At 71.2% G+C, this 113095-nt stretch carries 110 protein-coding genes, 6 tRNA genes and 1 riboswitch (2 of these 117 running past the window's edge); of the genes, 60 read left to right on the top strand and 56 right to left on the bottom strand.

Annotation, left to right across the window (positions count from 1 at the left end; genetic code table 11):
• Together EXU32_RS04125 and ileS are read right to left on the bottom strand one after the other, a co-directional pair.
• Window positions 1-235: the 5' portion of a CidA/LrgA family protein gene (locus EXU32_RS04125; protein ID WP_130628757.1), read on the bottom strand. Its footprint begins 125 nt before the window's first position; the window shows 235 of its 360 coding nt (coding positions 1-235); the start codon lies at window positions 233-235; its stop codon lies off the left edge, out of view.
• Window positions 236-3580 (bottom strand): isoleucine--tRNA ligase, encoded by a 3345-nt coding sequence (gene ileS / locus EXU32_RS04120; protein WP_130631041.1) that lies wholly within the window; start codon window positions 3578-3580, stop codon window positions 236-238.
• A 288-nt stretch (window positions 3581-3868) separates the two neighbouring features.
• A riboswitch (cobalamin riboswitch) is annotated at window positions 3869-3936 on the top strand.
• A 262-nt stretch (window positions 3937-4198) separates the two neighbouring features.
• Here ileS and EXU32_RS04115 point away from each other — a divergent pair.
• The 8 genes from EXU32_RS04115 to EXU32_RS04080 all read left to right on the top strand — a co-directional run bounded on the left by EXU32_RS04115 (window position 4199) and on the right by EXU32_RS04080 (window position 13750).
• A protein-coding gene (locus tag EXU32_RS04115) for an IS3 family transposase (RefSeq protein WP_130628756.1) occupies window positions 4199-5382 on the top strand; the annotation gives its coding sequence in 2 pieces (ribosomal slippage) (window positions 4199-4460 and window positions 4460-5382; 1185 coding nt in all).
• A gap of 168 nt (window positions 5383-5550) precedes the next feature.
• Window positions 5551-6669, top strand: coding sequence for a peptidase (locus EXU32_RS04110; protein WP_130628755.1), 1119 nt, complete (start codon window positions 5551-5553; stop codon window positions 6667-6669).
• On the top strand, window positions 6669-7619 hold the full coding sequence (locus tag EXU32_RS04105; RefSeq protein ID WP_130628754.1) for a hypothetical protein: 951 nt from the start codon (window positions 6669-6671) through the stop codon (window positions 7617-7619). The genes EXU32_RS04110 and EXU32_RS04105 overlap by 1 nt, the downstream gene beginning before the upstream one ends.
• Before the next feature lie 8 nt (window positions 7620-7627).
• Window positions 7628-8758 (top strand): energy-coupling factor transporter transmembrane component T, encoded by a 1131-nt coding sequence (locus tag EXU32_RS04100; RefSeq protein ID WP_130628753.1) that lies wholly within the window; start codon window positions 7628-7630, stop codon window positions 8756-8758.
• Window positions 8755-10380 (top strand): ABC transporter ATP-binding protein, encoded by a 1626-nt coding sequence (locus EXU32_RS04095; RefSeq protein WP_130628752.1) that lies wholly within the window; start codon window positions 8755-8757, stop codon window positions 10378-10380. Before EXU32_RS04100 ends, EXU32_RS04095 begins: the two co-directional genes overlap by 4 nt.
• A complete protein-coding gene (locus EXU32_RS04090) occupies window positions 10377-11177 on the top strand; it encodes an ECF transporter S component (RefSeq protein WP_130628751.1) in 801 nt (266 codons plus the stop codon). Before EXU32_RS04095 ends, EXU32_RS04090 begins: the two co-directional genes overlap by 4 nt.
• 204 nt (window positions 11178-11381) lie before the next feature.
• Window positions 11382-12929, top strand: a complete 1548-nt coding sequence (locus EXU32_RS04085; RefSeq protein ID WP_207233873.1) for a twin-arginine translocation signal domain-containing protein — start codon at window positions 11382-11384, stop codon at window positions 12927-12929.
• A 281-nt stretch (window positions 12930-13210) separates the two neighbouring features.
• On the top strand, window positions 13211-13750 hold the full coding sequence (locus EXU32_RS04080) for an NUDIX hydrolase family protein (protein ID WP_130628750.1): 540 nt from the start codon (window positions 13211-13213) through the stop codon (window positions 13748-13750).
• Between the two features lie 50 nt (window positions 13751-13800).
• On the opposite strand, the gene EXU32_RS04075 is transcribed toward EXU32_RS04080, so the two are convergent.
• Window positions 13801-14262: a MarR family winged helix-turn-helix transcriptional regulator gene (locus EXU32_RS04075; protein WP_130628749.1), complete on the bottom strand. Its 462-nt coding sequence runs from the start codon at window positions 14260-14262 to the stop codon at window positions 13801-13803.
• 85 nt (window positions 14263-14347) lie between these two features.
• Between EXU32_RS04075 and EXU32_RS04070 the strand changes: the two genes are divergently transcribed.
• Window positions 14348-16162 (top strand): ABC transporter ATP-binding protein, encoded by a 1815-nt coding sequence (locus tag EXU32_RS04070; protein WP_130628748.1) that lies wholly within the window; start codon window positions 14348-14350, stop codon window positions 16160-16162.
• A gap of 25 nt (window positions 16163-16187) precedes the next feature.
• Here EXU32_RS04070 and EXU32_RS04065 read toward each other — a convergent pair whose 3' ends face one another.
• On the bottom strand, window positions 16188-16952 hold the full coding sequence (locus EXU32_RS04065; protein WP_130628747.1) for a lysophospholipid acyltransferase family protein: 765 nt from the start codon (window positions 16950-16952) through the stop codon (window positions 16188-16190).
• 86 nt (window positions 16953-17038) lie between these two features.
• Here EXU32_RS04065 and valS point away from each other — a divergent pair, with 86 nt between their 5' ends.
• The gene (gene valS, locus EXU32_RS04060; protein WP_130628746.1) at window positions 17039-19669 is read left to right on the top strand and encodes a valine--tRNA ligase; all 2631 of its coding nucleotides are present in this window, start codon (window positions 17039-17041) and stop codon (window positions 19667-19669) included.
• Here the strand turns inward: valS and EXU32_RS04055 are convergent.
• The 9 genes from EXU32_RS04055 to tig form a co-directional block, all read right to left on the bottom strand.
• Window positions 19650-20369 (bottom strand): hypothetical protein, encoded by a 720-nt coding sequence (locus tag EXU32_RS04055; protein WP_242612877.1) that lies wholly within the window; start codon window positions 20367-20369, stop codon window positions 19650-19652. The two genes, valS and EXU32_RS04055, sit on opposite strands and share 20 nt — an antisense overlap.
• Window positions 20370-20408: 39 nt before the next feature.
• Window positions 20409-21686 (bottom strand): ATP-dependent Clp protease ATP-binding subunit ClpX, encoded by a 1278-nt coding sequence (clpX, locus tag EXU32_RS04050; RefSeq protein ID WP_130628745.1) that lies wholly within the window; start codon window positions 21684-21686, stop codon window positions 20409-20411.
• A gap of 140 nt (window positions 21687-21826) precedes the next feature.
• Entirely contained in the window at window positions 21827-22015 is a 189-nt protein-coding gene (locus tag EXU32_RS04045; RefSeq protein WP_130628744.1) for a hypothetical protein, read from the bottom strand.
• A 91-nt stretch (window positions 22016-22106) separates the two neighbouring features.
• Entirely contained in the window at window positions 22107-22781 is a 675-nt protein-coding gene (locus tag EXU32_RS04040) for an ATP-dependent Clp protease proteolytic subunit (protein ID WP_130628743.1), read from the bottom strand.
• A 31-nt stretch (window positions 22782-22812) separates the two neighbouring features.
• The gene (locus tag EXU32_RS04035) at window positions 22813-23394 is read right to left on the bottom strand and encodes an ATP-dependent Clp protease proteolytic subunit (protein ID WP_130631039.1); all 582 of its coding nucleotides are present in this window, start codon (window positions 23392-23394) and stop codon (window positions 22813-22815) included.
• A 184-nt stretch (window positions 23395-23578) separates the two neighbouring features.
• Window positions 23579-25840, bottom strand: coding sequence for a maltose alpha-D-glucosyltransferase (treS, locus tag EXU32_RS04030; protein ID WP_130628742.1), 2262 nt, complete (start codon window positions 25838-25840; stop codon window positions 23579-23581).
• Window positions 25841-25850: 10 nt separating this feature from the next.
• Window positions 25851-26567 carry a PaaI family thioesterase gene (locus tag EXU32_RS04025; RefSeq protein ID WP_165399570.1) on the bottom strand — a complete coding sequence of 239 codons (717 nt, stop codon included), beginning with the start codon at window positions 26565-26567 and terminating at the stop codon, window positions 25851-25853.
• A gap of 79 nt (window positions 26568-26646) precedes the next feature.
• A complete protein-coding gene (locus EXU32_RS04020) occupies window positions 26647-27813 on the bottom strand; it encodes an MFS transporter (RefSeq protein WP_130628740.1) in 1167 nt (388 codons plus the stop codon).
• Between the two features lie 117 nt (window positions 27814-27930).
• Entirely contained in the window at window positions 27931-29298 is a 1368-nt protein-coding gene (tig, locus tag EXU32_RS04015; RefSeq protein WP_130628739.1) for a trigger factor, read from the bottom strand.
• Between the two features lie 166 nt (window positions 29299-29464).
• On the opposite strand from tig, the gene EXU32_RS04010 reads away from it, so the two are divergent.
• Both EXU32_RS04010 and EXU32_RS04005 read left to right on the top strand, forming a co-directional pair.
• Window positions 29465-29986: a hypothetical protein gene (locus EXU32_RS04010; protein ID WP_130628738.1), complete on the top strand. Its 522-nt coding sequence runs from the start codon at window positions 29465-29467 to the stop codon at window positions 29984-29986.
• Between the two features lie 7 nt (window positions 29987-29993).
• Complete coding sequence (locus tag EXU32_RS04005; protein WP_130628737.1) at window positions 29994-30809, top strand: dienelactone hydrolase family protein; 816 nt, start codon at window positions 29994-29996, stop codon at window positions 30807-30809.
• A 34-nt stretch (window positions 30810-30843) separates the two neighbouring features.
• Here EXU32_RS04005 and EXU32_RS04000 read toward each other — a convergent pair whose 3' ends face one another.
• Together EXU32_RS04000 and EXU32_RS03995 are read right to left on the bottom strand one after the other, a co-directional pair.
• Window positions 30844-32667, bottom strand: a complete 1824-nt coding sequence (locus EXU32_RS04000; protein WP_130628736.1) for a cation:proton antiporter — start codon at window positions 32665-32667, stop codon at window positions 30844-30846.
• A gap of 48 nt (window positions 32668-32715) precedes the next feature.
• Window positions 32716-32789 (bottom strand) — tRNA-Pro (locus EXU32_RS03995).
• Window positions 32790-32879: 90 nt separating this feature from the next.
• Between EXU32_RS03995 and EXU32_RS03990 the strand changes: the two genes are divergently transcribed.
• The 5 genes from EXU32_RS03990 to EXU32_RS03970 all read left to right on the top strand — a co-directional run bounded on the left by EXU32_RS03990 (window position 32880) and on the right by EXU32_RS03970 (window position 37052).
• Window positions 32880-32953 (top strand) — tRNA-Gly (locus EXU32_RS03990).
• Between the two features lie 71 nt (window positions 32954-33024).
• Window positions 33025-33879 carry an iron uptake transporter permease EfeU gene (efeU, locus tag EXU32_RS03985; RefSeq protein WP_130628735.1) on the top strand — a complete coding sequence of 285 codons (855 nt, stop codon included), beginning with the start codon at window positions 33025-33027 and terminating at the stop codon, window positions 33877-33879.
• A gap of 40 nt (window positions 33880-33919) precedes the next feature.
• Window positions 33920-35083, top strand: coding sequence for an iron uptake system protein EfeO (efeO, locus tag EXU32_RS03980; RefSeq protein ID WP_130628734.1), 1164 nt, complete (start codon window positions 33920-33922; stop codon window positions 35081-35083).
• Window positions 35080-36366, top strand: a complete 1287-nt coding sequence (gene efeB, locus EXU32_RS03975) for an iron uptake transporter deferrochelatase/peroxidase subunit (protein ID WP_242612875.1) — start codon at window positions 35080-35082, stop codon at window positions 36364-36366. Before efeO ends, efeB begins: the two co-directional genes overlap by 4 nt.
• A gap of 122 nt (window positions 36367-36488) precedes the next feature.
• A complete protein-coding gene (locus EXU32_RS03970) occupies window positions 36489-37052 on the top strand; it encodes an AMIN-like domain-containing (lipo)protein (RefSeq protein ID WP_130628733.1) in 564 nt (187 codons plus the stop codon).
• A 36-nt stretch (window positions 37053-37088) separates the two neighbouring features.
• Here EXU32_RS03970 and trmB read toward each other — a convergent pair whose 3' ends face one another.
• The 4 genes from trmB to EXU32_RS03950 all read right to left on the bottom strand — a co-directional run bounded on the left by trmB (window position 37089) and on the right by EXU32_RS03950 (window position 40248).
• Window positions 37089-37811, bottom strand: a complete 723-nt coding sequence (gene trmB, locus EXU32_RS03965) for a tRNA (guanosine(46)-N7)-methyltransferase TrmB (RefSeq protein WP_130628732.1) — start codon at window positions 37809-37811, stop codon at window positions 37089-37091.
• A gap of 32 nt (window positions 37812-37843) precedes the next feature.
• A complete protein-coding gene (locus EXU32_RS03960; RefSeq protein WP_165399569.1) occupies window positions 37844-38929 on the bottom strand; it encodes a PP2C family protein-serine/threonine phosphatase in 1086 nt (361 codons plus the stop codon).
• A gap of 228 nt (window positions 38930-39157) precedes the next feature.
• Window positions 39158-39625 (bottom strand): ribose-5-phosphate isomerase, encoded by a 468-nt coding sequence (locus EXU32_RS03955; RefSeq protein ID WP_130628730.1) that lies wholly within the window; start codon window positions 39623-39625, stop codon window positions 39158-39160.
• Between the two features lie 17 nt (window positions 39626-39642).
• Window positions 39643-40248 carry a DsbA family protein gene (locus tag EXU32_RS03950; protein ID WP_130628729.1) on the bottom strand — a complete coding sequence of 202 codons (606 nt, stop codon included), beginning with the start codon at window positions 40246-40248 and terminating at the stop codon, window positions 39643-39645.
• Window positions 40249-40320: 72 nt separating this feature from the next.
• Here EXU32_RS03950 and pepN point away from each other — a divergent pair, with 72 nt between their 5' ends.
• Together pepN and EXU32_RS03940 are read left to right on the top strand one after the other, a co-directional pair.
• Window positions 40321-42879: an aminopeptidase N gene (gene pepN, locus EXU32_RS03945; RefSeq protein WP_130628728.1), complete on the top strand. Its 2559-nt coding sequence runs from the start codon at window positions 40321-40323 to the stop codon at window positions 42877-42879.
• Window positions 42876-43799, top strand: a complete 924-nt coding sequence (locus EXU32_RS03940) for a mechanosensitive ion channel family protein (RefSeq protein ID WP_130628727.1) — start codon at window positions 42876-42878, stop codon at window positions 43797-43799. The genes pepN and EXU32_RS03940 overlap by 4 nt, the downstream gene beginning before the upstream one ends.
• Before the next feature lie 12 nt (window positions 43800-43811).
• On the opposite strand, the gene EXU32_RS03935 is transcribed toward EXU32_RS03940, so the two are convergent.
• Window positions 43812-45401, bottom strand: coding sequence for a DUF222 domain-containing protein (locus EXU32_RS03935; RefSeq protein ID WP_165399568.1), 1590 nt, complete (start codon window positions 45399-45401; stop codon window positions 43812-43814).
• A gap of 224 nt (window positions 45402-45625) precedes the next feature.
• Here EXU32_RS03935 and EXU32_RS03930 point away from each other — a divergent pair, with 224 nt between their 5' ends.
• From EXU32_RS03930 to EXU32_RS03910, 5 genes are read left to right on the top strand one after another with little or no spacing between them, the layout of a single operon-like run.
• On the top strand, window positions 45626-46030 hold the full coding sequence (locus EXU32_RS03930; RefSeq protein ID WP_130631037.1) for a globin: 405 nt from the start codon (window positions 45626-45628) through the stop codon (window positions 46028-46030).
• Window positions 46027-47742: a glycoside hydrolase family 13 protein gene (locus tag EXU32_RS03925; RefSeq protein WP_130628725.1), complete on the top strand. Its 1716-nt coding sequence runs from the start codon at window positions 46027-46029 to the stop codon at window positions 47740-47742. Before EXU32_RS03930 ends, EXU32_RS03925 begins: the two co-directional genes overlap by 4 nt.
• Before the next feature lies 1 nt (window position 47743).
• Window positions 47744-48295, top strand: a complete 552-nt coding sequence (locus tag EXU32_RS03920; protein ID WP_130628724.1) for a dienelactone hydrolase family protein — start codon at window positions 47744-47746, stop codon at window positions 48293-48295.
• A gap of 39 nt (window positions 48296-48334) precedes the next feature.
• Window positions 48335-48679 (top strand): VOC family protein, encoded by a 345-nt coding sequence (locus tag EXU32_RS03915; protein ID WP_130628723.1) that lies wholly within the window; start codon window positions 48335-48337, stop codon window positions 48677-48679.
• A 23-nt stretch (window positions 48680-48702) separates the two neighbouring features.
• On the top strand, window positions 48703-49500 hold the full coding sequence (locus tag EXU32_RS03910) for a glycerophosphodiester phosphodiesterase (RefSeq protein WP_130628722.1): 798 nt from the start codon (window positions 48703-48705) through the stop codon (window positions 49498-49500).
• A 68-nt stretch (window positions 49501-49568) separates the two neighbouring features.
• Here the strand turns inward: EXU32_RS03910 and EXU32_RS03905 are convergent, their stop codons facing one another.
• Genes EXU32_RS03905 through EXU32_RS03895 form a run of 3 tightly spaced genes read right to left on the bottom strand, consistent with a single transcriptional unit; the run spans window position 49569 to window position 51481 of the window.
• Entirely contained in the window at window positions 49569-50363 is a 795-nt protein-coding gene (locus tag EXU32_RS03905; protein ID WP_431603041.1) for an inositol monophosphatase family protein, read from the bottom strand.
• Between the two features lie 36 nt (window positions 50364-50399).
• A complete protein-coding gene (locus EXU32_RS03900) occupies window positions 50400-51029 on the bottom strand; it encodes a hypothetical protein (protein ID WP_130628720.1) in 630 nt (209 codons plus the stop codon).
• On the bottom strand, window positions 51026-51481 hold the full coding sequence (locus tag EXU32_RS03895; RefSeq protein ID WP_130628719.1) for an acyl-CoA thioesterase: 456 nt from the start codon (window positions 51479-51481) through the stop codon (window positions 51026-51028). Before EXU32_RS03895 ends, EXU32_RS03900 begins: the two co-directional genes overlap by 4 nt.
• A gap of 87 nt (window positions 51482-51568) precedes the next feature.
• Between EXU32_RS03895 and EXU32_RS03890 the strand changes: the two genes are divergently transcribed.
• The 8 genes from EXU32_RS03890 to EXU32_RS03855 all read left to right on the top strand — a co-directional run bounded on the left by EXU32_RS03890 (window position 51569) and on the right by EXU32_RS03855 (window position 58878).
• Complete coding sequence (locus tag EXU32_RS03890; protein WP_130628718.1) at window positions 51569-53686, top strand: RecQ family ATP-dependent DNA helicase; 2118 nt, start codon at window positions 51569-51571, stop codon at window positions 53684-53686.
• Between the two features lie 92 nt (window positions 53687-53778).
• Entirely contained in the window at window positions 53779-54771 is a 993-nt protein-coding gene (locus EXU32_RS03885) for an acyl-CoA thioesterase (RefSeq protein ID WP_130628717.1), read from the top strand.
• 97 nt (window positions 54772-54868) lie between these two features.
• Window positions 54869-56035 (top strand): ThiF family adenylyltransferase, encoded by a 1167-nt coding sequence (locus tag EXU32_RS03880; RefSeq protein ID WP_130628716.1) that lies wholly within the window; start codon window positions 54869-54871, stop codon window positions 56033-56035.
• Window positions 56032-57267, top strand: coding sequence for a molybdopterin molybdotransferase MoeA (locus EXU32_RS03875; protein ID WP_130628715.1), 1236 nt, complete (start codon window positions 56032-56034; stop codon window positions 57265-57267). The genes EXU32_RS03880 and EXU32_RS03875 overlap by 4 nt, the downstream gene beginning before the upstream one ends.
• Window positions 57268-57747, top strand: a complete 480-nt coding sequence (gene moaC, locus EXU32_RS03870) for a cyclic pyranopterin monophosphate synthase MoaC (RefSeq protein WP_130628714.1) — start codon at window positions 57268-57270, stop codon at window positions 57745-57747.
• On the top strand, window positions 57744-58370 hold the full coding sequence (gene mobA / locus EXU32_RS03865) for a molybdenum cofactor guanylyltransferase (RefSeq protein ID WP_165399567.1): 627 nt from the start codon (window positions 57744-57746) through the stop codon (window positions 58368-58370). The genes moaC and mobA overlap by 4 nt, the downstream gene beginning before the upstream one ends.
• The gene (locus tag EXU32_RS03860) at window positions 58367-58642 is read left to right on the top strand and encodes a DUF6457 domain-containing protein (RefSeq protein ID WP_130628712.1); all 276 of its coding nucleotides are present in this window, start codon (window positions 58367-58369) and stop codon (window positions 58640-58642) included. Before mobA ends, EXU32_RS03860 begins: the two co-directional genes overlap by 4 nt.
• Window positions 58639-58878, top strand: coding sequence for a MoaD/ThiS family protein (locus EXU32_RS03855; RefSeq protein WP_130628711.1), 240 nt, complete (start codon window positions 58639-58641; stop codon window positions 58876-58878). The genes EXU32_RS03860 and EXU32_RS03855 overlap by 4 nt, the downstream gene beginning before the upstream one ends.
• A 15-nt stretch (window positions 58879-58893) precedes the next feature.
• Here the strand turns inward: EXU32_RS03855 and moaA are convergent, their stop codons facing one another.
• From moaA to EXU32_RS03835, 4 genes are all read right to left on the bottom strand, one after another.
• Window positions 58894-59892 (bottom strand): GTP 3',8-cyclase MoaA, encoded by a 999-nt coding sequence (gene moaA / locus EXU32_RS03850; RefSeq protein ID WP_130628710.1) that lies wholly within the window; start codon window positions 59890-59892, stop codon window positions 58894-58896.
• Complete coding sequence (locus EXU32_RS03845) at window positions 59892-60326, bottom strand: molybdenum cofactor biosynthesis protein MoaE (protein ID WP_130628709.1); 435 nt, start codon at window positions 60324-60326, stop codon at window positions 59892-59894. The genes moaA and EXU32_RS03845 overlap by 1 nt, the downstream gene beginning before the upstream one ends.
• Complete coding sequence (locus tag EXU32_RS03840) at window positions 60326-60817, bottom strand: MogA/MoaB family molybdenum cofactor biosynthesis protein (RefSeq protein WP_130628708.1); 492 nt, start codon at window positions 60815-60817, stop codon at window positions 60326-60328. The genes EXU32_RS03845 and EXU32_RS03840 overlap by 1 nt, the downstream gene beginning before the upstream one ends.
• Before the next feature lie 119 nt (window positions 60818-60936).
• Complete coding sequence (locus tag EXU32_RS03835) at window positions 60937-62091, bottom strand: acyl-CoA dehydrogenase family protein (RefSeq protein WP_130628707.1); 1155 nt, start codon at window positions 62089-62091, stop codon at window positions 60937-60939.
• Between the two features lie 112 nt (window positions 62092-62203).
• On the opposite strand from EXU32_RS03835, the gene EXU32_RS03830 reads away from it, so the two are divergent.
• Both EXU32_RS03830 and EXU32_RS03825 read left to right on the top strand, forming a co-directional pair.
• Window positions 62204-62815 (top strand): TetR/AcrR family transcriptional regulator, encoded by a 612-nt coding sequence (locus EXU32_RS03830; protein ID WP_242612874.1) that lies wholly within the window; start codon window positions 62204-62206, stop codon window positions 62813-62815.
• A complete protein-coding gene (locus EXU32_RS03825) occupies window positions 62815-64200 on the top strand; it encodes a DUF1731 domain-containing protein (RefSeq protein WP_130628705.1) in 1386 nt (461 codons plus the stop codon). The genes EXU32_RS03830 and EXU32_RS03825 overlap by 1 nt, the downstream gene beginning before the upstream one ends.
• A gap of 13 nt (window positions 64201-64213) precedes the next feature.
• Here EXU32_RS03825 and EXU32_RS03820 read toward each other — a convergent pair whose 3' ends face one another.
• Window positions 64214-64819: a pentapeptide repeat-containing protein gene (locus EXU32_RS03820; protein WP_130628704.1), complete on the bottom strand. Its 606-nt coding sequence runs from the start codon at window positions 64817-64819 to the stop codon at window positions 64214-64216.
• Window positions 64820-64882: 63 nt separating this feature from the next.
• Here EXU32_RS03820 and thpR point away from each other — a divergent pair, with 63 nt between their 5' ends.
• Window positions 64883-65452, top strand: coding sequence for an RNA 2',3'-cyclic phosphodiesterase (gene thpR / locus EXU32_RS03815; RefSeq protein ID WP_130628703.1), 570 nt, complete (start codon window positions 64883-64885; stop codon window positions 65450-65452).
• 60 nt (window positions 65453-65512) lie between these two features.
• On the opposite strand, the gene ettA is transcribed toward thpR, so the two are convergent.
• The 3 genes from ettA to EXU32_RS03800 form a co-directional block, all read right to left on the bottom strand.
• Window positions 65513-67195, bottom strand: coding sequence for an energy-dependent translational throttle protein EttA (gene ettA, locus EXU32_RS03810; RefSeq protein ID WP_130628702.1), 1683 nt, complete (start codon window positions 67193-67195; stop codon window positions 65513-65515).
• A gap of 70 nt (window positions 67196-67265) precedes the next feature.
• Window positions 67266-67817: a single-stranded DNA-binding protein gene (locus EXU32_RS03805; protein ID WP_130628701.1), complete on the bottom strand. Its 552-nt coding sequence runs from the start codon at window positions 67815-67817 to the stop codon at window positions 67266-67268.
• A gap of 183 nt (window positions 67818-68000) precedes the next feature.
• On the bottom strand, window positions 68001-69662 hold the full coding sequence (locus tag EXU32_RS03800; RefSeq protein ID WP_242612873.1) for a YfjP family GTPase: 1662 nt from the start codon (window positions 69660-69662) through the stop codon (window positions 68001-68003).
• 263 nt (window positions 69663-69925) lie between these two features.
• Between EXU32_RS03800 and EXU32_RS03795 the strand changes: the two genes are divergently transcribed.
• A complete protein-coding gene (locus tag EXU32_RS03795; RefSeq protein ID WP_130628700.1) occupies window positions 69926-71191 on the top strand; it encodes an IS110 family transposase in 1266 nt (421 codons plus the stop codon).
• Between the two features lie 11 nt (window positions 71192-71202).
• Here EXU32_RS03795 and EXU32_RS03790 read toward each other — a convergent pair whose 3' ends face one another.
• Both EXU32_RS03790 and EXU32_RS03785 read right to left on the bottom strand, forming a co-directional pair.
• Complete coding sequence (locus EXU32_RS03790; protein WP_130628699.1) at window positions 71203-72927, bottom strand: dynamin family protein; 1725 nt, start codon at window positions 72925-72927, stop codon at window positions 71203-71205.
• Between the two features lie 49 nt (window positions 72928-72976).
• Window positions 72977-73050, bottom strand: a tRNA-Arg gene (locus EXU32_RS03785).
• Window positions 73051-73126: 76 nt separating this feature from the next.
• On the opposite strand from EXU32_RS03785, the gene EXU32_RS03780 reads away from it, so the two are divergent.
• Window positions 73127-73816: a 4'-phosphopantetheinyl transferase family protein gene (locus tag EXU32_RS03780; protein WP_165399566.1), complete on the top strand. Its 690-nt coding sequence runs from the start codon at window positions 73127-73129 to the stop codon at window positions 73814-73816.
• On the opposite strand, the gene EXU32_RS03775 is transcribed toward EXU32_RS03780, so the two are convergent.
• Window positions 73813-75186 (bottom strand): PrsW family intramembrane metalloprotease, encoded by a 1374-nt coding sequence (locus tag EXU32_RS03775; RefSeq protein WP_130628697.1) that lies wholly within the window; start codon window positions 75184-75186, stop codon window positions 73813-73815. The two genes, EXU32_RS03780 and EXU32_RS03775, sit on opposite strands and share 4 nt — an antisense overlap.
• 275 nt (window positions 75187-75461) lie before the next feature.
• Here EXU32_RS03775 and orn point away from each other — a divergent pair, with 275 nt between their 5' ends.
• A complete protein-coding gene (gene orn / locus EXU32_RS03770) occupies window positions 75462-76085 on the top strand; it encodes an oligoribonuclease (RefSeq protein ID WP_130631035.1) in 624 nt (207 codons plus the stop codon).
• A 76-nt stretch (window positions 76086-76161) separates the two neighbouring features.
• On the opposite strand, the gene EXU32_RS03765 is transcribed toward orn, so the two are convergent.
• Window positions 76162-76234: transfer RNA gene (locus EXU32_RS03765), tRNA-His, on the bottom strand.
• 107 nt (window positions 76235-76341) lie between these two features.
• Here EXU32_RS03765 and EXU32_RS03760 point away from each other — a divergent pair.
• Entirely contained in the window at window positions 76342-77151 is an 810-nt protein-coding gene (locus tag EXU32_RS03760) for a copper resistance CopC family protein (protein WP_130628696.1), read from the top strand.
• 62 nt (window positions 77152-77213) lie between these two features.
• Here EXU32_RS03760 and EXU32_RS03755 read toward each other — a convergent pair.
• The 3 genes from EXU32_RS03755 to bcp form a co-directional block, all read right to left on the bottom strand.
• Window positions 77214-77286 (bottom strand) — tRNA-Lys (locus tag EXU32_RS03755).
• A gap of 135 nt (window positions 77287-77421) precedes the next feature.
• Entirely contained in the window at window positions 77422-77724 is a 303-nt protein-coding gene (locus EXU32_RS03750) for a DUF3618 domain-containing protein (protein ID WP_207233872.1), read from the bottom strand.
• 15 nt (window positions 77725-77739) lie between these two features.
• Window positions 77740-78210, bottom strand: coding sequence for a thioredoxin-dependent thiol peroxidase (gene bcp, locus EXU32_RS03745; protein ID WP_130628695.1), 471 nt, complete (start codon window positions 78208-78210; stop codon window positions 77740-77742).
• Between the two features lie 92 nt (window positions 78211-78302).
• Here bcp and EXU32_RS03740 point away from each other — a divergent pair, with 92 nt between their 5' ends.
• Genes EXU32_RS03740 through EXU32_RS03730 form a run of 4 tightly spaced genes read left to right on the top strand, consistent with a single transcriptional unit; the run spans window position 78303 to window position 80815 of the window.
• Window positions 78303-78995 (top strand): energy-coupling factor ABC transporter permease, encoded by a 693-nt coding sequence (locus EXU32_RS03740; protein ID WP_165399565.1) that lies wholly within the window; start codon window positions 78303-78305, stop codon window positions 78993-78995.
• On the top strand, window positions 78992-79297 hold the full coding sequence (locus tag EXU32_RS17115; protein ID WP_165399564.1) for a PDGLE domain-containing protein: 306 nt from the start codon (window positions 78992-78994) through the stop codon (window positions 79295-79297). Before EXU32_RS03740 ends, EXU32_RS17115 begins: the two co-directional genes overlap by 4 nt.
• 58 nt (window positions 79298-79355) lie before the next feature.
• Window positions 79356-80060 (top strand): cobalt ECF transporter T component CbiQ, encoded by a 705-nt coding sequence (gene cbiQ / locus EXU32_RS03735; protein WP_242612872.1) that lies wholly within the window; start codon window positions 79356-79358, stop codon window positions 80058-80060.
• Window positions 80057-80815, top strand: a complete 759-nt coding sequence (locus EXU32_RS03730) for an energy-coupling factor ABC transporter ATP-binding protein (protein ID WP_130628693.1) — start codon at window positions 80057-80059, stop codon at window positions 80813-80815. Before cbiQ ends, EXU32_RS03730 begins: the two co-directional genes overlap by 4 nt.
• 6 nt (window positions 80816-80821) lie before the next feature.
• Here the strand turns inward: EXU32_RS03730 and EXU32_RS03725 are convergent, their stop codons facing one another.
• Window positions 80822-81280 carry an OsmC family protein gene (locus EXU32_RS03725; protein WP_130628692.1) on the bottom strand — a complete coding sequence of 153 codons (459 nt, stop codon included), beginning with the start codon at window positions 81278-81280 and terminating at the stop codon, window positions 80822-80824.
• A gap of 21 nt (window positions 81281-81301) precedes the next feature.
• Between EXU32_RS03725 and EXU32_RS03720 the strand changes: the two genes are divergently transcribed.
• Window positions 81302-81388: transfer RNA gene (locus EXU32_RS03720), tRNA-Leu, on the top strand.
• Window positions 81389-81565: 177 nt separating this feature from the next.
• On the opposite strand, the gene rdgB is transcribed toward EXU32_RS03720, so the two are convergent.
• On the bottom strand, window positions 81566-82222 hold the full coding sequence (gene rdgB, locus EXU32_RS03715; RefSeq protein ID WP_130628691.1) for an RdgB/HAM1 family non-canonical purine NTP pyrophosphatase: 657 nt from the start codon (window positions 82220-82222) through the stop codon (window positions 81566-81568).
• A complete protein-coding gene (rph, locus tag EXU32_RS03710; protein WP_130628690.1) occupies window positions 82219-82977 on the bottom strand; it encodes a ribonuclease PH in 759 nt (252 codons plus the stop codon). Before rph ends, rdgB begins: the two co-directional genes overlap by 4 nt.
• Window positions 82978-83010: 33 nt before the next feature.
• Between rph and EXU32_RS03705 the strand changes: the two genes are divergently transcribed.
• Together EXU32_RS03705 and EXU32_RS03700 are read left to right on the top strand one after the other, a co-directional pair.
• The gene (locus tag EXU32_RS03705; protein WP_130628689.1) at window positions 83011-84756 is read left to right on the top strand and encodes a glycosyltransferase; all 1746 of its coding nucleotides are present in this window, start codon (window positions 83011-83013) and stop codon (window positions 84754-84756) included.
• A gap of 26 nt (window positions 84757-84782) precedes the next feature.
• Entirely contained in the window at window positions 84783-85637 is an 855-nt protein-coding gene (locus EXU32_RS03700) for an alpha/beta hydrolase family protein (RefSeq protein WP_130628688.1), read from the top strand.
• Here the strand turns inward: EXU32_RS03700 and EXU32_RS03695 are convergent.
• Window positions 85612-86643, bottom strand: coding sequence for a S66 family peptidase (locus EXU32_RS03695; RefSeq protein ID WP_130628687.1), 1032 nt, complete (start codon window positions 86641-86643; stop codon window positions 85612-85614). The two genes, EXU32_RS03700 and EXU32_RS03695, sit on opposite strands and share 26 nt — an antisense overlap.
• A gap of 55 nt (window positions 86644-86698) precedes the next feature.
• Here EXU32_RS03695 and EXU32_RS03690 point away from each other — a divergent pair, with 55 nt between their 5' ends.
• Window positions 86699-87331: an HAD family hydrolase gene (locus tag EXU32_RS03690; protein ID WP_207233871.1), complete on the top strand. Its 633-nt coding sequence runs from the start codon at window positions 86699-86701 to the stop codon at window positions 87329-87331.
• A gap of 161 nt (window positions 87332-87492) precedes the next feature.
• Here EXU32_RS03690 and EXU32_RS03685 read toward each other — a convergent pair whose 3' ends face one another.
• From EXU32_RS03685 to clpS, 4 genes are read right to left on the bottom strand one after another with little or no spacing between them, the layout of a single operon-like run.
• Window positions 87493-88260 carry an MBL fold metallo-hydrolase gene (locus EXU32_RS03685; protein ID WP_130628685.1) on the bottom strand — a complete coding sequence of 256 codons (768 nt, stop codon included), beginning with the start codon at window positions 88258-88260 and terminating at the stop codon, window positions 87493-87495.
• Window positions 88257-89075 carry a glutamate racemase gene (gene murI, locus EXU32_RS03680; protein ID WP_130628684.1) on the bottom strand — a complete coding sequence of 273 codons (819 nt, stop codon included), beginning with the start codon at window positions 89073-89075 and terminating at the stop codon, window positions 88257-88259. Before murI ends, EXU32_RS03685 begins: the two co-directional genes overlap by 4 nt.
• The gene (locus EXU32_RS03675; RefSeq protein ID WP_130628683.1) at window positions 89072-89710 is read right to left on the bottom strand and encodes a DUF2017 family protein; all 639 of its coding nucleotides are present in this window, start codon (window positions 89708-89710) and stop codon (window positions 89072-89074) included. The genes murI and EXU32_RS03675 overlap by 4 nt, the downstream gene beginning before the upstream one ends.
• Window positions 89710-90000 carry an ATP-dependent Clp protease adapter ClpS gene (clpS, locus tag EXU32_RS03670; RefSeq protein WP_130628682.1) on the bottom strand — a complete coding sequence of 97 codons (291 nt, stop codon included), beginning with the start codon at window positions 89998-90000 and terminating at the stop codon, window positions 89710-89712. The genes EXU32_RS03675 and clpS overlap by 1 nt, the downstream gene beginning before the upstream one ends.
• Before the next feature lie 75 nt (window positions 90001-90075).
• Between clpS and EXU32_RS03665 the strand changes: the two genes are divergently transcribed.
• The 12 genes from EXU32_RS03665 (at window position 90076) to EXU32_RS03610 (ending at window position 104612) form a co-directional block, all read left to right on the top strand.
• Window positions 90076-91338, top strand: a complete 1263-nt coding sequence (locus tag EXU32_RS03665) for a nicotinate phosphoribosyltransferase (protein WP_242612952.1) — start codon at window positions 90076-90078, stop codon at window positions 91336-91338.
• Window positions 91339-91602: 264 nt separating this feature from the next.
• A complete protein-coding gene (locus tag EXU32_RS03660; RefSeq protein ID WP_130628680.1) occupies window positions 91603-92961 on the top strand; it encodes an MFS transporter in 1359 nt (452 codons plus the stop codon).
• Entirely contained in the window at window positions 92961-95108 is a 2148-nt protein-coding gene (locus EXU32_RS03655; protein WP_130628679.1) for a molybdopterin oxidoreductase family protein, read from the top strand. The genes EXU32_RS03660 and EXU32_RS03655 overlap by 1 nt, the downstream gene beginning before the upstream one ends.
• Entirely contained in the window at window positions 95105-96631 is a 1527-nt protein-coding gene (locus tag EXU32_RS03650; RefSeq protein WP_130628678.1) for an FAD-dependent oxidoreductase, read from the top strand. Before EXU32_RS03655 ends, EXU32_RS03650 begins: the two co-directional genes overlap by 4 nt.
• A 10-nt stretch (window positions 96632-96641) precedes the next feature.
• Window positions 96642-99230, top strand: a complete 2589-nt coding sequence (gene nirB, locus EXU32_RS03645; protein WP_130628677.1) for a nitrite reductase large subunit NirB — start codon at window positions 96642-96644, stop codon at window positions 99228-99230.
• Entirely contained in the window at window positions 99227-99607 is a 381-nt protein-coding gene (gene nirD / locus EXU32_RS03640) for a nitrite reductase small subunit NirD (protein ID WP_130628676.1), read from the top strand. Before nirB ends, nirD begins: the two co-directional genes overlap by 4 nt.
• A complete protein-coding gene (locus EXU32_RS03635) occupies window positions 99604-100713 on the top strand; it encodes a uroporphyrinogen-III synthase (RefSeq protein ID WP_130628675.1) in 1110 nt (369 codons plus the stop codon). Before nirD ends, EXU32_RS03635 begins: the two co-directional genes overlap by 4 nt.
• Window positions 100714-100759: 46 nt before the next feature.
• The gene (locus tag EXU32_RS03630; protein ID WP_130628674.1) at window positions 100760-101155 is read left to right on the top strand and encodes a VOC family protein; all 396 of its coding nucleotides are present in this window, start codon (window positions 100760-100762) and stop codon (window positions 101153-101155) included.
• A gap of 3 nt (window positions 101156-101158) precedes the next feature.
• Window positions 101159-102256, top strand: a complete 1098-nt coding sequence (locus tag EXU32_RS03625; protein WP_130628673.1) for a serine hydrolase domain-containing protein — start codon at window positions 101159-101161, stop codon at window positions 102254-102256.
• A gap of 43 nt (window positions 102257-102299) precedes the next feature.
• Window positions 102300-102896: an isochorismatase family protein gene (locus tag EXU32_RS03620; protein ID WP_130628672.1), complete on the top strand. Its 597-nt coding sequence runs from the start codon at window positions 102300-102302 to the stop codon at window positions 102894-102896.
• A complete protein-coding gene (locus tag EXU32_RS03615; protein WP_130628671.1) occupies window positions 102893-103735 on the top strand; it encodes a uroporphyrinogen-III synthase in 843 nt (280 codons plus the stop codon). The genes EXU32_RS03620 and EXU32_RS03615 overlap by 4 nt, the downstream gene beginning before the upstream one ends.
• Before the next feature lie 10 nt (window positions 103736-103745).
• Window positions 103746-104612: a hypothetical protein gene (locus EXU32_RS03610; protein WP_130628670.1), complete on the top strand. Its 867-nt coding sequence runs from the start codon at window positions 103746-103748 to the stop codon at window positions 104610-104612.
• Here EXU32_RS03610 and EXU32_RS03605 read toward each other — a convergent pair.
• The 3 genes from EXU32_RS03605 to hppD form a co-directional block, all read right to left on the bottom strand.
• Complete coding sequence (locus EXU32_RS03605; RefSeq protein WP_130631033.1) at window positions 104599-105465, bottom strand: RDD family protein; 867 nt, start codon at window positions 105463-105465, stop codon at window positions 104599-104601. The genes EXU32_RS03610 and EXU32_RS03605 overlap by 14 nt on opposite strands.
• A gap of 4 nt (window positions 105466-105469) precedes the next feature.
• Window positions 105470-105934, bottom strand: coding sequence for a DedA family protein (locus EXU32_RS03600; RefSeq protein ID WP_130628669.1), 465 nt, complete (start codon window positions 105932-105934; stop codon window positions 105470-105472).
• 106 nt (window positions 105935-106040) lie between these two features.
• Complete coding sequence (gene hppD, locus EXU32_RS03595; protein WP_130628668.1) at window positions 106041-107261, bottom strand: 4-hydroxyphenylpyruvate dioxygenase; 1221 nt, start codon at window positions 107259-107261, stop codon at window positions 106041-106043.
• Window positions 107262-107369: 108 nt separating this feature from the next.
• Between hppD and EXU32_RS03590 the strand changes: the two genes are divergently transcribed.
• A complete protein-coding gene (locus EXU32_RS03590; RefSeq protein ID WP_130628667.1) occupies window positions 107370-107867 on the top strand; it encodes an Lrp/AsnC family transcriptional regulator in 498 nt (165 codons plus the stop codon).
• Window positions 107868-107998: 131 nt separating this feature from the next.
• Here EXU32_RS03590 and EXU32_RS03585 read toward each other — a convergent pair whose 3' ends face one another.
• From EXU32_RS03585 to EXU32_RS03555, 7 genes are all read right to left on the bottom strand, one after another.
• Window positions 107999-108406 carry a hypothetical protein gene (locus EXU32_RS03585; protein ID WP_130628666.1) on the bottom strand — a complete coding sequence of 136 codons (408 nt, stop codon included), beginning with the start codon at window positions 108404-108406 and terminating at the stop codon, window positions 107999-108001.
• Between the two features lie 289 nt (window positions 108407-108695).
• Window positions 108696-108989, bottom strand: a complete 294-nt coding sequence (locus EXU32_RS03580) for a hypothetical protein (RefSeq protein ID WP_130628665.1) — start codon at window positions 108987-108989, stop codon at window positions 108696-108698.
• A complete protein-coding gene (locus tag EXU32_RS03575; RefSeq protein ID WP_130628664.1) occupies window positions 108989-110749 on the bottom strand; it encodes a DEAD/DEAH box helicase in 1761 nt (586 codons plus the stop codon). The genes EXU32_RS03580 and EXU32_RS03575 overlap by 1 nt, the downstream gene beginning before the upstream one ends.
• Window positions 110750-110822: 73 nt before the next feature.
• Window positions 110823-111617 (bottom strand): thioesterase family protein, encoded by a 795-nt coding sequence (locus tag EXU32_RS03570; RefSeq protein WP_130628663.1) that lies wholly within the window; start codon window positions 111615-111617, stop codon window positions 110823-110825.
• Window positions 111618-111626: 9 nt separating this feature from the next.
• Window positions 111627-111944 (bottom strand): DUF3039 domain-containing protein, encoded by a 318-nt coding sequence (locus tag EXU32_RS03565; RefSeq protein ID WP_130628662.1) that lies wholly within the window; start codon window positions 111942-111944, stop codon window positions 111627-111629.
• A gap of 24 nt (window positions 111945-111968) precedes the next feature.
• Complete coding sequence (locus EXU32_RS03560) at window positions 111969-112526, bottom strand: YqgE/AlgH family protein (protein ID WP_207233870.1); 558 nt, start codon at window positions 112524-112526, stop codon at window positions 111969-111971.
• A gap of 9 nt (window positions 112527-112535) precedes the next feature.
• A protein-coding gene (locus tag EXU32_RS03555) for a DEAD/DEAH box helicase (protein WP_242612871.1) crosses the window boundary here: on the bottom strand, window positions 112536-113095 show its 3' end. The gene runs 1558 nt beyond the window's last position; the window shows 560 of its 2118 coding nt (coding positions 1559-2118); its start codon lies off the right edge, out of view; the stop codon is at window positions 112536-112538.

Genomic DNA, 113095 nt, shown 5'->3' with positions numbered 1-113095 from the left:
AGCTGACCATGACGCCCACCCCGGCCGGGATGAAGAGCAGCTGCAGGTGACGCAGCAGCCCGTCGGCCGCGCCGAGCGTGCCCGAGTCGACCTCGGGCTTGCGCACGAGCAGCACGCCGAAGAGCAGCACCATGCCGATGACCGAGCCGGGGATCGGCAGACCGAGGGCGTGCGAGATGACCTCGCCGACGAGCTGGCAGCCCAGGAGCCAGAGCAGTCCGTTGACGAACCCCACTCAGATCCTCGTGACCTTGATCCGGACCTGCTCGCTCCCGGAGAGCTCGGTCTCGACGACGCCGTCCGTCAGGGGCAAGGCCTCGAGGTTGGGTGCGGAGCCGAACTGCCCGGCGAGGGTCTCGTCGACGATCAGGCCCTGGTGGGCGACCGTCGCCTCCCACACCCGCTGCGACCCGGTGATCGTCAGGCTGATCCGGTCGGAGACCTCGAGACCGGCCTGCTTGCGGGCCTCCTGGACGGCGCGCACGACGTCGCGGGCCAGGCCCTCCGCGGCGAGCTCGTCGGTGACCTCGGTGTCGAGGACGATGAAGCCACCCACGGAGCCGGGGAGCATCGCGGTGGCGCGCTGGCTCCCTTCGTCATCGGCCGCGACGGTCTCGAGCGTGTACTCGCCCTCGACCAGGTCGATGCCGCCGGCGGTCACGGTGCCGTCGTCGGCGACCGACCAGTCGCCCGACTTGGAGCCCTTGATCGCGACCTGCACCTGCTTGCCCAGACGCGGGCCGGCGGCGCGGGCGTTGACCGCGAGCTTCTGGCTCACGCCGAACTCCTGCGCGGCCGGGTCGTCGATGTCGAGCAGGCTCACCTGGCGCACGTTGACCTCGTCGGCGACGATCGCGCCGAAGTCCGCGAGTCGCTGGGCGTCGGGCACGACGACCGTGAGGTCGCTCAGCGGCAGGCGGTTGCGCAGCTTGTTGGCCTTGCGCAGGCCGCTCGCGGAGCTGCACACGGCGCGGGCGGTGTCCATCGCCACGACGAGGTCGTGGTCGGCGGGCAGGTCCTGCGCCAGCGGCCAGTCGGTCAGGTGGACCGAGCGACCGCCCGTGAGGCCGCGCCAGATCTCCTCGGTCGTCAGCGGGAGAAGGGGGGCGGCGACGCGGCAGAGCACCTCGAGCGCCGTGTAGAGGGTGTCGCAGGCGGCCTCCGCGTCGGCCCGGTCGGCCCCGGTCGCCCAGAACCGCTCGCGGCTGCGCCGGATGTACCAGTTGGTCAGCACGTCGGTGAAGCTGCGGGTCGCGTCGCAGGCACCCGCGATGTCATAGGCGTCCATGCGGGCGGTGGCGTCCTCGACGAACTCGCGCAGCTTGGCCAGCAGGTACCGGTCGAGCGGATCGGCCGATGCGGTCGACCACTTCGCCTCGTAGCCGGATCCGTCAGCACCGCCGAGCGCGTTGGCGTAGAGGGAGAAGAAGGACCACGAGCTCCACAGCGGGAGCAGGACCTGGCGCACCCCCTCGCGGATGCCCTGCTCGGTGACGACGAGGTTGCCGCCGCGCAGGATCGGGCTGGACATGAGGAACCAGCGCATCGCGTCGGCGCCGTCGCGGTCGAAGACCTCGGAGACGTCCGGGTAGTTGCGCAGCGACTTGGACATCTTCTGCCCGTCGTTGCCCAGGACGATGCCGTGGCTGATGACGGACTTGAAGGCCGGCCGGTCGAAGAGCGCGGTCGCCAGGATGTGCAGCGTGTAGAACCAGCCGCGCGTCTGCCCGATGTACTCGACGATGAAGTCGCCCGGGAAGTGGTGCTCGAACCAGTCGGCGTTCTCGAAGGGGTAGTGCACCTGCGCGTAGCTCATCGACCCGGAGTCGAACCACACGTCCAGCACGTCCTCGACCCGACGCATCGTGCTCTTGCCGGTCGGGTCGTCGGGGTTGGGCCGGGTCAGGTCGTCGACGAAGGGGCGGTGCAGATCGGGCTGGCCGTCGGCACCCAGCGGCAGCCGGCCGAAGTCGCGCTCGATCTCCTCGAAGGAGCCGTAGACGTCCAGGCGCGGGTAGGCCGGGTCGTCGGACTTCCACACCGGCACGGGGCTGCCCCAGAAGCGGTTGCGGGTGATCGACCAGTCGCGCGCATTCTCCAGCCACTTGCCGAACTGCCCGTGCTTGACGTGGTCGGGCGTCCAGGTGATCTGCTCGTTGTTGGCGAGCATCTTGTCCTTGATCGCCGTGACCTCGACGAACCAGGACTCGACGCCCTTGTAGATCAGCGGCTGACGGCAGCGCCAGCAGTGGGGGTAGGAGTGCTCGTAGGTCTCGCGGCGCAGCAGGATCGTGCCGGCGTTGACCGAATCCACCCCCGATCCCTGAGGAGGCGCGCCAGCGCCGTCTCGAAGGGCGAGGGTCGCCGCCTTGAGCGCGTCGATGATCGGGCCGTTGGCGTCGAAGACGAGCAGGCCGGCGTAGTCGGTCACCGGCGCGGTGAAGGTGCCGTCCTTGGCCACCGGCATGACGGCCTCGATGCCCTCGCGGTCGGTGACCTCCTTGTCGACCTCACCGAAGGCTCCGGCGGTGTGGACCATGCCCGTACCGTCGGTCGTCGTGACCGCGTCGTCGGCGGCGACGACGCGGAAGGCGCCCTCGTGGCCGGCGTAGTAGGACATCGGCGGTGTGTAGGTCCGGCCGAGGAGCTGGGCGCCGGTGTAGCGGCCGAAGACGACCGGCTCGTCGCCGAGCTCTCGCGCGTAGTGACCCAGGCGGGCCTGCGCGAGGACGTACTTCGCGGTGCTGCCCTCGACACCGGGCACGGGCGCCTCGACGACGACGTAGTCGATCTCGGAGCCGACCATGACGGCCAGGTGGCTCGGGAGGGTCCACGGGGTCGTCGTCCAGACGAGCAGGTGGGCACCGTCGAGGACCGGGTCCTCGCCGGTCGTGTCCATCCGCAGGCCGACGGTGACCGCCGGGTCCTGCCGCTGCTGGTAGACGTCGTCGTCCATGCGCAGCTCGTGGTTGGACAGCGGCGTCTCGTCCTGCCAGCAGTAGGGCAGCACGCGGAAGCCCTCGTAGACCAGGCCCTTGTCGTACATGGACTTGAAGGCCCAGATGACCGACTCCATGAAGCCGGGGTTGAGCGTCTTGTAGTCGTTGTCGAAGTCGACCCAGCGCGCCTGGCGGGTGACGTAGTCGCGCCAGTCCCCGGTGTACTTCAGCACCGACTCGCGGCAGACCTCGTTGAACTTCTCGATGCCCAGCTCGCGGATCTCGTCGGTCGTCTTCAGCCCGAGCTGGCGCATCGCCTCGAGCTCGGCGGGCAGCCCGTGGGTGTCCCAGCCGAAGCGCCGCTCGACCCGCTTGCCGCGCATCGTCTGGTAGCGCGGCACGACGTCCTTGACGTAGCCGGTGAGCAGGTGGCCGTAGTGCGGCAGCCCGTTGGCGAAGGGGGGCCCGTCGTAGAAGACGAACTCGTTGGCCCCGTCGATGCCGGTCTCGCGAGCATCGATCGAGGCCTGGAAGGTCCCGTCGGCCTCCCAGTAGCTCAGGACCTGCTTCTCGAGGTCGGGGAAGCTGGGGGACGGGACGACGGTGGTCGCGTCAGTGGTGGAGACCTTGGGGTAGGTCATCGCTGCGGCTCCGGGGGTACTCGGCGTGGTCATTGCCACGAGGACGATGGCTGGGCCACCGCGGTACCACCCCGCTTGTCCACCCCCTTCGCACGAAGGGAGGAGACCGCTCTTGGTCGATCGGTCGTCACGTGACCAGTCGTCCGGGTCTAGTGAGGACCGACCCTGGGGCCGGTCCCGTTCTTCCGGAGGCTCGCCGCTGATGACGGCTCGAACGCCTGTGGGCCCCAGTGTAGCCCCGCGGTAGCATGGGGCCAGCACTGCCGAGAGGCAGTCGCGACCCTGTTGGGGGAAGCCGGTGCGACTCCGGCGCTGACCCGCAACCGTGAGCCGTTCGTCGGCGAGCCGGAGCACCCATGGATCGCGAGGCTCCGCCACACCCGTCGAGGACCACGGGTCGAGCCCCAGACGCACACCGCGCCCGGGTCACGACCACCAGGTCCCCGCCCCGAAAGGTCGCCCAGATGCGCTCGCTCCCCTCGCTCGCCCTCACCGCCACGATCGGCGCCGCCGGCCTCGCCCTGGCCCCCGCGGCCTCGGCCGCCTGGCCTGCTGCGGTGATGTCGGACAGTGGGCCCTCTTAAGATGAGGGTTCTACCGGAAAGTGAGATCGCGGATATGACTGCTTCACGCAGACGGTTTAGCCAAGAATTCAAGGACGAGTTGTGCCAAGAAGTCATCGCGACTTCCAAGTCGATCAAGGAGGTAGCGACCTCCTATGGCGTCGGTCCCGAGACGCTGCGGAATTGGCTGAACAAGTATCGCGATGCGCACAGTGGCGCAGAGACTGAGTTGACAGTTTCCGAACGGGCACGCCTCAAAGAGCTGGAACGCGAGAACTCCGAGCTCAAGGCGGAGACTGCATTCCTGAAAAAAGCAACGGCTTACTTCGCGAGGGAGCAGCGACAGTGAGCAAGTACGAGTACATCGACTCCTGCAAGAATGACCCCGACCAGACCAATCCCGTCTACAAGATGTGCGAATGGTTGGCGGTCTCGACATCAGGCTTCTACCACTGGTTGAGCCGTCCGACCTCGGCCACCGCGTCCCGCCGCGCGGCGCTGACCGCCCGCGTACAGCACTTCTTCACCGCATCAGATGAGACCTACGGGTACCGCCGCATCCACGCTGACCTGGCTGACGAGCACACCGAGTGCTCGCCGGAGCTGGTGCGCCAGATCATGCGCGACGAAGGCCTCGTGGCCTGCCAACCCCGCCCGTTCCGAGTTACTACCGAAGCCGACGCCCACGCCGCAGCGGGCATGCCTGACCTGCTCGAGCGAGACTTCACCGCCGAGCGTCCCGGGATGAAGTTCGTCGGTGACATCACCTACATCCACACGTGGGCCGGCTTCGTCTACCTGGCGACGGTCATCGACTGCTACTCCAAGAAGGTGGTGGGCTGGTCGATCGCTGACCACATGCGCACCGAACTCGTCGAAGACGCGTTGAAGAATGCGTACGCAACGACATTCATCGAGCCGCAGGCGATCTTTCATTCCGACCGCGGCAGCGTCTACACCTCGGCCGATTACCGCAAGCTCGTGACGTCTTTGGGCATGCGCTCGTCGATGGGTAGAACCGGTATTTGTTGGGATAACGCAATGGCCGAATCGTTCTTCGCGGCGTTGAAGAACGAACGTGTCTACCGGACCGTCTATGCCACCAAGAAGCAGGCGCGACGGGATGTGATCTCCTACATCGAGGGTTTTTACAACGCCCGCAGGCGGCATTCAGCGCTGGATTACCGGTGCCCGAATGACGTGCACTACAGTTACACCCAGTCGGTCACGGCAGCATAGGAATCAATCAATTCCACTGTCCGAAATCGACGCGGCAGACCAGCCACCCCCGGCGACTCCGTCGCCTACCTCGCCACCCAGATCGAGGAAGGCGGCAACCGCCTCGTCGTCGATGCCGGTGGGCAGACCTATGACGACCTCGGGCTGACCATCGACGCGGTCCTGGGCATGTCGGCCACCGGCACCGCGGGTGACGTCTCCGCCGCGGCCACCGACTACGTCGTCGCCAACGCCGGCTCCTACACCGGCGCCGGTGAGGAGATCTACTCCGCCGCCACCGGCAAGCTGCTGACCTTCGCCAGCGCCCGGGGCCTGGACCCCCGCTCCGTCGGTGGGATCGACCTCGTCGCGCAGCAGCGCTCGCTCGAGGCCGACACCGGCCAGTTCGTCGACCAGTCCCAGTGGGGCGACTACTCCAACACCCTGGGCCAGTCCTTCGGGATCATCGGCCTCGAGCGCGCCGGCACCGACCCCACGCCCGCATCGGTCGACTTCCTCCTCGCCCAGCAGTGCGACGACGGCGGCTTCAGCCTGGAGTTCAAGGACGAGTGCGTCTCGGACCCCGACGCCACCTCGACGGCAGTGCAGGCGCTCGACCTCGTCGGCGGCCACGACGCGCAGGTCCAGTCCGCAGCCGACTACCTCGAGAGCCGTCAGGACGGCAGCGGCGGTGTCGGCGGTGGCGCTACCACCGAGGGCGTCAACGCCAACAGCACCGGGCTGGCGGCGACCGCGCTGCGCATCGCCGGCCGCGACGACGCCAGGGCGCAGGCCCTCGCGTACCTCGACACCCTGACCTTCGGCTGCGCCACCCCCGCGCTCGCCGGGGCCGTCGCCTACAACCAGGCCGACTTCGACGCAGCAGTGGCGAAGGGAGCCACGGCGGCACCCGACGGCACCATCACCCGCTCGACGGCCCAGGCCCTGCTGGGGCGGACCGACCAGTCCTACGCCACCATCACCTCTGCGGGCCAGAGCGCGGCCACGCCCACCACCGACTGCGCCGCGACCACCCCGGGTGGCGACACCAGCGGCGACAGCGGCGGCGACACCGGCACCGGCGACGACGACGGCACGGGCACCGGCTCCGACACCGGCACCGGCGCGGGTGACGGCGACGACGCGTCCACCGACCAGCCGGCCGCCCGGCCGGAGATCCCCGCGGTCGTCCAGACCGACGGGGTCGCCTCCACCACCCCTGTCTGGGCCCTCGGCGCCGGCACCGGTCTCCTCGCCTTCGGCCTGACCCTCGTGGCCCGTCGTCGGGTCGCCGTACGGGTGCGCTGATGCGGCGACTGCTCGCCGGTCTCGGCGCGACCGCCCTCCTCACGGGGGGCGGTCTCGCCCTCTCCACCCCGGCCCAGGCGGCAGGCTGCAGCGGCACCAGCGGTGTGACGGTCGTCGTGCAGAGCGCGTCGTCCACCGACGTGCGCTGCGCGCCCGGGGACCCCTCCACGGCCGGCGCCGCCCTGACCGCGGCCGGCTTCTCGGTCGTGCGGGTGCAGACGCAGCCCGGCGCGGTCTGCACGATCAACGGCCTGCCCGCCATCTCGTGCACCCGGATGCCCCCGGCCGACAACTACTGGGCCTTCCACCACGCCGCTGCGGGTGGCGCCTGGCAGTACTCCAGCTCCGGGATCTACCTGTACGACCCGGCGCCCGGCAGCGCCGTGGGCTTCCGGCTGGGCACCAACGCCTCCCCCACGGTGGCGCCGCCCGCTGCCCCGGCACCCACGTCTGCCGCACCGAGGCCGACGGCGACGGCCCGGCCCACCACCAGCGCCGCGCCCCGCCCGAGCACGAGCGCGAGCGGCAACGGCGCCGGTTCGCCCAGGACCTCGGCAGGCACCAGTGCGGCAGCCCCCCAGCGCGCCGGCTCCCCCTCGACCAACGCGCCCTCCTCCACCGTCGGGGCCACTCCGTCTGCCTCCTCCTCGTCGGCGGCCGAGGCAACGACCGCAACCGACAAGCAGGCCGAGGCCAAGAAGGACAGGGCCCGCGAGGCGAAGGCGAAGGAGGCGAGGGCCAGGACGACGAAGAAGGCCTCCGCCACGCCCACCGTCTCGAGCACCACGACCTCCACGGGTTCAACCGCCTCCACGGCCGGGGCCACCACTGCTGCCGGCGACGAGTCCGACTCCGGCAGTGGCGCGCTCGTGCCCACGGCGATCGGCGCCGGCCTGCTCGTCGTGCTCGGGGGCGCTGCCCTGGCCATGGCACGACGCCGGGGACACTGACCCCCTTCGTGCTCTCGTCGACGCCGCGGGCCGTGCACCCCGGAGCCTGGTGGCTCTGGGCCATCGGACTCGCGGTGGCGGTCTCGCAGACGACCAACCCGCTCGTGCTGCTGCTCGCGGCGGCCGCGGTGACCTTCGTCGTCATGGCCAGGCGGTCGGACTCGCCGTGGGCGCGGGCCTTCACGCTCTACGCGGTGCTCGGTGGATTCATCATCGCGCTGCGGCTCGTCCTGCACGTGCTCGTCGGGCTCAAGTGGGGCGAGATCGTCCTGCTGCCGCTGCCCGAGATCGACCTGCCGAGCTGGGCCGCCGGGATCAACCTGCTCGGCGACCTGCGGCTCGAGGGCCTGCTGGCCGCGCTCTTCGAGGGGATGCGCCTCGCGGCGATGATCCTGTGCGTCGGGGCGGCCAACGCGCTGGCCGACCCCAAGCGCTTGCTGGCCGCCCTCCCGGGTGCGCTGCAGGAGATCGGGACCGCGATCGTCGTCGCCATCAGCGTCGCCCCACAGCTGGCCGAGTCCGCCCGTCGGGTGCACCGGGCACGCCTGCTGCGCGGCGACGGCGCCCGCGGGCTGCGCGCCCTCACGCGGGTCGCCATGCCGGTCCTCGAGGACACCCTCGAGCGGTCGATGGCGCTGGCCGCCTCGATGGACTCCCGTGGCTACGGCCGACGGGGCGAGACCTCTGCCGCACGGCACCACACCACCGGAGCGCTGACCCTCGGGGGCCTGCTCGGCATGGCCGTCGGCAGCTACGGGGTCCTCGACACCACCAGCCCCGAGTGGGTCGGGCTCCCGATGCTGCTCCTCGGGGTGCTCCTGGGTGCCCTCGGGCTCGCCAGCGGGTCGGGCGCCGTCACGCGCACGACCTATCGCCCCTCCCCCTGGCGGTCCCCCGAGACCGTCACCGCCGTGTGCGGGGTATTCGCCGCCGCGGCGGCCTTCGCCAGCGCGCACTGGGAGCCCAGCGCGCTCACCATGCCCCTGACCCCCCTCGGCCCGCCGCCGCTGCCGTGGCTGCTCACCCTGGGCCTGCTCGTCGCGACCCTGCCGGCCCTCCTCACCCCGGCGCCGCCGGTCGCCCGCGAGCGCGACTGCGTCCAACGCCCCACCGCCACGACCGAAGGGAGCCACCCGTGAGCTGGACGCCCGCACCCACCGTCCTCTTCGAGGACGTCACCATCACCTACGACGGCAGCGACGCCCCCGCGCTCACCCATGTCGACCTGAGCATCGAGGAGGGCGAGCTGGCCCTCGTCGTCGGGCGCACCGGCTCGGGCAAGTCCACCCTGCTGGGGGCGATCAACGGCCTGGTCCCCCACTTCACCGGCGGCCACCTCGAGGGGCGGGTCCTCGTGGCCGGCCGTGACATCGCCACCCATCGTCCGCGCGACCTGGCCGATGTCGTCGGCGTCGTCGGGCAGGACCCGCTCGCGGGCTTCGTCACCGAGACCGTCGAGGCCGAGCTGGCGTACGGCATGGAGCAGCTGGGGCTGCCCCCGGAGACCATGCGCCGTCGGGTCGAGGAGGTCCTCGACGTCATGGACATCGCCGACCTGCGTGATGCCCCGCTGCGTGACCTGTCCGGAGGGCAGCAGCAGCGGGTGGCGATCGGCGCCGTGCTCACCCAGCACCCCCAGGTCATCGTGCTGGACGAGCCCACCTCGGCGCTCGACCCGACGGCGGCCGAGGACGTCCTCGCCGCGATCTCCCGCCTCGTGCACGACCTGTCGACGACCGTCATCGTCGCCGAGCACCGCATCGAGCGGGTCATCCACCACGCCGACTCCGTCATCCACGTCGTCGACGGCCGGGTGGAGCACGGTCCGCCCGCACAGATGATGATCACCTCGAGCGTCGCCCCACCCGTCGTCGAGCTCGGCCGGTGGGCCGGGTGGACCCCGCTGCCGCTCTCGGTGCGCGATGCACGACGTGCGGCGGGCCCCCTTCGCCGGGAGATCGGTGAGATCCCCTCTCCCGCAACGCCGCCGGAGCAGCCCGGGGGACTCGAGGCGAAGGGCGTGACCGTCCGCCACGGTCGTCTGGTCGCCGTCGACGGCGTGGACCTCACGCTGCGACCGGGCACCATCACCGCCCTCATGGGACGCAACGGCGCCGGCAAGTCCTCGCTGCTCTGGGCGCTCCAGGGATCGGGCCGGCGGGCCGCGGGCACCGTGTCGGTCGACGGCGCCGACCCCGCCGAGCTGGCGCCGGCGGTACGACGCACCGTCGTCGGGCTGGTGCCGCAGACGCCGGGCGACCTGCTCTACCTCGAGACGGTCGGCGGCGAGTGCGAGCGTGCGGACCTCGATGCCGAGGTCGCGGCCGGGACGTGCGCGGCGCTGCTCGAGGAGATCGCGCCGGGCATCCCAGCCGATCGCCACCCCCGCGACCTGTCCGAGGGGCAGCGGCTCGCCCTCGTGCTGGCCATCCAGCTGACCGCCGACCCGCCGGTGCTCCTCCTCGACGAGCCGACCCGCGGGCTGGACTACACCGCCAAGTCCGCGCTCACCCGAGCCCTGCGCTCGGTCGTGGCGCGGGGTCGGACGGTCCTGCTCTCCACCCATGACGTCGAGTTCGTCGCGGAGGCGGCCGACCGGGTGGTCGTCATGGCCGACGGTGAGGTCATCTCCGACGGACCGACGGCCGACGTCGTCACCTCCTCCCCCGCCTTCGCGCCGCAGGTCGCCAAGGTCCTGGCACCCGCTCCGCTGCTCACGGTCGCCGCCGTGCGAGCCGCGCTCACGAGGCCGACGGCATGAGCGACCGCTCGATCGACGGCTCCCGACGCACGGCGATCGAGCTGCGGCCGCGAGCCGTCGTGGCGATCGCGATCATCAGCATCGCCGGTCTCTTCGCCTTCCTGTGGCCCCTCTTCGTCTCGCCCGACAGCGGCCTCTCCAACTCGGGCAACGCCCCGCTCGTCTTCGCGGCGATCCTCATCGGGGTCCTCGCGGTCGTGCTCGCCGAGGTCAGCGACGGCGGGTTGGACACCAAGGCGGTCGCGATGCTCGGGGTGCTCTCGGCGGTGGGCGCCGCCCTTCGCCCGCTCGGGGCAGGGACCGCGGGGATGGAGACGGTCTTCTTCCTGCTCATCCTCTCCGGTCGTGCCTTCGGCCCCGGCTTCGGCTTCGTGCTGGGGGCGACGACGCTCGCCTCGAGCGCGCTGATCACGGCGGGCGTGGGCCCCTGGCTGCCCTTCCAGATGCTGGCAGCGGCCTGGGTCGGCCTCGGGGCCGGGCTGCTCCCCCGCGCGAGGGGCGCGGCGGAGATCGTCGTGCTGTGCGCCTACGGGGCGGTGAGCGGCCTGCTCTACGGCGCCGCCCTCAACTTCTCCTTCTGGCCCTTCACCGTCCAGGGCGAGCAGGCGCTGAGCTTCGTCGCGGGGGCACCGATCGCGCAGAACCTCACCCGGTTCCTCGCCTTCGACCTGGCGACCTCGCTCGGCTGGGACCTCGTGCGCGCCATGACCAACATCGTGCTCATCGCGGTGACCGGGCGCCCGATCCTCGCGGCGCTGCGCCGCGCCGCGCGTCGCGCCTCCTTCACCTCCCCCTAGTGCGAATCTCCTGAAGCATCCTGAGCCTGTCCGCGGCTCGGCCACGGGCGCGCTGCCAGAGGTAGTTGGGTCGGCCCACTCGCGAGCTCGTCATGGTCGGCTTGCTCAAGTTCTGCCTCTGCACGTCCGCCGTTTGCACGGAGTTCATTGGCTGGGAGTGGGATGTCATCACCACTTCTACCTTCCGCCGGGAGATGTATTTTTATGAGCCACGCGCACGAAGATGGTCACAGCCACCAGCACGGAGATGCATCGAACGACAGCTGGGAGGCGATGGACGAGGCAGACCCGCAGGCTGCCACCTCCTCGCGCCGCCAGCTGTTGAAGTACGGCGGGGTCGGCGCCACCCTCGCCGCCGCATCAGCAGCCCTGCCCGGCCCGGCGTTTGCCGCCGGTTCCGGCACCTCCTTGCGTCGAAGAGGCGGTCGAGCCTGGCGTGCCGGCGACCACCACATCCACTCCGAGTACTCAGGCCGGTTCGACACCACCAAGAATCCGCCGACCTTCGCCAAGGGCGCGGACGCCGTCTACCCGATCGTTGCGAACGCGATCATGGCCAAGAGCTTCGGCCTCTCATGGGTGATGTGCACCGACCACGGTGGCCCCACCCACTCCAAGGTCAATCTGGAGCTCGCCTACCCGGACCTGCTCAAGTCTCGCGGCCTGGTACCCGAGGTGCTGCAGTTCTGGGGGATGGAGTTCGACGCACCCCAGATGGACCACCACACGCTGATGATTCCGCAGCGCAACAACGAGGCACAGCTGCTGTACGACCTCGAGTCGCGGTACGCCAAGCTCGATGCGTTTCCCAGCGACCCGTCGCGGGACACAGAGGCCAAGATGGTCGAGTTCCTCAACTATGCCAACAACATGGCCAGCAAGCCGCTGGTGATCGCGCACCACGCGTCCCGCTCTGCGAGTGGGCTCGGCGTCTGGGGCCAGGACACCCCACGCGAGTTCCGCAACAACCAAGACGCCGCCCCGACCGTGTACGTCGGCTTCGAAGGCGCGCCGGGTCACCAGGCGGGGCCGCTCAACGGCGGCGCCCGCGGGGCGTATGGCAACTATCCGACACATGGTGGCTTTGACCAGATGACCGCAATGGTCGGTGGTCTCTGGGATTCATTGCTCGGCGAAGGTCGCAAGTGGTGGATCACCGCGACCTCTGACTCCCACGTCCACTGGACCCGCGGCGGGTCGGACTTCTGGCCGGGGGAGTACTCCAAGACCTACGTCGATGCCCGCCAGGACTACGCGGACATCATGGACGGCCTGCGGACCGGCCGAATCTTCGTCACCACGGGTGACCTGATCGCCGGACTGGACGTCACCGCGTCCCATGCCGGCCGTGCAGCCACTGTGGGGCAGACGGTGACAGTCAAGCGGGGCCGGGACAACGACGTCGAGATCGAGATCCGGTTCATGCCGCCGAAAAGCAAGAATGGCAACGGGGACCGGCCTCGAGTCCACCGCGTCGACATCATTGCAGGTGACGTGACGGGCCCGGTGACCAACCGTGATGCGGCCGCCAACACGACCACGAAGGTCGTGGCTCGGTACGGCACCGGAGACTTCCGCCGACGGGGTGACGAGTACGTCATTCGATACACGTTGCGGGATGTGACGTCCAAGGGATACATCCGTGTGCGGGGTACGAGCACCGACGAGATGGAGCCTGCCGCCGACGGCCTCGAGTCGCCATGGGATGACCTGTGGTTCTACTCCAACCCAGTGTTCATCGACGTCGCCTGACCGCCTGTGGGCATGGCCCAGTCCGGTGCGGCCGGTCGCCCCTCGCCGGGGACGACCGGCCGACGCTGGTCATCCACGTCAGCCTCGCCATCCTGGCGGTCGCACTGCACGCTGGCCGCCGCGGTCACCGCCCAACGCCGCCGCCCTGGACCTGAGGTGGTCTCCGACATCATTGCGAGACGCCATCTTCGAGGCCGCAGAGGTTGGGCGGGGTGGCTTCTCTGCGGCTGACGCGTGGTGCTTCGACGGGGAGACTCGGCCGGTCTGCGAGGATGACGAGCATGCAGGCGGATCTGGACCGACAGGAAGCGTGGCTGAGCCACGAGGAGCTCGACAGCGTCCGCGGGCGCGTGCCGATCCTCTACGTGGCCGCCGTGCCCGTGCGGGTCGCCGACAACGGTGACGTCGTCGCGGTCGGCCTGCTGCTGCGGGCCTCCGACAGCGGCACGATGGACCGGGAGCTCATCGCCGGCCGGGTCAACTACCACGAGCGGGTGCGCGACGCCCTCGTGCGCCACCTCGAGAAGGACCTGGGCCCGATGGCCCTGCCGTCCGTCCCGGCCTCGCCGGTCCCCTTCACCGTCGCGGAGTTCTTCCCGACGCCCGGGGTCACGCCCTTCCACGACCCGCGCCAGCACGCCGTCGCGCTGAGCTACATCGTGCCGGTGCGCGGCGACTGCGCCCCGCAGCACGACGCCCTCGACCTGGCCTGGCTCACCCCGGACGAGGCGAGCGAGACCGGCCTGCAGGCGGAGATGGCCGGCGGGCACGGGGCGCTGCTGCGGCAGGCCCTGGCCCACCTGGGGCTCAGCTCCTTCTGACCGCACGACCTTAAGGAGATGCGGAAGGGGCCCTTTCTGACCGCACGACCTTAAGGAGATGCGGAAGGGGGGCGCTCGAGGGTGTCCTCGAGCGTCGCGAGGGCATCTGCGAGCGCGGCGCGCTGCTCGGCGCTCAGCGCGCCGATCTGCCCGCCCATGGTGCGCCGGCGGGCGTCGTGCACGTCGGCGCAGACCGTGTGCCCTGCCTCGGTCACGACGACCACGCTCGCGCGACGGTCCGCCGGGTCCGGCTGGCGGACCACATAGCCCTTGGCCTCGAGGGCGTCGACGACATCGGTCACCGAGCGCGGCGCGATCCGCAGGGCGTCGGCCAGGTCGCGCAGTCGCGGGGCCGGGTCACGATCTGCCGCGACGCGCAGCGCGCGCGCCTCGTGCGGCGACAGGTCGTGCGCGGACAGGTCGACCATCCAGGCCCGACGCAGCCCGCGAGCCACCCGCAGGAGCTGCTCACCGAGATCCTCCGAGCTCTGCCCGGGTGTCCGCGTCGTCATGCGACCCACGATAACCAACTTGCCCCCTTCCCTCATAGTGAGGTAACCTCAGCACCACGAACTGAGACAACCGAAAGGGGCCCGCATGGACACCCCGAAGAACAGATCCCGCCGCATCGACCCGCAGGACCGCGCCCAGCTCGCCGAGAGCCCCGTGAGCGCGCGCCGGATCATCGGCTACTTCCGCCCCCACCGCTGGCAGGTCGCCGTGGTCGTCGGCCTGATCGTGGCCAGCTCGCTGATCGCGATGGCCTCCCCCTTCCTCCTGCGCGCCATCATCGATGACGCCCTCCCCCACCAGGACGTGCGCCTGCTCCTCCTCGCTGTCGGCGGGATGCTGCTCGTGACCATCGCGACCGCGCTCATCGGGGTGCAGCAGACCTGGATCTCCACCCGCGTCGGGCAGGCGGTCATGCACCGGCTGCGCACCGACGTCTTCACCCACCTGCAGCGACAGGCGATGAGCTTCTTCACCCGGACCCGCTCCGGTGAGATCCAGTCGCGCATCACCCAGGACGTCGCCGGCATGCAGTCGATCGTCACGAGCACCGCGGTCTCGATCGCCTCCAACCTCACCACAGCGGTCGCCACGGCCGTGGCCATGGTCGCGCTCAGCTGGCGCCTGTCCCTGCTCTCCCTCCTCGTGCTGCCACCGGCCATCTGGACCACGCGCAAGGTCGCGCTCGCCCGGCGCGACATCACCGCCAAGCGCCAGCGGCGCCTGGCCGACCTGCAGGCGCAGGTCACCGAGGAGCTGTCCGTGAGCGGCGCCCTGCTGTCCAAGACCCTCGGCGCCGCCGAGCGTGGAGCGCGCGAGTTCACCGCGACCTCGACCGACCTCGTCGGTCTCGAGGTGCGCTCCGAGCTCGCCGGCCGGTGGCGGATGGCGACGATGTCGATCGTCTTCGCGGCGATCCCCGCCCTGATCTACCTCGCGGCCGGGCTCCCGGCGACCAGCGGTGGGATGACGATCGGCACGATCATCGCCTTCACCACGCTGCAGTCGGGCATCTTCCGCCCCGTCATGGGCCTGCTCAACGTCGGTGCGTCCTGGGTGGCCTCGATGGCCCTCTTCAGCCGGGTCTTCGGCTACCTCGACCTCGAGCCCGAGGTCACGCCTCCCGCCGACCCGGTCGCGATCGACCCGGCCACCGTCCGCGGCGAGCTGCGCATCGACGGGGTCTCCTACGGCTACCCCGGCAGCGACCGGCTCGCGCTCGACGGGATCTCGGCCGGCGTGCCGGCCGGCGCCCACCTGGCCCTCGTCGGTGCCACCGGCAGCGGCAAGTCGACCCTCGCCTCGCTCGTGGTCCGCCTCGCCGACCCGACGAGCGGCCGGATCACCGTCGACGGGGTCGACCTGCGCGACATCGACCCGCAGACGCTCACCCAGGTCATCGGCATCGTGACCCAGGAGACCTACCTCGCCCACGACTCGATCCGGGCCAACCTCCTGCTCGCCGATCCCGGGGCCACCGAGGCGCAGCTGTGGCAGGCCCTCGCGGTCGCCCAGGCCGCAGACCTCGTCGCCGGCCTCCCGGACGGGCTCGACACGGTCGTCGGTGCACGCGGGCACCGCTTCTCCGGCGGCGAGAAGCAGCGCATCGCCATCGCCCGCACGCTCCTGCGCGACCCCGCGGTCCTCGTCCTCGACGAGGCGACGAGCGCGCTGGACAACGACACCGAGCGTGAGCTGCAGACGGCGCTCGACGCCCTGGCCCGGGGCCGCACGACGATCACCATCGCGCACCGGCTGAGCACCATCGAGTCGGCCGACGAGATCCTCGTCCTGTCGGGTGGGCGGGTCGTCGAGCGCGGCGAGCACACGGACCTGGTCGCGTCCGGCGGCACCTACGCCCGGCTGGCCGGCGGCGTCAACGACCTCGCCCTGACCGCCTGATCGAGGGCGCACGACGCACGGCGCGTCAGTCCTTGGTGAACTGGTCCTTGACCCGGGTCATGTCCTTGTGGTCCTTGGCGTAGGCGACCTCGTAGGAGGGGGCCGTGCCACCGAGCCGTGCGGGCAGGAAGCGCAGCTCGTCGCCCGTGAGCTTCGGGTAGGCCGCGATGGTCTCGTCGAGCAGCTGCTTCATGACCTCGCGCAGCTGCTCGGTGACCGCCGTGATGTCGTCGTCGGGACCCACGTGGATCGGCTCGCCGATGGTGATGTGGATCGGGAACTTGGTGCGGCCCAGCCGCTTGGGCACGTCCTTGGTCCAGATGCGGTGGGCGCCCCACACGATCGTCGGCAGGATCGGCGTCCCCGACTCCTGGGCCATCCGTGCGGTGCCCTTCTTCAGCTCCTTGATCTCGAAGGAGCGTGACATCGTGGCCTCGGGGTAGACGCCGACGACCTCGCCGTCGCTCAGCTTGGCCACGGCTTCCTTGAAGGCAGCCCCGCCCGCACGACGATCGACCGGGATGTGCTTGAGCCCGCGCATGAAGAAACCGGCCAGCCAGTGCTGCCAGATCGACTTCTTGGCCATGAAGCGCACCCAGCGGCGGCTCTTGCGGGCGCCCAGACCCGCGAGGACGAAGTCGATGTAGCCGGTGTGGTTGATCGCCATCACCGCGCCGCCCGTCCTGGGGACATGGCGCTCACCCTTGATGGTGAAGCGATAGCCGTTGATCAGGAAGATGGTGCGGGCAAGCATGATGACTGCTCGGTACAAGGGCTCGGGGCGGCGCATGGCCACACACTACGGTCTCGCGCGATGCTGCGGCAGGAAGCTGCCCGATTGGTCGGCCAGCCTCTCGCAATGGGAAGATCGGGCCCATGACCGAGCACTCCCCTGCCCCCGACACCGCCCGCATCCCGGACCGTCCCTCGCTGGACGGCCTCGAGGACACGTGGGGCTCGGTATGGCGCGAGCAGGACACCTACGCCTTCGACCGCGAGGGTGCCCGCGAGCAGGTCTTCTCCATCGACACCCCGCCGCCGACGGCCAGCGGGTCGCTGCACATGGGGCACGTCTTCAGCTACACCCACACCGACTGCATGGCCCGCTACAAGCGGATGCAGGGCTTCAACGTCTTCTACCCGATCGGGTGGGACGACAACGGCCTGCCGACGGAGAAGCGGGTGCAGAACTACTACGGCGTGCGCGGCGACTCCTCGCTGCCCTACGACCCGGACTTCACTCCCCCCTTCGAGGGGACGACCAAGACCATCAAGGCAGCCGACCAGGTCCCGGTCAGCCGGCAGAACTTCATCGAGCTGTGCGACGAGCTGACCGTCCGCGACGAGGAGGCCTTCGAGTCCCTCTTCCGCCGCCTGGGCTTCAGCCTCGACTGGCGGATCCAGTACCGCACCATCGACGAGCGTTCCCGCGCGACCGCGCAGACCGCCTTCCTGCGCAACCTGGCCCGCGGCGAGGCCTACACCGCCGAGGCGCCGGGACTGTGGGATGTCACCTTCCAGACCGCCGTCGCGCAGGCCGAGCTCGAGGCCCGCGACTACCCGGGGGCCTACCACCGCGTCGCCTTCCACGGCGCCGACGGCCCGGTGCACATCGAGACGACCCGCCCCGAGCTGCTGCCGGCGTGCGTCGCCCTCATCGCCCACCCCGACGACGAGCGCTACCAGGCGCTCTTCGGCACGAGCGTGACCTCCCCGATCTTCGGCGTCGAGGTGCCCGTCGTGGCCCACCGCGGCGCCGAGATGGACAAGGGCGCGGGCATCGCCATGTGCTGCACCTTCGGCGACCTCACCGACGTCATCTGGTGGCGCGAGCTGCAGCTGCCCACCCGCTCGGTCGTCACCCGCGCCGGTCGCATCCTCGGTGAGACCCCGGAGTGGGTCGCCTCCGCCGGCAGCGCGAAGGGAGCCGAGGTCTTCGAGGAGATGTCCGGCAAGACCGTGCACTCCGCCCGCGAGGTGGTCGTCGAGGCCCTGCGTGCCTCCGGTGACCTCGACGGCGAGCCGGAGAAGACCCAGCGCAAGGCCAACTTCTACGAGCGCGGCGAGAAGCCGCTCGAGATCGTCACCTCGCGCCAGTGGTACATCCGCAACGGCGGCCGCGACGTCGAGCTCAACGAGGCCCTGCAGGCTCGCGGGGACGAGATCGACTTCCACCCGGCCTTCATGAAGTCGCGCTACAAGAACTGGGTTGCCGGGCTCAACGGCGACTGGCTCATCTCGCGTCAGCGCTTCTTCGGCATCCCGCTGCCCGTCTGGTACCCGCTCGACGCCGACGGCCAGCCGCAGTACGAGACCCCGCTCGTGCCCACCGAGGACCAGCTCCCGATCGACCCGATGGCGCAGGTCCCCGCCGGCTACACGCCCGACCAGCGCGACCAGCCCGGCGGCTTCACCGGCGACCCCGACGTCATGGACACCTGGGCCACCTCGTCGCTGTCCCCGCAGATCGCCGGCGACTGGCTCGCCTCCGAGCGCGGCGAGAGCGGCCTCTTCGACAAGATCTTCCCGATGGACGTGCGCCCCCAGGGCCACGACATCATCCGCACCTGGCTCTTCGCGACCGTCGTGCGCTCGCACCACGAGCACGGCGTCGCCCCGTGGAAGAACGCGGCGATCTCCGGGTGGATCCTCGACCCGGACCGCAAGAAGATGAGCAAGTCCAAGGGCAATGTCGTCACCCCCGAGGACGTCGTCGTCGAGCACAGCGCCGACGCGGTGCGGTACTGGGCGGCCTCGAGCCGTCTGGGCACCGACTCCGCCTACGACACCGGCCAGATGAAGATCGGCCGCCGGCTGGCCATCAAGCTGCTCAACGCGAGCAAGTTCGCCCTCGGCTTCGGCGAGGTCGAGGGTGACCTCGCGAGCGCGGTCACCAACCCGCTCGACCAGTCGATGCTCGCCGCCCTGCGCCAGGTGGTCACCGAGGCGACCGCCGGCTTCGAGGCCTGGGACTACACCCGCAGCCTGTCGGTCACCGAGACCTTCTTCTGGACCTTCTGCGACGACTACATCGAGCTCATCAAGGACCGCGCCCACGGCAGTCAGGGTCAGGACCCGCAGGACACCGCCTCGGCTCGGGCCGCCCTGCGGCTGGCCCTCGATGCGCTGCTGCGCCTGCTCGCCCCGGTGCTGCCCTACGCCGCCGAGGAGGTCTGGTCCTGGTGGAAGGCCGGCTCGGTGCACCGCGCCTCCTGGCCCACCGTCGAGGAGCTGCCGACCGGCGGCGACCCGGCCGTCCTGGGTGCTGTCGGCGAGGCGCTCAGCCAGGTCCGCAAGGCCAAGTCGGACGCCAAGGTCGGCATGCGCAGCGAGATCACCGCGGCGACGCTCGTGGCACCGGCCGCGACCGCCGAGCTGGTGCGCGTCGGCGAGGCCGACCTGCGGGCAGCGGGCCGGCTCACCGGCAGCTTCGACCACGTGGAGGGCGACGAGGTGGCGCTCACCGACGTCGAGCTGATCCCCTTCGTCAAGCCCCCGAAGAACTGACCGAGGACGAGGCCTCGCGGGCCATCGACGGGAGCGCCCACGCGCTGCGCGTGGCCGCCCGCGCGTACACGCGGCGGTGACCGGTGGGCTGGACGAGGATCCACGGCACCGACCAGCCGCCGAGATCCAGCCGGCGGCGCACGAAGGGCTCCTGCTCGAGCGGCTGCACGGTGCCGCTGGCGGGCTCGTAGACGTCGAGCGCGTCCGGCCGCTCACCGGGGAGCACGAGGACCACGTGTCGTGGCAGCAGGTGGTTGCCGACGTAGAGCACCGCTGGCTCGCCCTCGACGACGAGGTCGAGAAGCCGGCGGTAGCGAGCCCGCAGCGACTCCTGCGAGTGGGCCCGCACCGAGAGCATCCGGTAGCGGGTGCCGGTCCGTGAGGCGCCGTGCTCGAGCTCGTGCTTCATCCCCCACGGTGGCGTGCCGAGCGCCCGGGGCCAGCCGAGGGAGAGTCCGCCCGCCGGCTCGTGCCAGCCGTTGGTGCGCTGGTGCACGGTCCGCTCCCAGGCGGCAAACCGCTCGGCCGTGGTCGTCCCCTCGGCCCCCGGGACGAGGTGCCCCTCCCCAGCGGTGATCCATCGGGCGAAGGGAGGGTCCACGAGCATCCGGGCGACCGTCGCGCACGCGGAGCCACAGGTCGTCGGGCTCTGCTGTCGTGGTCCCGAGGACCCCTGCACGAGGCGGAAGGGCGCGCTCACCGCTCCATCCTGTCAGGCGACGGGGGCGAGGACATCGGGTCAGGCGGAGCGCTTGTGCTTGCGCTTGCCGCTCTCCTCGTGGCGCACGATCGTCGGCAGGACGTTGTCGCGCACGACCTCGGAGGTCACGACGATCTGCTTGATGCCCTCGTCGCTCGGGGTGTCGAACATGACCGGCATGAGGACCTCCTCGAGGATCGCGCGCAGGCCACGGGCGCCGGTGGCGCGGGCGATGGCAGAGTCGGCGATGGCCTCGAGTGCGTCGTCGGTGAACTCGAGCTCGACACCGTCGATGGCGAACATCTTGCGGTACTGCTTGACCAAGGCATTTTTGGGCTCGGAGAGGATCTGGACGAGCGCGCCACGATCCAACGGCGTGACCGTCGTGATGATCGGCAGCCGGCCGATGAACTCGGGGATCAGGCCGAACTTCATCAGGTCCTCGGGCATGACGTCGGTGATCGCCTCGGCCATGTCGCTCGCCTTGTGCAGCTGGGAGCCGAAGCCCAGGCCCTTCTTGCCCACGCGCGACTCGATGATCTTCTCCAGACCGGCGAAGGCACCGCCGACGATGAAGAGGACATTGGTCGTGTCGATCTGGATGAACTCCTGGTGCGGGTGCTTGCGGCCACCCTGCGGCGGGACCGACGCGGTGGTCCCCTCGAGGATCTTCAGCAGGGCCTGCTGGACGCCCTCGCCGGAGACATCGCGCGTGATCGACGGGTTCTCGGACTTGCGGGCCACCTTGTCGATCTCGTCGATGTAGATGATCCCCTGCTCGGCCTTCTTGGTGTCGTAGTCCGCGGCCTGGATGAGCTTCAGGAGGATGTTCTCGACGTCCTCGCCGACGTAGCCGGCCTCGGTCAACGCCGTCGCGTCGGCGATGGCGAAGGGGACGTTGAGCATCCGGGCGAGGGTCTGCGCCAGGTAGGTCTTGCCGCAGCCGGTCGGCCCGACGAGCAGGATGTTGGACTTGGCGATGTCGACGTGGTCCTCGTCGCGCTTGGCGGCGGCACCCTCGTCGGCCTGGATGCGCTTGTAGTGGTTGTACACGGCGACGGCCAGGGCCTTCTTGGCCTTGTCCTGGCCGATGATGTAGGTCTCGAGGAAGTCGTAGATCTCGCGCGGCTTGGGCAGCTCGTCGAGGCCGAGGTCACCGCCGTCGGTGAGCTCCTCCTCGATGATCTCGTTGCACAGGTCGATGCACTCGTCGCAGATGTACACCCCGGGACCGGCGATGAGCTTCTTGACCTGCTTCTGGGACTTGCCGCAGAAGGAGCACTTGAGCAGATCGCCGCTCTCGCCGACTCGTGCCACGTCAGGGTGTCCTCTCATCCCGGGTCGACCACTGTGGTCGCGTTGCCTCGACCGTACCCAACGGGGTCGGTCTCCTCCTCCATTGGACACCGCTCGAAGGGCGCGCGTCGCCCCGTTCCGCTATCAGCGGAACGCAGACGTCACCGACCCCGGCGTCGTACCCGCACCGACCACAGGACCAGCCCGAGCCCGGTCATGGCGAGCACCACGAGCACCGCGGAGAGGATCACCCACGGCCCTGCCTCCGCTGCGGCGTCGGGGAGCAGGCCATCCGTCGACACCTCGTCCGAGGCGGCCTCGGTGACTGTCCCCACCCCATACTCCGCCACGATGTCCTCCCGGGCTCGAGGTGCACGCCGCACGATGCACCACGACGCAGGGCCCCGGGAGTCCCGGGGCCCTGCGTCGTGGTCGTCCTGCTCAGTCCTCGAGCGTGGCCTTGCGGGGGGCGAGCACCTCGTCGATGAGGCCGTACTCCTTGGCCTCGGCCGCGGAGAGGATCTTGTCGCGCTCGATGTCCTCGCGGACCTCCTCGGCGGTCTTGCCCGAGTGCGTGGCCCAGGTCTCCTCGAGCCAGGTGCGCATGCGCAGCACCTCGTTGGCCTGGATCTCGATGTCCGAGGCCTGGCCGTACTCACCACCGGCCAGCGCGGGCTGGTGGATAAGGACGCGGGCGTTGGGCAGGGCGAAGCGCTTGCCGGGGGCACCGGCGGCCAGGAGCACCGCAGCCGCCGACGCAGCCTGACCGATGACGAAGGTCTGGATGTCGGGACGGATGTACTGCATGGTGTCGTAGATCGCCGTCATGGCCGTGAACGAACCACCGGGGCTGTTGATGTACATCAGGATGTCGCGCTCGGGCTCCATCGACTCCAGCACGAGGAGCTGGGCGATGACGTCGTCCGCGGAGGCGTCGTCCACCTGGACCCCGAGGAAGATGATCCGGTCCTCGAAGAGCTTGGTGTACGGGTCCGTGCGCTTCATGCCGTACGAGGTGCGCTCCTCGAACTGCGGCAGGACATAGCGGTTGGAGGGGCCGGGGCGAAGTGCGGCCGAGCCCGGCTGGTGGGTGCGCAGCTGTGCGTCGAAGTTCATGGGTTCTCCTCAGAGGCTCTCGGGTCGGGGCTCAGTCGCTGATGGGGTTGTCGTCCCCGCGGCCGGCCTGGTCGGAGCGCTCGAAGACGTGGTCGACGAAGCCGTACTCCTTGGCCTCCGCCGCGCCGAACCACCGGTCGCGGTCGGAGTCCTTGTGGATCTGCTCGATGGTCTGCCCGGTGTGCTCGGCGATGAGCTCGGCCATCTGGTCCTTGACGAAGAGCATCTGCTCGGCCTGGATCTTGATGTCCGAGGCCGTGCCGCCGATGCCGCCCGAGGGCTGGTGCATCATCACGCGGGCGTGCGGCGTCGCGTAGCGCTTGCCCTGGGTGCCCGACGAGAGCAGGAACTGCCCCATCGAGGCGGCCAGGCCCATCGCCACGGTCGCGACGTCGTTGGGGATCCACTTCATCGTGTCGTAGATCGCCATGCCGGCCGAGATCGAGCCACCGGGGCTGTTGATGTACAGCCAGATGTCGGCCTCGGGGTCCTCTGCGGCCAGGAGGAGCATCTGGGCGCAGATGGCGTTGGCGTTGTCATCACGCACATCCGAGCCGAGGAAGATGATGCGCTCCTTGAGGAGGCGCTGGTAGATGTGGTCGTCGAGACCCATCCCGCCCTGCGGGCCGGCCGCGACGATCTCGCTGCTGTTGCTCACGCTCACTCGCTTCTCCGCCCTGTGGCGGTTGCTCTCGTGGTTCACGACTTTCACTGACCCTAACGTCCGCTCCCCCAGCATGTTTCCCGCCTACCGCACGTGTTCGCCCTGAGCGCAACCGCAGGGCGAAGGGGGTGGCTCACCCCCGCGGCGGCGTCACCAGCAGGGCCAGCCCCCCGAAGCCGTCGAGCTCGACGGAGAAGCCACGCAGCTGGTCGACCTCACCGAAGTCCGACCCGTCGCCCATGTCCATCAGTCGCGACCCCGGCTCGAGCGCCTCGCTGATGACGGTGCCGACGACCGGCTCCTCGCCGAAGTTGAGCACGGTGAGCTGCAGCTGCCCGGGGACCTGCTCGTACTCGTGGACCATGACGAGCATCGAGGGGTGGGCGACGTCGGGCACGTCGACCTGCCGGGTCGTCGCGACACCGAAGTAGCCGCGCAGGTGCAGCACGTCGCGCAGCCGGGAGGCGAAGGAACCGGGGTCCTCGAGCTGGGCATCGAGCGGCCCGTAGAGCACGCGCGAGCGCGGGATGCCGGAGGAGGAGGCCGTCGCTGCCGGGGCCACGTCGAGCAGGTCGTAGGCCGGCCGGTGGATCCACCGGGTGTCACCCTCGCGCAGCAGGGGCTCGATCTCCTGCGCCGGGATGGGCAGGGCACCCACGAGGTCCCACCCCGACAGGGCGAAGACCCCCGGCTGCAGGGCGTTGAACATCGCCAGCAGGAGGTGGGCGCGACGCACCCGCTCGATGTCGGCCTCGGTGAGGGCGTCGAGGTCACGCAGGCCGAGGGCGGCGGTCACGACGGACGCGGTCGTCGAGGCGATGCCGTTGGTGGTGAAGACGAGGTTGTACGGCGCCGCGTCGCCCGTGAGGGCGTCGGTGAGCTCCTGCCGGATCGTCTCGGCGAGGTCCTCCCCCTTCGTCGTCTCGCCGCGGAAGGTGAACTCGTCGTCGCGGTGCCGGCTGGCGAAGTGGACGAGCTCGTAGGTCAGCTCGTCGTGGTTCTGCAGGGCGTGGACCAGCCCGGCGGAGTCGACGCCCAGCTCCATCGCCTCCCGCAGGGTCAGCCGCAGGAACTCGGTGTCGCCGGTCGCCAGGGCGTGGTGGTAGGCGGGCCGGTTGACGAAGTCGTAGGAGAGGTCCGCGCCCCCCACGGCCGTGTCCCGGATGTCCTCGATGGACAGGTTGAGCTCCTGGAAGGTGAAGCCGCCGACCTTGCGCACCATCGACCCGATGAGCTGGTTGGCGGCCTGCGAGAGCGGGTGGCCCTCCGACCACGCGGGGCCGATGTCGAGGGTGCGCTCGACGCCGAGGAACCCGTTGGCGTCCAGCCGCAGGCCGCCGGACCCGAGGTCGCCGAGGCTGTGCAGCGCGTCGCCGATGACCAGGCGCATCCCGGCGAAGGTGGGGTCCAGCCAGTTGATCGACGGCTGCCCCTCCTTGAAGTAGTGCAGGTAGACCCAGCGGCGGGTCACCCCGTCAGGACCGGTCACGGGCGCGGTCGCCGACCAGTTGGTGTCCTTCAGGCCGGGGACGTGGAAGATCACCCGCTGCAGCTCGCCGACGATGTGTCCGGCCTCGGCGAGCGACTCCTCCGCGGCCTCGTCGAGGTTGACGGAGTCGCGGCCCTCGGGGACGTCGGGCAGCAGGTGCCACTCGTCGGGCGGGATGGCGACCATGTGGTAGATCCCCGGGTAGTCGTCGACCCCCAGCTCGGCGAGGCGGAAGTCGGCGCCCTTGCCCGTGTGACCGGGGACGATGTCGTCGAGGACCGTGCCCTCGTGCTCGGCGGCCACCCGGCACATCTCGCGGTAGTCCTCCTCGCTGCCGAAGAGATCGTCGATGTGCGTGGCGACGCGGTCGAAGTGCCCGTCGACGCTCGGTGTGGGGTTCCACCCCGACAGGCCACCGGCCCGCTTGACCGGGCCGGTGTGCAGCGCCTGGATCCCGATGCGCTGGAAGGTCTGCCACAGCCGCGGGTCGGCGAGCGAGGCCAGGAAGGAGCGGCCCGGGCGGGTGATCATCGAGATCGGGTAGGCGGTGAACCACACCGAGGCCGTCTGCACCGCCGCACGCGGGTCCGGCTGGGCATAGGGGTTCTGCCACATGGCGCCGATGCCGCTGAACTGCCCGGCGATCGTCTTGGCGTCCTGGAGCATCGACTGCCCACGCAGCCACTCGACGTAGACCGGGTTGGACCCGATGGGCTCGCCCGATCGCACCTGTGCGGCCGAGGGCGCGCCCTGGTGCCGCAGTCGCCCCCGGGGGCGCAGCGCCTTGGGACGGGCCGGGAAGAAGACGTCGGCGAAGTTGGGTGCCCCCGGCTCCTCGACCTCCAGCGCCTCGGGGTGGTCGCCACCGGGGACGCTCTCGGGCACGACCTCGTCGAAGTCAGTCATGCCACCCACGCTACGACGCGGACGGCTCCTGCGCGGCCTCGCCACCGGGAGCAGTCCCCGCCGCGTCGCCCGTGGGGCGATCGAGGTGCTCGCGGGCCCACCGGGGCACGACGAAGAGCGCCTCGGCCTCTGCGGTCACCAGGTCCTGCGCATCGCGGATCTCCCCGCGCGCATGGACCTTCCACCCGTCGACGCGCTCGACCCAGCCGCGGCAGTGCAGCGGTGCACCGAGCGGGGTCGGTCGACGGTAGGTCGTGTTGAGGTAGGCGGTCATGCCCGGCAGCCCCAGGTGCGCCGGGACCGAGCCGAGGACCTGGTCGAGGACCGCCGCGACGATCCCGCCGTGGACGTACCCGGGCGGCCCCTCGTAGCCGGCGCCGAGAGTCAACGCGCAGCTGGTGCTCCCGCTCTCGTCGCCGGTGACGACCAGCGGCGGGGCGATCGGGTTGCGCATGCCGACCATGGCGTTGCCGTGGTCGCGCAGCCGACCGGCGCTGTCGGTCTCGAGTCCGAGCGGGCCCTCCTGGGCCTCGGCGAGCAGCCGCGCGGTCAGCGTCTCGACCTGCTCGGCGACGGCGGCGAGATCGGGAGCGGCGACCCGGGTGCGCACGGTCGCGTCCGCGAGCGCGCGTACGGCGGCGGCAAGACCCGACTGGGCCACCTCGAGCGCCGCGAGCGCCACGGGGTCCTCGACGGGGAAGGGGGAGGCGAAGGCTCCGTCAGTCATGTGTCTCCTCGTGCGCTCGCGGTTGAACATCTGTCCAACCGCATTGCCATAGGGTAATGCGGATTCAGGTCGGCCCGGGTCAGCGTCCCTGCGGCCCACGCTCGCGCACGGCCGGGACGGCGAGCAGGGCCGGCAGCGCGAGCAGCCCGACCACGAGGAGGGATCGCAGGATCCCCGTGTGGTCAGCGATCATGCCGAGCAGCGGTGGTCCGACGATGAAGGCGAAGTAGCCGATCGTCGACACGACGGACAGGCGGGCGGCGGCCCGCGCCGGGTCGTCGGCCGCGGCACTCATCCCCGTCGGGAAGCCCAGGCTGGCGCCCACGCCCCACAGCACGACCCCGACGAAGGCGGTCGCGGTGTTGCCCAGGACGACGAGCAGCGAGCCCAGGATCGCCAGGACGAAGAGCACCCGCAGCACCGGCACGCGGCCGTACCGGTCGAGCAGCCGCACCCCGAGCAGTCGACCGGCGGTCATGGCAGCGAGGAAGGTCGCGAAGGCCAGCACGCCGATCTCCTCGGGCTGGTCGTGGCCCTCCGTGACCGCGAGCGCGATCCAGTCGTTGGCCGTGCCCTCGGTGAGCGCGGCGACGAGGACGACCAGACCGATGACGAGGGTGCGCGGCTCGAGCCAGGCGCTGCCGGGCCGCTCCGCGACGGAGCCTTCCTCCCCCGCCTCGAAGTCGCGGGCGAGGAACCGGCGCGGGACCCACAGCCCGACGGCCAGCGCAGTGATGCCAGCGGCCGACAGGTGCGCGATCACCGGCACGTCCAGCCGCACGAGCCCCGCGGCCACGAGGGCACCCAGGACGGTGCCGCCGGAGAAGAAGGCGTGGAAGACGGGCATGACGGTGCGTCCGAGGCGCTGCTCGACGGCCGCGCCCTCGTGGTTCATCGAGACGTCCCACAGCGAGATCCCGACGGCGACGACGAAGATCGCGGCTGCCGTCACGGCGACGTCTCCCAGGACGTCGACCGCCAGGCCCAGCCCGACCAGGCCCAGGGCGACGGTGACGACCCCGATCATCACCGTGCGCGCCGCACCGACCGCGGTGATGACCCGGCCGGCGAAGGGCAGCGCGAGCACGGAGCCGAGTGCCCCGACGAGCAGGGTCCGCCCGAGCTCGCCCGGAGTGAGGTCGAGCTGCGTGCGGATCGTCGGGATGCGCGCGGCCCAGGAGGCAAAGGCGAACCCGCTCACCGCGAAGGTCGCGAGCACGGCATTGCGTGCGGTCGTGGTCTGCATCTGGTCCTCACTCGATTCCTGAGGAGCTTGCGCAGCAAGCGTCTCGAAGGGCGGGCATGACGAAGGGGGTCACCGCCGGACCGGCGGTGACCCCCCTTCGTCGGGGTGGAGCGTGGCTCAGGCCTGCTCGTCCGCGGTCTCGCTCGCCTCGGACTCGACGGTCTCGGGGGCCTCGTCGTCACCGGCGAGGTCCTCGACGTCACCGGAGGCGCGCTCGCCCTCGGGGACGATGTCATCGAGGTCGATGGCGTTGCCGTCGGCGTCGACGATCGTGGCCTTGTCGAGGGCCGCGGCCAGCGCCTTGCGGCGGGCGACCTCGGCGACCATGCCCTGGACCTGACCCTGCTGGTCGAGCAGCTGGGCGAACTGGTTGGGGTCCATGCCGTACTGCTGCGACTGCATGACGAGGTACTCGATGAGCTCGGGCTGGCCGACCTCGACCTCTTCGGCGTCGGCGAGCGCGTCGAGGAGGAACTGGGTCTTGAGCGTGGAGCGCGTGGACTCGTCGACCTCGGCGCGGTGGGTGTCGTCCTCGAGACGGTCCTCCTGCTCCAGGTGCTGGTGGATCTCGGCCTCGACGATGCCCTCGGGCAGCGGGATCTCGGTGTTGTCGAGCAGGTGGGCCAGGACCTTGTCGCGGGCCTGGATGCCCTGCTCGAACTTCTTGGCCTGCTCGGCCTGCTTGGTCAGGTCGGCACGCAGCTCGTCGGCGGTGTCGAACTCGCTGGCCATCTGGGCGAAGTCGTCGTCGACCTCGGGCAGCTCGCGCACCTTGACCGACTGGACGGTCACGGTGCAGTCGGCGGACTGGCCGGCCTGGTCGCCACCGGCGAGCGGAGCGGAGAACTCCTTGGTCTCGCCCTGGGTCATGCCGACGAGGGCCTCGTCGATGCCCTCGAGCATGTTGCCCGAGCCGACCTCGTAGGAGACGCCCTCGACGGAGTCGACGGGCTCGCCGTCGAGCTCGGCCTTGAGGTCGATGGAGACGAAGTCACCGGTCTCGACGGCACGCTCGACACCGACGAGGGTGCCGAAGCGCTCGCGCAGCTCGGTCAGCTTGTCGTCGACGTCGGCGTCGGTGACCTCGAGGTTGTCGACCTGGACCTCCAGACCGTCGTAGTCCGGGAGGGTGATCTCGGGGCGCACGTCGACCTCGACGGTGAACTTCAGCGCCTCGCCATCGGTCATCGGGACGTCGGTGACGTCGACCTCAGGCTGGCCGATCGGGCTGACACCGGTCTCCTCGACGGCCTTGCCGAAGAACTCGGGGAGGGCCTCGTTGACGGCCTCCTGGATCACGGCGCCCTTGCCGACGCGCTGCTCGATGATGCGAGCAGGCACGTGGCCGGCGCGGAACCCGGGCACCTGGATCTGGCTCCCGATGGTCTTCAAGGCCGCGTCGACGTGCGGCTGGAGCTCCTCGCTCGGGACCTCGACGGTCAGCTTGACCCGGGTCGGGCTGAGGTTCTCTACGGCACTCTTCACTGCAGGCACTCCACACGATCTGGACGACGAAGGGGATTGGGGCGCAGGCCCTCGACCCATCGTGGAGACGGTCGGGCGCGCACGCACCGTCCCGGCGGACCGGGACACGAAGAGTCACTGTATCCGTTGCCACCCTCAGGTACGAATGCGCGGTTAGGTTGTCCGCATGACCACGCCGTCGACAAGCCCCTCCCAGAGCCTGCAGGCGCAGCGCATCCTGGCCATGTCCGTCATCGCGATGGTCCCGATCCTCGGGGTCGTCTCCGCCCTCGTCTTCGACCTGCACGAGTACCCGTCGCCGCTCGTGGCGGGCGGGCTCTTCGTCCTCAACCTCCTGGCCTTCGGCCTGGCCGAGACCATCGGCTACAAGGTCCCGGCCATCACGCCGGGCACCGAGCCCGAGGCTGCGCAGCGCCAGTCGGTGACGGCCATGCAGCAGTCGATGATCCTCCGCTTCGCCATCACCGAGGCGCCGGCGCTCCTCTCCTTCGCCGGCGCCGCCGTGACCGGCTCCGCGTGGGTCTACCTCGTCGGCGGCTTCTGGGCGCTGCTCTCGATGATCTGGCACGTGTGGCCCTCACGGCGCATCGCCACCAAGCTCGAGCGCAGCCTGGAGCGCGCCGGTGGCCGCGCCCACCTCACCGAGCTCCTCGGCGGTCCGTCCGCCCCCGGCCACCAGCAGTACTGAGGTCGACGTGGGCGACGACCTGCTCGACGACTTCACGTCCGGGCACTTCCGCCATGACGGGGTCGACCACGACGTCCTGAGGTCCGGCACCGGACCGGCCGTCCTGGTCATCGCGGAGGTCCCCGGCATCACTCCCGAGGTCGCCCGCTTCGCCCGGCGGGTGCGTGACCTGGGGTGCACCGTGGTCCTGCCCGTGCTCTTCGGGGCGACCGGCCGCGACATCCACCCCGACGCCCACGGCCGCCTCGGGACGGTCACCGCCGCCGCTCGCGCGATCGGGCAGATCTGCGTCAGCCGCGAGTTCGCCCTCCTCGCCGTCGGGCGGACCTCGCCGGTCATCCCGTGGATGCGTGCCCTGGCCCGGCACGAGCACGAGCGCTGCGGCGGGCCCGGCGTCGGCGTCGTCGGCATGTGCCTCACCGGTGGGTTCGCCCTCGCCATGGCGACCGACGAGGTCGTCGTCGCGCCCGTGCTCTCGCAGCCCTCCCTCCCCCTCGCGATCGGTGGGCGAAGGGGGGCCGTCACCGACATCTCCGACGAGGACCTCTCCGTCGTCGAGCAGCGTTGCGCTGCAGGCCTGCAGGTACTGGGGCTGCGGTTCCGCAGCGACAAGTTCTGCCCCGACGCCCGGTTCGAGGGGCTTCGCCGACGCCTGGGCGACGCCTTCGTGGCCATCGAGCTCGACGACGAGGCCGCCAACCCCGACGGCATCGGCGCGCCCCACTCCGTGCTCACCGAGCACCTCGTCGATCGTGCCGGGTCACCGACCCGGGCCGCGCTGGAGGAGGTCCTGGACCTCTTCAGGGCCAGGCTGCTGGCCTGAGCCGGCCGCGGGTCGGTCCGAGCAGGCCCGAGGGTCAGTCCGTGCTGGGCACGAGGGCGATCAGGGTCAGCTCGCCCTCGAGGGCCGTCTTCTCCGTGACGACCTCGACCTCGTCGTCCTCGACGGTGAAGAGGGCGATGGCCCCACCGTCGTAGGTCCGCTGGAAGTCGTCGAAGGTGTACTGCTCGGTCAGCGAGGTCCGCTTGACCCGCAGGTCCGCGACCCGCTCCGCCAGCTCCGCGTGGCCCAGGGCCGGCGCGAAGGCGGTCCGCGCGGTGAGGTGCGAGGCGGTCTCGGTGCGGTCCTTGCCCACGGCCTGCTGGGCCTGCGGGGCCAGCTGGAAGACATTGCCGCGTCCGAGCACGTGGGCGAACTCGCGGGCAGCGGTGGCATTGCGCTCGTCGCCGTCGGTCAGGGCGACCAGCGTCTTCATCCCCGCCAGGTCCATGTCCCGCACGGCGTAGTCGCTGAGGATGTTGGCGCGCTCCGCACGTACGCCGGCCATCCGCGCCGAGGAGATCTCCGACGGGTCGTCCGAGACGATCACGACGGGCACGCCCAGCTCGTCGAGGAGCTCTGCCACCCCGACGGCCCACGCGGGACCTCCCGCCAGGACGACGCCCTGCGGTGAGGCCGTCGCGAGACCCAACCGCTCGGCAAGCCGACCGACACCGAGGCCGTAGATCGCGACCGTCGCGACGATGACGAGGAAGACGAGCGGCACCATCCGGGCGGCCTCCTCGCCGAGCAGCTCCAGTCGAGCCGCCTGGGCGGGGTCCGCGACTCCCTCCGCGGCGTGCGAGAGCTCCAGGGCGAAGACGCTCGTCACCGCCGCCGCCACGATGCCGCGGGGTGCCATGAAGGCCAGCAGCCGTCGCTCCCTGCCGGTCACCGCAGTGCCGCGGATCCCCAGCGCGATGCTCACCGGCCGCACCACGAGCACCAGCACGAGGACGAAGACCCCCGCCACGGGCGCGATCTCGACGACCTCGGCCGGGGCGACCCGACCGGCGAGGATGACGAAGAGCATCCCGACGAGCAGGACCTGCAGGTGCTCCTTGAACTCGATGACGTGCTCGAGGTGCAGGTTGGGCCGGTTGGCGAGGTATATGCCCAGGATCGTCACGGTGAGCAGGCCGCTCTCGTCCTGCACGAGGTCGGACAACGAGAGGGCACCGACCGCCGCCGCGATGAAGACCGCGCCGTGGAGGAAGTCCGGCACCAGACGTCGCTTGATCGCGTACTCGAGGACGATGCCCAGCACGAGGGCGATGCCGACCGCCGTGACGATGGTGATGCCGAGGGTCCTGGCGACGGCCAACCACGGGTCGGCGGACGCCCCGGCGAGGACCGCCTGGAAGACGAGGACCGCGAGGATCGCACCGATCGGGTCGACGACGATCCCCTCCCACCGCAGAAGGGCCGCGACCCGGCGGGTCGGGCGCAGCTGGCGCAGGATCGGTGCGATGACGGTCGGCCCGGTGACGACGAGGATCGCGCCGACGAGCAGGGCCAGCTCGAGCGGGAACCCGAGCAGCCAGCCGGTGAGTGTGATGAGCGCCCACGCCACGGCGACGGTCACCGAGCACAGCCGCAGGATCGGCCGGCGCAGGTCACGGATGTCGTGCAGGCGAAGGGAGAGGCTCCCCTCGAAGAGGATGATCCCGACCGCGAGCGAGACCCCGCCGAAGAGCACCTCCCGCCCGAGGACCTCGTCGGGACTGACGAGCTGGCCCAGGGCGAAACCGACGACCAGCAGGATGAGGATCGAGGGGATGCGCACCGACCAGGCGATCACCTGGCAGAGCACGGCCAGGGCGGTCACGAGGGCCAGGTAGGTCGCCGGGTCGAAGGTCACGGCGTCAGCCTGCCATCCGATCGACCACGCAGCGGGTCGGACATCGTGTCGGGGTAGCCGGATTCGAACCGACGACCTTCCGCTCCCAAAGCGGACGCGCTACCAACCTGCGCCATACCCCGCGCGCCCCGATTGTGATCGAGTCACGAACGGGGTCTAGGCTAACCCCTGCTCAACCGCCCGCTGGCACAGGCCAGTTGGTGGGCGAGCGCGCGGGCGTAGCTCAATGGTAGAGCCCCAGTCTTCCAAACTGGCTACGCGGGTTCGATTCCCGTCGCCCGCTCCACGTTCTTCAGATCTTGAGACACTCACCGCTTGTTAGGTGAGGCTGCCCAAACCAGGAGTACTGTCCTTGGTGTGCTCGCCAACTACCTCATCGGTCTGCGCGAGGGCCTGGAAGCAGCCCTCGTCGTCAGCATCCTCGTCGCCTACCTCGTCAAGAGCGAGCGGCGACACCTGCTCCCCCGCATCTGGACCGGTGTCGCGGTGGCCATCGCGATCAGCCTGGCCTTCGGCGCGCTGCTCACCTTCGGCCCGCGCGGCCTGACCTTCGAGGCCCAGGAGCTCATCGGCGGCACCCTGTCGATCATCGCTGTCGGCTTCGTCACCTGGATGGTCTTCTGGATGGCCCGCACCGCCCGCGGTCTGGGCAGCGAGCTCCGCGGCCGCATCGACATGGCAGCCGAAGGGAGCGCCTGGGGCCTCGTCGTGGTCGCCGTCCTCGCGGTCGGCCGCGAGGGGCTGGAGACCGCCCTCTTCCTCTGGGCCACCTCACGCGCCGTGAGCGGCGATCGCGGCTCGACGTGGACGCCCCTGCTCGGTGCTGCCCTGGGGCTGGCCACCGCCGTCGTGCTCGGCTGGCTCATCTACCGCGGCGCCATCTCGATCAACCTGTCGACCTTCTTCACCTGGACCGGCGCCTTCCTCGTGCTCGTCGCCGCGGGCGTCCTCGCCTACGGCATCCACGACCTGCAGGAGGCGCGCTTCCTGCCGGGGCTGAACACCCTCGCCTTCGACGTCTCGCACATCATCGACCCGACGTCCTGGTACGCCACCCTGCTCAAGGGCATCTTCAACTTCACGCCGCGGACCACGCTCCTGCAGGCCCTCGCCTGGGTCGCCTACGTCGTCCCGGTCCTCGCCCTCTTCATCCGCGGCAGCCGCCGCCGGACCCAGCCCACCGCTCCCCGCCAGGCCGTCGCGTCGGCATGAGCACCCCCTTCGCCAGATCCGCCACACACCAAGGACCTCGATGAACCTGCGACACCTCGCCACCGGCGCCAGCCTCGCCCTGCTCGTGCCCGGACTGGCCGCGTGCACGAGCAACTCCCCCACGACCGGTGCCGACGGCAGCGACGGCAAGGTCACCGTCACGTCGAGCGACGACTCCTGCAAGGTCTCGACGACCGAGGTCCCGGCCGGCCCGGTGACCTTCGAGGTCACCAACTCGGGCAAGCAGGTCACCGAGTTCTACCTCCTGGGTGAGGACGGGCTGCGCATCGTCGGCGAGGTGGAGAACATCGGTCCCCAGCTCTCGCGGGACCTCGTCGTCAACGTGCCCGCGGGCACCTACTCGACGGCCTGCAAGCCCGGGATGAAGGGCGAGGGCATCCGGGCCGGCTTCACCGTCACGAAGTCCGACACCCCCGTCGGCGCGGGCGACCAGGCCAACGTCGAGAAGGCCCAGACCAACTACGCCACCTACGTCAAGGACCAGTCCGACCAGCTGCTCACCAAGACGACGGAGTTCGTCCGGCTCTACGAGGCCGGCAAGGACGACGAGGCGCGCGACCTCTACGCCAAGGCCCGGGTGCACTGGGAGCGGATCGAGACCGTCGCCGAGTCCTTCGGCGACCTCGACCCCAAGATGGACGCCCGCGAGGCCGACCTCGAGCCCGCTCAGAAGTGGACCGGCTGGCACCGCATCGAGAAGGACCTGTGGCCGCAGGACGCCAAGGACTACACCGCGCTCACCGACGCGCAGCGCAAGACCTACGGCCAGGACCTGCTCAAGAACACCACGACGCTCGACTCTCGTATCCAGAAGATGACCTTCACCATCGACCAGATCGCCAACGGCTCCCGCGGCCTGCTCGAGGAGGTCGCCAAGGGCAAGGTCACCGGCGAGGAGGAGGCCTGGTCGCACACCGACCTGTGGGACTTCCAGGCCAATGTCGACGGCGCCAAGGTCGGCTACGACGGCGTGCGACCGGTCCTCGTGGCCAACGGGGACAAGGACCTCGCCAAGCAGCTCGACACCCGCTTCGCCGAGCTGCAGAAGCTGCTGGACCAGCACAAGAAGGGCGACGGCTTCGTCTCCTACACCGACCTCACCAAGGCCGAGGTCAAGGACCTCTCCGACGCGGTCAACGCGCTGTCGGAGCCGCTGTCGAAGCTGACGGCGGCGGTCGTGTGACCGAGGAGGAGACCACCGAGAGCACGTCCTCGGGCCCGTCGCGGCGCGCGATGATCGGCACCGGTGCGGTGGCCTCGGCCATCGGCATCGCCGGTGGCTTCACCGCCGGGCGAGCGACGGCTGCCGAGCCGACGAAGGGGGCGCCCCCCTCCCCCTTCGCCCTGCGCGGTACCCACCAGCCCGGGATCACCACACCCGTCCAGGACCGGCTGCACTTCGCCGCCTTCGACGTCACCACGACGTCGCGGGCACGGTTGATCTCGCTGCTGAAGGAGTGGACCCTCGCCGCCGAGCGGCTCATGGACGGCGGCCCGGCCGGGCCGATCGGGCCCGTCGAGGGCGACTACCGGCTGCCGCCTGACGACACCGGCGAGGCCATCGGCCTGCCACCCTCACGACTGACCCTGACCTTCGGCTTCGGCCCCGGGCTCTTCGTCGACGACGAGGGCAAGGACCGCTTCGGGCTGGCCGACCGCCGGCCCGAGGTGCTCACGGACCTGCCGCACTTCCCCGGGGACCAGCTCGACCAGGCCCGCAGCCGGGGCGACCTGTGCGTCCAGGCCTGCGCCGACGACCCCCAGGTGGCGGTCCACGCGATCCGCAACCTCGCGCGGATCGGCTTCGGGACGGTGTCGGTCCGGTGGTCCCAGCTGGGCTTCGGCCGCACCTCGAGCACCACCGCCGGCCAGGCCACCCCGCGCAACCTCTTCGGCTTCAAGGACGGCACCAAGAACGTCCTGGCGGAGGAGGCCAAGGCGCTCGACGAGCACGTCTGGGTCCAGCCCGACGACCACGGCGGCGACTGGCTCGCCGGTGGGTCCTACCTCGCCGTGCGCCGGATCAACATGGTCATCGAGACCTGGGACCGGCAGGGGCTCGGCGAGCAGGAGTCGCTCATCGGGCGCACCAAGGACAGCGGCGCCCCGCTCTCCGGCGGGCGGGAGCACGACGACCCGGACTTCGCGATGCCCGGCAAGGACGGGCCGATCGTGCCCAAGGACTCGCACGTCGCCGTCGTCCACCCCGACCACAACGACGGGGTGCGCATCCTGCGTCGCGGCTACAACTTCGTCGACGGGTCGACCGACCTCGGCACCCTGGACGCCGGCTTGTTCTTCCTCGCCTACGTGCGCGACCCGGCCACGCAGTTCGTCCCGATGCAGAACTCCATGGCCAAGAACGACGCGATGATGGAGTACCTGAAGTTCACCGGGTCGGCGCTCTTCGCCATCCCCCCGGGTCCCGCCGAGGGCGAGTACATCGGCCAGCCCCTCTTCGGCTGAGCCGCATTCCACCCGACCACTGGTGGACGCAACCCGCCCCTCCCTTCGTGCGTCTGGATCCATGAGATGTGAAACGGGTCACATCGCACCGGGCCCCGGCCCGGCACGGAGGGATGGACATCATGAAGACGAATCGGATCATGGGACGGGCCGGCATCGGCACCGTCGCGGCTGCCGGGGCACTGCTGCTCAGCGCACCGGCCGCCACGGCCACGCCCTACTGCGGGATCACGTGGGGGTCGACGCCTGACTACACCAGCTCGGGCTACAGCTCGGGACACCTCGAGGGTGTGAGGTCGGGGCGCCACACGTGCTTCGACCGGCTCGTCCTCGACGTCGACGACGCGACGCACGGGCTCAAGTACGACGTGCGCTACGTGACCACCGTCCGCCAGGACGGCAGCGGTACGGCCGTGCCCCTGCGAGGAGCCGCCGACGTGCGGATCATCGTGCGGGTGCCCTCGTACGACGCCGCGGGTCGGCCCACCTACCGGCCGGCCAACAGTCGAGAGCTCGTCGACACCGCGGGCTACGCGACCTTCCGCCAGGTGGCGTCCGCGGGCAGCTTCGAGGGCCAGAGCACGATCGGGCTGGGCGTGCGCGCACGGCTCCCGATGCGCGCCTTCGCGCTCGCCGGACCCGGCGACCACTCGCGTCTGGTCATCGACGTCGCGCACCGGTGGTGAGCACGGTCGCCGGTCGGGAGTGCGACGAGGTCGGGGTCAGGACTGCTCGGTGACCCGGAACTCGTGGATCTCCCGGCCGACGGCCTTGCCCTTGTCCTCGAAGCCGGCGCTCGGGCGCCACGCGGGCCGCTCGCCCTCCACCACCGCGACGCGAGGGTGCTGGGCGAGCTGACTGCGCACGTGGCCCGCATAGGCCGCGTGGTCGGTGGCGATGAGCAGGTGGCCTCCGGGGCGCAGGCGCTCCAGGATCATGTCGAGGGTGTCCTGCTGGACGAAGCGCCGCTTGGCGTGCTTGACCTTGGGCCACGGGTCGGGGAAGAAGAGGTGGACCGCCTCGAGCTGGTCGGGCCCCACGCACTGCAGCAGGTACTCGATGGCGTCACCACGATGGGTGCGCAGGTTGTCCAGACCCTGGTCCTGCGCCTTGGCCATCAGCGTGGCGACGCCCGGGACGTGCACCTCCGCGGCGATGATGCCGTGCTCCGGGTGCTCGCGGGCGTAGGCGATGGCCGACTCCCCGTAGCCCGAGCCGATCTCGAGGACGACCGGCACGTTGGCGCCGAAGAGCTCAGTGGGGTCCAGCGGTGTCGTCGGGACGCCGTAGCGCGGCAGCAGTCGCTCCATCAGCTCGTCGACGCGCGGCGAGTTGCGCCAGCGGGGGGTGAAGGTGCGCACGGTCGCCCGGTGACGGCGACCGTCGTCGGTCAACGGGGTGTCGTTCATCGGCTGCTTGTGCGGGTCGGGCTCGGAGGTGCTCACGGCCGAAAGGATACGGCGAGCGCGCTGCGAGCTCAGTCGCGCCAGATGAGGACGGCGGCGCGGTCGTCCCCGTCCCCGGCGCGTCCGCCGACGACCAGTCGCTTGACCAGGCCGGAGAAGCCCTGGGAGACCCGAGCCTCGGCCTCGCCGAGCATCCAGTCGATCCCGTCGTCGAGGTCACGGGCACGGGACTCAATGATGCCGTCGGTGTAGATCAGCAGGGCGTCACCGCGGTGCAGGACCGTGCTGGCCGTCGGGTAGGCGGCGCCGGCGATGAAGCCCAGGGCGGGGCCACGGACCTCGTCCAGGGCCGACCAGCGACCACAGCCCGCGTCGTAGTGCATGGCGGGCGGGTGACCGGCCGAGGAGACGGTGGCCTCCCCGGTGCTCATGTCGAGGCAGACGTGGACCGCGGTGGCGAAGCCCTCGTCCCAGCCGTCGCGCTCGAGGAAGTCGTTGGCCATCGGGAGCACGTGCTCGGGCTCGGACGACCCGATGACCCCACCGATCGCCCCCGCGAGGACGAGCGCGCGGGTGCCCGCCTCCTGCCCCTTGCCGCTGACATCGGCGAGGACCATCTCGAGGGTGCGCCCGCAGCGGCTGCGGGAGGTGACGTTGAAGTCGCCGGCGAAGGCATTGCCGTGGGCCGTGGCGAAGGACCGCTCCGCGTGCCAGCCGGTCGGCAGCGTCGGGATCTCGCCCATCTTGAGCAGGCGGGTGCGCAGGTCACCCAGCATCCGGTTGCCCGCGAAGGCCGCGGCGCCGTGGCGGGAGCGCGAGGCGGCCAGCGCGTACATGAGCCCCATCGACACCAGCAGCGGCAGCTGCCGGCCCAGTCCGTCGCTCGAGGTGAGCACGACGTAGGCCACGTAGGCCACGACGAACCCGAAGACGATCCACACGTCGCGGATGGGGCACAGCATGGTCACCACGAGGCAGGGCGGGATGAGCGCGACGAGCGGGACGCTCAGCGGCCAGGCGTGGTGGGCCGAGGTGATGGCGATGGTGGTGGTCAGCACGATGACCAGGAGGGGCAGCCCCTCGAGGACGGGCAGGGTCCGCGGCAACCAGCGTCGCTCGGCCCACGAGGGGAACCGGCTGGGCAGGATGGCTGACAAGCGTGCACTCCCCGGGTCTGACGGCACCGTCACCGTGTGGTGACGTAGCCGCACCATAAGCACCAATTCGCCCGTGGGGGAAGGGTTGTGACAAAAGAGAGACCCTCCGATCCTCCCTCGCCGCGGGTCTCGGGTGGTATTGCCGCAGACGCGAGAGACCCGCCGCGATCGATCACAGCGGGTCTCTGGCCCGGAATGCTCAGGCTTTCGGCTACTCGCAGGTAGGCCTCAGGGCAGCGGAGGGACCGTGCCGTCGGCCTCGAAGGCGCTGACCATGTCGATCCGGCGCTGGTGGCGCTCCTCGCCGGTGAAGTCCGTGGTGAGGAAGACCCGCACCATCTCCTTGGACTCCTCGACGGACTGCATCCGCCCGCCCATCGACAGGACCTGGGCATCGTTGTGCTCACGGGCGAGCCTGGCCAGATCGGCGTTGTAGCACAGGGCCGCTCGGATCCCGGCGACCTTGTTGGCCGCCATCTGCTCGCCGTTGCCGGAGCCGCCGAGGACGATGCCGCGACTGCCCGGGTCGGCCGCGACCGCCTGGGCGGTGCGGATGACGAAGACCGGGTAGTCGTCGACGGCGTCGTACTCGAAGGGACCGTGGTCGGTGACCTCGTGGCCCTCGTCGGCGAGGAAGGTCAGCAGCTCCTGGTGGAGCTCGAAGGCGGCGTGGTCGCCACCGATGTGGACGCGCATGTGGTCGATGCTCTCTCTCAGTCGAAGATCGGGTCGCGGGTGCGGGAGCGCTTGAGCTCGAAGAAGCCGTCGGTGCCGGCGACGAGGACGCAGCCGTCGAAGAGGCGGCCGGCGGCCTCCCCCTTCGGGGCCGGGGAGACGACCGGACCGAAGAAGGCGACACCGTCGACGGAGATCACCGGGGTGCCCACATCGTCGCCGACGAGCTCGATGGCCCGGTCGTGGCTCTCGCGCAGGAAGGCGTCGTGCGCGTCGGTGTCGGCCGCCTCGATGAGCTCTGCGGGCAGTCCGACCTCCTCGAGCGCCGCCGCGGTCGCCGCGCGGAAGTCCTGCTCGCCACCGAGGTGGATGCGGGTGCCGATCGCGTCGTAGAGCGGCTTGGTGACCTGCTCGCCGTGCGCCTTGCGGGCGGCCGCGATGACCCGCACCGGGGTCCAGCCCTGCTCCATCATGGCCACGTACTCGTCGGGGAGGTCACGCCCTTCGTTGAGGACGGACAAGCTCATCTGCGACCAGGTGACCTCGATGTCGCGGACCTGCTCGACCTCCATCAGCCAGCGGCTGGTCATCCAGGCCCAGGGGCACAGCGGGTCGAACCACATCTGAACGGGAGTTGTCGCCATGCCCCAATCGTCTCAGACGTGTCCGTGGCCTGTGACAGAGTGAGGAAAACGCCTATTGCGAAGGAGCAACACGTGCCGGGCAAGAACCTCACCCGTGAGGAGGCCGCCGCCAGGGCGGCCGTCGTCACCGTCGACAGCCACGAGATCACCCTCGACCTGACGACGTCGGAGACGACCTTCGCGACGACGAGCACCATCCACTTCACGGCGAAGGGGGGAGGCTCCACCTTCGTCGACTTCATCGGTGAGTCCGTCGAGTCCGTCGTCCTCAACGGCACCGAGCTCGACGCCGCAGCGATCTTCGCCGACCACCGCGTGCAGCTCGAGGGCCTCGCCGAGGACAACACGGTGACGATCAGCGCCACCGGTCGCTACATGAACACCGGCGAGGGGCTGCACCGCTTCGTCGACCCGGTCGACGGCGAGGTCTACCTCTACACGCAGTTCGAGGTGCCCGACAGCCGCCGGATGTACCCCGTCTTCGAGCAGCCCGACCTCAAGGCGAGCTTCACGCTGACCGTCACCGCGCCCGCGCACTGGGAGGTCATCGGCAACTCCCCCACCCCCGAGCCGACCCCAGTGCAGGGCCAGGAGGGCGTGGCCACGTGGGCCTTCGCCCCCACCGAGCGGATGAGCAGCTACATCACCGCGCTCGTCGCCGGCCCCTACGACGTCGTGCGCGACTCGCTCACCTCACGGGACAAGGAGGTGCCGCTGGGCATCTTCTGCCGCAAGTCGCTGACGCAGTACCTCGACGCCGACAACCTCTTCGCCCTCACCAAGGCGGGTTTCGCCTTCTTCGAGGAGGAGTTCGACCGCGCCTACCCCTTCACCAAGTACGACCAGGTCTTCACGCCGGAGTACAACATGGGCGCGATGGAAAACGCGGGGTGCGTGACCTTCCACGAGATGTACGTCTTCCGCTCCAAGGTGCCCGACGCGCTCGTCGAGCGCCGCGCCCTCACCGTGCTGCACGAGCTGGCCCACATGTGGTTCGGCAACCTCGTGACGATGAAGTGGTGGAACGACCTGTGGCTCAACGAGTCCTTCGCCGAGTGGGCCTCCACGACCTGCCAGTCCGAGGCCACCGAGTGGGCCGACGCCTGGACGACCTTCTGCACGCACGAGAAGGCCTGGGCCTACCGCCAGGACCAGCTCAGCTCGACCCACCCGATCGTCGCGCCGATCCGCGACCTCGACGACGTCGAGGTCAACTTCGACGGCATCACCTACGCCAAGGGCGCCTCGGTCATCAAGCAGCTCGTGGCCTATGTCGGCCGTGAGCCCTTCCGCGACGGTCTGCGGGCCTACTTCGCCAAGCACGCCTGGGGCAACACGACCCTCGACGACCTGCTCGACGAGCTCGAGGCGACGTCGGGCCGCGACCTGCGCGCGTGGTCGAAGCTGTGGCTCGAGACCGCTGGGGTCAACACCCTTCGTCCCGTGGTCGAGGTCGACGATCGCGGCCTCTACGTCGACGCGGTCATCGAGCAGACCTTCGCCGAGGGCTTCGCGACGCTGCGCCCGCACCGTCTCGCGGTCGGTCTATACGACCTCGTCGACGGCACCCTGCAGCGTCGTGAGCGCATCGAGGTCGACGTGGACGGCGAGCACACTCCCCTGCCGCAGCTCGTCGGTCAGCGTCAGCCCGACCTGCTGCTGCTCAACGACGACGACCTGAGCTACGCCAAGCTGCGGCTCGACGAGCGTTCCCTCGCAACGCTGCTGGCCCACCCCACGGCCTTCGCCGAGTCGCTGCCGGCCTCGCTCGCGCTGGCGTCGGCGTGGGACATGACCCGCGACGGCGAGATGGCCGCCCGCGCCTATGTCGAGCTGGTCCTGCCGGTCCTCGACGGTCTCTCCGACTCGGTGCTGCTGCGCTCCCTCATCGGCCAGATCTCGACCGCCGTGCTCACCTACGGCGCTCCGGCCCACCGTGAGCAGGTCCGCCAGCAGGTCGTGGCGCACCTCGCCGAGCTGGCCCGCGCGGCGGCCTCGGGCAGCGACGCCCAGCTGCAGCTCGTCACCGGCCACGCCGGTCTGCTCGCCCCCGGCGACGACGTCTCCCTGGTGGCCGGTCTGCTCGACGGCAGCGCCTCCCTCGAGGGTCTGGCCGTCGACACCGACATGCGCTGGACCTTGCTCACCGGCCTGGCTGCAGCCGGCGAGGCCGACGCGGACGCCGTTGCCGCAGAGGCGAAGGGGGACAACACCGCCACTGGTCGAGAGCGCGCCGCCCGCGCTGCCGCGAGCATCCCCACGCCGGAGGCCAAGGAGGCTGCCTGGCAGGCCGGCGTCGTCTCCACCGAGACGCCCAACTCGGTGGTCGACGCGCACGGTCTGGGCTTCGGCCGCACCACCGACCCGGGGCTGCTCACCCCCTTCGTCCAGCGGTACCACGACGTCCTCGAGGAGGTGTGGTCCTCGCGGACGCACGCCATCGCCGAGGGCATCGTCATCGGCTTCTACCCGATGGCGCTGGCCGGTCCCGAGCTGCTCGCCACCACCCAGACCTGGCTCGACGAGCACGACTCGGCGCCAGCCGGCCTACGGCGCACGGTCGCCGAGAGCCGCGACGCGGTCGCGCGTGCAGTTGCTGCTCAGGAGCGTGACGCAGACTCGGCCGGATGATCGACATGACTCGGCTGCTCACCCTCGACATCACCTGGGCGTCCGCCTCGGACTGGCTCCTGGGCGCTCCGCTGAAGATCGTCGTCACCATCGTCCTGGCCGTCGTGGCCAGGTGGCTCGCGCACCGGGCGATCACCAAGGCCGTCGAGGCCTCGATCGCCCGGAGCGAGGCGTCCCGGGAGAAGCGGGACCACAAGCGCACCCAGGGCAAGCCCTCCGTCACGGCCAGCGAGCGGTACCGGCAGCGCACCCTGACGATGGGCTCGCTGCTGCGCAGTATCGCGACGATCGTCATCGCGACGGTCTCGACGCTCACCGTGCTGGCCCTGCTCGGCATCCCGCTGGCGCCGCTGCTCGCGTCCGCCGGTGTCGGCGGCGTCGCGCTGGGTTTTGGTGCGCAGGCGCTCGTGCGCGACTACCTCTCGGGCATCTTCATGATCCTCGAGGACCAGTACGGGGTGGGTGACTTCATCGACACCGGTGAGGCGGTCGGCACCGTCGAGGAGGTCACGCTGCGGGTCACCCGGCTGCGCGACCTCGATGGTGTCGTCTGGTACGTGCGCAACGGCGAGATCATCCGGATCGGCAACCGCAGCCAGGGCTGGTCGACGGTCATGGTGGACCTGCCCTTCTCGTACACGGAGGACGTCGACCGGGTCATCGGGATCATCACCGATGCGGTCTCGCGGATGAAGGACGACGGGCACTGGAGCGAGGTGCTGCGCGAGACGCCGTCGGTGCTCGGCGTCGAGACGATCGGCGCAGGCACCGTGACGGTGCGCGTCTTCGCCACGTGCGCCCCCAACGAGAACTGGGGCATCCAGCGCGAGATCCGGCGCCGGGTCAAGGAGGCCTTCGACCGCGAGGGCGTCGCCGGGCCGCCCCTGCCGCTGGGTGGCACCGGGCAGCACCAGATCTGACCTCGTGGGGACCTAGGCGGCCCCGAGCAGTCCCTCGAAGTGCACCTCGATCGCTGATCTCGTGGCGTCGATGGTGTCGACGGGGCGGCGCCGGGTCGTCGCCCCTGCCAGGGGTGGCCGCGACCGAGGTCGGGGTCGTCCGTGGCCGAGCAGGGGCGGCGCCGTGCAGATGTACTCGCTGCCCGTCGGGGTGGTGAGGGTGACTTCGTGGGGGCCGCCGCCGGGATCCAGACCGGTGGAGGTGACCTCGGCCCGCCAACCAGGGGCTTCCTTGACCAGGTTGTGGCCCTGGCAGTCACTCATCGCGTTCGCTGCCGAGGTCTCACCACCAAGGGCATGCGGACTGACGTGGTCGATGTCGCGGATCGGCGCCCCGCAGAACGGGACCCGGCAGGTCGCATCGCGCAGCTCGATCAGCTGACGCAGCACCCCACTGAAGAGTCTCCGCTTGGAGTCCATCGCGACCAGGTTGGTGCCGCCCGGTGCGGTCCACAACCGGCGCAACCACGTCGCGGTCCCGGTATCGCACAGACGCAGCAGATGCTCCCGGGCCATCTCACCGGGCATCGCACCCCACCCCGGGACCTCCACCTCATCCCGATCACCAGCACCACCAACATCTCTGGCGTAGGTGGAGTCGGCGGAGGCGCTGGCGGCGCTAGTGCGGAAGAAGACCGAGCCAGCAGCATCGGCACCGGTACCTTCGCCGGTGCGCACGATCGCTTCCTCACGCATCACCAGACCCACCTCGACCGGCTGCACCTGGCCCTCACACCGACCCGACAGCAGCTCCAGAGCGGTATCAGCCATCCACGCACCCCGACCCCGCTCATCGCTGGCTCGTGCCGCATCAACTTCAGGGTCACCGGTCGCGACATGCCGGGACTGCTCGGCCTTCTTCAACGCCGCAAACGCCCCCACGACATCCGCGAGCGGACCCAGGATGCTCAACCACGCCATCCCATCCGCCGCTGGCCGCACACTCACATTCCTGGACGCGACCGCCTTGCGGCGCCGCCGCACCAAAGCCTCCGCGTCCAGGTCCGCACTCGCCCGGTGCGCCGCCGCCGCGAGCTCCCGGTCCCCCACCGTGGTCAAGCACCCAGCAAGACGCCGGTCCGCCTCGACCCGGTCCTCGTGCGACAGGCAAGCGGTCTCACGGGCCACAATCGTGGCCCGCCACTCACTCAACTCACCAGCCGTCAACGCCGCCAACGTGCACGGCAGGTCACGCACGAGCGCCTTGGCCAGGCCCACGTGCCGATCCGCCTGACCCGGCGCGCACCGCCGCGCAAGAGCCAGCTCCGCCCGCGCCGCACGCCGACGACACGACGCCTCCCGCGCCGAGACCACCCCATCCGCGCGGTCCTGGGCCACCCTCGCGTCGCGGTCCTCGACAAACATCGCCGTCGCGCGAGCCTGCAGAGCAGCAGCCGCCCCCTTCGTCGCCTCCATCAACGAGACGACCTGCAGCAGCTCCGCCTCCGACAAACCCTCCGCCCGAGCTCCGCTCAATACCTCAAGAGCAGCAGCAAGACGATCAGGCAACGCGTCCCCGACCACAGACCCACCCACTGTGGTGTCAGTCCCCTGATCGGTCATCGCGCCCCCCTTCGCTCCCACCATTATCGAACACATGTTCGAAGAATTCAAGAGGGTTGGGGACAACTTCTCCCCGACCCCACCAACCTCGCTCCGCCCTCGTCACCACCGTGGCACGCACCCCCGACAACCGAGTCCCGACGCTCGCCTCCGCCGCGGTCTCCCACCTCGACCACCGTCAGGCCGCCGGCAGCTCGGCGACGACGCCTGACAGACTGGCCGACATGTTTGCGCAGCCCGGTGAGACCTTCTACGAGCAGGTCGGTGGGCACGACACCTTCGTGCGCCTCGTCCACGCCTTCTACGAGGGAGTGGCGACGGACCCGACCCTGCGCGCCCTGTACCCGGAGGAGGACCTCGGCGCGGCCGAGATCCGCCTGCGGATGTTCCTCGAGCAGTACTTCGGCGGCCCCGGCACCTACAGCCAGGAGCGCGGTCACCCGCGGCTGCGCATGCGACACGTCGACTACGCGGTGACCCCGGACCAGCGCGACCGGTGGATGAAGCACATGCTGGCCGCCATGGACTCGCTCGAGTTGCCCGAGTCGCACGCCGCCGCGATGCGCGACTACTTCATCCGCGCCGCGGACATGCTCGTCAACGCCGACGACGACGGGAGCCGGCTGTGACGGAGCGCGCCACGACCAGCCAGCCCACCCCCTTCGCCACGCGCCAGCTCCACCCGGCGGGCTCCGCGGACGTCCCGTGGTGGCGCGATGCGGTGATCTACCAGATCTACCCCCGGTCCTGGGCCGACGCCGACGGTGACGGGATCGGTGACCTGCCCGGCATCACCTCGCGGCTGGAGCACCTGCGCGACCTCGGCGTCGACGCCGTGTGGCTCTCCCCCTTCTACCGCTCGCCGCAGCGCGACGCCGGCTACGACGTCTCGGACCACCGCGACGTCGACCCGCTCTTCGGCACGCTCGCCGATGCCGACGCGCTCATCGCGCGGGCCCACGAGCTGGCCTTGAGGATCATCGTCGACATCGTCCCCAACCACAGTTCGTCGGACCACCCGTGGTTCCAGGAGGCGCTGGCCGCAGCCCCCGGCAGCCCCGAGCGCGACCGGTACATGTTCCGCGACGGGCTCGGCGAGGACGGGTCGCTGCCGCCCACCGACTGGCTGGCCAACTTCGGCGGCGGTGCGTGGACCCGCGTCACCGAGCCGGACGGCACACCGGGCCAGTGGTACCTGCACCTCTTCGACCCCTCGCAGCCGGACTTCAACTGGGACAACAGCGAGGTGCGCGCCGACTTCGAGACGACGCTGCGCTTCTGGCTCGACCGCGGGGTCGACGGCTTCCGCGTCGACGTGGCGCACGGGCTGGTCAAGGACCCGACCTTCCCCAACTTCGGCAAGCACCCCGGCGGCCTCATGGAGGTCACCCACGAGGCGCCCTACTGGGACCAGGACGGTGTCCACGAGATCTATCGCAGCTGGCGCACCCTGCTCGACTCCTACGGCGTCCCCGAGCGGATCATGTGCGCCGAGGCGTGGGTGGCACCGGCGGACCGGCTGGCGCGCTACGTGCGCGAGGACGAGTACCACCAGGCCTTCAACTTCGACTTCCTCGAGACGCCGTGGCAGGCGCAGCCGCTGCGTGCGGTCATCGAGCGCTCCCTGGCGTCCAACGACTCGGTCGGCGCGCCCGCGACCTGGGTGCTGAGCAACCATGACGTGCTGCGTCACGCGAGCCGCTTCGGTCTGCCCGTCGGGGCGCCCCGACCCAACGGGATCGGGGCGGACGACCCGCAGCCCGACGCCGAGCTCGGCCTGCGCCGGGCCCGCGCCGCGACGACGCTCATGCTCGCGCTGCCCGGTGGCGCCTACGTCTACCAGGGCGAGGAGCTCGGGCTGCCCGAGCACACCAGCCTGCCGGCCGAGGCCCGCCAGGACCCGACCTTCGCCCGCACAGGCGGTCTCGAGCTCGGTCGTGACGGCTGCCGCGTCCCCATCCCCTGGACGAAGGGGGGTGCCTCCCTCGGCTTCAACGACACGGGCGCCGCGTGGTTGCCCCAGCCGACGTCCTACGCCGACCTCGCGGTCGACGAGCAGACCGGGGTCGAGGGCTCGACCCTCGAGCTCTACCGCGCGCTCCTGACCATCCGTCGGGAGCGCCGTCTCGGGCTCGCCGCGCTGGCCGAGGTCGAGGGCCTGGGAGACGACGTGCTCGGGTACCTCGCGACGGGTCCCGACGGCAGGCAGACCCTCGTGGTCGCCAACCTGTCCTCGACGCCGATCGCCCTTCCCGAGGGCGCACAGGTGCTCGTGGCGTCGGGTGAGCTCGTCGACGGGCAGGTCCCGGCCGACACCTGCGTGTGGGCGCAGGTCGACTGACATGGCGACGATCCTGCTGCTCCACTCGGCACTCGGTCTACGGCCCGGGGTGCACTCCTTCGCCGAGCTGCTGCGCGGGCGTGGCCACGAGGTGGAGGTCCCCGACTTCTACGAGGGGCATGTCTTCGACGGCGAGCGCGAGGGCATCGCGCACCGCGACGCGCACCCCGAGTACTTCGAGACCGTCCGAGAGCTGGCGGCCACGATGCCGCCGGAGACGGTGCTCGCGGGCTTCTCCCTCGGGGCATTCTTCGCCCAGCGGCTGGCCGCACGACGGCCCCGAGCGAGCGCTGCGATCCTGCTGCACTCGGTCGCAGCGCCCCGGCACGAGTGGTCCGGCGTGCCCGTCCAGGTGCACCGCCACGAGGACGACCCGTGGATCGCACCGCCCGATGTGACGGCCCTGGGCGCGGCAGTAGCTGCGAGCGGCGCTCCCTTCGAGGACCACGTCACACCCGGCCGCGGCCACCTCTTCACCGACCCGGACCTGCCGGGCTACGACGCTGACGTCACGGCGGCGACGATCGAGCGGATCGACACCTTCCTGCGCTGATCGACGACCGTTGTCGGGGCTTCGCCCTACTGTCGATGCATGAGCCTGACACTCGGCATGATCACGACCGACACGACCGACGCCACCGCCCTCGCGACGTGGTGGGCGCGGCAGACCGACGGCACCATCACCCAGGACAACGACGGTTGGTTCGTGGTCGTCCAGCTGCCCCAGGGGCCGATGCTCGCCTTCCAGAAGGTTGCGGACCCCACCCCGGGCAAGAACCGGATGCACCTCGACCTGGGGACCCCCGACCTCGACGGCGCGACCCGGCTGCTGCTGGAGGGCGGCGCCAGTCATGTCGCCGACCACGAGAGCGACGGCTTCCGCTGGGTGACGCTCGCCGACCCCGACGGCAACGAGTTCTGCATCGCGCAGCACTGAGGTCGTCGCCTAGGTTGGTGCCCGTGAGAGCAGCCGCGGACTTCGCCTACTTCGCCGACGACACCCCCATCGGGCTCGCCCACCGGGGCGGGTCGACCTTCGAGCCCAATGTCGGGCGGGAGAACACCGTCGCCGCCTTCCAGCAGGCCGTCGACATGGGGTATCGCTACCTGGAGACGGACGTGCACTCGACGGCGGACGGCCGGCTCGTCGCCTTCCACGACGACGTGCTCGACCGCGTCACCGATACGAAGGGAGCGATCGCCGACCTGCCGTGGGGCGAGGTCTCCGCGGCCCGCATCCACGGTCTGGACCCCGTGCCGCTCATGGACGAGCTCTTCGAGACCTTCCCCGACGCGCGCTTCAACATCGACATCAAGTCACCCGGCGCCATCGCTCCCCTGGTCGATGCCATCCGTCGTCACGACGCCATCGACCGCGTCTGCATCGGCTCCTTCAGCGACACCCGGCTGCGCGCTGTCCGGCAGGCCCTCGGACCGAGGCTCGCGACCTCGGCGGGTCCTCGGGACGTGGCGGCGACCCGGCTGCTGCCGAGCGTCCTGCACCGGCTGCTGCGCTCCCCCTCGCAGGCACTGCAGATACCGATCCGCCAGCAGGTCGGGCCCGTGCCCGTCACCCTCGTGACCCGCCGCCTCGTCGACGCCGCCCACCGCATCGGCAAGCACGTGCACGTGTGGACCATCGACGAAGCCGACGAGATGCACCGGCTGCTCGACCTCGGGGTCGATGGGATCGTCACCGACCGGATCGACACCCTGCGGGACGTGCTCGCGGAGCGGGGTCGCCCCCTTCGTCCCTGAAGCGGGATGGCCGGGATCGGCCGAGCAGTGCCCGCCTGCGTCCTACCCCGCCCCTGACCAACCGTCGCTCAACCTCGCAGCGCGGCGATGACCTGCTCGACGGCGGTGGGGCGGCCCGCGACGCTCCAGGTGTGACCGTGCGCCTCGACCTGCTCGGCCCGCCCGCCGGCGGCGGTGACCAGCGCGGCGCCCGGCAGCCAGTCCCACTCGGGCACCGACTGCTGGGCCCACACCCCGATGCGCCCGCCGGCGACGGCCGCGAGGTCGCAGGACCCGGAGCCGAACATCCGCACCGTCGCCGCACCGGAGATCGCCGCGAGCCAGGGCTCGCGCAGGGTGTCCACGTGCAGGACCCCGGGGTGGAGGTAGGTGGCCATGGCCACCTCGGCCAGCGGGAGGTCGGCGAGCTCGTCGAGCGGTCGTCCGTTGAGGCTGGTCGGCAGGTCGCGGCCGCCCACCCACGCCTCGCCGACGGACGGCTGGTGGACCGCGCCGAGCAGGATGCCCGAGGCGTCGCGCAGGGCCAGCGCGCTGCACCAGGTGCCGAGCCCGGAGAGGAAGTTGTAGGTCCCGTCGACCGGGTCGATCACCCAGGTGCGTCCGGAGCGGGACACGGCCTCGGCGCCCTCCTCGCCGACGATGCCGTCATCCGGGCGCAACCGCGCCAGGGTGCCTGCGACGAGGTCCTCGGCGGCGTGGTCGGCGGCGGTGACCAGGTCGGAGATGGAGGTCTTGGACTCCCCCGAGAGCCCCTCACCTCGCATGCGGGAGGCCAGCTCGGCCGCCCGTCGGGTCAGCTCCAGAGCCAGGGTCGCGTCGTCGATGTCGGTGGGCAGGTCGGTGAGGTGATCGTCCACGGTCACCACACTATGGCTGCCGCCGACCGCGACGAAGGGGGGTCAGCGCGCCAGGACGAAGCCGCCCTCGGTCGCCACCCGGGTCCACGGCCCGATCGTGTGGACCGTGGCCTGCGCCGAGGGCGCCGGCCGCAGGAAGCCGAGTGCGTGCAGACCGAAGGCCGTCCCCGCAGGGACCGGCGGGACGGTCTGCGTCATGCGCCCCCACACCCGCGATCGCAGGTCGGCGACGGCCGCTGACCCGGACCCGTCGGGAGCGCCCTGGGTGATCTCCGCGATGCCCGCACGGGCGACCTCCGTGAGGTCGGTCTCGGCCACCCGACCGACGGGCTCCCAGCCGGAGCGTGGCGGGCTGAGTGCGCGCCAGGTGGGCTGCGAGGTCACCGGGGGCTGCTCGATGTCGGTGCCACCGCGAGCGAGCCGGTCGGTGATCGACGCGATCGGCGTGGTCGTGTCGAGGTGGGCGGTCTCGGCCAGGGCGAAGGTCCTCAGCGCCAGGACGAGCCCGTTGCTGCCGAGCCCGCGGCCGGGGAGCACGCACGTCCAGACGGCCAGGACGGTACCGACGGCCTGGAGGCGGACGTCGCCGTCCTCGTCGAGCCGCTTGGCGCGGGTGAGATAGGTGGTCAGGTCCGCGGCGCTCTCCCCGTCGGCGAGACGAAGGGAGGTCATCGCCGCCGCCGCATCGCGACGGGCTCGCCGAGGAGCGCCTCGAGGGCGGAGCGCTCGTCCCGGCTCAGGGACCGCGGACGCTGCGCCGCCAGGTCGAAGGCGACGAGTGTCGACTCGGCGCGCGCGTAGAGCGCGTCCCCGTCGCGGATCTCGTAGCCCATGTCCCAGCTGGCGCCCCCGAGATGGGTCACCCACATCTCGATCGCGACCGGCTCGGGTCGGTAGGTGAGCTGCTCGAGGAACTCGATCTCCTGACGGGCCAGCAGCACACCGGAGCGGAGCATGGAGTCGCCGCCACTGGCGTGGAACCACTCGCTGAAGGCGCGGATGCGCGCCTCCTCGAGCAGCCGGTGGAACTGCACGTTGTTGACGTGGCCGTAGGCGTCCATGTCGCCCCAGCGCAGGACCACCTCCGCCGTGAACCTGGTCTGGGGAGGGGGCTCGCTCGTCATGTCCACATCCTCCCACCGCGGATCGTCTCCATCCCCAATCCTCGCGACGACTGTGGGCCGTCACACCCCTCGCCTACGGTGGAGCACATGACCTCCTCCCCCACCACGGCCCTGACCGACGATGCCACCGCGGTCCTGCGGCGCCTCGTCGGGCGCGACGACGTCACCTTCCGCGACGGGCAGCTCGAGGCCATCGAGGCGCTCGTCGGCGGCGGCCGTCGCGTCCTCGTCGTCCAGCGCACCGGGTGGGGCAAGTCGGCGGTCTACTTCGTCGCCTCCCAGCTCCAGCGGGCGAAGGGAGCCGGCCCCTCCCTCATCGTCTCCCCGCTGCTCGCGCTGATGCGCGACCAGATTGCGGCGGCCGAGCGGGCAGGTGTGCGGGCCGTGTCGATGAACTCCGCCAACGCCCAGGAGTGGGACGACGTCCGCGGTCGCCTCGCGCGCGACGAGGTCGACGTGCTGCTGGTCAGCCCCGAGCGCCTCAACAACCCGCGGTTCCGCGCGGAGCAGCTGCCCGACCTCACCCGCCGGTGTGGCCTGCTGGTCGTCGACGAGGCGCACTGCGTCAGCGACTGGGGGCACGACTTCCGGCCCGACTACCGCCGGATCAAGGACCTGCTCGGGGAGCTGCCGCAGGGCACACCCGTGCTGGCGACCACGGCGACGGCCAACGAGCGCGTGGTGCGCGATGTCGAGGAGCAGCTGGCCGCCGGCACGCAGGACGAGGTCCTCACCGTCCGCGGGCAGCTGGCCCGCGACAGCCTGCGGCTCGGGGTGCTCCCCCGCGCCGGGATGGACCGCCACCTGGCCTGGCTGGCCACGCACCTCGGGCAGCTCGAGGGCAGCGGCATCGTCTACACCCTCACCGTCAGCGGCGCCGAGGACGTGGCCGCTGCCCTGCAATCGGCCGGCTACGAGGTGGCCGCCTACACCGGGCGCTCCGACACCGAGGAGCGCGCCGCGATGGAGGAGGCCCTGCGCCACAACAAGGTCAAGGCCCTCATCGCGACGAGCGCGCTCGGGATGGGCTTCGACAAGCCGGACCTCGGCTTCGTCGTGCACCTGGGGGCGCCGTCCTCACCGGTCGCCTACTACCAGCAAGTCGGTCGAGCCGGCCGCGCCACCGAGCGCGCCGATGTCGTTCTCCTGCCCGGGCACGACGACGTCTCGATCTGGAAGCACTTCGCCTCGGCGTCGATGCCCCGCGAGGACCAGGCCGCTGCGGTGCTCACCGCCCTCGCCGAGGCGGGCAGGGCACTGTCGACCGCAGCGCTGGAGACGATCGTCGACATCCGACGTACGCGCCTGGAGCTGCTGCTCAAGGTGCTCGACGTCGACGGCGCGGTCCAGCGCGTCAGCGGCGGCTGGCTCAGCACCGGCCAGCCGTGGGTCTACGACGCCGAGCGCTACGAGCGCGTGGCCGCGGCGCGCGAGGCCGAGCAGCAGCACATGCTCGACTACATCACCACCGACGGGTGCCGCATGGCCTTCCTCCAGCGCACCCTCGACGATCCCACCGCGCACGACTGTGGCCGCTGCGACCGGTGTGCGGGTCCGTGGATCGACGCGGACATCACCGAGGGCGCACTGGGTTCGGCCCGGTCGACCCTCGATCGCGCTGGCGTGGACCTCGACCCCCGGGCCCAGTACCCCACGGGCATGGGCCGGCTGGGCGTCGACGTCAAGGGCAAGATCCCTGCCGGAGAGGCGATGTCGCAGGGACGCGGGCTCGCCCGCCTGACCGACCTGGGGTGGGGCCCGCGCGTCCGCGAGCTGCTCGCCGCGGACCAGCCGGTCCCGGAGTCGACGATCCGCGCCTGCGTGCGGGTGCTCGCCGAGTGGGGCTGGCAGACCCGGCCTGTCGGCATCGTCACCATCCCGTCACGCTCCCACCCCACGCTGATCACCTCGCTCGCGGAGCAGCTGGGCCAGATCGGACGCCTACCGGTCCTCGGTGCGCTCGACCTGGCCGACGGCGGCCCGGTCGGCGAGCCGGGCGGCAACTCCGCCTATCGCCTGTCGGGCGTCTGGGAGCGCCTCGTCGTCGGCCCCGAGCTGGCCGAGACCCTGGCCGGACTGCGCGGACCGGTCCTGCTCGTCGACGACATCGCCCACTCCCGGTGGACACTCACCGTCGCTGCCCGTGCGCTGCGGCGGGCCGGGGTCGACGAGGTCCTCCCCTTCGTCCTGGGCCTCGACGGCTGAGGCGTCCACGGGGTCAGCCTGTGGGACACGTCTCACAGCGACACCCATCTCTCCTTTAGAGTCACGTCGTTGACCACACGACGAGGAGCCCCATGACCGCCGAGTCCATCGAGCAGGCACAGCGCATCGCGCTCAGCACCGCATTGGCAGCGCTGGACCTCGAGGACGTCGGGCACGCGACCATCCGCGTCGAGGGCCCCGAGGGCGTGGGCGAGCTCGGGGCGAGCGCGGCCGACGTCTTCGAGGGCGAGAGCATCGCCATGCCGCACGGCCGGGTCTTCGGCGGTCAGGTCCTGGCGCAGGCCCTCGTCGCCGCCGGACGCACGGTCCTGCCCGAGATGCCGCACCGCATGCCGCACTCCCTGCACGCCTACTTCATGCGCCCCGGCGACTCGAGCCTGCCGATCCGCTTCGCCGTCGAGCGGATGCGCGACGGGCGTTCGTTCTCGACGCGGCGCGTCCACGCCCTGCAGCACGGGCGTCCCATCCTGTCGATGACGGCGTCCTTCCAGGACCCGTCCGACGGTCTCGACCACCACCTCGCGATGCCCGAGGTGCCCTACCCCGAGGACCTCGAGTCCGTGGCCGACAAGTACGCCGGCATCGACCACCCACGGGCCCAGTACATCGCCAGCCGACCGGTCGACCACCGCTATGTCGACGGCGACATCATGCTCGTCCCCGCACCCGAGCGTGACGGGCACCAGCGCGTCTGGTTCCGCACCGTGGCGCAGCTTCCCCATGACCAGCTGACCCGCTGTGCCGTCCTGGCCTTCGCCTCCGACTACACCCCCATCGACACGATGCTGCGCGCACACGGCCTGACGTGGGCCCAGCGCGGCCTGACCGCGGCCACCATCGACCACACGATCTGGTTCCACCGCCCCGTCGACCCCGGCGCCTGGCTGCTCTACGACCAGGAGTCCCCCTCGACGCGCTCCGGGCGCGGGCTCATGATCGGCAAGATCTTCGACGAGGACGGCGCCCTCGTCGCGACCATCGCCCAGGAGGCGATGATCCGCATCAAGCAGCGAGACGCCGACGACTCCGCCACGGGCTCCTCCAGCGGAGAGTCCAAGGCCTGACCCCGCGGCGGTTGCGGCACCGGTACGCAGGCCCCACTGGCGGGCTGGGACGGGCCCGACCTGACCAACCGACGGTGAGCGGACTACCGTCAGCACCATGACACTCCTCCCGCTCGTCGCCCCCGGGCCGGCGCTCACCGGGACCCAGGTGAGCCGCTACTCGCGCCACCTCCTCATGCCCACCATCGGCGAAGGGGGTCAGCGTCGCCTCCTCGCGGCGAGCGTCGCGGTCATCGGTGCCGGCGGGCTCGGGTCGCCCGCCCTGCTGTACCTGGCCGGCGCCGGGGTCGGCCGGATCACGGTCGTCGACGACGACGTCGTCGACGAGACCAACCTGCAGCGCCAGGTCATCCACTCCACCGCCGACGTCGGGCGCCCCAAGGTCGACAGTGCCCTCGAGCGCGTGCGTGCGCTCAACCCCGACGTGACCATCACCGGGGTCAGCGAGCACCTGGATGCGGACAACGCCAGCGCGATCCTCGCCGGTCACGACCTGGTGCTCGACGGCAGCGACAACTTCGAGACGCGGTACGCGGTCGGCGACGCGTGCGACGAGCTCGGCATCCCGCTCGTGTGGGCCGCGGTCTACCGCACCGAGGCCCACCTGACGATCTTCTGGACCACCGCACCCGACGGGCACCCGGCGCCGGGGCTGCGCGACCTCTTCCCCACGCCCCCCGCCCCCGGGTCCGTGCCCGCCTGCGGTGACGCCGGGGTCGTCGGTCCGCTCGTCGGCCAGGTCGGCTCGATGATGGCGACCGAGGCGATCAAGCTGATCACCGGCGTGGGTGAGCCCCTGCTCGGCCGGCTGCTCTTCATCGACGTGCTCGCCTCGACCCAGCGGGAGATCCCGCTCGTGGCGCGTGGACCGCGCCGCGCCCGGCCGGTCCCCGACCACACGCCCGCGACCACCCGGCCTCCGGCCGACGAGCCTGCGGTGCCGCTGCTCTCCGCCGCCGACCTCGCCACCCGACTCACCGGTGGGGACACCCCCTTCGTCATCGACGTGCGTGAGGAGCACGAGCTGGCCGACGGCACCGTGCCCGGTGCGGTGCACATCCCGATCGCGGCCCTCACCAGCGACCCGACTGCCAGCGCCGGCATCCCCGCCGACCGCGACGTCGTCCTCGTGTGTCGGGCCGGACCCCGCGCCCACCTCGCGGCCACGGCCCTGCGGGCGCGCGGGCTCGAGCGCCTCTTCGTCCTCGAGGGCGGCATGCTCGCCTGGCCCGACCCCGCCCCGCACACCGTGGAGACCCGATGAGTGACCCGACCCAGCGCGTCCTGCTGACCGTCGAGGAGTACCTCGACGAGCTGCTCACCACACTGCTCGCCGGCGCCGCGGCCCTCGACGACGTCGAGGACGTCCCGCTGGCGCAGGCCCTCGGCCGCGTGCTGGCGCTGCCCGTGCACGCCGCGGGCGACGTGCCCGCCTTCGCCAACTCCGCCATGGACGGCTACGCCGTGCTCCACGACGACCTCGCGAGCCTGCCCGCCACGCTCCGGGTCGTCGGCGCGGTACCCGCGGGGTCGAGCGAGGACCCGGCCATGGGACTCGGCGAGTGCGTGCGGATCATGACCGGCGCGCCCCTGCCGTCCGGGGCCGACACGGTCGTGCCCGTCGAGGTCACCGACGGGGGCACGAGCACCGTCACGATCACCGAGGCCCGCACCCTGGGGCAGCACGTGCGCGGCGCGGGTGAGGACGTGCGCGCGGGCGCGGTCGTCGCCGACGCGGGCGTGACGGTCACCGGTCGGGTCCTGGGGTCGCTGGCCGCCGCGGGCGCCGCGACCGTCACCGTGCGGCGCCGCCCGGTCGTCGCCGTCGCAGCCACGGGTGACGAGCTCGTCTCGCCGGGAGGCTCGCTCGTGCGCGGGCAGATCTTCGAGTCCAACGGCACGCACCTGGCGGCCACGCTGACCGAGCTCGGCGTGCAGGTCCGTGGCCCCGTGGTCCTGCCCGACGACACCACCGGGTTCACCTCCGGCCTCGACGAGCTCGCCGACGGCGCCGACCTCGTCCTGCTCACCGGCGGCGTGAGCGTGGGCGACTTCGACGTCTCGCGGATCGTCCTCGAGGAGTCGGCCGACGGCGTCTTCCGCCACGTGCGCATGCAGCCGGGCAAGCCGCAGGGCTGGGCCCGCTGGCACGGGGTCCCCGTCATCGCCTTCCCCGGCAACCCGGTGAGCACGGCGATCTCCTTCGAGGTCTTCGGCCGCCCGGTGATCGACCGGCTCCTCGGCCGCGCGCCGGTGACCGGCCCGACCGTCGCCGTCGCCGGCACCGGGTGGCGCTCGCCCGCGGGGCGTCGACAGCTGGTCCCGGTCCGGCTGTCCAGCGACGAGACGGGACGCCTCGTCGCGACCCCCACCCACCGCCGGGGCTCGGCCTCCCACATGGTCACCTCCCTCGCCGGCGCGCACGCGCTGGCGGTCGTCGCCGAGGAGATCGACTCCGTCGAGCCCGGCGACATCGTGCAGATCAGGAGCCTGTAGATGGACCACCCGCTGACCCACCTCGACTCCTCCGGCCACGCCCGGATGGTCGACGTCACCGACAAGACCCCGACGACCCGCTCGGCCACCGCCGCCGGGCGGGTGCTCACCTCCCCGGAGACCGTCGCCCTGCTGCGCGACGGCACCGTGCCGAAGGGGGACGTGCTCGCCGTCGCGCGCATCGCCGGGATCCAGGCGGCGAAGAAGACCCCTGACCTGCTCCCCCTCGCCCACGTCATCGGCGTCCACGGAGCCGTCGTCGACCTGGTCGTCACCGACGCGGGCGTCGACATCACCGCGACCGTGCGCACGGCGGACCGCACCGGCGTCGAGATGGAGGCGCTGACCAGCGTCTCGGTCGCCGCACTCACCGTCATCGACATGGTCAAGGGGCGCGACCGCAGTGCCCACATGACCGACATCCGGCTGCTGGAGAAGACCGGCGGCCGCAGTGGCACCTGGACCCGGGAGGACTCGTGACCGATCAGACCCCCTTCGACGCAGTCGTGCTGGCCGGAGGCGCCGCCGAGCGCCTGGGCGGCGCCAGCAAGGCCGACGTCGAGCTCGACGGTCGGCGACTGGTCGACCGCGTGCTCGTCTCGGTCGCGGACGCCCGCGAGATCGCCGTCGTCGGTGACGTCGAGGTCCCCGAGGGCGTCCACAGCACCCTCGAGGACCCTCCCCTGGGTGGGCCCGTGGCCGGTGTGGCAGCCGGACTCGACGCCCTGACCGCCACCGACCCGGCCGAGTGGACCGTGGTGCTCGCGTGCGACCTGGCCGACCCCCTGCCCGCCCTCGGTCGGCTGCTCGCCGCCTGGTCCTACGCCCAGCGCAGCGACGACGTCGACACCGCCGAGTACGACGGCTGGTGCCTCGCCGACTCGACGGGGTACCCCCAGTGGTTGCTGGGGATCCACCGCACCGCATCCCTGCGACGGGCCCTCGACCAGCTCGGCTCCCCCCGGGACCAGTCGATGAAGTCACTCCTGGCCGACTCGGTGCTCGTCACCGTGCCCGCCGGTGACGACGCCGTCGCCGACATCGACACCTGGACCGACCACGCCCACTGGGTGGAGCGGCTGCGCGAGCAGGAGCCGTCATGACCGACCACGAGACGACCCGGGAGCTGTGGGCCGACTGGATCGAGGACGCCTGCGCCGCCGTGGGCATCGACGCGGAGTCGGTCGACGTCGTGACGATCCACGCGATGACCAAGAAGATCGCCCACGGCTTCGAGCGGCCGATGGCACCCGTGGGTTCCTACATCCTCGGTGTCGCCGTCGGGCACCTGCAGGCGCAGGGACGGCCCGTCGACATCGAGTCCCTGCAGCAGGCCATCGAGGCGACCATCACCGAGCGGGAGGAGCAGTCATGACGACCATCAGGTACTTCGCGGGGGCCGCCGAGGCGGCCGGCACCGACGAGGAAGAGCTGTCCGGGGGCACCGTGGGTGAGGTGCTCGCAGCAGCCGAGGCCGCCCACGGCGCGCGCCTGACCGAGGTGCTGCAGCGGTGCTCCGTGCTGCACGCCGGGCGCTATGTCGACGACAGCTCCACCCCGGTCACGGCCGGGGCGACGATCGACGTGCTGCCCCCCTTCGCCGGGGGCTGATCGGGTCCCTCCGCCTCAGCCGCCGATCGCGCTCATCGGGCGCGGCGGCTGCAGGAAGCCCGGCTCGTTGATCCCGTGGCCGGGTCGCTTGAGGGCGAGGCACTCGTGCACGAGCTCGTGGATCTGCGCCTCGGTGGCTCCGGCACGCAGGGGCGCACGCAGGTCCGTCTCGCCGTTGGCGAAGAGGCAGTTGCGCAGCTGGCCGTCGGCCGTCAGCCGCAGCCGGTCGCACGACCCGCAGAAGGGCATCGTCACCGAGGCGATGACACCGACCGACGCGGGACCACCGTCGACGTAGAAGCGCTCTGCCGGTGCTGCTCCGCGTCCGGGCACCTCGGTGAGCTCGAAGGCCCCCCGCAGGGCGGTGAGGATCTCCTCGCCCGAGATCATCTCGGTGCGCTGCCAGGAGTGCTGGGCGTCCAGTGGCATCTGCTCGATGAAGCGCAGCTCGTAGCCGTGCTCGACCGCCCAACGGGTCAGGTCGACGACCTCGTCGTCGTTGATCCCCCGCTGCAGCACGGAGTTGATCTTGACCGGTCGCAGCCCGGCGTCGTGCGCCGCCGCCATCCCCTCGATGACCTCGTGGAACCGATCGCGCCGGGTGATCTCGTGGAAGCGCTCGGGACGCAACGTGTCCAGGCTGACGTTGACCCGCGCGAGGCCGGCCTCGGCCAGCGCCGACGCGGTCTTGGCCAGGCCGAGACCGTTGGTCGTCATCGAGACCTCGGGCGAGCCGTCCGGCCCCTCCATCGCGGCGATGGCCGTGACGATCTCGACGACATCGGGCCGCACGAGTGGCTCTCCGCCAGTGAGGCGCACCTCGGTGATGCCCGCGGTGACCGCGGCCTCGACGAGCGTGAGCAGCTCTGGCGTGGTGAGCAGCTCGTCCTTGGGCAGCCAGGCCAGACCTTCGGCCGGCATGCAGTAGGTGCAGCGCAGGTTGCACTTGTCGGTCAGCGAGACGCGTAGGTCTCGGTGCAGTCGACCGTGGGTGTCCATCAGTGGGCGAGTCATCAGCAGCTCAATCCTGACCAGGTGTGGGAACCGTCGACCTCGAACTGCTGCTTCCAGACAGGCAGTTCGTGCTTGACCGCCTCGACGACGGCGCGGCAGAGAGTGAAGGCGAGATCACGGTGGGCGCTACCGACGACCACGACGAGGGCGAGGTCGCCGACGTCGAGGTCACCGATGCGGTGGGTCGCGCGCACGTCGGCGTCACCCCGGGGGTCGTGCGCGGTGGTGGTCCGCGCGACGATCTCCTCGATGAACCGCTGCGCGTCAGGGTGGCAGGAGTAGCGCAGGGCGACGACCTGGCCCGAGGCCTCGGGGTCGTGGTCACGGACCTGTCCGACGAAGCTGGCCACCGCCCCGTGGGAGGGACCGCTGACGCTGCTGAGCATCGCGGCGAGGTCGATCGCCTCGGTGGCGATCCATGCGGTGCTCGACATCAGTGGTCGCCTCCGGAGATCTGGTCAAGGACGTGCTCGACGAGGGGCAGGAGGACGTCCAGCCCCTCACGGACCCCGGCAGTGCTGCCGGGGAGGTTGACGACGAGGGCGCCGGGCCGGTCGGGTCCGGCATCGACGATCCCGACGAGCCCACGCGAGATCGCGGCGAAGGGGGTGTGCCGTGCGCCCTCCGCACGGAGCAGCTCCGCGAGGCCGGGGACCTCGCGGTCCAGGACGGGGGCGGTGCCCTCGGGCGTGCGGTCGCGCGGGGTCAGCCCGGTGCCACCCGTGGTGACGAGCAGCCGGTGACCGGCCGCGAGCGCGGCGCGCAGGACGGACTCGACCTCGTCGGCGCCGTCGGGGACGACGCTGGAGGTGACCTCGTGGCCAGCCGCCTCGAGGGCCTCACGGGCTGCCTGGCCGGAGCGGTCCTCACGCACTCCGCGGCTCACTCGATCGGAGACGGTGACGACATGTGCTGTGGTGCTCACGCGGCTCCCTTCGGTCGGATCTGTCCAGTGTCTCAAACTCGTGGACAAGCGCTAGGGCCGGTCACACCGCATCTCACGGTGTGACCGGCCCAGGGCCGTGCTGGAGCCTCGAGTCGCGGTCAGAGACCGAGGTCGCGACCGATGAGCTCCTTCATGATCTCGTTGGTGCCGGCCCAGATCTTGTGGACGCGGGCGTCCTTCCACGCACGGGCGACGCGGTACTCGTTCATGAAGCCGTAGCCACCGTGGAGCTGCACGCACTCGTCGAGGACGCCGCACTGGACCTCGGCGGCCCACCACTTCGCCTTGGCCGCGTCGACCGCGGTGAGCTTGCCCGCGGCGTGCGCGACGATGCAGGAGTCGATGTAGGCCTCGCTGACCTCGATCTTGGTCACGAGCTCGGCCATCTTGAACTTGTTGTGCTGGAAGGCGCCGATCGGCTGGCCGAAGGCCTTGCGCTCCTTGGTGTACTGGATCGTCTCCTCGAGGATCTGCTTGGCCCCCGCGATGTTGGCAATGGCATTGCCGAGACGCTCCTGCGGCAGCTTCTGCATCATCGAGATGAAGCCCATGCCCTCGGGGCCAAGGAGCCGGTCCCCGGAGACGCGCACGTTGTCGAAGAAGAGCTCGGACGTGTCGGACTCGGGCTGACCGACCTTGTCCAGCGGCTGGCCCTTGGTGAAGCCCTCGTCCTCCTTCTCGAGGACGAAGAGGGAGATGCCCTTGGCGCCCTTGGCCGGGTCGGTGCGGACCGCCACGACGGCGAGGTCGCACTGGTGGCCGTTGGTGATGAAGGTCTTGGAGCCGTTGATGATCCAGTCGCCAGAGCCGTCATCGGCCTTGACCGCGGTGCTCTTGAGGTTGGCCAGGTCCGAGCCGCCGGAGGGCTCGGTCATGCCGATCGCGAGGATCTTCTCGCCCGCGGCGACGCCCGGGAGCCACCGCTGCTTCTGCTCCTGGGTGCCCAGCGCCACGATGTACGGCGCGGTGATGTCGGAGTGGATCCCGAAGCACGAGCTGGTCGCGGCGTTGAACTTCGACAGCTCCTCGGCGAGGACGGCGTTGAAGCGGTAGTCCTCGATGCCGGCTCCGCCGAACTCCTCGGGGATCTCCAGACCGAAGAAGCCCTGCTTGCCGGCCTCCAGCCAGACTTCGCGCGGGATCGAGTGCTCGGCGATCATCGACTCCGCACGAGGCACGAGCATCCGCTCGACGAACTCGCGGACGGAGGCACGGAAGGACTCGTGGTCCTCCTCGTAGATGTTGCGGGGCATGTCCACACCCTCTCTGGCACTGACGTACCGACATGTTGGCTGGGAAGTCTGTGCGCGAAAACTATGACTAAGCGCTTGCTTAGTTTTGCCTCCCGGGGGCATGCTGTCAACCGTGACCTCCCAGACTCCCTCGCTGCCGGCCCACGACAACCCCACCGTCGTCCGGCTCTTCGAGGCGGCGGCTGACGCCTTCGCGGACAAGGGGTTCCACGGCACGACCACCCGGGACATCGCCTCGCGCGCCGGGCTGTCCCCGGCCGGCGTGTACGTGCACTTCGCGAGCAAGGAGGACCTGCTCTTCCAGCTCAGCCGCGTCGGGCACGTCGCCGCCCGCGACGCGCTCGCCGCGGCCGCTGACGAGGCCGCATCCCCGACGGACGCGCTGCAGGAGGTCATCTCCGAGTTCGCCCGGTGGCACGCGGAGCAGCACCAGGTCGCCCGCATCGTGCAGTACGAGTTCCGCCACCTCTCCCCCGAGCACCAGCGCGAGGTGCTCACCCTGCGCCGCGAGATCGACGCCGTCGTCGAGCGGATCATCGCCGAGGGAGTCGCCTCCGGTGAGTTCGACGTCGACGACACCCGCTCCACCGCCCTCGCGGCCCTGTCGCTGGTGGTCGACGTCGCCCGCTGGTACCACCCGGGCATCAAGCGCACCACCCCCGAGTCCATCGCCAACTCGTACGGAGCGCTCGCGCTGCGCCTCGTCGGAGCACGGAGAGACTGATGATCTGGTCACGCACCACCACCGCCCACCTGCCCGTCACCCCGGAGGCCGTGTGGTCGGTCCTGTCGGACCTGTCCCGCTGGCCCGAGTGGGAGCCGGCCATCGCCACCGCGCAGCTGGACGGCCCGCTGGCGAGGGAAGCCACCGGCTCCTATGCGCCGAGCCGAGGCTGGTCCCGCGCTCTGCACGAGCGGACGGCACCACCCCTTCGGGTCACGGGCCATGACGAAGGGCGACGGCTGGAGATCACGCAACCCAACCCGGTGGGCGGGATGCGGGTGGAGTGGACCCTGGTGCCGGAGGGCCAGGGTGCACAGCTCACCCAGACGGTGGAGATCACCGGCGGGTTGACTCCCGCAGTGGTCCTCGGCGTGGGCGCCGACCTTGACCGCGGCTTCCTCGACGCCGGGGTCCGCTTGGCTCGCCTCGCCGGCGCCACACCTGACCCGACCCTCCCCCGTGTCGTCATCGCCGGTGGATCCGGTTCTCTCGGAAGGCTGCTCGGCGCACGGCTGTTTGCCCGCGGCCACGATGTCCGCGTCCTCACCCGCCACCGCGATCCTCGGCTGCCCTTCGACCAGGTCATCTGGGACGGCCGCTCCGTCGGTGACTGGGCCGATGTCCTGCAGTCCGACGACGAGGCCGGAGTCGCCCTCGTCAACCTCGCCGGCAAGCTCGTCGACGTGCGACCGACCGACGCCAACATCGCCGAGCTGCGCAGCTCCCGGGTGGACTCGACCCGGGCGCTCGTGGCCGCCAGCCAAGGCCTGGGGCGCCCACTCGTCTCCTGGGTGCAGGCCTCCACCACCGCCATCTGGTCAGACGCCCACGAGTTGCGGGTCACCGAGACGACGCCTGTGCCCGAGCCGGGCCTGCCCCAGATGACCGGCGTCGCGCGCCCGTGGGAGGACGCGACCGAGGGCGCCAACAGCGAGCATCTCGTCCTGCTGCGCACCTCGATCGTCCTCGACCGACAGGCGCCAGCGCTGCAGATGCTCGCCCGCCTGACCCGGGCCGGTCTCGGCGGACGCGTGGGCTCGGGCTACCAGTGGTTCAGCTGGATCCACCACGAGGACTGGTTGCGCGTGGCCGTGGCCGCTCTCGGTCTCGACCCGCAGGTGCGCATCCCCGACGGACCGCTCATCGCAGCGGCGCCACACCCCCTTCGCAATGCCGATCTCATGGCTGCGCTGCGTCGACACCTCCACCGCCCGGCCGCTCCGCCGACACCTGCGGCGATGCTCCACGTGGGCGCCGTCGCCCTGCGCAGCGACCCGGCCCTCGGCCTGACGGGACGGCACTGCACGTCCACGGTGCTGCGCGACGCGGGCTTCGACTTCGTCCACCCGGACCTCGACTCCGCGCTGACCGAGATCTACGGCTGACCGGCTCGTCGCGTCACTCGATGACGATGCCGAAGGGGACGAGCAGCCCGAGCGCGCCCACCGAGTCGACGCGCAGGTCGTCGACTCGGGCATCGCGGACGTCGATGACGTAGTCGCGGGCGCCCCGGAGGTCGGCACCCCGCAGATCTGCGCGGACGAACCTGGCCCCCGCGAGGGAGCTGTCTTCGATCACGACGTCCTTGAGGGTCGCACCGTCGAAGTCGGCCTCGGTGAGGACACACCGCTCGAAGCGGGCCCCGGTGAGGTCGAGCCCACTGAAGCTGCCCATCGACAGCTGGCAGTCGACCCAGGTGCACGGGTCGGGCGAGAGCATCGGCTCCCGCAGCATCGACCACGACGTCGCGAGGGCCTTGCAGCCGGTGAGCGTGCACCCGTCCAGCACCGAGTCGGGCAGTCGCACCCTGGACAGGTCGAGGCGCTCCAGCGTGCAGCCCTCCAGGCGCACTCCCGCGAGGACGGCACCGGGCCAGGTCGCGTCGGTGATCGTGCAGCCGATGAGCTCGACACCGACGAGGCGCTCGCCGTCGTCGAGGTCTCCCGTGAGCGTCTCGTCGACGATGCTCGTACGTCCGTCGACCTGCTCCAGCAATGAAGGCATGCCCGCACGCTACCGGCGCGCGCCGACTCCCCCTCCGCCTGGCTCCGACCGGACAATGGACCGGTGCGTGCCTTCGTCGCGATCGTCCCGCCCGAGCCGGCCCACGCCGACCTCGACGCCTTCGTCGCGCCGCGGCGCGCGCTCGACTCACCATGGCGCTGGACGCCCGCCCACCTGTGGCACGTGACGCTCGCCTTCATGGCCGAGGTGCCTGAGTCCGGGATCGACGAGATGGTCGAGGAGGTCGCGGTCGTGGCCGACTCGTGCGATCCGATCCCCTTGCGGCTCAAGGGCGCCGGCATGTTTCCCCACGCCGGCGACGCCCGCGTCATGTGGACCGACGTCCGTCCCACCGACCCACGAGGTCTGGGCGACCTGGAGCGGCTGGCCCTGAGGACGCGATCGGCGTGCTCCCGGATCGGGGTGCCGACCGCAGGAGGTGACTACCGACCGCACCTCACGCTCGCGCGGTCGCGTCGGGCCGTCGACGCGACATCGTGGCTCGACGCCATGGAGGCCTACTCGGGACCGGCCTGGCTCGCGCAGGAGGTCACCGTCTTCGTCTCGCGGGCCAACCGCTCGGGACGGCCGCACTACGAGGCCGAGGCCCGCCTCCCCCTCGGCCGGAGATGACGAAGGGCGTCCACCCCCTTCGTGAAGGGGGCGGACGCCCGGCGCCGTAGGTGAGCCGACTCAGTCGCGGGTGAGGCGACGGTGCGTGACGCGGTGCGGACGTGCCGCGTCGGCGCCGAGGCGATCGACCTTGTTGGCCTCGTAGCCGTCGAAGTTGCCCTCGAACCAGTACCAGCTGGCGGGGTCCTCCTCGGTGCCCTCGTAGGCGAGGATGTGCGTCGCGACGCGGTCGAGGAACCACCGGTCGTGGGAGATGACCACGGCGCAGCCCGGGAACTCCAGGAGGGCGTTCTCCAGCGAGCCGAGCGTCTCGACGTCGAGGTCGTTGGTCGGCTCGTCGAGGAGCAGCACGTTGCCGCCCTGCTTGAGGGTGAGCGCGAGGTTGAGGCGGTTGCGCTCACCGCCGGAGAGCACACCAGCCTTCTTCTGCTGGTCGGGGCCCTTGAAGCCGAACTGGCTGACGTAGGCGCGCGATGGGATCTCGACCTGCCCGACCTGGATGTGGTCGAGCCCGTCGGAGACGACCTCCCAGACGTTCTTCTCCGGGTCGATGCCGCCACGGTTCTGGTCGACATAGGACAGCTTGACCGTGTCGCCGATGTCGACGACGCCGGCGTCCGGCTCCTCGATGCCGACGATCGTCTTGAAGAGCGTGGTCTTGCCGACGCCGTTGGGGCCGATGATGCCGACGATGCCGTTGCGCGGCAGCGAGAAGGACAGGTCCTCGATGAGCACTCGCTCGTCGAAGCCCTTCTTCAGGCCCTTGACCTCGATGACCTTGCTGCCCAGGCGCGGGCCCGGCGGGATCTGGATCTCCTCGAAGTCGAGCTTGCGCGTGCGGTCGGCCTCTGCGGCCATCTCCTCGTAGCGCGCGAGTCGCGACTTCGACTTCGTCTGGCGGGCCTTGGCGTTGGAGCGGACCCACTCGAGCTCGGACTTCAGCCGCTTGGCGAGCTTCTGGTCCTTCTTGCCCTGGATCTGCAGGCGCTCCTGCTTCTTCTCCAGGTAGGTCGAGTAGTTGCCCTCGTAGGGGTAGAGGCGCCCGCGGTCGACCTCGGCGATCCACTGGGCGACGTTGTCCATGAAGTACCGGTCGTGCGTCACGGCGACGACGGCGCCGGCGTAGGCCGCCAGGTGCTGCTCGAGCCAGAGGACGGACTCCGCGTCGAGGTGGTTGGTGGGCTCGTCGAGGAGCAGCAGGTCCGGCTTCTGCAGGAGCAGCTTGCACAGGGCCACGCGGCGACGCTCACCACCGGAGAGGTTGGTGACGGGGCTGTCCGGCGGCGGGCAGCGCAGGGCGTCCATCGCCTGCTCGAGCTGGGAGTCGAGGTCCCACGCATCGGCGTGGTCGATCTCCTCCTGCAGCTTGCCCATCTCCTCCATGAGCGCGTCGAAGTCGGCGTCCGGCTCGCCCATCTCCTCGGAGATGGCGTTGAAGCGGTCGAGCTTGGCCTTGATCTCGCCAGCGCCCTCCTCGACATTGCCCAGGACGGTCTTGTCCTCGTTGAGCGGCGGCTCCTGCAGCAGGATGCCCACCGTCGCGCCCGGCTTGAGGCTCGCCTCGCCGTTGCTGGGCTGGTCGAGCCCAGCCATGATCTTGAGGATGGTCGACTTGCCGGCGCCGTTGGGCCCGACCATGCCGATCTTGGCTCCGGGGAAGAAGGACATCGAGACGTCATCGAGGATGACCTTCTCGTTGTGTGCCTTGCGCGCACGGACCATGGTGTAGATGTAATCGGCCATGGGGGCAGGCTATCCACTCCTGCCCCCGCGCCCGAATCGTCTCCCGCCCGCCTCGACCCACGGCGCCTCCTCAGGCGGGCACGGTGACCGCCGCCGGCTGCTCCGTGGCGTCGACGTCCTCCCCCAGGTCGTCCCCGGTGGCCTCACCGGACGGCGCGTCCACCGGCGCTCCCCAGCGCTGTCCCTCGCCCGACTCGAGCCGGTCGGTCATCATCGCGTAGCCGTGCTGCGAGGCCTCCTGGGCGGCAGCGTCCGCCGCGCCCCGACCCGCCTTGGCGTACTCGGTGGTCCCGAAGGTCAGGTCGTGGCCCACGGTGATCGCCTCGACCTCGGGCGAGCTGCCCCAGGACTCGTCGGCCCGCTGCCAGGTGTTGATCGTCAGCCGCCCGTAGACGACGACGGGGTCACCCTTGCGCAGGGAGGTGTGCGAGTTCATCCCCACCGACCGGTAGGCCGCGACGTTGTAGAAGCTCGTCGGCCCGTCGACGAAGACCCCCTCGCGGTTGCGACGGCGCACCGTGCTCGCGACCCTGAAGGTCGTGAACTGCGTCCCGGCCCTGGTGCTGCGGTGCTCGGGGTCGGCGACCACCCGGCCGCAGACGGTGATGACGGTCTCGTTCATGACTGCTCTCCCAGCTCTCCCGCCCCCCGTGGACCGGGTGGGCTCGTGGGATCCACCTTCGAGCGTCAATAGAGCGCCGAGCACGGGCGGCCGCAGGATGTGGAGAGCCACGAGTGGCTCGCCGAGGGTGTGGACGGACGCTCAGCAGGGATGGACGAGTGATCGGCAGGGGTGGACGAGCACTCAGCCGAGCGCGCGCCGGATGCCGGCTCGCGCACCGGCGTGGTCGGTCAGCACCTGCTCGACAGGCTCGACGACCCGCTCGTCCGCCACGGCGCCGATGGCCAGTCGCAAGCGCTTGTCGACCATCTTGCCGCGCTTGCGCGCTCCGATCCCCGCCAGCCATCGGGCGACCGCGGCGAGGAGCAGGCCGGCGAGGAGGCCCCCGACGAGGAGGAGGAAGGGGGTGGCGAAGGGACCCACGTCGAAGGTCGGGATGGCGGGCAGCTGCAACCACCCGGCGAGGGCGATGACGACCAGCCAGACGAGCCCGACCAGGGCAGCGACGGCGAGCAGGATCTGCAGCAGCCCGAAGAGGGCCCACCACATCGGCTTGCGGCCCCGCAGGGAGGTGCGCATGACGGCCTGGTCGAGGTCGTCGGCGAGGTCGTTGCTCGGGGGTCGCGCAGCGTCGGCGACCGCGTCGGCCCAGCGGATCGGCAGTCCCTCACCGGCGGCGGTACCGATGCGACGGGAGGCGAGGTCCACCGCGGCGCGGGCAGCCGGCGCCGGCGGCGGGATCGACGAGCGCCCCAGGACGGCACGCACGTCGTGCTCGGTGATGTCGGGAGCACCGTCGGCTTGGCGGTCCAGACGAAGCCGCTTCAGCGGGGCCGGACGGAAGGCTCGCACCCACCGGGTGAAGGGCCATCCGGTGCGGGCCCACGACTCCATGCGGAAGTCCCTGGCCACGGCATCGACGACGGTCGGCACGCCAGCGCTACGGGCCAGGGCGTCGACGAGCTCGGCCCGGGTGCGGTCGGGGATCCCGGCCTCGACGTCGGCGACCGACGAGGACAGGCCCTCGGCGGCGGTCCGCAGGTCGGCTCCCAGCCGGTGACGGGAGGCATCGGAGTGCTCGACCGCGTCGTGCAGGCGCGCGCGCAGCTCGCCGAGACCCGCACCGGTGAGGGCGGAGGTCCCGATGACCTCGTGGCGGTCGAGGCCGTCGCGCTCGAGGAGTCGCGCGAGGTCGCCCTCGACCTGCTCCTGGCCACCGGCGGGGAGACGGTCGACCTGGTTGAGCACGACGATGGTCACCGCGCCGTACTCCCGCAGGACGGCGACGTAGTCGTCGTGGAGGACGGCGTCGGCGTACTTCTGCGGGTCGGTGACCCAGACGAAGACGTCGACGAGCTCCAGGACCCGCGTGGCCTCCTCGCGGTGCGCCGACTCCCGCGAGTCGAAGTCGGGCAGGTCGACGAGCACGAGTCCGTCGAGCTGATCGGTGTCGGGCCCCTCGACCTGGTGCCGGGTACCCACGGAGAGCCAGTCGAGCAGCTCACCTGCGGGCTCCGAGCCCCAGACGGCAGCGGTGGGCGTCGAGGTCGTCGGACGGCGCATCCCCGACCGGGCCACCTCGGCCCCGACGAGGGCGTTGAAGAGGGAGGACTTGCCCGAGCCCGTGGCCCCCGCGAGGGCGACGACCGTGTGCCCACCGACCAGGGAGGTGCGCTCGCGGACCTTGTCGACGACCTCACCGGCACGCGCGGCCGGCGCCGGCTCCAGCCGGGCGCCACCGGTCCCGAGTGCGCCGGACAACGCATCGGCTCGCGCACCGAGCTCCTCGACGGACAGGGCCTGGGTGGCACCGCCAGATCGACGAAGGGGGTTCAGCCGGCTCACTGGTCTACCTTCCTTGTATCAGCGTTCTCCGATAGGGCGTTGATGCACCCGAGGTGCCACCAGGCCATCGCCCAGCTCGCTCGATGCGTTGGATGTCCACGATGAGATCTGCGAGGTCTGGTGGTTACCCGGGACGTGCAGACCGTCGACAGGGCTGAGCGCCTCCGAGCGCCGATCAGTGAGCGAACCGGCAGCTGCGTCCCGGCACCAGCGGCACCACATGAGGGTGCCTCCCCACTGGGACTAGCAGCGAGGAGGCTGACATGCAGTCTGCCACCAGCACCACCCTGCCCGAAACCCCACTCAACGACGTCACGGCCGGCATCGATTGGGCCGTGGATGACCACGCCGCGTGCATCGTCGACGGCCGCGGCCGCGAAATAGCGCGCGTCATGGTCGAACACACCACGACCGGCCTGCGCGACCTGGTCATCTTCCTGGCCAAGCACGGCGTCGATGAGGTCGCCATCGAACGACCCGACGGGCCGATCATCGACGTCCTCCTCGAGGCCGAACTGACGGTGGTGGTGATCAGCCCCAACCAGGTCAAGAACCTGCGCGGCCGGTACGGCTCGGCCGGCAACAAGGACGACCGCTTCGACGCGTTCGTGCTCGCCGACACCCTGCGCACCGACCGGGCCCGGCTGCGCCGACTGGAGCCGGACACCCAGGCCACCACGGCGCTGCGCCGCGCCTGCCGCACCCGCAAGGACCTCGTGGCCCACCGGGTCGCCGCCGCCAACCAGCTGCGCGCCCACCTGAGCATCGTCTTCCCCGGCGCGGTGGGCCTGTTCGCCGACCTCGACTCCGAGATCAGCCTGGCCTTCATCGCCCGCTTCGATACCCAAGAGCGCGCCGACTGGCTCTCTCCCGCCCGGCTGGGCAAGTGGCTGGCCTCGGTCGGCTACAGCGGCCGCACCGACCCTGCCATGCTCCACGCCCACCTGACCCAGGCACCCAGGGGCCTGACCGGCCCGGCGGCCACCGCCGAGGCCGGCAGCACCCACGCGATGATCGCGCTGCTGACGACCCTGGTCGAGCAGATCAAGATCCTGGGCCGCCAGATCGGCGACCAGCTCGACGCCCACGCCGACGGGCACATCTTCACCAGCCTGCCCCGCTCCGGACGCGTACGCGCCGCCCGGCTGCTGGCCGAGATCGGCGACTGCCGCGCCAAGTACCCCACCCCCGAATCCCTGGCCTGCCTGGCCGGCGTCGCGCCCTCGACCCGACAATCCGGCAAGATGCGCGTCGTCGGCTTCCGCTGGGCCTGCGACAAGCAACTGCGCGACGCCGTCACCGACTTCGCCGGCGGCAGCCGACACGCCAACCTCTGGGCCGCCGACCTCTACGACCGGTCCCGAGCCCGCGGACACGATCACGCCCACGCCGTGCGCATCCTCGCCCGCGCCTGGCTCTACGTCATCTGGCACTGCTGGCAAGACAACGCTGCCTACGACCCCGACAAGCACCACGCGCTCCAACGCGTCCTGACCATCCGACGAGCCACCCAAAACCAGGCGGCTTGACACAGGGCTTCTCATCGCACTACCTCACCGATCGCTGCGGTCGCCTGCTGGAGGCGGCGGATCTGGGCCTCGCTGACGGCGAGGTCCCCGGTCACCTCGGTGTACCGGTCACGCTCGGACGCATAGAGCGCCTCGACCCGGTCGAGGAGGAGCGAGCGGGCCTTCTTGGCCATGTCGCGTACCGCCTGGTCGCCGAAGATCGCCTCGAGCACCTTCTGCGCCAGAGCCGTGGTGCCACCGGCGATGGCCACCTCCGGGGCGACGAGGACTCCCCCGGTGTGGGCGAAGGAGACGAGCATGAGGAAGAGGCCGATGCCGTTGATGCCGTAGGCGGCCACGCGCGCGTTGGTCCGGCGGTTGGCGCCCTCGGCGCGCACGATGTCGAGGACGTCGTCCTGCCAGTCACGCACCAGTCGCTCGACGGCCGGCTCGAGCTGGCTCGACGAGCGCCCGAGGCCAGGGTGCGCCTCGAGGACGACGGGCCCGGCCTCGGTGCCCCGCCAGGTGCGGGCGACCGTCGCCGCGGCCGTGTCGGCCTCGGAGATCAGCAGCGCGCTGACGCCCGTGTGCAGGGCCTCGTCGAGCTCGGCGGAGGGCGCGGGACCTCCGGACACCGCGGAGGTGACGCGGTCGCGGATCCGGGAGACCCCCTTCTCCACCTTGCGGAAGAACTCGCCGGTGCCGACGAACTCCTGCCAGCGGGCGAGGACCTCGCCCCGCAGCAGCTGGCCGTCCTGCATGCCGGCGGTGACGCCCTCCTCGGCCTTGTCGTAGGCGTCGTAGGCGGCCTGGGAGAGGCTGCTCGTCTGCTCGCGGTGCGACTGCGCGGCCTCGACGAGCCGCTGGGCGCGCCCGTCGAGCGAGCGCAGGGCCCCCTGGAGGGTCTGGCGGATGATGCTGGTCCTGGCGCGCTGGTCGCCGGCGAGCGCCGTCAGCCAGCCCCGCAGGCGCTCGATGTCGGCCTCGGGGATGAGCCCCTCGGCGTCGAGCTGCGTCTCGGGGACGGTGAAGACGGGGGCGGTCTCGAGGTGCTGCTCACGCAGCATCTCGATCAGGTGGGTGCGGACCTCGGCCATGGCCGGGCGGTCGACGCGGTCGAGCACGAGCGCGACGGCGGTCCCCCGGTCGGCGGCCTGACGCAGCAGGCTCCACGGGATCGCGTCGGCGTACCGCGCCGCAGTGGTGACGAAGAGCCACAGGTCGGCGGCCGAGAGGAGCTGGGCCGCCAGCTCGCGGTTGGCCGAGACGACGGAGTCGATGTCGGGGGCGTCGAGGATCGCCATGCCGGGCGGCAGGGTCGGCGACGGGGCCAGGCGCACGGTGCCGGGCTGCGGCTCGCCGCGGTCGTCACCGGTGACCCGGCCGAGCGAAGGGAGGATCCTCGCGTCGCGGAACCAGCGCTCGTCGTCGGGGTGGTGGATGAGCACTGGGCTGGTGGTCGTCGGTCGCAGGACGCCGGACCGGCTCACCTCGCGGCGCAGGATCGAGTTGACGAGCGTCGACTTGCCCGAGCCGGTCGACCCCCCGACGACCGCGAGCAGCGGGGCGTCGATCGAGGACAACCGCGGGATGACGTAGTCGTCGAGCTGGTCGAGCAGCGCTTGGCGCTCGACCCACGCCTGCTGGGTGCTCGGCAGGTCCAGCGTCAACCGGCTCCGGTCGACCTCGTCACGCAACGCCGAGATCCTCGCCAGGAGGTCGGCGTCCACACCACTGTCCCGCGCGATCTCACCCATGCGCACACCTTAACCAGCAACAGGCCTGCGGCAGCGTGCAAAACGGGAGCGCCCCCGGTTGGATTCGAACCAACGACCTAGGGATTAGAAGGCCCTTGCTCTGTCCACCTGAGCTACGGAGGCTCGCCCCGCGCGGCACTGGTGACCAAGCGGGGCGGGTTCAGTGTAGTGACCGTCCTGACCTGCCATGATCGAGACCATGTCCGTCCGTGTGATCGTGCGCGAGGCCGGGGTGAGCGACTCCCCCACCGACCTCGCTCTTCTCGACGACGGCGAGCGGGCCCGGGCCGAGCGCAAGAGGCAGGCCACCCCCTTCGTCACCGGCCACGCCCTCGTGCGGCGCGTCCTCGGGGAGCTGCTCGATCGCGACCCCGCCACGCTGGTCTTCGAGCGGCGGTGCACCACGTGCGACAGCGTCAAGCACGGCAAGCCGCACCTCGTCGACACGCCCGGGTGGCACTTCTCCCTCTCGTACACCCCTGATGTCGCGGTCGTCGCCGTGGCGCAGGGTGTGGAGGTCGGCGTCGACGTCGAGGACCTCACCGACGCCGACTTCGAGGGCTTCGCCGGGGCGACCCTGGCCCGCGACGAGGCTCCCGGGTTCGCCGACCTCACCGGCCACGACCTGCTGGTCGCGCGCGCCCGGGTGTGGGCGCGCAAGGAGGCGGTCCTCAAGGCGACCGGCCACGGCCTCGTCGTCGACCCGTCGGAGGTCCTCGTCTCCGGACCGCTCGAGCCCCCCGCGCTCGTCGACTGGCGAGCCGACGAGCCCCGGCCGTCGGCGATCTCGATCGCCGACGTGGCGCTGCCTGCCGGGGACCACCGCGCCGCCGTGGCGGCACTGACCGCGGAGCCGCTCGAGGTCGTCGTCGGCCCCTCCGTGCGCTAGACGGCTCCGGCGAACTCGCGGCGGCGGGCCGTCATCGAGTCCAGCAGCACCCGCTCGCGCTCCAGGGACACGGGCTCGGCCACGTGGCTCAGCTGCCGGTAGCGCAGCAGCGCCAGCTCTGACGCGCAGTCCTGGAAGCTGCGCATGGACCGCACCCCCTGCGGACCCCGGTGGTACTTCGCCCACCGACGCGCGGCACGGCGCGCCTTCATCGACGCGAGCATCCCGACCTCGTCGGCGGAGAGCCAGCCGGTGTCGACGTAGGCCACGAGGTGCTGGCCGATCACGCGGGCCTCGCGCCTGCGGGTCCAGACGACGAAGCACAGGAAGCTGACGAAGGCGATGAAGCCCACCCCGAGCCCGGTGATCAGGCCGGGCAGTCCGTTGGAGGCGCTGAGGTTCCACAGGCCGTGCACGAGCACGGCGGCGCACCAGCCGAGCACGGGCGCGACGAACTTGACGGGCATGGACCGCGAGACCGCAGCCATCCCGACGCCGATGCCGGTCATGCTGGTGAACATCGGGTGGAGGAAAGGAGTGACCAGCCCTCGCAGGACGAAGGTCCAGCCGAACCCGGCGACCCCCTGCTGCATGGCCGCGCCCGCGAAGTACTGGATGTTCTCGGTGAAGGCGAACCCGGCAGCCACGATGCCTGCGTAGACGATGCCGTCGGTGAGTCCGTTGAACTCGCGTCGCATGAGCAACCACATGACGAGGAGGAAGGCGCCCTTGGTCGTCTCCTCGACGAGGGGTGCGGAGATGACAGCGGTGAGCACGTCCTGGTTGTCGGCACCGAAGAGCGCGCCCAGGAGCGTCCCGAAGATCAGGTTGCCGACGATGGCCAGGAGGGTCGACCCCAGCGCTCCGTAGAGGAAGGCGGTGAGCAGGTAGCGCCAGGGTTCGGCCTCGAAGCGGTCGAGCCACAGGAAGATCGGCACGACGAGCGTCAGCGGGATGAGGGCGGCCAGGAGGCTGACGAGCGTCAGCACGATGCCGAAGGCAGCTCCGTAGTACAGCGTGAAGATCAGGAGCAAGACCAAGGACGCCACGGTCACGATGCCGGCGAGCAGCCAGGTGCGCAGGGTCGGGCGCGGAGTCGGGTTGGTGTGGGCGCGCTCGGTGACGTAGTGCGCCGTGTACTGCTGCTGCTGCAGCCAGGCTTGATGCTGGGCCTGCTGCTGGGCGAAGGCCTGGTTGGCGTTGTGCTGGGCTGCGGCCTGGGCCGCCGCCTGCTGCTGGGCCTCGTAGGCCCGCTGCTGGGCCAGCACCTTCCGCCGCGAGTCGGTCCGCGCCTCCTGCTCCGCGAGAGCGATCGAGCGGCTGGCCGTGCGGTACCACTCGGGCTCCTCCGGAGCACCCCGTCGCAGCACCCGACGCGTGAGGGTGTCCTCTGATGCCCCGCCCGTGCGCGGAGGGGCCGGGGACCGGCCGGGAGGCGGGGGTGTGGTCGCTGCCGTCCGCGCACCGGGAGGCGGCGGGGGCGGGCCAGCCTGCCCCGGGGGCGGCGGCGGTCCCACGGGAACCGGCGGCTGACCGGGTGGCGGGGGTGGCGGAGTCGAGCTCATGGCGTCACGCTAACCGAGCCCACCGTCGCTGTCCGTGGGTAGGACTCCCCAGTGACGAGGGCTACGTGGGCCGGGTCGGTATGGTGACGCGCGTGACTTCTTCGACTTCGTCCGAACGCATCGTCTGGATCGACTGCGAGATGACCGGGCTCTCCCTCGAGCACGACGCGCTCATCGAGGTCGCCGTCCTCATCACCGACTACGAGCTCAACCAGCTCGACGAGGGCATCGACATCATCATCCGGCCGCCGGAGGCCGCGCTGGCGCAGATGAACGACTTCGTGCGCGACATGCACACCACGTCCGGCCTGCTCGACGTCCTCGCGGAGGGCACCTCCCTGCAGGAGGCCGAGGACGCAGCCCTGGCCCACATCAAGGAGTACGTGCCCGAGGCGGGCAAGGCGCCCATCGGTGGCAACACGATCGCCACGGACCGCGCCTTCCTCGCCCGGGACATGGTCGCCCTCGAGAGCCACCTCCACTACCGGATGATCGACGTCTCGTCGATCAAGGAGCTCTCGCGTCGGTGGTACCCGCGGGCCTACTTCGCCTCGCCGGACAAGAAGGGCGGCCACCGGGCGCTCGCCGACATCACCGAGTCGATCGCCGAGCTGCGCTACTACCGCGAGGCCGTCTTCCGTCCCCAGCCGGGGCTGGAGAGCGCCGAGCTGAAGCAGATCGCCAGCAAGTACCAGGTCGGCTGATCCACGCCTGCTCGTCGCAGGCTGAGCCCGAGCACGACGAAGGCCCCCCGGCGAACCGGGGGGCCTTCGACATCGGGGTGAGTAACGGGACTTGAACCCGCGGCCCTCGCCACCACAAGGCGATGCTCTACCAGCTGAGCTATACCCACCATGTGCCCTCAACTTCGGGCAGCGGGGACCATCGTACCTGAGCGGCGGGCTTGCTCGTGACCACCCCCTCCCACCCTGCCGTCGTGTCATCAGGCACGATGGTCCGGTGACCACCACACACCGGACTCCTGCCCCCTTCGTCCGTCTGGCGAGCGCGATCCTTGCTCTCGCAGCGCTGCTCGTCGCCATGGTCGTGACGGCCTCCCCCGCGTCGGCCCACGCCCGACTCGAGGCGTCGAGCCCCAAGGACGGGTCGACGCTCACGGCGACGCCGCCCGAGGTGATGCTGCAGTTCAACGAGCAGATCAAGGAGGGCCTCAACCAGATCTCGGTCAAGAGCGGCTCGACCGACGCGACAGAGGGCAAGCCCGAGGTGGACGGCAACACGGTCTACCAGCCCCTGAAGTCCTCGCTCGCCGCCGGCGACTACACCGTGAGCTACAAGGTGGTCAGCGCCGACGGGCACCCGATCAGCGGGACGTTGAGCTTCACCTACACACCGCCCACCGGTGACGAGGGCGCCGTCGACACGCCGACCTCGTCGGCCCCGGGCACGAGCGGCTCGAGCACCGCGCCGTCCGCGAGCAGCCCGGGCAGCGCCACGTCGTCGGCCCCGGGCTCGACGACCGCACCGCCGAGCAGCTCCTCGTCGGCGCCGGCCTCCTCCGCGACCAGTGCGACCGACGGCGAGACCCAGCCGACCGCGCCCGCCAGCACCAGCAGCTCCTCCTCCAGCGCCGCAGCCCCGACGGACGGCGATGAGGGCTCCAGCAACGACGAGGGCCTGCCGACGTGGGTCTGGATCGCCGGGCTGGGCGTGCTGCTCGTCCTCCTGGCCGCCGCCGGGCTGATCGCCCGCGGCCGCGGCCGCGGCAGCAATGACGAGGACATCGACCTCGACGAGTGGCGCGGCTGACAGGCGCCTGCCCCTCACGACGAAGGGCCCCACCGCGATGCGGTGGGGCCCTTCGTGAGCTGTGCGCCAACAGGGACTTGAACCCCGAACCCGCTGATTAAGAGTCAGCTGCTCTGCCAATTGAGCTATTGGCGCGCGAGGAGAAACATTAGCAGCAGCCAGCGCGCAGAACGAAATCGGTGCCAGATGGCGGTTCTGCCGGCCTCCACCACGTGACGAAGGGGGGTCCCGCCGACCGGCGGGACCCCCCTTCGCTGCTGTCGTGGTGCGTCACCAGGAACGCTTGGCGCGCTGGCGCTCCCACTTCTTCTGCTTACGGTTGGCCGAGACGATCTTCAGCACGACGAGCCCGACGACGGCCGCCGCGGCGATCGCCACCCGGTCCATGCGCAGCTCGCCCGACTCGGTCCGGGTCGCTTGGGTGAAGGAGACCTTGGCCTGCTCCTTCTTCCGGGCGATGACGTTCTTGGGCGCCGCGCGGACGCTCAGCTCGTCGATCGTCTGGGCGAGCCGGTCACGGGTCGTGACGATGTCGTTCTCGAGCTTGGTCATGCTCGGGTTGTCATTGCTCACGTGGTGGTTCCGTCCTTACTCGATGCCGAGGTCACGGCGGACACGGGCCACGTGGCCCGTCGCCTTGACGTTGTACTGGGCGTGGGTGACCACACCATCTTGTCCGACGACGATCGTAGAGCGGATGACGCCCTGCACGACCTTGCCGTACAACTTCTTTTCACCATATGCGCCCCAGGCGGTCATCACCGACTTGTCCGCATCGGAGAGCAACGTGATGGTCAGCCCGTCGCGCTCGCGGAAGGTGGCGAGCTTCGCCGGCGCGTCCGGTGAGATGCCGACGACCTCGGTGTCGGCCGCACGCAGCGCCTCGAGCGACTCGCTGAAGTCGCAGGCCTGCTTGGTGCACCCCGGCGTCATGGCCGCCGGGTAGAAGTAGACGATCACCCGCTTGCCGCGGAAGTCGCTCAGCGAGACCTGCTCACCGGTGTCGTCGGGAAGGGTGAAGTCCGGGGCCGGGTCGCCCGGGGTGAGTCGCTCGCCCATGTCGCCTCGCTCTCTGTGCCTGCACACACGTGCAATATGGTCGGTGGACGCGCCCCAAACTATCCCAGCGCGTACGGCCGTGAAGGAGACACATGCACGTCCCCGATGGATTCCTCGACGCCCCGACCTCGATGGCCACGGCGGTCGTGGCCGTCGCGGGGGTCGCGCTGGCGTTGCGTCGCAGCCGCAGCGACCTCGACGACCGCGTCGCTCCCCTGGCAGGCCTCGTCGCGACCTTCGTCTTCGCCGCGCAGATGCTCAACTTCCCCGTGGCCACCGGGACCTCCGGCCACCTCCTCGGGGGCGCCCTGGCCGCGGTCCTCGTCGGCCCGTGGACCGCCACCTTGTGCATGACCGTGGTCCTGCTCGTGCAGGCGCTGGTCTTCGCCGACGGGGGCCTGACGGCCCTAGGCACCAATGTCACCCTCATGGCCCTGATCGGCGTCTGGGTCGGCTGGCTGGTCTTCGCCCTCGCCCGGCGGGTCCTCCCTTCGCGCCCTGCCTCGGTCCCGGCGGCGGCGGCCACGGCGGCAGTGCTGTCGGTCCCGGTCACCGCTGCGGCCTTCGCGGGGCTCTTCCTCGTCGGCGGGAGCGCCCCCGTACCGGCCGGAACCCTCTTCGGCGCCATGATCACCTGGCACGCCCTCATCGGGATCGGCGAGGCAGTCATCACCTACCTCGTCGTCTCCGCAGTGATGTCGGTGCGCCCGGACCTCGTCCACGGTGCACGGCACCTGGCCACCGGCAGGTCGACCTCCGCCGACCGTGAGGTGGTGGCACCGTGAAGCAGCGCGTGTCCACCCGCACCCTCGTCCTCGTCGGCCTGGCCATCTGCCTGCTGCTCGCTGCCGTCGTGAGCTTCTGGGCGTCCGGCCACCCCGACGGGCTCGAGCACGTCGCCGAGACCCTCGGCTTCGCCGACTCGGCCGGGGAGCACGGCAGTGACGGGTCCCCCTTCGCCGACTACGAGACGTTGGGGGTCGACAGCGGCTTCGTCTCCGGCGGGGTGGCCGGCATCGTCGGCGTCCTGCTCACCGGCGCCCTCATGTGGCTCGTGCTGCGCCTCGTCGTCCGCCGCCGCGACTGAGGTGGCCGGCTCCCACCGCCACGCGCTGGCCCATCACGGCAGCTCATGGCTGCAGGCCATGCCCGCGCACCTGAAGATCCTTGCCACGTTGCTCTTCGTCATCGCCGTCGTCGCGACCCCACGCGAGGCGATCTGGGCCTTCGGGGTGCACGCCCTGCTGCTGCTCGGTGTGGTGCTCACCAGCCGGGTCCCGCTGCGGCACCTCGCGCCTCGCCTGCTCATCGAGGTGCCCTTCGTCGTCTTCGCGGTGCTCATGCCCTTCGTCGCGACGGGACCACGGGTGGACGTGGGGCCGCTGACACTCTCCGAGGCGGGGTTGTGGGGCGCGTGGAACCTGCTGGCCAAGGGCACGCTCGGCGTCGGGGCGTCACTGCTGCTGGCTGCCACCACGCAGCCTGCCGAGATCGTCACCGGGCTGGCCCGGCTGAGGCTGCCCGGTCAGCTCGTGCTCATCCTCGGCTTCATGGTCCGCTACGCCGACGTCATCAGCGGGCAGCTGCAGGCAATGCGCGTAGCTCGCGAGTCGAGGGGCTTCCGCGGCGGTGGGCTCAGGTCGTGGCCGGTGCTCGCGAGCACGGCCGGGGCGCTCTTCATCCGCTCCTACGAGCGCGGCGAGCGGGTGCACCTGGCGATGCTCTCGCGGGGACACGACGGGCGCACGCACGTCGAGCCGATCGCCGTCGCCCCGCGCACCTGGCTCACCGCGATGACCCTGCCACTGGCTGCGGCCCTCGTCCTCGTGGCTGCGATGGTGTCCCGGTGAGCACCCCAGTCATCGAGCTGCGCGGCCTGCAGCACACCTACCCCGACGGGCACCTCGCGCTCGCCGGAGTCGACCTGCACATCCACCCCGGCGAGAGGGTGGCCCTGCTCGGGCCCAACGGGGCGGGCAAGACGACCCTCGTGCTGCACCTCAACGGGATCCTCGTGCCGACATCGGGATCGGTGGCGGTCTCGGGGCTGCCGGTCGTGCGCGAGCACCTGCTCGACGTCCGCCGGCGGGTGGGCATCGTCTTCCAGGACCCCGACGACCAGCTCTTCATGACGACCGTGGCGCAGGACGTGGCCTTCGGCCCGCGCAACCTCGGCCTGTCGCCGGCCGAGGTGGACCAGCGGGTGGCCGATGCCCTCGATGCCGTCGGGATGGGCGACGTGGCCGACCGGGCTCCGCACCACCTGAGCTTCGGGCAGAAGCGGCGGGTCGCCGTCGCCACCGTCCTGGCGATGCGGCCCGAGATCCTCGTGCTCGACGAGCCGAGCAGCAACCTCGACCCGGCGTCTCGTCGTGAGCTCGCGGAGATCGTCGACGGCCTGGACATCACCGTGCTGATGGTGACGCACGACCTGCCCTATGCGCTGCAGCTGTGCGAGCGGTCGGTCGTCCTCTCGGACGGCCAGGTGGTGACCGACGCCGCGACCGCGGACGTGCTGGCCGACGAGGCGCTGATGCGTCAGCACCGGCTCGAGCTGCCCTACGGGTTCGACCCGCGGTCGGTGCCGGGGCGCACGCGCCGCTGAGCTGCGTCAGTCGGTGACACCGACCAGCACGGGCTCCAGCACGATCTCGCTCCGCACGCTCTGCGCGATGAAGCACTCCCGGTGGGCAATCTCGACGAGTCGCTCGACCTTGGCTCGCGGCGCCGGGTTGCCGAGGGTGATCTGCGGGCGCAGGACGATCCGGGTGACCCACATCGGTCGCTCACCCTCGGGCATCTCCCCCACCGCCTCGTCGCGGTAGTCGACGATGTCGAGTCGGGCGCGAGCGGCAACCGCGAGGAAGGAGAGCATCTGGCAGCTGCTGGCCGCGGCCACCAGGAGCTGCTCCGGGTTGGGCAACCGAGCGTCGCCGAGGAAGGCCGCATCGCTGCTCGCGAGCACTGACGCGGAGGCCATCGTCAGCTCGTGCTCGCGGGAGTAGTCGTCGTAACCGGTGGCGGTCGACCCGGCCCACGCGACGGACGTCGTGAAGGTGTGCGCGCTCATCCGCCTAGACTGCCTGACCGAGCCGAAGTGGCGGAATTGGCAGACGCGCGTGGTTTAGGTCCACGTGCCCGTAAGGGTGTGCGGGTTCAAGTCCCGCCTTCGGCACCAACCCCTGAGTCGCATCTCCTTAAGGTCGTGCGGCTGACGGCGCATCTCCTTGAGGTCGTGCGACTGCGGGGGCGCATCTCCTTGAGGTCGTGCGGCTGACTGGGCGCATCTCCTTAAGGTCGTGCGACTGCGGGGCCGCATCTCCTTGAGGTCGTGCGACCGCCTGGGCGCATCTCCTTAAGGTCGTGCGGTGCTCAGGTGCTCGCGCAGGAGCGGGACCATCGCGCGGAAGGCGCGGCCGCGGTGACTGATCGCGTTCTTCTCCACGTCGCTGTACTGCGCGAGGGTGCGGGTGCCACCGTCCGGGACGAAGATCGGGTCGTATCCAAAGCCGTTGTCCCCCAAGGGCTCCCGCACGATCACGCCGGGGACCTCCCCTTCGCTCGTGACGGTCGTGCCGCCCGGGATCGCCAGGACGGCCGCGCAACGGAAGACCGCGCGGCGGTGCTCGTCGCGGACGTCCGCGAGCTGGTCGAGGAGCAGCTGGAGGTTGCGGCGGTCCTTCTCGGCGCGTGGCAGGTCCTCCCCCGCGTGCAGCCCGGACCACCGGGCGGAGAAGATCCCCGGGCTGCCGCCGAGGACCTCGACGGCCAGGCCCGAGTCGTCCGCGAGCGCCGGGAGCGAGGTGTGCATCGCGACGTGCTCGGCCTTGAGCCGGGCGTTGCCAGCGAAGGTCACTGAAGTCTCAGGGATCTCACCGACCTCCGGGAAGGCCGCCATCGAGACGATCTCGAGGCCCAGCTCGGCCTCGGCACCAAGGGCTTCCGCGAGGATCTGCTGGAGTTCCTTCACCTTGTGCTCGTTGTGCGTCGCGAGGACGACCCGCCGGGTCACAGCACGCGCTCCCGCGGGGTCTCCGCGAGCGCCTCCTGCTGCCTGACCGTGAGGTCGGCGCAGCCGGTGGTCGCGAGGTCGAGCAGCTGACCCAGCAGGTCGCGGTCGAAGGGAGCGCCCTCGGCCGTGCCCTGCACCTCGATGAACTCGCCGGTGCCGGTCATGACGACATTCATGTCGGTCTCCGCCGTGGAGTCCTCGGGGTAGTCGAGGTCGCAGACCGCACGTCCACCGACGACGCCGACCGAGACCGCGGCCAGCGAACCGGTGAGGGGCTTGGCGCCCGGGGCGATCAGCCCCCGCTTGCGGGCGTCCTCGACGGCGTCGACGAGCGCGACATAGGCACCCGTGATCGCTGCGGTGCGGGTACCACCGTCGGCCTGGAGGACGTCGCAGTCGAGGACGATCGTGTTCTCCCCGAGGGCCTTGGTGTCGATGACCGCGCGCAGGCTGCGGCCGATCAGCCGGGAGATCTCGTGGGTGCGGCCACCGACCTTGCCCTTGCGGGAGTCGCGACCGCTGCGGGTGTTGGTGCTGCGCGGCAGCATCTCGTACTCGGCCGTGACCCAGCCGGTCCCCTGCCCCTTGAGCCACCGCGGCACGCCGGACTCGAAGGACGCGGCGACGAGCACGCGGGTGCGACCGAACTCGACGAGCACCGAGCCCTCCGCGTGGTCGAGCCAGTTGCGGGTGATCCGCACCTCGCGCAGCTGCTCGGGGGTGCGTCCGTCGTGGCGGGGGGTGGTGTCAGTCATGGGCTCAGGCTAACGATCGGCGATGATGGCGACGTGGGCGCTCCCTTCGATCACTTCCTGCTGACGCGCTTCAGCGCGGTGATGGCACCCGATGCCGCCCCCGCCAGCGAGGACTGGCTCTACTACCGCCTCGGCTTCTTCGTCGACGCAGCCCTCCCGTCGGTGCTCTCCCAGCGCGGCGGTCAGGGCTTCGAGTGGCTCGTCCTGCTCGACGACCGCTGCTCCACGGGCTTCCGGGAGGAGATCGAGGAGCTCGCCGCAGGCGCCTTCACCCCGATCTGGACCCACGAGACCTTCCGTCGCGACAGCTTCGCCGAGCACGTCGCTGCCCGCAGCCACACCCCCTTCGTCATCACGACACGGATGGACAGCGACGACGCGATCGCGGTGGACTTCATGGCCTCCGTCCAGGAGCAGTTCGCCGAGCAGTCCCGGCTCTTCGTCGACTTCCCACGGGGGGTCCAGATCGAGCGCAGCGGCGCCGTCCACCGCGTCGATGTGCTCTCCAGCCCCTTCCTCTCGCTCGTCGAGGCCCGCCGGGACGGCGAGCCGCCGGCGACGGTCTACGTCACCAAGCACGCCCGCGCACGCGGGCACGCCCGGCTGCGCGAGGTCGCTGCCCCGCCGATGTGGGCCCAGGTCCTCCACGGGAGCAACGTGTCCAACATCGTCAACGGCGTGCGCGTCCATCCCAGGGTGGTCGGCGAGCGGTTCGAGATCGACCTGGGGTACGACGCGTCCCCGTCGCGCGCCGCCCTCGCTCGCGGCCGGGCCCGGCAGCTCGGACGGCTGGCCTCGCTGTGGGCCGCCCACCCCGGTGAGCTGAGCAAGGCCGCAGAGGCCAGGTGGTGGACCCTGCGGGGCACGCACGAGCGTCCGCAGGAGAGCGGGGCGCCGACGCTCACCGACCGGGTGCAGGACTGGGAGCAGGAGACCCGCCGACGCCTGCGCGACACGCGGTGGTCGATGCAGCGGTGGGCCAACGAGCGCCTGCCCGTCCGCGAGGGACTCCTCGTCGGCGACCTCGACGACGTCCTCGGCCGGGACCGGGTCGTGGTGCTGGCCGAGTGGTCCGCCGGCGCAGCGGTCCGGCCCGACGCGCTGCGAGCAGCCCGCGCGTGGGCCGACGCGGGCTTCGGCGTCCTCGTGGTGGCCGCGAGGGACCCGTGGGTCCGGCTCCGGTCGACCGACGTCCCGGCCGGCGTGGCCGTGGTCCGCCGGGGCAACACGGCCTACGACTTCGGCTCCTGGGCGCACGCACTGCGCTCGTGGCCACGACTCGCGCACAAGGACCTCGTCGTCCTCACCAACGACTCCCTCATCGGGCCGCTCGCACCGCTGGACGAGCTGCTCGGTCGACTGAGCGCCGGCACCACGGACGTCTGGGGGGCGACGGCCAACCGGTGGCCGGCCGACCACCTGCAGAGCTACCTGCTGGGCTTCCGCGGAGGCGTGCTGTCGCGAGACCCATTGGCCACCTTCTGGGACGACGTGACGGCTCTGGAGTCCAAGAGCGCCGTCGTGCGCACCTACGAGGTGGGGCTGACCGAGGCCGTCGACCGCGGCGGCCTGTCCCGCGAGGCCGGGTGGAGCCACGCCGAGCTTGGCGTCCCGGACACGGTCGACCTGACGCTCCACGGGTGGCACGAGCTGCTCGAGGCAGGCTTCCCCTTCGTCAAGCGGGTCCTGACGACCGGGCGCCAGTTCGCCCAGCAGCGGCCCGCCGTCGAACAGGCCGTCATGGAGGCCAGCGCGGACGCCGGCCGGCGCTCCGGCTGACGGCACCACCGTCTACCCTCACCGACGTGGACCAGCACAGCGAGATCACCCTGCCCGACGGCGGCACCACCGCCCTGCACGTCGCCCGGGCCGACGGGCCGACCCCCTTCGTCCTCGTGCTGCCCGCCATGGGCGTGCCGGCGGGCTACTACGGGCCCTTCGTCGACGAGCTCGCGCGCCACGGGGTGACGGCGGGCGTCGCCGACTACCCGGGCCAGGGTGGGGCACATCCGCTCGCCGGTCGCGGTCGGGACCTCGGCTACACGGAGCTGGCCCACGAGTGGCTGCCGGCCGTCGTGGGGTCCGTGCGCGAAGGGCACGACGGCCCGGTCGTCGCGCTCGGCCACTCCCTCGGTGGCCACGTCCTCGCCGCTCACCTGGCGGGCGACCAGCCGGCCGTCGACGCCGTCGTGCTCATCGGGTCGGGGAGCACCCACTGGCGGTCCCAGCACGGGCTCAAGACGCTGACCCAGACCCAGCTCATCGGGACGCTCTCGCGCGTCCTGGGGTACTGGCCGGGCGCGCGGTTCGGCTTCGGCGGCACCCAGCCGATGACGCTCATGCGGGAGTGGGCGGCCTTCGCCCGCACCGGTCGGCTGGCTCCTCGTGGCCAGGACGTGGCGACCGGCCTGCGTGCTCGACGGCTCCCGATGCTCGTCGTCGACCTCGACAACGACACCCTTGCTCCCCCGGCCGCCGTCGACGCGCTCGTCGCGCTCTTCGCCAGCGCCGACGTGGAGAGGTTCACCTTCACCAAGGCCGCGGGCGACCCCGGCAAGCCGGTCAACCACTACTCCTTCGCCCGGTCCCCCGAGATCATCGGCGAGCGCATCGCACGTTGGGTGCTCGATCGGGTCAGGATCGCCCCAGGTCCTGCGTGATCCGCTGACCGTCCGGTCCGACGTCGACCCGGGCCGGAGCGCCCAGCACGAGCGGCATCATCGGCTGCTGGTGGCCGAAGTCGACGTCGAGCACGACCGGCACGTCGAGGTCTCCGAGGGCGTCGCGCACCGCGTCGTGCTGGGTGAGGGTGGGGGCGTCCGGTGCGGGCGTACGGCCGACGAGCACTCCTGAGCACCGGTCGAACCACCCCGCGAGCCGCATCCCGTGCAGGTCCCGCGCGATCTCGAAGGCATTGCCCTCCGCGGCCTCGAGCAGGACGATCGGCGGCTGCGACTGCTCGGCGGCCCACGCGGGCACGGCGGCGAAGGGGGTGCCGACCAGCGGCGAGAGCACCTCGATGCACCCACCGACGAGCGGGCCGGCGAAGGAAGCCGTCCCGCCCCCGAGGAGCGACCAGCGGGTCGGGTCCGTGAGCGTGAGCTCGTCGACCTGCGGGTCGGCGACGTAGTCGTCCCAGCCCTCCGCACGCCGGTGCGTCGCAGCGGTCTGGGTGAGCTCACCCCCTTCGCTCATGGCGACGTCGAGCCAGTGGAGCAGGCCGGACGCGGGCGCATAGGGCGTGTCCATGAGGTTCTGCCCGTGGAGCGTCGCCCACCCGGAGCGCAGGGTCAGCGGCAGCATCGTGGTCGTGATGTCGGAGAAGCCCACGTACCAGCAGGGCTCGCACTCGGCGAGCAGGTCGAAGTCGAGGTACGGCAGCACGTCGATGCCGGTCTCGCCACCCCACGGCGGCACGACTGCGGCGATGTCCGGGTCGACGAGCAGGGCCATCAGCTCGTCGGCGCGGGCCTCCCGCGAGGCACTGACATGGTGGTCGGCGTCGTCACGCAGGCAGACCCCCTCGAGCACCTCGAAGCCGCGACGCCGCAGGTACGCGATCGCGGCGTCGAGGCGGGGCCAGAGTGCTTGGGCGACAACGCTGCTCGGTGCGGTGATGGCGATCGTGTCACCGGGACGAAGGGGGGCGGGCAGTCGCGCGTCCATGGGGCCAGCCAACCAGCCGGGGGGTGCCCGCGTCGACCCGGTTAACCTCGGCATCGTGACTCGACCCGCCATCTGCTTCGACCTCGACGGTACGCTCGTCGACTCCCTCCCCGACATCATCGGCAGCATCGCCGCCTCCCTGGTGGAGCACGGCCTGGCCGACCCGGGCGACGCCCCGATCCGGAGCCTGGTCGGTCTGCCTCTCGAAGACATGTTCACCGAGCTGGCGCCGGGCAGCGACGTCTCAGCCCTCAGCGGGTCCTACCGACGCATCTACCCCACGCGGTTCACCCAGAGCTCACATGTCTTCGGCGACACGGTCGAGGTGCTCGAGTCGCTGCGGGCCAAGGGGTACCTGCTGGCGGTGACGACGACGAAGCGCACCCCGATAGCCCGCGACCTCGTGGCAGCCCTCGGGCTGACTGACCACCTCGACCTCGTCCAGGGCACTGATGACTTCCCCGCCAAGCCGTCGCCGGAGGTCATCCACCGGGCCCTCGCGGAGCTCGGCGCCCAAGGGACCTGGATGGTCGGCGACACGACCCATGACATCAAGGCCGGGAGGGCAGCCGACCTGTCGACCTACGCCGTCTGTCGGCCGGGTGCCACCCACGACCGCGAGCGGCTCGTGACGGCCTCCCCCCACCACCTGGAGGAGAGCCTGCTCCCGCTGCTCGACCTCGTCTGACCTCTCCTCAGGGCGTGTCGGACTGCAGTTCAGGGTCCGGCCCCTCCAGATCGTTGATTCCTCGTCGGCGGGCAGGCGAACTGCAGTACGACACGCGCCCCACGACCGGCTCGACGCCGTCACCACTCCGAGCACGACAGATTCCGCCAGCGGCGGGAGGCTCACACCTCGTAGGTCGTGTCCGGACGGGCCAGCTCGACCTCACCGGGCCAGACCTCGGCCGCCTGCGCCCGGCAAACCTCCGGGTCGTTCCATGCCGGGATGTGCGTGAGCATCAGGCGCCCGACCCCGCCGGCAGCCAGCGCGGCCTCTGCAGCACGTCGCCCCGTGAGGTGGACACCGCGCACCTCGTCACGCCCCTCGACGAAGGCCGAGTCGGCGAGCACGAGGTCGGCGCCGGCGAAGAGCGGACCGAGGGCGTCGCAGGCATCGGTGTCGCCGCTGTAGGCGAGGACCGAGCCGTCGGCCTCGACCCGGAACCCGTAGGCCTCCACAGGGTGGTCGACGAGGAAGGTGCGCACGACGAAGGGGCCGATGTGCGTCGGCACGCTCGTGGAGATCCGGCGGAAGTCGAGGACGCCGGTCATCCCCCCTTCGTCGATCCCCTCGTAGGCCGCCGCGAGGCGCTCCCCGGCCCCGGCCGGGGCGTAGACCGGGAGCCGCTCGGTGAGTGCGCCCTGAGGTCGGTAGGTGCGGGTGACGTACAGACCGGTCAGGTCGATGCAGTGGTCGGGGTGCAGGTGGCTGATCAGGACCGCGTCGATGTCGGCGAGGTCGATGTGTCGCTGCAGCGCGCCGAGCGCGCCGTTGCCCAGGTCGACGACGAGGCGCCAGGTACGGCCCTCGTGCTCGGCGGTCACGAGGTAGCACGAGGCGGGTGAGTCCGGTCCTGCGAAGGAGCCGGAACAACCGACGACGGTGAGCCTCAACGCTCTTCTCCCAAGGTGGCGAAGACATCCGCGACCTCGGGTCCGAGGAAGCGGCGGGCCAGCGACCGGAAGAGCTCCGGGTCTCCCGTGGTCGTGAACCCGTGGGTGGGGTCCGGGAGGGTCTCGGGGCGCAGCAGGTCGAGGTCCGCAAGGACACGGTAGACGTCCTTGGCGGTCTCCTCGGCCGATGAGACGAGCGTGACACCTTCGCCCATGACGTAGGAGAGCGCGCCGGTGAGCAGCGGGTAGTGGGTGCACCCGAGCACGAGAGTGTCCACCTCCGCCTGCCGAAGGGGGGCGAGGTAGCCCCGCGCGACCTCGAGCACCTCCGGGCCGGACGTCGTCCCGGCCTCGACGAGCTCCACGAACCGCGGGCAGGGCTGGGAGATGACCTGGGTCTGCGGGGCGGCCGCGAAGGCGTCCAGGTAGGCCCGTGAGCGGTGCGTACCCGTCGTCGAGATCACGCCGACGCGGTGGTTGCGGGTGGCCAGGACGGCCCGGCGCACGGCCGGCCGGATGACCTCGACGACCGGCACGTCGTAGCGCTCGCGCGCGTCGTGGAGCACCGCCGCACTGGCCGTGTTGCAGGCGATGACGAGGAGCTTGACACCGTGGTCGACAAGGCGGTCCAGGCACTCGAGCGCGTACGCACGAGTCTGCGCGATCGGTCTGGGGCCGTAGGGCGCTCGCGCCGTGTCGCCGAGATAGGCGACGGACTCGTGGGGCAGCTGGTCGAGCACGGCGCGGGCGACGGTCAGGCCGCCGAGCCCTGAGTCGAAGATGCCGATCGGCTGGTCCGCTGCCGGCGCGCTCACTCGTCGTCCCCGACGAGTGCCTGGGTCAGCGACTCCTGCAGCCGGGTGAGGAAGTCGTAGATGCTCAGCGCGAAGACCGCGGGGTCGTCCGCGTCGAGGGTCTCGATGAGCTCCTCGAGCCGGGTCGCGTCCTCGTCTGTGCGCAGCCCGAGCCGCTCACCCATGACGAGCCGGATGTCGGTGAGCGCGACGAGCACGGCCGGGGCCTGCGTCCGCGTGACGACCCACCGGTCGTCGCTGGCCGCTTCGAGGGTGCGCACGGTCGTCGCCAGCCCCTGGTGCTTGCGCTGGCGCAGTCCCTGCTCGGTGAAGCGGCGGAACTCCGCCGCCTCCTGCTCGTCCTCGCGGTTGCCGGTCGGGAAGAGCCGGTCAAGCGCCGGGTCGCGGTCGTGGTCGAGGCCGAAGGCCCGGTCGGGCACCTCGAGGCCCGCCGCGCCCTCCTCGGTGTCCGTCGCGAGGTCACCCAGCCCGGCCACGATCGCCTCGAAGGGGTCGGCGTGCTCCCCCTTCGTCGTGGTGCTGGCGGGAGCGACCAAGTCCATGACCTGCAGGCACAGCCCGACCACGACGGCTCGCTCGTCCTCGTCCATGGTCGCGACGAGCTCCTCGCCGTCGGCGGTGAAGGCGTGCGCCATCAGACGTCCTTCTGGAAGGTCGCCCACAGGCCGTAGCCCTGCAACGCCTCGGTGTCGGCTTCCATCTGCTCCTTGGGCCCGTGCGCCACGACGGCGCGCCCCTTGAGGTGGACGTCCATCATCAGTCTTTCGGCGTGCTGCTTGGGATAGCCGAAGTGCGTCTGGAAGACCCAGGTCACGTAGGACATGAGGTTGACCGGGTCGTTCCACACCAAGGTGATCCACGGGGTGTCGACGGCCTCGACGACGTCGGGCTCGCTCGTCTGCTGCTCGGCTGGGGCGATGGACACGCCCTCCACCCTAGAGTGGCCAGCGTGACGATCCGACCCAGCACTGCGCTGCTCACCGATCACTACGAGCTGACGATGCTCCAGGCCGCCCTCCACAGCGGCGCCGCATCGCGTCGGTGCGTCTTCGAGACCTTTGCCCGGCGACTGCCGTCCGGCCGGCGCTACGGCGTCCTCGCGGGGGTCGGGCGGGTGCTCGACGCCATCGAGGACTTCCGCTTCGGCGACGCGGAGCTGGAGCACCTGCGCACGCACGATGTGGTCGACGCCATGACGCTGGACTTCCTCGCCGACTACCGCTTCGACGGGGACGTGTGGGGCTATGCCGAGGGTGAGACCTACTTCCCCTACTCCCCCGTGCTCGTCGTCGAGTCCGACTTCGCGCACGGAGTGATCCTCGAGACCGTCGTCCTGTCGATCCTCAACCACGACTCCGCGGTCGCCTCGGCGGCCTCACGGATGACCGGCGCGGCCGGGACGCGGCCGGTCATCGAGATGGGCAGCCGGCGCACCCACGACGGTGCAGCGGTGGCGGCGGCCCGGGCGGCGTACATCGCCGGCTTCTCCTCCACCTCCAACCTCGAGGCGGGGCGGCGCTACGGCGTGCCCACGGGCGGGACCGCGGCGCATGCCTTCACCCTGCTCCACGAGAGCGAGCGCGAGGCCTTCGAGGCGCAGATCGCCTCCCTCGGCACCGGCACCACGCTGCTCGTGGACACCTACGACGTGACCGAAGGGGTGAACACCGCCATCGAGGTCGGCGGCACCTCCCTCGGTGGGGTGCGTCTCGACTCGGGGGACCTCGTGGTCCAGGCGAGCGAGGTCCGCGAGCAGCTCGACGGGCTGGGCGCGACCGAGACCAAGATCGTCGTCACCTCCGACCTCGACGAGTACGCGATCGCCGCGCTGGCTGCGGCGCCGGTCGACACCTATGGCGTCGGGACCCGCGTGGTCACCGGCTCCGGCCACCCGACGGCCTCGATGGTCTACAAGCTCGTCGCCCGTGAGGACGACGCCGGCACGATGATCGGGGTCGCCAAGAAGAGCAAGGACAAGATCTCGATCGGTGGGCGCAAGTACGCGCTGCGGCGGCGCAACCCGCTGGGTGTCGTCGAGGCCGAGGTCCTGGGCATCGGCGAGCAGCCGGTCGGCGACGCCGACGACCGCGACCTGCTCGTGCGACTCGTGGCCGACGGCCAGGTCGTGGGGGGTGAGCACGCGACGCTCGAGGCCGGGCGGGCCCGACACGATGCCTCGGTCGCCGAGCTGCCGCGCTCCGCGCACCAGCTGAGCCAGGGACAGCCGGCGGTCGAGACGATCTTCCTCACCGAGACCCCCTGACCCTTCGCATCTCCTTAAGGTCGTGCGCACCCAACCCGCATTTCCTTGAGGTCGTGCGCACCCAACCCACATTTCCTTAAGGTCGTGCGCACCCACCCTGCATCTCCTTAAGGTCGTGCGCACCCAACCCGCATCTCCTTAAGGTCGTGCGCACCCACCCCTTCGTCCCCCTCACAGGTGCGTGGTCGGGGACGTGCGGGGCGGGTAACACGGGATTAACGGCGACCGTGGGAGCGCGAAACACGCGCTTGCCAGTCTCGCCGCATGACCTCGCCGACCACTGTCGTCTCGCCCGACACCACCACGGCCCCCACGGGACCCGTCCGACGCGCCGGGCGGTGGATCGACCACTGGGACCCGGAGGACGCCGGCTTCTGGGCCGCGGGTGGCCGCGCCGTCGCACAGCGCAACTTGCGCTGGTCGGTGCTCGCCGAGCTCCTCGGCTTCTGCGTGTGGGCGCTGTGGAGCGTCGTCGTGCCGCAGCTGCCCGCGGCCGGCTTCGCGCTGACCCTCGACCAGCAGTTCTGGCTCATCGCGGTACCCAGCCTCGTCGGTGCCTTCCTGCGGGTGCCGTACACCTTCATGGTCCCGATCGTGGGCGGCCGCAACTGGACGATCGTGTCGGCGCTGCTCCTGCTGCTGCCCACCCTGTCCCTGGCGTGGGTCGTGGGCCGGCCGGAGACCCCCTTCGCAGGGCTGCTCGCCATCGCCGCCCTCGCCGGGTTCGGCGGCGGCAACTTCGCCTCGTCGATGACCAACATCTCCTTCTTCTTCCCCGAGGCGGAGAAGGGGAAGGCGCTGGGCCTGAACGCTGCCGGCGGCAACCTCGGCACCGGCATCGTCCAGCTCGCCATCCCCGCGATCATCGCCGTCGGCGCCGGGATCCACCTCGAGCGCGCCGGCCTGGTCTTCGTGCCCCTCGTGCTGCTCGCCGCCATCGGCGCATGGCGCGGGATGGACAACCTCGGCACGGCCCGCTCCGACCACCGCAGCTGGGCCCGGGCCGCGACGCACCCGCACACGTGGATCATCTCCTTCCTCTACATCGGCACCTTCGGCTCCTTCATCGGGTACTCCGTCGCCTTCCCCACGCTGCTCACGACGCAGTTCCCCGAGACCCCGACCTCGCTCGCCTTCCTCGGGGCGGTCCTCGGGGCCGCCAGCCGCCCGGTCGGCGGCATGGTCGCCGACCGCCTCGGGGGTGCCCGGGTGACGATCACGGCCTTCGCAGTCATGGGCACCGCGGCCGGGGCAGCGATCCTCGCCCTGTCGGTGCACTCCTTCGCGCTCTTCCTCACCGCCTTCCTCGTCCTCTTCGTCGGGGCAGGGATCGGCAACGGCGCGACCTACCGGATGATCCCGGCCGTCTTCCGCGCCGACGCCCGTGACGGCGCCGGGCTCGCCACCGCGCGACGCAGCGCCGCCGGGTGCATCGGCATCGCCGGAGCCGTCGGGGCCGTCGGCGGGTTCCTCGTGCCGCGCGGCTTCGCGATGTCGACGACCGCCTACGACTCCCTCGTGCCGGCGATCGGTGTCTTCATCACCGCCTACGTCGTCATGGCGACGCTCACCTGGGCGGTCTACCTGCGTCGTGGTGCGCGGCTGGCGGGCGAGGGGATCTGATGACCGACAGCCACTGCCCGTACTGCGCGCTGCAGTGCGCGATGACCCTCACCCGTGACGAAGGGAGCGTCCCTCCCCTCGTCGTGGCCGGACGCGAGTTCCCGACCAACCGAGGAGGCCTGTGCCGCAAGGGCGGCACCTCCGCGGAGCTGCTCCGCGCGCCGGACCGGCTGACCGCGCCCCTCGTGCGTGACGCGGACGGCGTGCTGCGCGAGGCGACCTGGGAGGTGGCGCTGGACCTGCTGGCCGACCGGCTGCGCACCATCGCCGTCGAGCACGGACCCGACGCCGTGGCGGTCTTCGGCGGCGGCGGCCTCACCAACGAGAAGGCCTACCAGCTCGGCAAGTTCACCCGGATCGCCCTGCGCAGCAAGAACATCGACTACAACGGTCGCTTCTGCATGGCATCGGCCGCGGCCGCCGCCAACCGCTCGCTCGGGCTCGACCGGGGCCTGCCCTTCCCCGTCGCCGACCTCGACGCTGCCCACGCCGTCCTGCTGCTCGGCAGCAATGTCGCCGAGACGATGCCCCCCTTCGTCCCGCACCTGTCCGGCGCCCGCGATGCCGGAGGGCTCGTCGTCGTGGACCCGCGCCGCTCCGCCACCGCCGACCTCACCGAGGAGGGGCGAGGGATGCACCTGCAGCCGGTGCCGGGCACCGACCTCGTCGTGCTGCAGGCCCTCCTCCACGTGCTCGTCGCCGAGGGGCTCGTCGACGAGCCGTATCTCAGCGCGCGCACGACCGGCTGGCAGGACCTCGCCCGGTCGGTCGCCGCGTGGTGGCCCGAGCGCGCCGAGCAGGTGTGCGGGGTCCCCGCCGACGAGATGCGTCGCGCCGCACGGCTGCTGGCCGCCGCCAGCCCGGCCCGCGGTGGGGCCGGCGCGTACGTGCTCACCGGACGCGGGGTCGAGCAGTCCCGCCAGGGCACCGCGACGGTCACCGCCGCGATCAACCTCGCCCTCGCGCTCGGGCTCGTCGGGCGCGAAGGGAGCGGCTACGGCGCCCTCACCGGCCAGGGCAACGGGCAGGGCGGCCGCGAGCACGGGCAGAAGGCCGACCAGCTGCCCGGCTACCGGTCGATCACCGACCCCGCGGCACGCGAGCACGTCGCGGGCGTGTGGGGTGTCGACCCCGAGGACCTGCCCGGTCCGGGGCTCCCGGCCGTCGCGCTGCTGCAGGCACTCGGCAGGCCCGGCGGTCCGCGCGCCCTGCTCGTGCACGGGGCCAACCCGGTGGTCAGCGCACCGCGCGCGGACGCCGTCGCCGACCGTCTGCAGGCGCTCGACCTGCTCGTCGTCTGCGACATCTTCCCGAGCGAGACCTCGCTGCTCGCCGACATCGTCCTGCCCGTCACCCAGTGGGCCGAGGAGGAGGGGACGATGACCAACCTCGAGGGCCGCGTCATCAGGCGCCGCGCGGCGATCGACCCACCGGCAGGAGTCGTCTCCGAGCTGTGGATCTGGTCGCAGCTCGCCCGGCGCCTCGGGGCCCCGGGATCGTGGTCGACCGACCCGGCGGAGGTCTTCGACGAGCTGGCCCGGGCGAGCGCCGGCGGACGCGCGGACTACTCCGGGTTGTCCCACGCACGCCTCGACCGCGAGCCCGACCTGCACTGGCCCTGCCCCGCCACCGACGAAGGGCAGGCGCCTCACCCGGGCACCCCGCGCGCCCTCCTCGACCGCTTCCCGACCCCGGACGGCAGGGCGCGGTTCATTGCCGTCGACCACGTCGGGCCGGCCGAGGAGCTGCGAGTCGACGCCCCGCTCTTCCTCATCACCGGGCGGGTGCTCGAGCACTACCAGTCGGGCGCGCAGACACGGCGGGTGCCGGCACTGCTCGCGGCCCAGCCCACCCCCTTCGTCGAGATCCACCCGCTGCTCGCCCACCGGCTGGACGTCGAGGAGGGCGAGGAGGTCGAGCTCGTCACCGCCCGCGGCCGCGTCACGGCACCGGCCAGGGTGACCGACCGGGTCAGGGCGGACACGGTCTTCATGCCCTTCCACCACCCCGGCACGGGGAGCGTCAACCGCGTCACCAACGACGCAGTCGACCCGATCTCGTCGATGCCGGAGCTCAAGGTCTGCGCGGTCGAGGTCCGGGCCACCCGGGCTGCCGCCCCCACCAGCGCCCAGGAGGCCATCGCATGAGCCACGTCGTCGTCATCGGCCACGGGATGGTCGGATCACGCTTCGTCGAGGACCTCACCACGGCCGATGTCGCGGGCGAGCACCTCGTCACCGTCCTCGGCGAGGAGGCCTGCGAGCCCTACAACCGTGTGCTCCTGAGCGATGTCGTCGCCGGGTCCCGCGGCCTGTCGTCGATCGCCATGCCCTCCCCCGCCCACCCGCGCGTCAGCGTGCAGCGCGGCACCGCGGTCCGTGCGGTCGACCGGGAGCGGCAGGACGTCGTGCTGGCCGACGGCTCACGGGTCCCCTACGACCACCTCGTGCTCGCCACCGGCGCGGCCGCGCGGGTCCCCACGACGGCCGGTCTCGACGGGCCCGACCTGCCCCGTGGCGTCCACGTCCTGCGCTCGATCGACGACGCCCGGGAGATCATCGCCGCGACGCTCAACGCGCGCCGGGCGATCGTCCTGGGCGGGGGCGTGCTCGGGCTCGAGGCCGCGAGCGGCCTCGCCGGACGCGACCTCGCGGTCACCGTCGTCCACCCCGCCCCGGCCCTGATGGACCGGCAGCTCGACGAGGCCGCGAGCCGGGTGGTCGAGTCGACCCTGCGGCGCACGGGCGTCGACCAGCGCGTCGGGGTCGCCGCCGAGGAGGTCGTGCTCGAGGAGGGTCGGCTGCGGCGGGTCCGTCTCGACAACGGGGAGGTCCTGGCAGCCGACCTGCTCGTCCTGACCACGGGGACGGTCCCCCGCACCGACCTCGCCGTGGGGAGCGGGCTCGCCGTCGAGCGCGGGATCCTCGTCGACGAGGACCTCACCACCGCCGACCCGCGCATCCACGCGATCGGTGACTGTGCCCAACCACCCTGCGGCGCAAGCGGGCTGGTCGGTCAGGGATGGGAGCAGGCGCACCGTCTGGCCGGGCTGCTCACCAGCGGCACCCCCACCGGGGTGACCACCGGCGTGGGCGATGTCGTCCGGCCCAAGACGGCGGGCGTCGACCTCGTGACCATGGGTGTCTGCGGCAGCGGCCGCGCCGACGACCCCGCGCTGCGCGTCGTCCGGCTCAGCGACCCCTCCGCCGGCCGCCACCTCGAGATCGTCGTGCGGGACGGTCGGCTCGTCGGTGCCACCGCCGTCGGGGCCGGCCGGATCGGCACCGACCTCGTCACGACCTACACGAGGCAGACCCCGCTGCCCGCGGACCCGGCGCAGCTCCTCCTGCAGGCCATCGCGCCGGCCACCTCGGGCACGCGCCGGGACTCCCCTTCGCTCATCCCCGACCGGGCGACCATCTGCCGGTGCAACGGCGTGACAAAGGGAGACATCCGCGCCGAGTTCGCCTCCGGCGCAACGACCGTCGAGCAGGTCGCCGAGGCGACCAGGGCCACGACGGGGTGCGGCGGCTGCACCGACGCGGTGTGCGGGATCGTCGACTGGCTGCGCGCGGGCGACGCCTCCTCTCCCAGCGGCACCGCCTCGCGTGAGGACAGGTTCACACAGGCGAAACACGAGCAAGATCGAGCAGAAACGGGGGCTTCATAACGTGATCGACATGCCAGAGGACACCGCACCCACCGCCCAGCAGCGTCTCGTCGTCGTCGGCGGAGGCATGGTCGCGCGCCGGCTCGTCGACGCACTGCGCGCCCGTGACGGCGAGGGCCGCTGGGCGATCACGCTGCTCGCCGAGGAGCCCCGCGCTCCCTACGACCGCGTCGCGCTCACCTCCTACTTCACCGGCCGCGAGCCGGAGGACCTCGCCCTCGGGGGGCAGGAGCTGTGGGACGACCCCCTCGTCACGCTGCGCCGCGGCGTGCGCGCCGAGGCCATCGACCGGCAGGCACGGACCGTCACGACGAGCACCGGCCAGGTGCTCGGCTACGACGCGCTGGTCCTCGCGACCGGCTCCTACGCGGCTGTCCCTCCCGTGCCGGGCAAGGACCTGCGAGGAGCCTTCGTCTACCGCACGATCGACGACGTCGCCGACCTGCGGGCCTTCGTCGAGCAGCGCCGGGGCGACCTCGACCGACCGGTACGCGGCGCGGTCGTCGGCGGTGGCCTCCTGGGGCTCGAGGCGGCCGGTGCGCTGCGCGCGCTGGAGGTCGACACGACGGTCGTCGAGTTCGCCCCGCGGCTCATGCCCCTGCAGGTGGACGACGGTGGCGGCGAGGCGCTCAAGCGGCTCATCGAGGGGCTCGGGGTGAGCGTGCGGACCTCCACGGCCACCTCGAAGATCGTCGGCGAGCGCGGCGCCGTCTCGCGGATGAGGTTCAGCGAGGGGCCGGCGATCGACGTCGACGTGGTGATCTTCGCCGTCGGGGTGCGGCCGCGCGACGAGCTCGCCCGCGAGGCGGGGCTCGAGGTCGGCGAGCGCGGCGGGGTCGTCGTCGACGACGCCTGCGCCACAGCGGATCCCGCGATCTGGGCGATCGGTGAGGTGGCCTGCATCGGTGGGCGTTGCCTCGGTCTCGTCGCCCCCGGGTACACGATGGCAGAGATCGTCGCCGACCGGCTGCTCGGCGGCGCGGGCACCTTCCCCGGCGCCGACCTGTCGACGAAGCTCAAGCTGCTCGGCGTCGACGTCGCGAGCTTCGGCGATGCCTTCGCCCAGGAGCCGGGAGCGCTCGAGGTCGTCATCTCCGACCCGGTCGCCGGCGTCTACAAGAAGCTCGTCATGAGCGACGACGCGACGACCCTGCGCGGAGGGATCCTCGTCGGTGACGCCAGTGCCTATGCATCGCTCCGCCCCATGGTCGGACGTGCCCTCGGCGGCGACCCGGCCGCCCACCTGCTGCCCGAGGGACTGGCCCCGGCGCCCGCTGGCGACCTGCCCGACGAGGCGGCGGTCTGCTCGTGCAACAACGTGACCGCCGGCGAGATCCGTGCTGCCGTCTGCGAAGAGGGCTGCACCGACCTCGCCGGGGTCAAGGCCTGCACCCTGGCGGGGACGAGCTGCGGCTCCTGTCTGCCCCTGGTCAAGAAGCTCGTGACGAGCGAGCTCGAGGCCGCCGGGGTCGAGGTCAGCCGGGCGCTGTGCGAGCACTTCGACCTCTCCCGCGCCGAGCTCTTCGACGTGGTAAGGGTGCAGGGGCTGACCACCTTCAGCGAGATCATCGCGCGGCACGGCAGGGGCCGCGGGTGCGACATCTGCCGGCCGGTCATCGGCTCGATCCTCGCCTCGCTCGGCACCGGGCACATCCTCGACGGCGAGTGCGCGACGATCCAGGACACCAACGACTTCGTCATGGCCAACCTGCAGAAGGACGGCTCCTACTCCGTCGTGCCGCGCATCCCCGGTGGCGAGGTGACCCCCGAGGGGCTCATCGCGATCGGCGAGGTCGCGAGGGACTTCGGTCTCTACACCAAGATCACCGGCGGCCAGCGCGTGGACCTCTTCGGGGCACGCATCGACCAGCTGCCGCAGATCTGGCGGCGCCTCGTCGACGCGGGCTTCGAGTCGGGTCACGCCTACGGCAAGTCGCTGCGCACGGTGAAGTCCTGCGTCGGCTCCACGTGGTGCCGCTTCGGCGTGCAGGACGCCGTGGGTCTGGCGATCGACCTCGAGCTGCGCTACCGCGGACTGCGCTCCCCGCACAAGATCAAGCTCGGCGTCTCCGGGTGCGCCCGCGAGTGCGCCGAGGCCCGCGGCAAGGACGTCGGGATCATCGCGACCGACAAGGGGTGGAACCTCTACGTCGGCGGCAACGGCGGCTTCACCCCGCGGCACGCCCAGCTCTTCGTCGAGGACCTCGGCACCGACGAGCTCGTCCGCACCATCGACCGCTTCCTCATGTACTACGTCCGCACCGCAGACCGTCTGCAGCGCACCGCACCGTGGATCGAGGAGCACGAAGGGGGGATCGACGCGATCCGCGCCGTCGTCCTCGACGACGGCCTGGGCATCGCCGCCGACCTCGACGCCGCGATGGCCGCCCACGTCGAGGGCTACCGCGACGAGTGGGCCGCGACGCTCGCCGACCCCGACAAGCTGGCGCGCTTCGCCCCCTTCGTCAATGCGCCGGACGCGGTCGACGACTCGCTCGCGTACGTGGGCGAGCGCGGGCAGGCCCGCCCCGCGACCGCCGAGGAACGCTCCTCGGGGTCCGTCCTCATCGCCGGCACGACCCTGGAGGTCCGAGCATGACCGCTGCACCCGCCACCCGCCCCGCGACCGCCGTCCGCGTGTGCTCCCTGACCGACCTGGTCCCCGAGCGGGGCTCCGTCGCCCTCGTCGGTGGCGTCCAGGTGGCGATCCTGCGCACGCACGACGGGCAGGTCCACGCCATCGACAACCGCGATCCCTACAGCGGCGCCCAGATCATCGCGCGCGGTCTCGTCGGCACCCGGGGCGATGCGCCGACGGTCATCTCGCCCATGTACAAGCAGGTCTGGGACCTGCGCACGGGCGAGTGCCTCGACGGTGCCGGCAGCGACCCGATCGACCTGCGCACGTGGGCCGTGTGGGTCGTCGACGGTGCCGTCCTCGTGGGTGGCGTCCAGGGCGCCGCCGATCGCGGATGAGCCTGCCGCAGCTGCTCGCCGGGTGCGTCGTGCTCGTCACGAGCGACCGGCGCTCCGGTGACCTGCGCGCGGCGCTCGAGCGTCGGGGGGCGAGGGTCGTGCACACCCCCGCGCTGACGATCGTGCCGCACACGGCCGACGCTGACCTCGTGCGCGAGACCCGCGCGCTCGTCGCCTCACCGCCGGACGTCGTCGTCGTGACGACGGCCATCGGGTTCCGCGGGTGGGTCGAGGCGGCGGATGCGGCGGGCATCGGCGACGAGCTGCACGAGGTGCTCACCTCGGCCCGGGTCATCGCCCGTGGGCCCAAGGCCCGTGGCGCGATCCAGGCCGTCGGGATCGACACCGACTGGGTGGCCCAGTCCGAGACGTCGGCCGAGATCCGTGATGCGCTCCTCACCGAAGGTGTTGCGGGACAACGCATCGCGGTCCAGCACCACGGCGCCGGCGCCGACCGGCTCGACGTCGACCTCGCCGCCGCGGGGGCCGACGTGGCCTCCCTGGTCGTCTACCGGTGGGGGCCGCCGGTGGACCCCGACGCGGTGGTCCTCGGGATCGAGCAGGTGGCCGTCGGCGACATCGACGTCGTCGTCTTCACGTCGGCGCCGGCGGCGGCTGCGTGGCTGGACGCGGCCGATGCGGCCGGGGTGCTCCCTTCGGTCATCGGGCGGGCGCGGCGCGGGACGCTCGTCGTGGCGGCGATCGGCGAGGTGACGGCACGCCCCCTTCGGGCTGCGGGGATCGCTCCGCTCCTGCCCGACCGCAGCCGTCTCGGGTCGCTCGTGCGCGCGGTCGTCGGCCACTACGAAGGGATGGTGGCCACCGCCATCGAGACCGTCGGCGGCCCCCTGCAGCTGCGCAGCACGACCGCGGTCCTCGGTGACGAGGTGCTCGCCCTGTCCCCCAGCGGCCTGTCCGTGCTCTACCTGCTCGCCAGCGCGAAGGGGGACGTCGTGAGCCGGGCCGACGTGCTTGGGGTGCTCCCGGGAGAGTCGACCGACGGGCACGCCGTGGAGGTGGCGGTGGGCCGCCTGCGCGAGGCCATGGGCGATCGCCGGGTCGTCGAGACCGTCGTCAAGCGGGGGTACCGGCTGGCGCTGGCCTGACGACATCCCCCTTGCGCTGCGCCGCTGCCTGCCCGAGGGTGCTGGGATGACCTCCCGCATCTCGCACACCACCCTCGACTGCACCGGCGCCTACGCCCTCTCCGAGTGGTGGAAGGGGGTCATCGGCTACACCGACGTGCCGGGCGACCCCAACCTGCCGGGCCACGAGGAGTGCATGCTCGTCGACCCCACGAGCGGCCACCGGGTGCTCTTCATCGAGGTCCCGGACCCGACGCCCGGCAAGAACTCGATGCACTTCGACCTGCGGCCGACCGACGGGACGCAGGCCGAGGAGGTCGACCGGCTGCTCGCCCACGGGGCGACCCTTCACGACGACCTGCGGGGGAAGTACGGGCCGGGCACGGGCTGGGTGACGCTCGCCGACCCGGAGGGCAACCTCTTCTGCGTGCTGCGGTCCGACGCCGAGCTGGCGCAGGACTGAGTCGTGCCGGCCCTCGACGCCCTCGCCCGCACCCTCGACGAGCTGATCGACGACGGGTCCATCGCGGGCTGGGCCGCTGGCGTGGCCGACGATGCCGGACAGGTGGTGCGCACCGGCGGCCTCCGGACCCTGGAAGGCCAAGGGATGAGCGAGGACACCCAGCTCGTCCTCAGCTCCAGCACCAAGCCGATGGCCGGTGCGCTGGCGATGAGGCTCGTCGAGCTGGACGTCATCGACCTCGACGAGCCCGTCGACCCGTGGCTGCCCGAGCTCGCGCAGCCCCGCGTGCTCGTCTCCCCCGAGGCCGACCTCACCGCGACCGTCCCGGCCGACCGGCCGATCACCCTGCGTCACCTGCTGACGATGACGCCGGGCTTCGGCTGGGTCAGCGAGCCCGGACCGCTCGCCGAGGTGATGGGCGAGCGGGGCCTGCAGCCCGGCCCGTGGGGGCCGCAGATGTCGCCCGACGAGTTCATGGGACGGCTCGGCAGCCTGCCGCTGGCCAACCACCCGGGCACGGCCTGGCGCTACCACACGAGCAGCGAGGCCCTCGCCGTCTTGCTCGCCAGGGCGAGCGGCCGCACCGTGCCGGAGCTCCTCGACGAGCACCTGCTGCGACCGCTCGGCCTGACCGGCACGACCTTCACCGGCGACCCGGACCGCATGGCGACCCCTCTCGCTCCCTCTGCGACCGGAGGGCTCGCCCCCTTCGAGCTCCCGGTGGGGACCTACGTCGCCGAGCCCGAGTTCCCCTCCCTCGCCACCGGCCTCGTCTCGACGGTGGGCGACCAGCTGACCTTCCTGCGGTCCCTGGTCGGCGGACCAGGGGTCCTCACGCCGGGGTCGGTCGCCGCGATGCGCAGCGACGCCCTCACCGACGAGCAGCGCTCCACCGCAACGGGGTTCATCGGACCCGACTGCGGTTGGGGTCTGCACGTCGAGGTCCGGCCCGACTGCCTGATCGGCTGGGCAGGAGGCATGGGCACCATCGGCTACGCCGACCCGCGGACCGGGCGAGCCGCCTTCCTCGCCACCCAGGTGACCGTCGGCGCACCCGGCACGACGACCGCCTTCGACCACTTCTGGTCGCTCTTCGACTGACCGCCACGACCTGCGTCGCGCCCGCCGTGCCATGCTCGATGGCATGAGCCGCGCACTGGTCCTGGTCGACATCCAGAACGATTTTTGCGAAGGGGGCTCCCTCGCGGTCGAGGGCGGCGCCGCCGTCGCCGCCCGGGCCGCCGAGCGGGTCCTCGCCGACCGCGACGGCGCATCAGCCGAGTACGCGGCCGTCGTCGCCACGGCCGACTGGCACCACGACCCGGGCGAGCACTGGGCGCGCGACGACGAGCCCAACTTCACGACGACCTGGCCCGTGCACTGCGCCGCGGGCACCCCGGGAGCCGAGTTCCACCCTTCGCTCGCACCGGCGCTCCCCCACGTCGACGCGGTCTTCCGCAAGGGCGCCCACGAGGCCGCGTACAGCGGCTTCGAGGGGATGGCCTCCGACGGTGTCACCGGGCTCGCCGACTGGCTGCGCGGTCGTGGGGTCACCGACCTCGACGTGGGCGGCATCGCCACCGACCACTGCGTGCGCGCGACCGTCCTCGACGCCCTGCGTGCGGGTTTCACCGTGCGGCTGCTCACCGACACCATCGCGGGCGTGGCCCCGCAGACCACCGAGGCCGCCCTGGCCGAGATGGTCGACGCGGGCGCCACCACGGCGGGCTCGGGCGCATGAGCACCCCGCTGCCCGCGGTGATGGCCGGGCGCACCGTGCTCATCACGGCCGATCGCCGCAGCGACGACCTGGCCGAGGCCTTCGCCCGTCGGGGCGCCATGATCCGCCACGCGGCGGCGATGTCGATCGTCCACCACAGCGACGACGAGCGCCTCGTGGAGGACACCCGCGCCCTGCTCGCCGACCCACCGGACCTGCTCGTGGTGACCACCGGGACGGGGATGAGGGGATGGCTCGAGGCGGCCGACGTCGCCGGGGTCGGCGAGGAGCTGCGCCGTGTGCTGGGCGCGGCCCGCATCTTCGCCCGCGGCCCCAAGGCCAAGGGTGCGCTCATCGCTGCCGGGCTCCCGGTGGAGTGGGTCGCGACCTCCGAGACGACGGCGGAGATCACCGACCACCTGCTCGCCGCAGGCGTCGTCGGGAGCACGGTCGCCGTGCAGCACCACGGCAGCGGTTCCGACGGGCTGGACGAGGCCCTCACCGCGGCAGGGGCGAGGGTCGCTCCCTTCGTCGTCTACCGCTGGGGCCCCGCACCGGACCCCGCGGCGGTCACCGCCTCCGTCCGCGCCGTGGCTGCGGGCGAGATCGACGACGTCGTCTTCACCTCGGCACCGGCCGTCGAGGCGTGGTGGGCCGTGGCAGAGGCCGTGGGGGTCGCCGACGAGATCGTCCGCCGGTCCCACGAGGACGTCCTCTTCGCGGCCGTCGGGCCGGTCACCGCCGCACCGCTGCTGGCGAAGGGGGTCGACCCGCTCGTCCCCGAGCGCAGCCGGATGGGCGCGCTCGTGCGCGCCGTGCTCGTCCACCACGGCGACGGCGCACCCGACTCCGCCGGGTAGCGTTCCTGCCATGTCGAGCAGCCCTAGCCCCGCTCCCCGGCCCGCGCACCCGGCCCTGTCCATCGCCCTCGTCAGCGACGCCGCGCTCTTCCCGCCGGCCGCCCTCCCGATGGCCGACGCGCTGTCCGCCCACGCCAGGCACCGGTCCGGGCCCCATGCCGATGTCGTCGGGCCCTTCCTCGTGGGCGTGCCCGCGGTGACCGACCTCGTCGCCGCACTCGATGCGGGCTCGCCGGCTCCCCCTGCCGTCGGCCTGGTCGCGCGACCCGGGACCGCGCTCGAGGACATCGCCGCGGCCTTCGCGACGCTGCGCGGTGAGGGGCGCACCCGCCTCGTGTCGATCGACATGGCGTGGCAGACGGGCTGGCGCAGCATCGACCCGGGCGACCTGCCCATCCACCTCGAGGTGGGTCGCGGGGCCCCCGACGCGGCCCTGGCCGACATCGCGTCGGCGAGCGACTTCGCCGACGTCCGCGCGAAGTTCCGCACGGGCGTCACAGCCGACTGGGCCTGGCCGGACGCTGCAGAGCTGGCGGCCTTCGTCCTCGCTGCGGGACGGCACTACGTCCCCTTCGTCCTCACGGGAGGGCTGCACCACGTCGTGCGGGCCGACCACGCGGTCGACGGCACGGCTGATCCCCAGCACGGCCTGCTCAACGTGCTCGTCGCGGTGCACGCGAGTGCTGGCGGCGGCGACGCTCAGACGGTGCGCGACCTGCTCGAGGTGCGTGAGGTCCAGCCCCTCGCCGAGATCGTCCGCGGCTGGTCCGCGTCCGACGTCGCCGCGGTGCGAGCGGCCTTCGCCGGCTACGGCTGCTGCGACGTCACCGACCCGATCGGCGAGCTGGCCGAGCTGGATCTGCTCAGCTCGAGGTAGCGGGGGGCTGCTTGCCCCTGACCACCTGGGTGCCCGCGATCTTGTCGTGCAGTGCCTGACGCCGCTGGTCCTTGATCGGCCACACGAGATCGGCGATCGCGACGAAGGACGTCAGGTAGCTCACGAGCGGGATGACCGAGAAGACCCCGATCGCCAGCGGCAGCAGGGTGCGCATGAAGGCCGTGCCCACGCCGAGACGGCCCAGTCGGTCCGTCGACCTCACCGACAACCCGAGCGCCATCTTGCCCGGCGTCGCGCTGCGGGTGCTGAGGAAGCCGACGTGGTAGACCGCCTGGACGAGCAGGGTGATGCCCAGTGCGATGAAGAAGAACTTCCAGTCCAGCATGCCGACCAGCTGCTCGGGGGTGAGCGACTCGACACGCTCGGGCTGGTTGGCCATCGCGGCATCCCAGGCCAGGGACAGGTAGTCCTTCATCCACAGCCACCAGCCCCACCCGGCGAAGACGGCGTAGAGCACCGCCAGGATGATCCAGTCGATGAGGTAGGCCCCGACGCGCGCACCGTACGAGGCGAGCACCTGGCCGTCGGCCGTCGTCGGCTCGGACGCCAGGGCGTAGGGGGTGCCGTGGGTGGCCGTCCCGTAGGGAGCCTGGGTGGCCGGTCCGGCCACGTGCCCGGTCGGTCGACCGAAGACGTCGGTGCCCGAGCCGGTCGATGCGGGACCGGCTGCGTCTGCGCCGTGGGCGCCTGACGGGTCCGTCGTCGCGGCCGGCGCTGCCGAGGGGGCTCGGCGCGGCACTGTGCGGTCGCTCCAGATGATCCCGTCGAAGTACCTGAGCAGGGACTCGTCCTCCGGGTCGTCGTACCAACCGGCGCGCTCGGGGGTGCTCATGCGCTCACGATCTCACGTCGCGCTGGGCGCGCCGACGCACACCCAGCACGAGCAGACCCACGACGAGCAGCACGGCGACCACCGTGGCGACCACCGGGGAGCGCGCAGCCGCCGACAGCCATGCCTGCGCCGCTGCCAGACCGACGCTCGCGTAGAGGGCCGCCCACAGGATCGAGCCGAGGGTCACCGCCGGCAGATAGCGGCGCAGCGGCATCCGGGTGATGCCGGCCGTCGCGTTGACCGCGGTCTGGACACCCACCGTGAGGAAGCACAGGACGACGGCCAGCGGACCCCAGCGGTGGACCAGTCCCTGGGCCCGCGCCCAGCCCGCCGACGGCTCCCCCTCGAGCCGGCGCCAGCGCCGCGTGCCGGCAGCCGCCCCACGACCGATCCAGTAGGTCGCATTGGCGCGGAGCATCACGATGACGAAGAGCCCGACGAAGGTCGGGACGAAGTGGGACCAGGTCACGCGGCTCCTTGGTGAGTTCACCTCAACCTATCGGGCCCCCACGACGAAGGGAGCGACCCCCCAAGTGGTGGGCCGCTCCCTTCGCTCGGGGGTGCTCGGTGACGTCTCAGAGGTTGCCGCGCTTGTCCTGCTCGCGCTCGATCGACTCGAAGAGGGCCTTGAAGTTGCCCTTGCCGAAGCCCAACGACCCGTGCCGCTCGATGATCTCGAAGAAGACCGTGGGGCGGTCGCCGAGGGGCTTGGTGAAGATCTGCAGCAGGTACCCGTCCTCGTCCCGGTCGACGAGGATCTTGCGGGACTTCAGCTCCTCGATCGGCACCCGGACCTCGCCGATGCGCGCGCGCATCTCGGGGTCGTCGTAGTACGCGTCCGGGGTGTCGAGGAACTCCACGCCCTCGCGGCGCAGCTCGTCGACGGTGCGCAGGATGTCGTTGGTGGCCAGGGCGAGGTGCTGGGCGCCGGGGCAGCCGTAGAAGTCCAGGTACTCGTCGATCTGGCTGCGCTTCTTGGCGATCGCCGGCTCGTTGAGCGGGAACTTCACCCGGTGGTTGCCGTTGGCGACGACCTTGGACATCAGCGCCGAGTAGTCGGTGGCGATGTCGTCCCCGACGAACTCGGCCATGTTGACGAAGCCCATGACCCGGTTGTAGAAGCCGACCCACTCGTCGAGCTTGCCGAGCTCGACATTGCCGACGATGTGGTCGAGGGCCTGGAAGAGCCGCTTGGGGGCCCCGTCGCGCTTGACGAAGGAGGAGGTGCGCTCGACGTAGCCGGGCAGGTAGGCGCCGGCGTAGGTCTGGCCGTCGATGGTGCGCTGCACGAGGGTGTGTCGCGTCTCGCCATAGGCCGCGATCGCGCCGATGCGCACGGACCCGAGCTCGTCGGAGACGGTCTCGGGCTCCTGCACGACGGTCGCTCCGGCAGCCCGGGCCTGGGCGATGCACTTGTCGACGTCGGGGACCTCGAGGGAGATGTCGACGACGCCGTCACCGTGCGCCGTGTGGTGGGCGATGAGCGGGCTGTCGGGGCTCACCGCGCCCTTGATGACGAAGCGGATCGAGCCGGACGTCAGGACGAAGGCCTTGTGGTCCCGGTTGCCGTTCTCCGGGCCCGAGTAGCCGACGAGCTGCATCCCCCAGGTCGACTGGTAGTACTGCGCTGCCTGGGTTGCGTTGCCGACGACGAAGACGATCGCGTCCCAGCCCGTCACCGGGAAGGGGTCGGCCTCCTCGTCGTACGCCACGAGCCCGACGAGCTGCTTGAGCTGGTCGAGGTCGAGCTGGGCCTCGCGCTCCTGCCTGGTGAGTTCAACCGCGGTGTTGGACATGGCGTCAGGATGCTGCCGGCGACCCAACATGCGCAACAGGGCCTCATGCCGGTGCACACGGTGCGCAATCTGTTGCCTCACACCGTCCTCACCGGCGACAATATGACCATGAAGGTCAGCGAACCGCGTCCGCCGGTCATCGACGAGCTCGACGCCCGCCTCATCGCGCTCTTCTCCGAGCGCCCGTCCATCGGTGTCCTCGGCGCCTCCCGCGCGCTCGGCGTGGCCCGCGGCACGGTGCAGGCGCGGCTCGATCGACTGCAGACGAAGGGGGTGATCCGCACCTTTGCCCCGACGGTGGACCCAGCGGCGCTGGGGTACCCGGTGACGGCACTGTGCACCTTGGAGATCCGGCAACGGCTGGGCCATCAGGCGGTGGTCGACCACCTGCTCGCCATCCCCGAGGTGCTCGAGATCCACTCGACGACGGGGATGGGCGACCTGATCATCAGGATCGTCGCGACCGACAACGCGGACCTGGGCCGGGTCATCGACACGATCATCGACGACACCCACGTGGTGCGCGCGAGCACCTCGATCGCGCTCGTGACGCACCTGGAGATGCGCACCGCCCCGCTCGTCGAGGCAGCGGCCCACCGCGCCTGACCGATCGGCCCCTGAGACTCAGACGCGAACGGCCCCTGAGGAGCTTGCGCAGCAAGCGTCTCGAAGGGCCCCTGGCGAGTGGACGTGGACGGTCCCTGAGGAGCTTGCGCAGCAAGCGTCTCGAAGGGCCCTCAGATCTTGTCGGCGAGCAGCAACCAGGCGAAGAGGACCGTACCGATCGTCAGGCCGACGTGCGCGACCTGCGAGAGCCACGGCCCACGTGTCCAGCTGTCACCGGCGAAGTCGACCGCGTGACGAGACCTCGGGCGTCGCCAGCGCGCGAGGAAGCTGAGTCCGATGAGCGAGGCGATGATCAGCGCGAGGATCGCGAGCCACGTCGCCATGGTCGACTCGTGGATGTCGAGCAGACGCAGGACGATCAGGCCCAGTCCGATGACGAGCGTGATCGAGTGGAGGTTGAGCGCCCAGTCCGAGAAGTCGACCATCCCCTCCTGGTTGCGGGAGGCCCGCAGACGCAGCGGCGTCAGGACGAGCACGAGGGTCGCCAGTGCCACGAGGATCCACGCGAAGACGGTCATGCCCCCCATGATGCCCGCCCTGCGGCTCGGATAGGGGGAGGCGTGCGGTTCAGAAGGACAGCAGGCAGGTCACGACGCCGCCGACCATGAGCACCGCCGGAAGCACCATCGGCAGCGCAGGGGTCACGTCCACGATGGTTGCGGGCTCGGACCGACGCACCTGCCGGATCATGCGATGGCCCCGAACATCAGCGGCGCGAACCAGAAGGCGCACATGCCGAGCACGAAGGCGAAGCCGTTGTGCTCGTCTGCCCAGGCGCTGCGCCAGAAGTCCCCCGCCCGCATGCTCTCAGGCGATGATTGCGTTGTTGGTCATGAAGGCCACCCAGGTGGAACCGACCACGAGCACCCCACCGAGGACGGAGACGCCGATCCTGCCGCCGTCGCTCGCGAGCCGGCGACGTCTGCCGACGAGCACGAGCACCCCACCGAGGATCGCGACCGGCACGCCGGCCAGCATCCCCCACATCTCGGCGCCGACCGCCAGAGCGACAAAGGCCACGGAGAGCAAGATCGCGAGGATGACGAGGACCACGGTCATGATCGCGATGCGGACCTCGAGGGACAGCCCGCTGCCGTCCATCACTTCTTCCCCACGAACCAGCGCCGGATCCGATCGATCCGCTCGGTGACCTGCTCGCTCGTTGCCTGGGCGAGCTCGGGTCCCCCGCAGGCGCGTCGCAGGTCCATGTGGATGTTGGCGTGCGGCATGCCGGACTTCGTCGCATAGGCCGCGACCAGCTTGTTGAGCTCCTTGCGCTGGGCTGCCAGGGCCCGGTGCGCGGCGATCGGTGCGTCGTCGTCCTTGCGGGTGCGGCCCGTGCGCTTGGACTGCTTGGTCTGGCGCTCGCTGAGCAGGGCGTGCACCTGGTCCGGCTCGAGGAGGCCGGGCAGGCCGAGGTAGTCCTGCTCGTCCTCGGACCCGATCTCGGCGTGCAGGCCGAACTGCTGCTTGTCGTAGAGCACGTGGTCGAAGTGCGCGTCGGACTCAAGTGCCTCGAAGGACCCGAGCAGGTCGTCGCTGGCGCCGTCGCTCCGGTTGGCGGCGGCGAGCATGCCATCCTCCTCCGACCACAGCGGGGCCTCGTCCTCGCGGGCCTCCGGCCGGTCGAGGGCGTGATCGCGCTGCTCCTCGAGCGTGCCGGCGTGGGCGAGGATGATCGGCACGCTCGGCAGGAAGACGCAGGCGGTCTCGCCGCGCCCACGGGCCCGCACGAAGCGCCCGACGGCCTGCGCGAAGAACAATGGCGTGGACGTCGAGGTGGCGTAGACGCCGACGCACAGCCGAGGGACGTCCACGCCTTCGCTCACCATGCGCACGGCGACGAGCCACCGGGAGGTGCTCGCGGAGAAGTCCTCGATCTTCTGCGACGCGCCGTTGTCGTCGGACAGGACGACGGTGGGCTTGTCCCCCGTGATCTCGGTGAGGATGCGCGCGTAGGCGCGGGCCTGGGTCTGGTTGGTCGCGATGACCATCGCGCCGGCGTCGGGGACGCCGCGGCGCACCTCGGTCAGGCGCTTGTCGGCGGCGGCGAGGACCGATGGGATCCACTCCCCCTTGGGGTCCAGCGCGGTGCGCCACGCCTGCGCGACGAGGTCCTTGGTCATCGGCTCGCCCAGCCGGGCGGCCACCTCGTCGCCGGCGCGGGTGCGCCACCGCATCGCCCCGCCGTAGGCCATGAAGAGCACCGGCCGCACGACGCCGTCACGCAGCGCCTCGGCGTAGCCATAGGTGTAGTCGCTGCTGGAGCGCAGGATCCCGTCGTCGCCGTACTCGTAGCCGACGAAGGGGATGGGGTTGGTGTCGGAGCGGAAGGGGGTTCCCGTCAGGGACAGCCGCCGGACGGCCGGCTCGAAGGCCTGACGGATCCCGTCACCCCAGGACTTGTTGTCACCGCCGTGGTGGATCTCGTCGAGGATGACGAAGGTGCGCTCGGCCCGGGTGCGGCTCTCGTGGACGGACGGGCGTGAGGCCACCTGTGCGTAGGTGACGGCGACCCCGTCGTAGTCGCGCGAGGTGACCGCCGTCGAGTTGGAGAACTTGGGGTCCAGATGGATCCCGACGCGGGCCGCGGCGTCGGCCCACTGGGTCTTGAGGTGCTCGGTGGGCGCGACGACCGTCACGCTGGTGATCTCGCCCGCAGACAGCAGCTCGGCTGCCACCCGCAGCGCGAAGGTCGTCTTGCCGGCCCCCGGCGTCGCCACCGCCAGGTAGTCCCGTCGGCCGCTCTCCAGGTACCCCTTGAGGGCCTGCGCCTGCCAGGCACGCAACGCTCCGGCGGTACCCCACGCTGCCCGCCTCGGGAAGGCGGGTGACAGGTTGGAAGCAGCAGACTGACTCATCGCAGGGCCACTGTAGATCGCCGCGGGGACAGGACCGAATGGCGACCTGCCCAGCCGCCCGACGCCCGGGCGATCAGGGCCGTGCGTCCATGGACACCATGGTCTGCAGACCCGTGCCCAGCTCACCCCGGGCATCGGCCAGCGTCGTGTGGACGGTGCCGCCGTGGCCCGGGCTGGCCAGTGCCTGGGAGTCCATCCGGATCCACTCCCCCTCGGGGTCGCGGTCGAGGGCGACGTGCAGGTCGCAGTTGATGTAGGTGTGCCGTCGCGGGTCGAGCGTCAGGGTGATGCCGCCGCCGGAGTCAGCCAGCACGAGGGCGCGCTGCCAGCCGGTCGGCTCCTCGCCCTCGACGAGCGGGACGAGCTGTCGACCCCACGCCAGGGTGACCCCACCGGTCCCCACGCCTCCGGAGACGACCCGCCACTCGATGGCCTTGAGATAACCGTCCTCGTGGGCTCCCGGCATCTGCAGATGTCCCGAACCGCTCGCCTGCGGCACCGGCTCCACCGTCGCAGGGCGACGACCGGCCAGGTGGGGGAAGTCGTCGGGAGCTCGCGTGATGCGCCACGCCCGAGCGACCGCTGCAGGACGTCCGTCGACGCTGGCCGTGGCCTGCAGCAGCTGCATGGAGCGGCCACCTCGCAGGACCTCGGTCGCGATCGTGAGCGGGCGCACCGGGATGGGGCCGAGGATGTCGAGCCGCACATCGGCCAGACGTGTGCCGGGAGCGGGCTCGTGCTGCTCCATCGCGCGGGCGAGCAGGGCTGCCGGTGGGCCGGCGTGCTGCGCGTGCGGGCTCCACGGTCCGGCAGTGGAGGGAAGGGAGTCGAAGGTGCGATCGTCGAGCTGACGGTAGAAGGAGCTCATCGGCTGGGGTCAGCCCTCGTCCCCGTCACCGTCCTGCGGGGCGCGCAGGCCGTCGTAGATCTCCTTGCAGATCGGGCACACGGGGAACTTCTCGGGGTCCCGCCCGGGGACCCACGTCTTGCCGCACAGCGCCTTGACGGGCTCACCCGACAGGGCGCTCTCGAGGATCTTCTCCTTGCGGACGTAGTGGCTGAACCGCTCGTGGTCACCGGGCTCGACCAGCTGAGGCGTCGGCTCGGTGCGCTCGAGGAGCGACGTCGACGTGGAGGGGCCACCGGGCTCGGTGACCGGGGAACCGGGCTGGGTGGGGTCGGCAGGCGTGCTCATGGTCACCATCGTAGACACCCCGGGTCAGTTGAGATCCGGGTCCACCGGGTACGTCGACACCCAGCCCAGGGTCCCGCTCTGACGGCGCAGGACGCGGCGCCACAGCGTGGCAGGATCCTCGTCGAAGATGTCACCCACCTCGCTGTCGACGACGTACCAGCCGCCGCTGGCGCGCTCGTCGGCGAGCTGGTCGGCGCTCCACCCGGCGTACCCGGCGAAGATCCGCAGCGCACTGACCTGGGGCCAGATGATCTCCTGCGGCGAGTCCAGGTCCACCAGCGAGATCGCACCGAAGAGCCGCTTGACCCCGGGCGGCTCCTCGGCATCGCCGGGCAGGCCGGCGAGCCCGATCGCGGAGTCGAGCTGCACCGGCCCACCCTGGAAGACACGCTGCGGCAGGCTCGACCCTGCCTGCCACCCGGGCAGGACCTCGTCGATTGAGGTGTCGAGCGGCTTGTTGAGGATGACCCCCTCGGCGGTCGTCTCGTCGTGCTGCAGCACCAGGACCACGCTGCGGGCGAAGAGGTCGTCCGTGAGGTCCGGTGTCGCCACGAGGAGCCGACCGGCGAGCGAGGTGTCCATGCTCAGACCTTAGTCGCGGGAGCGACCCCGGTAGCCACCCTGGCGACCGCCGCCACGGTTGCCGCCACGGTGGTCACGGGCGCCGCGAGGGCCGCCGGTGCCCGAGTGACGACGGGCCGGCCGCGGGTCGACGAGCTTGCGGAAGTCGGCGTCCGAGATGGGCTGACCGCTGGGCTCGATCGCTCCCATGTCCGTGAGGACCTCGGCGTCGAGCTCGGTCTTGATCGGCCGGGCCTCGAGGCCCGCCTGGGCAGCCATGCGGGTGACGTCCTTGCGCTGGTGCGGCAGGACGAGGGTGACGACACTCCCCTTCTCGCCCGCGCGAGCGGTACGACCGGCACGGTGGAGGTAGTCCTTGTGGTCGGCCGGCGGGTCGACCTGCATGACGAGCGTGACGTTGTCGACGTGGATGCCACGAGCCGCGACGTCCGTGGCGACGAGCACCGGGAGGGTGCCGGTGCGGAAGGCACCGATCGTCTTGTTGCGGGAGGACTGGGTCAGGCCACCGTGCAGCGGTGCCGCGGCGATGCCCTCCTCGCGCAGCTGACCGGCGATCCGCTCGCACCCGA

It is taken from the genome of Janibacter limosus (genome assembly GCF_004295485.1).
Lineage (GTDB): Bacteria > Actinomycetota > Actinomycetes > Actinomycetales > Dermatophilaceae > Janibacter > Janibacter limosus_A.
Note: the sequence above shows the minus strand (reverse complement) of the source record. Positions and strands in the feature narration are given on the sequence as shown.

Bases quoted from the DNA above. Each gene is read 5' to 3' on its own strand.
- ileS (WP_130631041.1), bottom strand. From the start codon at position 3,580: ATGACCTACCCCAAGGTCTCCACCACTGACGCGACCACCGTCGTCCCG.
- EXU32_RS04110 (WP_130628755.1), top strand. From the start codon at position 5,551: ATGTCGGCCACCGGCACCGCGGGTGACGTCTCCGCCGCGGCCACCGAC.
- EXU32_RS04105 (WP_130628754.1), top strand. From the start codon at position 6,669: ATGCGGCGACTGCTCGCCGGTCTCGGCGCGACCGCCCTCCTCACGGGG.
- EXU32_RS04090 (WP_130628751.1), top strand. From the start codon at position 10,377: ATGAGCGACCGCTCGATCGACGGCTCCCGACGCACGGCGATCGAGCTG.
- EXU32_RS04085 (WP_207233873.1), top strand. From the start codon at position 11,382: ATGAGCCACGCGCACGAAGATGGTCACAGCCACCAGCACGGAGATGCA.
- EXU32_RS04080 (WP_130628750.1), top strand. From the start codon at position 13,211: ATGCAGGCGGATCTGGACCGACAGGAAGCGTGGCTGAGCCACGAGGAG.
- EXU32_RS04075 (WP_130628749.1), bottom strand. From the start codon at position 14,262: ATGACGACGCGGACACCCGGGCAGAGCTCGGAGGATCTCGGTGAGCAG.
- EXU32_RS04070 (WP_130628748.1), top strand. From the start codon at position 14,348: ATGGACACCCCGAAGAACAGATCCCGCCGCATCGACCCGCAGGACCGC.
- EXU32_RS04065 (WP_130628747.1), bottom strand. From the start codon at position 16,952: ATGCGCCGCCCCGAGCCCTTGTACCGAGCAGTCATCATGCTTGCCCGC.
- valS (WP_130628746.1), top strand. From the start codon at position 17,039: ATGACCGAGCACTCCCCTGCCCCCGACACCGCCCGCATCCCGGACCGT.
- EXU32_RS04040 (WP_130628743.1), bottom strand. From the start codon at position 22,781: ATGAACTTCGACGCACAGCTGCGCACCCACCAGCCGGGCTCGGCCGCA.
- EXU32_RS04035 (WP_130631039.1), bottom strand. From the start codon at position 23,394: ATGGGTCTCGACGACCACATCTACCAGCGCCTCCTCAAGGAGCGCATC.
- treS (WP_130628742.1), bottom strand. From the start codon at position 25,840: ATGACTGACTTCGACGAGGTCGTGCCCGAGAGCGTCCCCGGTGGCGAC.
- EXU32_RS04025 (WP_165399570.1), bottom strand. From the start codon at position 26,567: ATGACTGACGGAGCCTTCGCCTCCCCCTTCCCCGTCGAGGACCCCGTG.
- EXU32_RS04020 (WP_130628740.1), bottom strand. From the start codon at position 27,813: ATGCAGACCACGACCGCACGCAATGCCGTGCTCGCGACCTTCGCGGTG.
- EXU32_RS04010 (WP_130628738.1), top strand. From the start codon at position 29,465: ATGACCACGCCGTCGACAAGCCCCTCCCAGAGCCTGCAGGCGCAGCGC.
- efeO (WP_130628734.1), top strand. From the start codon at position 33,920: ATGAACCTGCGACACCTCGCCACCGGCGCCAGCCTCGCCCTGCTCGTG.
- EXU32_RS03970 (WP_130628733.1), top strand. From the start codon at position 36,489: ATGAAGACGAATCGGATCATGGGACGGGCCGGCATCGGCACCGTCGCG.
- EXU32_RS03955 (WP_130628730.1), bottom strand. From the start codon at position 39,625: ATGCGCGTCCACATCGGTGGCGACCACGCCGCCTTCGAGCTCCACCAG.
- EXU32_RS03950 (WP_130628729.1), bottom strand. From the start codon at position 40,248: ATGGCGACAACTCCCGTTCAGATGTGGTTCGACCCGCTGTGCCCCTGG.
- EXU32_RS03940 (WP_130628727.1), top strand. From the start codon at position 42,876: ATGATCGACATGACTCGGCTGCTCACCCTCGACATCACCTGGGCGTCC.
- EXU32_RS03935 (WP_165399568.1), bottom strand. From the start codon at position 45,401: ATGACCGATCAGGGGACTGACACCACAGTGGGTGGGTCTGTGGTCGGG.
- EXU32_RS03930 (WP_130631037.1), top strand. From the start codon at position 45,626: ATGTTTGCGCAGCCCGGTGAGACCTTCTACGAGCAGGTCGGTGGGCAC.
- EXU32_RS03920 (WP_130628724.1), top strand. From the start codon at position 47,744: ATGGCGACGATCCTGCTGCTCCACTCGGCACTCGGTCTACGGCCCGGG.
- EXU32_RS03915 (WP_130628723.1), top strand. From the start codon at position 48,335: ATGAGCCTGACACTCGGCATGATCACGACCGACACGACCGACGCCACC.
- EXU32_RS03900 (WP_130628720.1), bottom strand. From the start codon at position 51,029: ATGACCTCCCTTCGTCTCGCCGACGGGGAGAGCGCCGCGGACCTGACC.
- EXU32_RS03895 (WP_130628719.1), bottom strand. From the start codon at position 51,481: ATGACGAGCGAGCCCCCTCCCCAGACCAGGTTCACGGCGGAGGTGGTC.
- EXU32_RS03890 (WP_130628718.1), top strand. From the start codon at position 51,569: ATGACCTCCTCCCCCACCACGGCCCTGACCGACGATGCCACCGCGGTC.
- EXU32_RS03885 (WP_130628717.1), top strand. From the start codon at position 53,779: ATGACCGCCGAGTCCATCGAGCAGGCACAGCGCATCGCGCTCAGCACC.
- EXU32_RS03880 (WP_130628716.1), top strand. From the start codon at position 54,869: ATGACACTCCTCCCGCTCGTCGCCCCCGGGCCGGCGCTCACCGGGACC.
- EXU32_RS03875 (WP_130628715.1), top strand. From the start codon at position 56,032: ATGAGTGACCCGACCCAGCGCGTCCTGCTGACCGTCGAGGAGTACCTC.
- moaC (WP_130628714.1), top strand. From the start codon at position 57,268: ATGGACCACCCGCTGACCCACCTCGACTCCTCCGGCCACGCCCGGATG.
- EXU32_RS03860 (WP_130628712.1), top strand. From the start codon at position 58,367: ATGACCGACCACGAGACGACCCGGGAGCTGTGGGCCGACTGGATCGAG.
- EXU32_RS03855 (WP_130628711.1), top strand. From the start codon at position 58,639: ATGACGACCATCAGGTACTTCGCGGGGGCCGCCGAGGCGGCCGGCACC.
- moaA (WP_130628710.1), bottom strand. From the start codon at position 59,892: ATGACTCGCCCACTGATGGACACCCACGGTCGACTGCACCGAGACCTA.
- EXU32_RS03845 (WP_130628709.1), bottom strand. From the start codon at position 60,326: ATGTCGAGCACCGCATGGATCGCCACCGAGGCGATCGACCTCGCCGCG.
- EXU32_RS03835 (WP_130628707.1), bottom strand. From the start codon at position 62,091: ATGCCCCGCAACATCTACGAGGAGGACCACGAGTCCTTCCGTGCCTCC.
- EXU32_RS03825 (WP_130628705.1), top strand. From the start codon at position 62,815: ATGATCTGGTCACGCACCACCACCGCCCACCTGCCCGTCACCCCGGAG.
- EXU32_RS03820 (WP_130628704.1), bottom strand. From the start codon at position 64,819: ATGCCTTCATTGCTGGAGCAGGTCGACGGACGTACGAGCATCGTCGAC.
- ettA (WP_130628702.1), bottom strand. From the start codon at position 67,195: ATGGCCGATTACATCTACACCATGGTCCGTGCGCGCAAGGCACACAAC.
- EXU32_RS03805 (WP_130628701.1), bottom strand. From the start codon at position 67,817: ATGAACGAGACCGTCATCACCGTCTGCGGCCGGGTGGTCGCCGACCCC.
- EXU32_RS03795 (WP_130628700.1), top strand. From the start codon at position 69,926: ATGCAGTCTGCCACCAGCACCACCCTGCCCGAAACCCCACTCAACGAC.
- EXU32_RS03790 (WP_130628699.1), bottom strand. From the start codon at position 72,927: ATGGGTGAGATCGCGCGGGACAGTGGTGTGGACGCCGACCTCCTGGCG.
- EXU32_RS03780 (WP_165399566.1), top strand. From the start codon at position 73,127: ATGTCCGTCCGTGTGATCGTGCGCGAGGCCGGGGTGAGCGACTCCCCC.
- orn (WP_130631035.1), top strand. From the start codon at position 75,462: ATGGTGACGCGCGTGACTTCTTCGACTTCGTCCGAACGCATCGTCTGG.
- bcp (WP_130628695.1), bottom strand. From the start codon at position 78,210: ATGGGCGAGCGACTCACCCCGGGCGACCCGGCCCCGGACTTCACCCTT.
- EXU32_RS03740 (WP_165399565.1), top strand. From the start codon at position 78,303: ATGCACGTCCCCGATGGATTCCTCGACGCCCCGACCTCGATGGCCACG.
- cbiQ (WP_242612872.1), top strand. From the start codon at position 79,356: ATGCCCGCGCACCTGAAGATCCTTGCCACGTTGCTCTTCGTCATCGCC.
- EXU32_RS03725 (WP_130628692.1), bottom strand. From the start codon at position 81,280: ATGAGCGCGCACACCTTCACGACGTCCGTCGCGTGGGCCGGGTCGACC.
- rph (WP_130628690.1), bottom strand. From the start codon at position 82,977: ATGACTGACACCACCCCCCGCCACGACGGACGCACCCCCGAGCAGCTG.
- EXU32_RS03695 (WP_130628687.1), bottom strand. From the start codon at position 86,643: ATGGACGCGCGACTGCCCGCCCCCCTTCGTCCCGGTGACACGATCGCC.
- EXU32_RS03675 (WP_130628683.1), bottom strand. From the start codon at position 89,710: ATGGCGCACGCCTTCACCGCCGACGGCGAGGAGCTCGTCGCGACCATG.
- EXU32_RS03665 (WP_242612952.1), top strand. From the start codon at position 90,076: ATGCTCCAGGCCGCCCTCCACAGCGGCGCCGCATCGCGTCGGTGCGTC.
- EXU32_RS03660 (WP_130628680.1), top strand. From the start codon at position 91,603: ATGACCTCGCCGACCACTGTCGTCTCGCCCGACACCACCACGGCCCCC.
- EXU32_RS03655 (WP_130628679.1), top strand. From the start codon at position 92,961: ATGACCGACAGCCACTGCCCGTACTGCGCGCTGCAGTGCGCGATGACC.
- EXU32_RS03650 (WP_130628678.1), top strand. From the start codon at position 95,105: ATGAGCCACGTCGTCGTCATCGGCCACGGGATGGTCGGATCACGCTTC.
- nirB (WP_130628677.1), top strand. From the start codon at position 96,642: ATGCCAGAGGACACCGCACCCACCGCCCAGCAGCGTCTCGTCGTCGTC.
- nirD (WP_130628676.1), top strand. From the start codon at position 99,227: ATGACCGCTGCACCCGCCACCCGCCCCGCGACCGCCGTCCGCGTGTGC.
- EXU32_RS03635 (WP_130628675.1), top strand. From the start codon at position 99,604: ATGAGCCTGCCGCAGCTGCTCGCCGGGTGCGTCGTGCTCGTCACGAGC.
- EXU32_RS03630 (WP_130628674.1), top strand. From the start codon at position 100,760: ATGACCTCCCGCATCTCGCACACCACCCTCGACTGCACCGGCGCCTAC.
- EXU32_RS03620 (WP_130628672.1), top strand. From the start codon at position 102,300: ATGAGCCGCGCACTGGTCCTGGTCGACATCCAGAACGATTTTTGCGAA.
- EXU32_RS03615 (WP_130628671.1), top strand. From the start codon at position 102,893: ATGAGCACCCCGCTGCCCGCGGTGATGGCCGGGCGCACCGTGCTCATC.
- EXU32_RS03610 (WP_130628670.1), top strand. From the start codon at position 103,746: ATGTCGAGCAGCCCTAGCCCCGCTCCCCGGCCCGCGCACCCGGCCCTG.
- EXU32_RS03605 (WP_130631033.1), bottom strand. From the start codon at position 105,465: ATGAGCACCCCCGAGCGCGCCGGTTGGTACGACGACCCGGAGGACGAG.
- hppD (WP_130628668.1), bottom strand. From the start codon at position 107,261: ATGTCCAACACCGCGGTTGAACTCACCAGGCAGGAGCGCGAGGCCCAG.
- EXU32_RS03590 (WP_130628667.1), top strand. From the start codon at position 107,370: ATGAAGGTCAGCGAACCGCGTCCGCCGGTCATCGACGAGCTCGACGCC.
- EXU32_RS03585 (WP_130628666.1), bottom strand. From the start codon at position 108,406: ATGACCGTCTTCGCGTGGATCCTCGTGGCACTGGCGACCCTCGTGCTC.
- EXU32_RS03580 (WP_130628665.1), bottom strand. From the start codon at position 108,989: ATGGACGGCAGCGGGCTGTCCCTCGAGGTCCGCATCGCGATCATGACC.
- EXU32_RS03575 (WP_130628664.1), bottom strand. From the start codon at position 110,749: ATGAGTCAGTCTGCTGCTTCCAACCTGTCACCCGCCTTCCCGAGGCGG.
- EXU32_RS03570 (WP_130628663.1), bottom strand. From the start codon at position 111,617: ATGAGCTCCTTCTACCGTCAGCTCGACGATCGCACCTTCGACTCCCTT.
- EXU32_RS03565 (WP_130628662.1), bottom strand. From the start codon at position 111,944: ATGAGCACGCCTGCCGACCCCACCCAGCCCGGTTCCCCGGTCACCGAG.
- EXU32_RS03560 (WP_207233870.1), bottom strand. From the start codon at position 112,526: ATGGACACCTCGCTCGCCGGTCGGCTCCTCGTGGCGACACCGGACCTC.